The 112,574-nt window shown below is 74.2% G+C and carries 105 protein-coding genes and 1 rRNA gene (1 of these 106 running past the window's edge); 33 read left to right on the top strand and 73 right to left on the bottom strand.

What is annotated here, in order from left to right; all coding sequences use genetic code 11:
• Together ACF1BH_RS08760 and ACF1BH_RS08755 are read left to right on the top strand one after the other, a co-directional pair.
• Window positions 1-571, top strand: partial view of a TetR/AcrR family transcriptional regulator gene (locus ACF1BH_RS08760; protein WP_391641721.1) — the 3' portion only. Its footprint begins 119 nt before the window's first position; the window shows 571 of its 690 coding nt (coding positions 120-690); its start codon lies off the left edge, out of view; it ends in the stop codon at window positions 569-571.
• 56 nt (window positions 572-627) lie between these two features.
• Window positions 628-1,671: an urea transporter gene (locus ACF1BH_RS08755; RefSeq protein WP_391641720.1), complete on the top strand. Its 1,044-nt coding sequence runs from the start codon at window positions 628-630 to the stop codon at window positions 1,669-1,671.
• A gap of 150 nt (window positions 1,672-1,821) precedes the next feature.
• Here ACF1BH_RS08755 and ACF1BH_RS08750 read toward each other — a convergent pair whose 3' ends face one another.
• On the bottom strand, window positions 1,822-2,433 hold the full coding sequence (locus ACF1BH_RS08750; protein ID WP_391641719.1) for a TetR family transcriptional regulator: 612 nt from the start codon (window positions 2,431-2,433) through the stop codon (window positions 1,822-1,824).
• Window positions 2,434-2,632: 199 nt separating this feature from the next.
• Here ACF1BH_RS08750 and hmgA point away from each other — a divergent pair, with 199 nt between their 5' ends.
• Window positions 2,633-3,973, top strand: a complete 1,341-nt coding sequence (hmgA, locus tag ACF1BH_RS08745; protein ID WP_391641718.1) for a homogentisate 1,2-dioxygenase — start codon at window positions 2,633-2,635, stop codon at window positions 3,971-3,973.
• Window positions 3,974-3,989: 16 nt separating this feature from the next.
• Window positions 3,990-4,739, top strand: a complete 750-nt coding sequence (locus ACF1BH_RS08740) for a GntR family transcriptional regulator (RefSeq protein WP_391641717.1) — start codon at window positions 3,990-3,992, stop codon at window positions 4,737-4,739.
• An 18-nt stretch (window positions 4,740-4,757) separates the two neighbouring features.
• Here the strand turns inward: ACF1BH_RS08740 and ACF1BH_RS08735 are convergent, their stop codons facing one another.
• Window positions 4,758-6,119 (bottom strand): MFS transporter, encoded by a 1,362-nt coding sequence (locus tag ACF1BH_RS08735; RefSeq protein WP_391641716.1) that lies wholly within the window; start codon window positions 6,117-6,119, stop codon window positions 4,758-4,760.
• 214 nt (window positions 6,120-6,333) lie between these two features.
• Between ACF1BH_RS08735 and ACF1BH_RS08730 the strand changes: the two genes are divergently transcribed.
• Window positions 6,334-7,572: a type ISP restriction/modification enzyme gene (locus ACF1BH_RS08730; protein WP_391641715.1), complete on the top strand. Its 1,239-nt coding sequence runs from the start codon at window positions 6,334-6,336 to the stop codon at window positions 7,570-7,572.
• 152 nt (window positions 7,573-7,724) lie between these two features.
• Here the strand turns inward: ACF1BH_RS08730 and ACF1BH_RS08725 are convergent, their stop codons facing one another.
• The 4 genes from ACF1BH_RS08725 to rpmB form a co-directional block, all read right to left on the bottom strand.
• Window positions 7,725-7,988 carry a hypothetical protein gene (locus ACF1BH_RS08725; protein ID WP_078654008.1) on the bottom strand — a complete coding sequence of 88 codons (264 nt, stop codon included), beginning with the start codon at window positions 7,986-7,988 and terminating at the stop codon, window positions 7,725-7,727.
• 251 nt (window positions 7,989-8,239) lie between these two features.
• A complete protein-coding gene (locus ACF1BH_RS08720) occupies window positions 8,240-9,049 on the bottom strand; it encodes an SGNH/GDSL hydrolase family protein (protein ID WP_391641714.1) in 810 nt (269 codons plus the stop codon).
• Window positions 9,050-9,378: 329 nt separating this feature from the next.
• A complete protein-coding gene (rpsN, locus tag ACF1BH_RS08715) occupies window positions 9,379-9,684 on the bottom strand; it encodes a 30S ribosomal protein S14 (RefSeq protein ID WP_391641713.1) in 306 nt (101 codons plus the stop codon).
• Complete coding sequence (gene rpmB / locus ACF1BH_RS08710; protein ID WP_391641712.1) at window positions 9,684-9,920, bottom strand: 50S ribosomal protein L28; 237 nt, start codon at window positions 9,918-9,920, stop codon at window positions 9,684-9,686. Before rpmB ends, rpsN begins: the two co-directional genes overlap by 1 nt.
• A gap of 64 nt (window positions 9,921-9,984) precedes the next feature.
• Here rpmB and rpmG point away from each other — a divergent pair, with 64 nt between their 5' ends.
• From rpmG to rpsR, 4 genes are all read left to right on the top strand, one after another.
• Window positions 9,985-10,149: a 50S ribosomal protein L33 gene (rpmG, locus tag ACF1BH_RS08705; protein ID WP_391641711.1), complete on the top strand. Its 165-nt coding sequence runs from the start codon at window positions 9,985-9,987 to the stop codon at window positions 10,147-10,149.
• Window positions 10,150-10,249: 100 nt separating this feature from the next.
• Window positions 10,250-10,516 (top strand): type B 50S ribosomal protein L31, encoded by a 267-nt coding sequence (locus tag ACF1BH_RS08700; RefSeq protein WP_391641710.1) that lies wholly within the window; start codon window positions 10,250-10,252, stop codon window positions 10,514-10,516.
• Window positions 10,513-11,679 carry a CobW family GTP-binding protein gene (locus ACF1BH_RS08695; protein WP_391641709.1) on the top strand — a complete coding sequence of 389 codons (1,167 nt, stop codon included), beginning with the start codon at window positions 10,513-10,515 and terminating at the stop codon, window positions 11,677-11,679. The genes ACF1BH_RS08700 and ACF1BH_RS08695 overlap by 4 nt, the downstream gene beginning before the upstream one ends.
• Window positions 11,680-12,298: 619 nt before the next feature.
• Entirely contained in the window at window positions 12,299-12,535 is a 237-nt protein-coding gene (rpsR, locus tag ACF1BH_RS08690) for a 30S ribosomal protein S18 (RefSeq protein ID WP_391641708.1), read from the top strand.
• 195 nt (window positions 12,536-12,730) lie between these two features.
• Here rpsR and ACF1BH_RS08685 read toward each other — a convergent pair whose 3' ends face one another.
• Both ACF1BH_RS08685 and ACF1BH_RS08680 read right to left on the bottom strand, forming a co-directional pair.
• Complete coding sequence (locus ACF1BH_RS08685) at window positions 12,731-14,425, bottom strand: MFS transporter (protein ID WP_391641707.1); 1,695 nt, start codon at window positions 14,423-14,425, stop codon at window positions 12,731-12,733.
• Window positions 14,426-14,448: 23 nt separating this feature from the next.
• On the bottom strand, window positions 14,449-15,123 hold the full coding sequence (locus tag ACF1BH_RS08680; RefSeq protein WP_391641706.1) for an HAD family hydrolase: 675 nt from the start codon (window positions 15,121-15,123) through the stop codon (window positions 14,449-14,451).
• Window positions 15,124-15,616: 493 nt separating this feature from the next.
• Here ACF1BH_RS08680 and ACF1BH_RS08675 point away from each other — a divergent pair, with 493 nt between their 5' ends.
• The gene (locus ACF1BH_RS08675; RefSeq protein ID WP_391641705.1) at window positions 15,617-17,533 is read left to right on the top strand and encodes an N-acetylmuramoyl-L-alanine amidase; all 1,917 of its coding nucleotides are present in this window, start codon (window positions 15,617-15,619) and stop codon (window positions 17,531-17,533) included.
• 64 nt (window positions 17,534-17,597) lie between these two features.
• Here ACF1BH_RS08675 and ACF1BH_RS08670 read toward each other — a convergent pair whose 3' ends face one another.
• The gene (locus ACF1BH_RS08670; protein WP_391641704.1) at window positions 17,598-18,314 is read right to left on the bottom strand and encodes a L,D-transpeptidase; all 717 of its coding nucleotides are present in this window, start codon (window positions 18,312-18,314) and stop codon (window positions 17,598-17,600) included.
• Window positions 18,315-18,487: 173 nt separating this feature from the next.
• Here ACF1BH_RS08670 and ACF1BH_RS08665 point away from each other — a divergent pair, with 173 nt between their 5' ends.
• Window positions 18,488-19,195, top strand: coding sequence for a nucleotidyltransferase domain-containing protein (locus ACF1BH_RS08665; RefSeq protein ID WP_391641703.1), 708 nt, complete (start codon window positions 18,488-18,490; stop codon window positions 19,193-19,195).
• A gap of 13 nt (window positions 19,196-19,208) precedes the next feature.
• Here the strand turns inward: ACF1BH_RS08665 and ACF1BH_RS08660 are convergent, their stop codons facing one another.
• The 9 genes from ACF1BH_RS08660 to ACF1BH_RS08620 all read right to left on the bottom strand — a co-directional run bounded on the left by ACF1BH_RS08660 (window position 19,209) and on the right by ACF1BH_RS08620 (window position 28,119).
• Window positions 19,209-20,498 (bottom strand): alpha/beta hydrolase, encoded by a 1,290-nt coding sequence (locus ACF1BH_RS08660; RefSeq protein WP_391641702.1) that lies wholly within the window; start codon window positions 20,496-20,498, stop codon window positions 19,209-19,211.
• An 88-nt stretch (window positions 20,499-20,586) separates the two neighbouring features.
• The gene (locus ACF1BH_RS08655) at window positions 20,587-21,705 is read right to left on the bottom strand and encodes a trypsin-like serine peptidase (RefSeq protein WP_391641701.1); all 1,119 of its coding nucleotides are present in this window, start codon (window positions 21,703-21,705) and stop codon (window positions 20,587-20,589) included.
• A gap of 177 nt (window positions 21,706-21,882) precedes the next feature.
• Window positions 21,883-22,176: a hypothetical protein gene (locus tag ACF1BH_RS08650; protein WP_391641700.1), complete on the bottom strand. Its 294-nt coding sequence runs from the start codon at window positions 22,174-22,176 to the stop codon at window positions 21,883-21,885.
• Window positions 22,177-22,449: 273 nt separating this feature from the next.
• A complete protein-coding gene (locus ACF1BH_RS08645) occupies window positions 22,450-23,253 on the bottom strand; it encodes a methyltransferase domain-containing protein (RefSeq protein WP_391641699.1) in 804 nt (267 codons plus the stop codon).
• Window positions 23,243-23,653, bottom strand: coding sequence for a cupin domain-containing protein (locus tag ACF1BH_RS08640; protein ID WP_391641698.1), 411 nt, complete (start codon window positions 23,651-23,653; stop codon window positions 23,243-23,245). The genes ACF1BH_RS08645 and ACF1BH_RS08640 overlap by 11 nt, the downstream gene beginning before the upstream one ends.
• A 129-nt stretch (window positions 23,654-23,782) precedes the next feature.
• A complete protein-coding gene (locus tag ACF1BH_RS08635) occupies window positions 23,783-24,745 on the bottom strand; it encodes a pirin family protein (protein WP_391641697.1) in 963 nt (320 codons plus the stop codon).
• 83 nt (window positions 24,746-24,828) lie between these two features.
• Complete coding sequence (locus ACF1BH_RS08630) at window positions 24,829-25,218, bottom strand: GntR family transcriptional regulator (protein ID WP_391641696.1); 390 nt, start codon at window positions 25,216-25,218, stop codon at window positions 24,829-24,831.
• Window positions 25,219-25,350: 132 nt separating this feature from the next.
• Window positions 25,351-27,201, bottom strand: a complete 1,851-nt coding sequence (gene asnB / locus ACF1BH_RS08625) for an asparagine synthase (glutamine-hydrolyzing) (RefSeq protein WP_391641695.1) — start codon at window positions 27,199-27,201, stop codon at window positions 25,351-25,353.
• A 261-nt stretch (window positions 27,202-27,462) separates the two neighbouring features.
• Window positions 27,463-28,119, bottom strand: a complete 657-nt coding sequence (locus tag ACF1BH_RS08620; protein ID WP_391641694.1) for a class I SAM-dependent methyltransferase — start codon at window positions 28,117-28,119, stop codon at window positions 27,463-27,465.
• Window positions 28,120-28,353: 234 nt separating this feature from the next.
• Here ACF1BH_RS08620 and ACF1BH_RS08615 point away from each other — a divergent pair, with 234 nt between their 5' ends.
• Window positions 28,354-29,280, top strand: a complete 927-nt coding sequence (locus ACF1BH_RS08615; protein WP_391641693.1) for a GNAT family N-acetyltransferase — start codon at window positions 28,354-28,356, stop codon at window positions 29,278-29,280.
• A 95-nt stretch (window positions 29,281-29,375) separates the two neighbouring features.
• Here the strand turns inward: ACF1BH_RS08615 and ACF1BH_RS08610 are convergent, their stop codons facing one another.
• Entirely contained in the window at window positions 29,376-31,595 is a 2,220-nt protein-coding gene (locus tag ACF1BH_RS08610) for an NADP-dependent isocitrate dehydrogenase (protein ID WP_391641692.1), read from the bottom strand.
• Window positions 31,596-31,934: 339 nt separating this feature from the next.
• On the opposite strand from ACF1BH_RS08610, the gene ACF1BH_RS08605 reads away from it, so the two are divergent.
• Complete coding sequence (locus ACF1BH_RS08605) at window positions 31,935-32,297, top strand: hypothetical protein (RefSeq protein WP_391641691.1); 363 nt, start codon at window positions 31,935-31,937, stop codon at window positions 32,295-32,297.
• Between the two features lie 79 nt (window positions 32,298-32,376).
• On the opposite strand, the gene ACF1BH_RS08600 is transcribed toward ACF1BH_RS08605, so the two are convergent.
• Both ACF1BH_RS08600 and ACF1BH_RS08595 read right to left on the bottom strand, forming a co-directional pair.
• Entirely contained in the window at window positions 32,377-32,853 is a 477-nt protein-coding gene (locus ACF1BH_RS08600) for an NUDIX domain-containing protein (protein ID WP_391641690.1), read from the bottom strand.
• 41 nt (window positions 32,854-32,894) lie between these two features.
• Window positions 32,895-33,890: a GlxA family transcriptional regulator gene (locus tag ACF1BH_RS08595; protein WP_391641689.1), complete on the bottom strand. Its 996-nt coding sequence runs from the start codon at window positions 33,888-33,890 to the stop codon at window positions 32,895-32,897.
• Window positions 33,891-33,959: 69 nt separating this feature from the next.
• Between ACF1BH_RS08595 and ACF1BH_RS08590 the strand changes: the two genes are divergently transcribed.
• Window positions 33,960-34,901, top strand: coding sequence for an NADP-dependent oxidoreductase (locus ACF1BH_RS08590; RefSeq protein WP_391641688.1), 942 nt, complete (start codon window positions 33,960-33,962; stop codon window positions 34,899-34,901).
• Between the two features lie 40 nt (window positions 34,902-34,941).
• Here ACF1BH_RS08590 and ACF1BH_RS08585 read toward each other — a convergent pair whose 3' ends face one another.
• A complete protein-coding gene (locus tag ACF1BH_RS08585) occupies window positions 34,942-35,409 on the bottom strand; it encodes an Lrp/AsnC family transcriptional regulator (protein WP_391641687.1) in 468 nt (155 codons plus the stop codon).
• An 81-nt stretch (window positions 35,410-35,490) separates the two neighbouring features.
• Here ACF1BH_RS08585 and ACF1BH_RS08580 point away from each other — a divergent pair, with 81 nt between their 5' ends.
• From ACF1BH_RS08580 to ACF1BH_RS08570, 3 genes are all read left to right on the top strand, one after another.
• Window positions 35,491-36,774 carry an APC family permease gene (locus ACF1BH_RS08580; protein ID WP_391641686.1) on the top strand — a complete coding sequence of 428 codons (1,284 nt, stop codon included), beginning with the start codon at window positions 35,491-35,493 and terminating at the stop codon, window positions 36,772-36,774.
• A 194-nt stretch (window positions 36,775-36,968) separates the two neighbouring features.
• Window positions 36,969-38,030 carry a DUF3533 domain-containing protein gene (locus tag ACF1BH_RS08575; RefSeq protein ID WP_391641685.1) on the top strand — a complete coding sequence of 354 codons (1,062 nt, stop codon included), beginning with the start codon at window positions 36,969-36,971 and terminating at the stop codon, window positions 38,028-38,030.
• A gap of 346 nt (window positions 38,031-38,376) precedes the next feature.
• Window positions 38,377-38,862: a subtilase-type protease inhibitor gene (locus ACF1BH_RS08570; RefSeq protein WP_391641684.1), complete on the top strand. Its 486-nt coding sequence runs from the start codon at window positions 38,377-38,379 to the stop codon at window positions 38,860-38,862.
• Window positions 38,863-38,967: 105 nt separating this feature from the next.
• Here the strand turns inward: ACF1BH_RS08570 and ACF1BH_RS08565 are convergent, their stop codons facing one another.
• The 11 genes from ACF1BH_RS08565 to ACF1BH_RS08515 form a co-directional block, all read right to left on the bottom strand.
• Entirely contained in the window at window positions 38,968-40,035 is a 1,068-nt protein-coding gene (locus tag ACF1BH_RS08565) for a S1 family peptidase (RefSeq protein WP_391641683.1), read from the bottom strand.
• 585 nt (window positions 40,036-40,620) lie between these two features.
• The gene (locus ACF1BH_RS08560) at window positions 40,621-41,661 is read right to left on the bottom strand and encodes a slipin family protein (protein WP_391641682.1); all 1,041 of its coding nucleotides are present in this window, start codon (window positions 41,659-41,661) and stop codon (window positions 40,621-40,623) included.
• A 219-nt stretch (window positions 41,662-41,880) separates the two neighbouring features.
• A complete protein-coding gene (locus tag ACF1BH_RS08555) occupies window positions 41,881-42,786 on the bottom strand; it encodes a S1 family peptidase (protein ID WP_391641681.1) in 906 nt (301 codons plus the stop codon).
• A 300-nt stretch (window positions 42,787-43,086) separates the two neighbouring features.
• Window positions 43,087-43,878: a DUF1684 domain-containing protein gene (locus ACF1BH_RS08550; RefSeq protein ID WP_391641680.1), complete on the bottom strand. Its 792-nt coding sequence runs from the start codon at window positions 43,876-43,878 to the stop codon at window positions 43,087-43,089.
• A complete protein-coding gene (locus ACF1BH_RS08545) occupies window positions 43,875-45,290 on the bottom strand; it encodes an NtaA/DmoA family FMN-dependent monooxygenase (protein WP_391641679.1) in 1,416 nt (471 codons plus the stop codon). The genes ACF1BH_RS08550 and ACF1BH_RS08545 overlap by 4 nt, the downstream gene beginning before the upstream one ends.
• Window positions 45,287-46,330: an LLM class flavin-dependent oxidoreductase gene (locus ACF1BH_RS08540; RefSeq protein ID WP_391641678.1), complete on the bottom strand. Its 1,044-nt coding sequence runs from the start codon at window positions 46,328-46,330 to the stop codon at window positions 45,287-45,289. The genes ACF1BH_RS08545 and ACF1BH_RS08540 overlap by 4 nt, the downstream gene beginning before the upstream one ends.
• A gap of 28 nt (window positions 46,331-46,358) precedes the next feature.
• On the bottom strand, window positions 46,359-46,586 hold the full coding sequence (locus ACF1BH_RS08535; protein WP_391641677.1) for a hypothetical protein: 228 nt from the start codon (window positions 46,584-46,586) through the stop codon (window positions 46,359-46,361).
• A 1-nt stretch (window position 46,587) separates the two neighbouring features.
• On the bottom strand, window positions 46,588-47,358 hold the full coding sequence (locus tag ACF1BH_RS08530) for an amino acid ABC transporter ATP-binding protein (RefSeq protein WP_391641676.1): 771 nt from the start codon (window positions 47,356-47,358) through the stop codon (window positions 46,588-46,590).
• Window positions 47,355-47,555, bottom strand: coding sequence for a hypothetical protein (locus ACF1BH_RS08525; RefSeq protein WP_391641675.1), 201 nt, complete (start codon window positions 47,553-47,555; stop codon window positions 47,355-47,357). The genes ACF1BH_RS08530 and ACF1BH_RS08525 overlap by 4 nt, the downstream gene beginning before the upstream one ends.
• A 53-nt stretch (window positions 47,556-47,608) precedes the next feature.
• On the bottom strand, window positions 47,609-49,519 hold the full coding sequence (locus ACF1BH_RS08520) for an FAD/NAD(P)-binding protein (RefSeq protein WP_391641674.1): 1,911 nt from the start codon (window positions 49,517-49,519) through the stop codon (window positions 47,609-47,611).
• Window positions 49,516-50,394, bottom strand: coding sequence for an amino acid ABC transporter permease (locus ACF1BH_RS08515; protein WP_391641673.1), 879 nt, complete (start codon window positions 50,392-50,394; stop codon window positions 49,516-49,518). The genes ACF1BH_RS08520 and ACF1BH_RS08515 overlap by 4 nt, the downstream gene beginning before the upstream one ends.
• A 531-nt stretch (window positions 50,395-50,925) precedes the next feature.
• Between ACF1BH_RS08515 and ACF1BH_RS08510 the strand changes: the two genes are divergently transcribed.
• From ACF1BH_RS08510 to ACF1BH_RS08500, 3 genes are read left to right on the top strand one after another with little or no spacing between them, the layout of a single operon-like run.
• On the top strand, window positions 50,926-51,102 hold the full coding sequence (locus ACF1BH_RS08510; RefSeq protein WP_391641672.1) for a hypothetical protein: 177 nt from the start codon (window positions 50,926-50,928) through the stop codon (window positions 51,100-51,102).
• Window positions 51,099-51,596: a GNAT family N-acetyltransferase gene (locus tag ACF1BH_RS08505; RefSeq protein ID WP_391641671.1), complete on the top strand. Its 498-nt coding sequence runs from the start codon at window positions 51,099-51,101 to the stop codon at window positions 51,594-51,596. The genes ACF1BH_RS08510 and ACF1BH_RS08505 overlap by 4 nt, the downstream gene beginning before the upstream one ends.
• Window positions 51,593-52,552, top strand: coding sequence for an ABC transporter substrate-binding protein (locus ACF1BH_RS08500; RefSeq protein ID WP_391641670.1), 960 nt, complete (start codon window positions 51,593-51,595; stop codon window positions 52,550-52,552). The genes ACF1BH_RS08505 and ACF1BH_RS08500 overlap by 4 nt, the downstream gene beginning before the upstream one ends.
• 66 nt (window positions 52,553-52,618) lie before the next feature.
• Here the strand turns inward: ACF1BH_RS08500 and ACF1BH_RS08495 are convergent, their stop codons facing one another.
• The 4 genes from ACF1BH_RS08495 to ACF1BH_RS08480 are packed head-to-tail and all read right to left on the bottom strand — an operon-like array spanning window position 52,619 to window position 56,523.
• Window positions 52,619-53,221 (bottom strand): ATP/GTP-binding protein, encoded by a 603-nt coding sequence (locus ACF1BH_RS08495; protein ID WP_391641669.1) that lies wholly within the window; start codon window positions 53,219-53,221, stop codon window positions 52,619-52,621.
• Window positions 53,205-53,543, bottom strand: coding sequence for a DUF742 domain-containing protein (locus tag ACF1BH_RS08490; protein ID WP_345093416.1), 339 nt, complete (start codon window positions 53,541-53,543; stop codon window positions 53,205-53,207). The genes ACF1BH_RS08495 and ACF1BH_RS08490 overlap by 17 nt, the downstream gene beginning before the upstream one ends.
• The gene (locus ACF1BH_RS08485) at window positions 53,540-53,965 is read right to left on the bottom strand and encodes a roadblock/LC7 domain-containing protein (protein WP_345093419.1); all 426 of its coding nucleotides are present in this window, start codon (window positions 53,963-53,965) and stop codon (window positions 53,540-53,542) included. The genes ACF1BH_RS08490 and ACF1BH_RS08485 overlap by 4 nt, the downstream gene beginning before the upstream one ends.
• Window positions 53,962-56,523, bottom strand: coding sequence for a nitrate- and nitrite sensing domain-containing protein (locus ACF1BH_RS08480; RefSeq protein ID WP_391641668.1), 2,562 nt, complete (start codon window positions 56,521-56,523; stop codon window positions 53,962-53,964). Before ACF1BH_RS08480 ends, ACF1BH_RS08485 begins: the two co-directional genes overlap by 4 nt.
• 398 nt (window positions 56,524-56,921) lie before the next feature.
• Between ACF1BH_RS08480 and ACF1BH_RS08475 the strand changes: the two genes are divergently transcribed.
• Window positions 56,922-57,368: a cell division protein SepF gene (locus ACF1BH_RS08475; protein ID WP_391641667.1), complete on the top strand. Its 447-nt coding sequence runs from the start codon at window positions 56,922-56,924 to the stop codon at window positions 57,366-57,368.
• 124 nt (window positions 57,369-57,492) lie between these two features.
• On the opposite strand, the gene ACF1BH_RS08470 is transcribed toward ACF1BH_RS08475, so the two are convergent.
• On the bottom strand, window positions 57,493-58,689 hold the full coding sequence (locus ACF1BH_RS08470; protein WP_391641666.1) for an acyl-CoA dehydrogenase family protein: 1,197 nt from the start codon (window positions 58,687-58,689) through the stop codon (window positions 57,493-57,495).
• Between the two features lie 157 nt (window positions 58,690-58,846).
• The gene (locus ACF1BH_RS08465; RefSeq protein WP_391641665.1) at window positions 58,847-60,469 is read right to left on the bottom strand and encodes an MFS transporter; all 1,623 of its coding nucleotides are present in this window, start codon (window positions 60,467-60,469) and stop codon (window positions 58,847-58,849) included.
• A gap of 214 nt (window positions 60,470-60,683) precedes the next feature.
• Here ACF1BH_RS08465 and ACF1BH_RS08460 point away from each other — a divergent pair, with 214 nt between their 5' ends.
• A complete protein-coding gene (locus ACF1BH_RS08460; protein WP_391641664.1) occupies window positions 60,684-61,874 on the top strand; it encodes a hypothetical protein in 1,191 nt (396 codons plus the stop codon).
• Between the two features lie 313 nt (window positions 61,875-62,187).
• Window positions 62,188-63,213, top strand: a complete 1,026-nt coding sequence (locus tag ACF1BH_RS08455) for a phosphatase PAP2 family protein (protein WP_391641663.1) — start codon at window positions 62,188-62,190, stop codon at window positions 63,211-63,213.
• A gap of 108 nt (window positions 63,214-63,321) precedes the next feature.
• Here the strand turns inward: ACF1BH_RS08455 and ACF1BH_RS08450 are convergent, their stop codons facing one another.
• Complete coding sequence (locus ACF1BH_RS08450; protein WP_391641662.1) at window positions 63,322-63,537, bottom strand: I78 family peptidase inhibitor; 216 nt, start codon at window positions 63,535-63,537, stop codon at window positions 63,322-63,324.
• A gap of 550 nt (window positions 63,538-64,087) precedes the next feature.
• On the opposite strand from ACF1BH_RS08450, the gene ctaD reads away from it, so the two are divergent.
• Window positions 64,088-65,770: a cytochrome c oxidase subunit I gene (gene ctaD / locus ACF1BH_RS08445; protein WP_391641661.1), complete on the top strand. Its 1,683-nt coding sequence runs from the start codon at window positions 64,088-64,090 to the stop codon at window positions 65,768-65,770.
• Between the two features lie 7 nt (window positions 65,771-65,777).
• On the opposite strand, the gene ACF1BH_RS08440 is transcribed toward ctaD, so the two are convergent.
• Together ACF1BH_RS08440 and ACF1BH_RS08435 are read right to left on the bottom strand one after the other, a co-directional pair.
• A complete protein-coding gene (locus tag ACF1BH_RS08440; RefSeq protein ID WP_391641660.1) occupies window positions 65,778-66,674 on the bottom strand; it encodes a hypothetical protein in 897 nt (298 codons plus the stop codon).
• A complete protein-coding gene (locus tag ACF1BH_RS08435) occupies window positions 66,671-67,927 on the bottom strand; it encodes a glycosyltransferase family 4 protein (RefSeq protein WP_391641659.1) in 1,257 nt (418 codons plus the stop codon). Before ACF1BH_RS08435 ends, ACF1BH_RS08440 begins: the two co-directional genes overlap by 4 nt.
• Before the next feature lie 485 nt (window positions 67,928-68,412).
• Here ACF1BH_RS08435 and ACF1BH_RS08430 point away from each other — a divergent pair, with 485 nt between their 5' ends.
• Both ACF1BH_RS08430 and ACF1BH_RS08425 read left to right on the top strand, forming a co-directional pair.
• Complete coding sequence (locus tag ACF1BH_RS08430) at window positions 68,413-69,204, top strand: hypothetical protein (protein WP_391641658.1); 792 nt, start codon at window positions 68,413-68,415, stop codon at window positions 69,202-69,204.
• Between the two features lie 119 nt (window positions 69,205-69,323).
• Window positions 69,324-69,659 (top strand): hypothetical protein, encoded by a 336-nt coding sequence (locus ACF1BH_RS08425; protein ID WP_391641657.1) that lies wholly within the window; start codon window positions 69,324-69,326, stop codon window positions 69,657-69,659.
• A 63-nt stretch (window positions 69,660-69,722) separates the two neighbouring features.
• On the opposite strand, the gene der is transcribed toward ACF1BH_RS08425, so the two are convergent.
• The 14 genes from der to ACF1BH_RS08355 form a co-directional block, all read right to left on the bottom strand.
• Window positions 69,723-71,186: a ribosome biogenesis GTPase Der gene (gene der / locus ACF1BH_RS08420; protein WP_391641656.1), complete on the bottom strand. Its 1,464-nt coding sequence runs from the start codon at window positions 71,184-71,186 to the stop codon at window positions 69,723-69,725.
• Window positions 71,187-71,275: 89 nt separating this feature from the next.
• Window positions 71,276-71,932, bottom strand: coding sequence for a lysophospholipid acyltransferase family protein (locus tag ACF1BH_RS08415; protein ID WP_391641655.1), 657 nt, complete (start codon window positions 71,930-71,932; stop codon window positions 71,276-71,278).
• On the bottom strand, window positions 71,929-72,651 hold the full coding sequence (cmk, locus tag ACF1BH_RS08410) for a (d)CMP kinase (protein WP_391641654.1): 723 nt from the start codon (window positions 72,649-72,651) through the stop codon (window positions 71,929-71,931). The genes ACF1BH_RS08415 and cmk overlap by 4 nt, the downstream gene beginning before the upstream one ends.
• 98 nt (window positions 72,652-72,749) lie before the next feature.
• Window positions 72,750-73,835 (bottom strand): prephenate dehydrogenase, encoded by a 1,086-nt coding sequence (locus ACF1BH_RS08405; protein WP_391641653.1) that lies wholly within the window; start codon window positions 73,833-73,835, stop codon window positions 72,750-72,752.
• Window positions 73,836-74,041: 206 nt separating this feature from the next.
• A complete protein-coding gene (locus tag ACF1BH_RS08400) occupies window positions 74,042-75,046 on the bottom strand; it encodes an ADP-ribosylglycohydrolase family protein (protein WP_391641652.1) in 1,005 nt (334 codons plus the stop codon).
• Window positions 75,047-75,113: 67 nt separating this feature from the next.
• Entirely contained in the window at window positions 75,114-76,232 is a 1,119-nt protein-coding gene (locus ACF1BH_RS08395; RefSeq protein ID WP_391641651.1) for a pseudouridine synthase, read from the bottom strand.
• Window positions 76,232-76,912 carry an SMC-Scp complex subunit ScpB gene (gene scpB, locus ACF1BH_RS08390; RefSeq protein ID WP_391641650.1) on the bottom strand — a complete coding sequence of 227 codons (681 nt, stop codon included), beginning with the start codon at window positions 76,910-76,912 and terminating at the stop codon, window positions 76,232-76,234. Before scpB ends, ACF1BH_RS08395 begins: the two co-directional genes overlap by 1 nt.
• A complete protein-coding gene (locus ACF1BH_RS08385) occupies window positions 76,909-77,982 on the bottom strand; it encodes a segregation and condensation protein A (RefSeq protein WP_391641649.1) in 1,074 nt (357 codons plus the stop codon). Before ACF1BH_RS08385 ends, scpB begins: the two co-directional genes overlap by 4 nt.
• Window positions 77,983-78,075: 93 nt before the next feature.
• Window positions 78,076-78,618, bottom strand: coding sequence for a hypothetical protein (locus ACF1BH_RS08380; protein WP_391642183.1), 543 nt, complete (start codon window positions 78,616-78,618; stop codon window positions 78,076-78,078).
• Window positions 78,615-79,631, bottom strand: coding sequence for a ParA family protein (locus ACF1BH_RS08375; RefSeq protein WP_391641648.1), 1,017 nt, complete (start codon window positions 79,629-79,631; stop codon window positions 78,615-78,617). The genes ACF1BH_RS08380 and ACF1BH_RS08375 overlap by 4 nt, the downstream gene beginning before the upstream one ends.
• 500 nt (window positions 79,632-80,131) lie before the next feature.
• On the bottom strand, window positions 80,132-81,247 hold the full coding sequence (ald, locus tag ACF1BH_RS08370) for an alanine dehydrogenase (RefSeq protein WP_391642182.1): 1,116 nt from the start codon (window positions 81,245-81,247) through the stop codon (window positions 80,132-80,134).
• A gap of 166 nt (window positions 81,248-81,413) precedes the next feature.
• Window positions 81,414-83,468 carry a tetratricopeptide repeat protein gene (locus tag ACF1BH_RS08365; RefSeq protein WP_391641647.1) on the bottom strand — a complete coding sequence of 685 codons (2,055 nt, stop codon included), beginning with the start codon at window positions 83,466-83,468 and terminating at the stop codon, window positions 81,414-81,416.
• A 787-nt stretch (window positions 83,469-84,255) separates the two neighbouring features.
• On the bottom strand, window positions 84,256-84,882 hold the full coding sequence (locus ACF1BH_RS08360; RefSeq protein ID WP_391641646.1) for an NUDIX domain-containing protein: 627 nt from the start codon (window positions 84,880-84,882) through the stop codon (window positions 84,256-84,258).
• A gap of 93 nt (window positions 84,883-84,975) precedes the next feature.
• Window positions 84,976-86,688 (bottom strand): CTP synthase, encoded by a 1,713-nt coding sequence (locus ACF1BH_RS08355; RefSeq protein ID WP_391641645.1) that lies wholly within the window; start codon window positions 86,686-86,688, stop codon window positions 84,976-84,978.
• A 409-nt stretch (window positions 86,689-87,097) separates the two neighbouring features.
• Here ACF1BH_RS08355 and ACF1BH_RS08350 point away from each other — a divergent pair, with 409 nt between their 5' ends.
• On the top strand, window positions 87,098-88,909 hold the full coding sequence (locus tag ACF1BH_RS08350; RefSeq protein WP_391642181.1) for a glycoside hydrolase family 15 protein: 1,812 nt from the start codon (window positions 87,098-87,100) through the stop codon (window positions 88,907-88,909).
• A 70-nt stretch (window positions 88,910-88,979) separates the two neighbouring features.
• On the opposite strand, the gene ACF1BH_RS08345 is transcribed toward ACF1BH_RS08350, so the two are convergent.
• From ACF1BH_RS08345 to ACF1BH_RS08335, 3 genes are all read right to left on the bottom strand, one after another.
• Entirely contained in the window at window positions 88,980-90,326 is a 1,347-nt protein-coding gene (locus tag ACF1BH_RS08345) for an MFS transporter (protein ID WP_391641644.1), read from the bottom strand.
• Window positions 90,327-90,453: 127 nt separating this feature from the next.
• Window positions 90,454-91,617 (bottom strand): beta-1,3-glucanase family protein, encoded by a 1,164-nt coding sequence (locus tag ACF1BH_RS08340; RefSeq protein WP_391641643.1) that lies wholly within the window; start codon window positions 91,615-91,617, stop codon window positions 90,454-90,456.
• A gap of 10 nt (window positions 91,618-91,627) precedes the next feature.
• Entirely contained in the window at window positions 91,628-92,569 is a 942-nt protein-coding gene (locus tag ACF1BH_RS08335; protein WP_391641642.1) for a glycoside hydrolase family 16 protein, read from the bottom strand.
• A 136-nt stretch (window positions 92,570-92,705) separates the two neighbouring features.
• Here ACF1BH_RS08335 and ACF1BH_RS08330 point away from each other — a divergent pair, with 136 nt between their 5' ends.
• The 3 genes from ACF1BH_RS08330 to ACF1BH_RS08320 all read left to right on the top strand — a co-directional run bounded on the left by ACF1BH_RS08330 (window position 92,706) and on the right by ACF1BH_RS08320 (window position 96,081).
• Window positions 92,706-93,752: a LacI family DNA-binding transcriptional regulator gene (locus ACF1BH_RS08330; RefSeq protein WP_391641641.1), complete on the top strand. Its 1,047-nt coding sequence runs from the start codon at window positions 92,706-92,708 to the stop codon at window positions 93,750-93,752.
• A 59-nt stretch (window positions 93,753-93,811) separates the two neighbouring features.
• A complete protein-coding gene (locus ACF1BH_RS08325) occupies window positions 93,812-95,443 on the top strand; it encodes a PucR family transcriptional regulator (protein WP_391641640.1) in 1,632 nt (543 codons plus the stop codon).
• A gap of 86 nt (window positions 95,444-95,529) precedes the next feature.
• Complete coding sequence (locus ACF1BH_RS08320) at window positions 95,530-96,081, top strand: YciI family protein (protein WP_391641639.1); 552 nt, start codon at window positions 95,530-95,532, stop codon at window positions 96,079-96,081.
• Window positions 96,082-96,117: 36 nt separating this feature from the next.
• On the opposite strand, the gene ACF1BH_RS08315 is transcribed toward ACF1BH_RS08320, so the two are convergent.
• The 7 genes from ACF1BH_RS08315 to ACF1BH_RS08285 all read right to left on the bottom strand — a co-directional run bounded on the left by ACF1BH_RS08315 (window position 96,118) and on the right by ACF1BH_RS08285 (window position 103,152).
• Window positions 96,118-96,771, bottom strand: a complete 654-nt coding sequence (locus ACF1BH_RS08315) for a LysE family translocator (RefSeq protein WP_391641638.1) — start codon at window positions 96,769-96,771, stop codon at window positions 96,118-96,120.
• Window positions 96,772-96,839: 68 nt separating this feature from the next.
• Complete coding sequence (locus ACF1BH_RS08310; RefSeq protein WP_391641637.1) at window positions 96,840-97,988, bottom strand: glycosyltransferase family 4 protein; 1,149 nt, start codon at window positions 97,986-97,988, stop codon at window positions 96,840-96,842.
• 228 nt (window positions 97,989-98,216) lie between these two features.
• Entirely contained in the window at window positions 98,217-99,050 is an 834-nt protein-coding gene (locus ACF1BH_RS08305; protein WP_391641636.1) for a hypothetical protein, read from the bottom strand.
• 50 nt (window positions 99,051-99,100) lie between these two features.
• Window positions 99,101-100,828: a DNA repair protein RecN gene (gene recN / locus ACF1BH_RS08300; protein WP_391642180.1), complete on the bottom strand. Its 1,728-nt coding sequence runs from the start codon at window positions 100,826-100,828 to the stop codon at window positions 99,101-99,103.
• A gap of 137 nt (window positions 100,829-100,965) precedes the next feature.
• Window positions 100,966-101,844 carry an NAD kinase gene (locus ACF1BH_RS08295; protein ID WP_391642179.1) on the bottom strand — a complete coding sequence of 293 codons (879 nt, stop codon included), beginning with the start codon at window positions 101,842-101,844 and terminating at the stop codon, window positions 100,966-100,968.
• A 59-nt stretch (window positions 101,845-101,903) separates the two neighbouring features.
• The gene (locus ACF1BH_RS08290; protein WP_391641635.1) at window positions 101,904-102,719 is read right to left on the bottom strand and encodes a TlyA family RNA methyltransferase; all 816 of its coding nucleotides are present in this window, start codon (window positions 102,717-102,719) and stop codon (window positions 101,904-101,906) included.
• A gap of 7 nt (window positions 102,720-102,726) precedes the next feature.
• A complete protein-coding gene (locus tag ACF1BH_RS08285) occupies window positions 102,727-103,152 on the bottom strand; it encodes a hypothetical protein (RefSeq protein ID WP_391641634.1) in 426 nt (141 codons plus the stop codon).
• Window positions 103,153-103,243: 91 nt separating this feature from the next.
• On the opposite strand from ACF1BH_RS08285, the gene ACF1BH_RS08280 reads away from it, so the two are divergent.
• Window positions 103,244-103,591, top strand: coding sequence for a sterol-binding protein (locus tag ACF1BH_RS08280; RefSeq protein WP_391641633.1), 348 nt, complete (start codon window positions 103,244-103,246; stop codon window positions 103,589-103,591).
• On the opposite strand, the gene ACF1BH_RS08275 is transcribed toward ACF1BH_RS08280, so the two are convergent.
• Genes ACF1BH_RS08275 through ACF1BH_RS08265 form a run of 3 tightly spaced genes read right to left on the bottom strand, consistent with a single transcriptional unit; the run spans window position 103,575 to window position 106,559 of the window.
• Window positions 103,575-104,390, bottom strand: a complete 816-nt coding sequence (locus tag ACF1BH_RS08275) for an ABC transporter ATP-binding protein (protein ID WP_391641632.1) — start codon at window positions 104,388-104,390, stop codon at window positions 103,575-103,577. The genes ACF1BH_RS08280 and ACF1BH_RS08275 overlap by 17 nt on opposite strands.
• A gap of 49 nt (window positions 104,391-104,439) precedes the next feature.
• Complete coding sequence (locus ACF1BH_RS08270; protein WP_391642178.1) at window positions 104,440-105,504, bottom strand: FecCD family ABC transporter permease; 1,065 nt, start codon at window positions 105,502-105,504, stop codon at window positions 104,440-104,442.
• 8 nt (window positions 105,505-105,512) lie between these two features.
• On the bottom strand, window positions 105,513-106,559 hold the full coding sequence (locus ACF1BH_RS08265; protein ID WP_391642177.1) for a FecCD family ABC transporter permease: 1,047 nt from the start codon (window positions 106,557-106,559) through the stop codon (window positions 105,513-105,515).
• Between the two features lie 70 nt (window positions 106,560-106,629).
• On the opposite strand from ACF1BH_RS08265, the gene ACF1BH_RS08260 reads away from it, so the two are divergent.
• Window positions 106,630-107,661, top strand: coding sequence for an ABC transporter substrate-binding protein (locus ACF1BH_RS08260; RefSeq protein ID WP_391641631.1), 1,032 nt, complete (start codon window positions 106,630-106,632; stop codon window positions 107,659-107,661).
• Window positions 107,662-107,779: 118 nt separating this feature from the next.
• Here the strand turns inward: ACF1BH_RS08260 and ACF1BH_RS08255 are convergent, their stop codons facing one another.
• A complete protein-coding gene (locus ACF1BH_RS08255) occupies window positions 107,780-108,805 on the bottom strand; it encodes an HAD-IIA family hydrolase (RefSeq protein ID WP_391641630.1) in 1,026 nt (341 codons plus the stop codon).
• Between the two features lie 129 nt (window positions 108,806-108,934).
• On the opposite strand from ACF1BH_RS08255, the gene ACF1BH_RS08250 reads away from it, so the two are divergent.
• A complete protein-coding gene (locus ACF1BH_RS08250) occupies window positions 108,935-110,200 on the top strand; it encodes a DUF1015 family protein (RefSeq protein WP_391641629.1) in 1,266 nt (421 codons plus the stop codon).
• Window positions 110,201-110,291: 91 nt separating this feature from the next.
• Here ACF1BH_RS08250 and ACF1BH_RS08245 read toward each other — a convergent pair whose 3' ends face one another.
• The 3 genes from ACF1BH_RS08245 to rrf form a co-directional block, all read right to left on the bottom strand.
• A complete protein-coding gene (locus ACF1BH_RS08245; protein WP_391642176.1) occupies window positions 110,292-111,161 on the bottom strand; it encodes a hypothetical protein in 870 nt (289 codons plus the stop codon).
• On the bottom strand, window positions 111,089-112,216 hold the full coding sequence (locus ACF1BH_RS08240; protein WP_391642216.1) for a hypothetical protein: 1,128 nt from the start codon (window positions 112,214-112,216) through the stop codon (window positions 111,089-111,091). Before ACF1BH_RS08240 ends, ACF1BH_RS08245 begins: the two co-directional genes overlap by 73 nt.
• A gap of 273 nt (window positions 112,217-112,489) precedes the next feature.
• Window positions 112,490-112,574: ribosomal RNA gene (rrf, locus tag ACF1BH_RS08235) — 5S ribosomal RNA — on the bottom strand; the annotation flags it as partial.

The raw sequence follows: 112,574 nt of genomic DNA, 5'->3' as shown, positions 1-112,574 counted from the left end.
GGTGAGCGGCCCGTCCCTCTACAACCACTTCCCCACCAAGGACGCACTGCTCGACGCGGTGGCCGACACGGTCATCGCGCAGGTCGACGTCACCGCCTTCGCGGACGGTGACTGGCGGACCGGGCTGCTGGGCTGGGCCCGTTCCTACCGCGCCGCGCTCGCCGCGCATCCGCACATCGTGCCGTTCCTCGCGCAGGGGCCCGGCCGCCGTCCGGCCGGTCTGAGGATGGCGGACGCGGCGTTCGGCGGGCTGGTCGACGCGGGATGGCCACCGGCCCAGGCGACCCGGGTCTGCGCGATGGTCCGCTACTTCGTGGCCGGTTCCGCGCTCGGCTCGTTCGCCCGCGGCTTCGTCGACGATCCCGGCGCGTACGACCCCGACACCTACCCTCACCTCGGCCAGGCCCATCTGCTGGCGGAGCACCGACGCCGGGTGGACGAGGGCGCGTTCGAGGCCGGGCTGCTGGCGCTGGTCGACGGGCTGGCGCTGCACCATCCGCAGGTGGGCCCGGGGGCCGGCAGCCGTTCCGTACCGGACGCGCCCCCTCGGCCCGGCCCGCACAGCCCATAGATGTAGAGTGCACCAGCCTCTGACCGGCAGGGGCATTTCGGGCACTTGGAGGCATCGTGGGTCAGCGGGACACGAAGGAGGGGGCCGCACCGCAACCGGAGGCGGCGCCCCTCGGCAAGCTGTGGAACTTCGTGCTGGCGGTGCTGCGCGGCCAGGCGCAGGTCGACTTCCTGCCCCACGCCCTCACCGGCGCGATCTTCGCCGTCGCACTCTTCGCCTCCGGCTGGCAGTACGGCGTCTACGGCCTGCTCGGCACCGCGGTCGGCACCGCGACCGCGCGACTGCTGGGCGTCGCCCGGGACCGGATCACCGCCGGTTTGGAGGGCTTCAACGCCTGCCTGGTCGCGGTCGGTTTCGCCGTCTTCCTCGGCGCCGGCCACCTCTCCACGGCGCTGCTCGCGCTCGCCGGGAGCGCGGTGGTCACCGTCGTCACCGGCGCCGCCTCCCGGGTCCTGTCGACCTGGGACCTGCCGACGTTCACCCTGCCGTACTGCCTGATGGCCAGCTCCATGACGATCGCGGCGCCCGGCTTCGAGCGGATCTGGCACAACGGCGAGGGACTCGCCGCGCTGACCCACCCGGCGGGCGGTCCCACCACGCTCAGCTGGACCGATCTGTGGCACGCCTTCTTCGCCGACTTCGCGCAGATCTTCTTCATGCCGCAGTGGTACGTGGGCCTGATCTTCCTCGTCGGCATCTTCGTGGCCAGCCGCCGGGCCGGGGTGATGGCCTGCATCGGCAGCGTGGTGGGCATCTTCACCGCCTGGGCGCTGGGCGCGCCCGCCGCGGATGTCGCCGAGGGCACCATGGGGTACAACGCGGTGCTGGTGACGATGGCGCTGTGCGGGGTGTTCCTCGTCGCCGACGCCTGGAGCCTGGGGTACGCGGTGGTCGCGGCGGCCACCGCGACGTGCCTCAGCTCGGCGATGGCGGCGCTCTTCGCCCCGTCCGGCGGCCACACCTTCACCTGGCCGTTCGTCCTCGTCTCGCTGGTCTTCCTGGTCGCCGCCCCGGTCTTCCCGCGGCTGCGCCGCCCGGACGCGGCGGCGCCCGCCGACACCGCGGACGGCGCGCCGACGCCGGTCGCCGCGGCGGCCTGACGGACGGCGGGGCGGGCTCAGCCCCGGCGCTCCGGTGCCGGGGCGCCGCCGGTTCTCAGGTCACGAGGGTGAAACGGATACCTGGGCCGGAGCGGGGCCAGGGCGACCGCTTCCCCCGGGCCGCCCGCGCGGCGCCGGACCGGCGCCGGCTCACCCGTCGAGATACCGGGCCAGGTAGCTGCGCAGCAGCTCCTTCGTCTCGGTGACGATGCCCGGATCACCCTCGGGGGCGACCCGGAAGGCGAGTTGGAGGAGGGAGTCGGCCGCCTCGACGCCGACGAGGAAGGCGGTGCGCAGCCGTGCGTCGGTGGCGTCCAGCGCGAGGGGCGCGGCGAGCAGCCCCAGGAGACGGTCGGCGACCGCGTGGTTGGCCTGGCGGGAGTCGCGCGGCGCCGGGACGGTGAACTCGACGAGCGCGAAGCCCGGGACCGTCCGCTTCATGGCGAGGTACTCGTCGACGACCGCGTCCATCGCGCCGCGCCAGCCGCCGGGGGCGTCCGGGGCTGCCAGCCGGGCCGTGATGCGGTCGGCGTAGGCGTCGAGGTTGCGCCCGGCGAGCGCCTCGGCCATGGCGCGCTTGTGGGGGAAGAAGCGGTAGACGGAGCCGATCGGCACCCCGGCGCGCCCGGCGACGGCGCGGGTACTCAGGCCCTCGTAACCGCCCTCCTCCAGCTCCTCGGCGCAGGCGTCGAGGATGCGGGCCAGGCGCTGGGCACTGCGGCGCTGGACGGGGACGCGGCGGAGCGGGGTGGGCTGCTGCACCCCTCCATCCTGCCCGGCGAGCCGCGAGGTGACCGGAAGTCACCCGGATGGCCGCACACGGCGGCGGGTGACGGGCCGCCGGAGGTGCAGGAAGACCGGATCCGGCCACCCCGGCCGGGAGTCTCCGTTGACGCCCCTCCCCGCCAATCCTAAGGTTCCCCATAGGATTCCAGGATTCCCTGAGCGGCGGGAGCGTGCGATGACAGGTACGGGCACGGAGCGGACGGGCGCGACGGCCGGGGAGCCGACCCTCGCGTACCTCACCGGATTCGGGAACGAACACAGCTCCGAGGCGGTGCCCGGCGCACTGCCCGAGGGCCGCAACTCCCCGCAGCGCGCGCCCCTGGGCCTCTACGCCGAGCAGCTCAGCGGCTCCGCGTTCACCGAACCGCGCGACCACAACCACCGGTCGTGGCTCTACCGCATCCGCCCCTCGGCCGCCCATCCGCCGTACACCCGCATCGCCCGGCGCGGGGTGCGCTCCGCGCCGTTCACCGACTGCGTGCCGGACCCCAACCGGCTGCGCTGGGACCCGCTGCCCGGGCCGCAGGAGCCGACCGACTTCGTGGACGGCCTGTGGACGCTCGGCGGCAACGGCGACGTGACGCAGCGCACCGGTATGGCGGTGCATCTGTATCACGCCAACTCCTCCATGACGGACCGGGTGTTCGGCGACGCCGACGGCGAACTGCTGATCGTGCCGGAGAGCGGCGCGCTGCTGCTGCACACGGAGTTCGGCGTGCTGCGCGCCGCACCGGGCGAGGTCGCGCTGATCCCCCGCGGCGTCCGCTTCCGCGCCGTACTGACCGGCCCGCACGCCCGCGGCTACGTCTGCGAGAACTACGGCCGCCCCTTCCAGCTCCCCGACCTCGGCCCGATCGGCGCCAACGGCCTCGCCAACGCCCGGGACTTCCGCGCCCCGGTCGCCGCGTACGAGGACACCGAACGGCCCGTCGAGGTGATCAACAAGTTCTGCGGCAACCTCTGGAGCGCCACCTACGACCACTCGCCGCTCGACGTCGTCGCCTGGCACGGCAACCACGTCCCGTACGTCTACGACCTGCGCCGCTTCAACGTCATCGGGTCGATCAGCTACGACCACCCGGACCCGTCGATCTTCACCGTCCTCACCTCGCCGTCCGACACCCCGGGGCTGGCCGGGGTGGACTTCGTGGTCTTCGCACCGCGCTGGCTGGTCGGCGAGGACACCTTCCGGCCGCCGTACTTCCACCGCAACGTGATGACGGAGTACATGGGCCTGATCGAGGGCGCCTACGACGCCAAGGCCGGCGGGCGGGGCGGGTTCGTGCCCGGCGGCGGCTCGCTGCACAACATGATGTCGGCGCACGGACCGGACCGGGAGACGTTCGAGCGGGCCGGCGCCGCGGAGCTGGCGCCGCAGAAGATCGACGACGGGCTTGCCTTCATGTTCGAGACCCGCTGGCCGCTGACGCTGACCGATCAGGCCAAGGACGCCGACCACCTGCAGCGCGGCTACGACGACGTATGGCAGGGTCTCCAGCGCCACTTCCGCCCGTGACACCGGGGAACGCCCTGTGACGACCTTCGCACCCGACTCGCTCGCGCTGAACCGCAAACTGCCCCTGTGGTACCAGGTTTCGCAGTCGCTGCGCGCCTCCATACTGGGACGCTCCCCCGAGGCGCCGCTGCGGCTGCCGACCGAGGACGCCCTCGCCGCGCACTACGGCGTCAGCGTGCTGACCATGCGCCAGGCGCTGAAGGAGCTGGAGACGGAGGGGCTGATCAGCCGGCACCGGCGGCGCGGCACATTCATCGAGCCGAGCGCCCGGCGCGGCGCCCCGGTGCGGCTGCTCGGTTCGGTGGACGCGATCGTGGCCCAGCAGTCCGGGATGACCTCCCGGCTGCTGGAGCACGGGCCGGTCCCCGTACCTCCGGAACTCGCGGAGTTCTTCCCCGGGTTGCGGGAGGTCGCCGGGTACGTCCGGCTGCGCAGCGACGAGGAGAGCGGCGAGCCGACCAACCACGCCCGCAACTACGTCCACCCCGAGGTCGCCGCCCGCATCGACCCGGCCGACCTGGCGCACCGGCCGATGACGAAGGTGCTGCGGGACACCATCGGCGTGCGCATCAGCCGGATCACCGACACCGTCGAGGCGCGGCTCGCCGACCCGGAGACCGCCCGGCTGCTGCGGGTGCCGCTGCTCAGCCCGATCCTGCACTACACCGGCGTCACCTACGACGAGTCGGGCCGGGCGGTCGACGTCACCCACATCCACTACCGCGGCGACCGGTTCTCCTTCACCGTCACCCTGGACGCCGACTGACCGGGCGCCGCCCGGACGTCAGATGCGCTCCAGGCTGCGGCCGGTGGTCCGCGGGCCGAGCAGCGCCACGTCCAGGCAGAGCAGCACCATCAGCGCCGCCGAGCCGGTGAACACACCCGCCGGTCCCAGATCGGCGAGGACGCCCAGCGCGACGAACGGCAGCACCACCGACGTCAGCCGGGACAGCGAGTACGCGATGCCGATGGCGCTGGAGCGCAGTCCGGTCGGGAAGATCTCCGTCTGGTAGACGTGGAAGGCGTTGGAGAAGACGTTGCTGCACACCGTCAGCAGAACGCCGAAGGCGACGATCGCCCAGGTCGAGGAGGCGAAGCCGAAGGCCAGCCCGGAGCCGGCGATGCCCAGCGCGGAGACGATGATCAGTGTGCGGCGCTCGATCCGGTCGATCAGCGGGACGGAGAGGGCGGAGCCCAGCGGGTAGCCGCAGTAGCTGAGCGCCGCGTAGAACAGCGAGTCGGTGACGGTGTGGCCCTTGGCGGTCAGCACGACCGGCGCCAGCGAGCCGAAGCCGTAGTAGCCGACGGTCTGCAGCACCTGGAAGATCCACCACATGACGGTCCGCCGCCGGTAGGTGCCGCGGAACATCTCCCCCAGCGGCACCCGCCGCTCCGGTACGTCCGCCGTCTCCGGCACCGACGGCAGCGTCCCGCCGTACTCGGCCGCCGCCTCGTCCTCCAGTTGCCGCACGATCGTCTCGGCCTCCGCCTCCCGGCCCCGGACGGCGAGCCAGCGCGGCGATTCGGGCAGACCGCGCCGCATCACCTGGAGGAAGGCGGCGCCCAGCGCGCCCGCGATCAGCAGCCAGCGCCAGCCGTCGATGCCCAGCAGCTGCTCACCGGCGACCAGCCGGGCACCGAGCAGCGCCGCGACCGGGACGCCCAGGAAGCCGACGGTGTACGCGTACGCGAGGTAGCGGCCGCGGACCGCACGGGGCAGCAGCTCCGCGAGGTAGGTGTCGACCAGCACCAGTTCGGCGCCGAGCCCGAGCCCCGCGAGGAACCGCAGCGCGAGCAGCGTCCCGAGGTCCGGGGCGAAGGCGGACAGCAGCGAGAAGAGGGAGTACGCGCCGAGGTTGACGAGGAACATCCGGCGCCGCCCGAGGCGGTCGGCCAGGACCGACAGGACGTTGGCGCCGGCGAACATCCCGAGAAATCCGGCGGCGATCACCCAGGACTTCGCGGTGTGCCCCAGGCCCCACTTCTCGGCGAGGACGGCGGCGAGCACCCCGCCGAGGAAGATCTCGTACAGGTCGAAGAAGGCGCCGACGCCGACGATCAGCGTCATTCTGCGGTGGCGGCGCGTCGGCGGCAGCCGGTCGAGCCGGGCGGCGGTCCGTACACCGGCGACGGCGGTGTCCGTCATGGGCGTTCCTCCTCCGTGCCCGGCCGGGCACGGCACTCCCGCACGTCCGCCGGGCGCACGGCGAGGACCGTACCTGCCGGGACCACCCGGCGGAACCCCGCGTTCAGCTTCTGGCATCCGCCCCGCGCGCGGGGGGCACCGGGGCCCGGGGCGGGAGTCCGCCGCCACGTCCTACGATGCCGGGGTCGGCCGAACGGTCCGGAAGGGGCTTGGTGTGACGGCGAAGCAGGACGCGCCACTGCTGTCCGATCTGCTGCCCTGGTCGGTGCCGCCGCTGCGGCCCGGCCGCGCCTGGGTCACCGGCCCCGATCCGGCGGCGCTGCGCCGCCGCTGGAACGCGCTGGTCGCCGCCGGTGACGCGGCCGAACGCGCCCGGCTGCTCCGCCCCTCGCGCGCCCGGACGCTGCACACCGCCGTCGGGCAGCTGCCCGGTCAGGCCACCGCGACCGGTTCGCTGGCGGACGCCGCGGGCCGCTGCCCCGAGCCGGTGCGGTACGCCCACGGCGGCCACGACCTGCGGTGGCTGCTGCCCGACCACCGGCTGCTCGACGCGGCCCGGCCGGAGCTGTGGCGGGTCGCCGACGACCGGCAGCTCTACGTCGTGGAGTGGACCGCACCGCCGCGCGGCAGCGACCCGCCGCTGCTGTGCACGGCGGTGCTGCCCGACGGACGGTCACCGTCCGGCCGCGGCGGACGGATCCGCCCGCTCCACAGGCGCCCCGGCGGCCACGAACCGAACCTCGCGCCCGGCCTGACCGCGCTGCTCACGGAGCGGCTGGGCCGCCCGGTGGCGGCGGCCGACGTCCTGGCCTGGGCGATGGCGGCGGCGCGGCCCGGCGCCGGTGGCTGCGCGGTCCCGTTGCCCGCGGACGCCGGGCTGTGGGAGCGCGGGGTGGCGCTCGGCGAGCGGCTGGTGTGGCTCCAGACCCGTGGGGCGCACGACCGCGGCGGCCCGGCGGGCACCCGCCCCCGGATGCCGGGCGGCCGCCGCCCGTACGTCCGCGCCCCGCTGCCCGCCCGCGGACTGCCCGCGGACTGCGCGTACGACGCGGACGAGGAGGCGCTGCTGCTCGGCGCCGGGCGGATCGCCCCGGTACCGGCGGGCGCCTGGGCGTACCACGCGGACGGGGTGCGGGTGCTGGAGGCGTGGTGCGCGGCGCGGTCGGCGGCGGCCGGGGCGGACGAGGCGGAGCCGCTGGCGGCGCTCGGGCCGGACGGCTGGCTTCCGGAGTGGACGACGGAGCTGCTGGAGCTGGTCACCGTGGTGGCGCTGCTGGCCGAGGCGGAGCCGGAGCGGGCAGCGCTGCGCGAGGAGGCGGCGCGGGCGCCGGGGATCGGGGTGGCGGAGCTGCGGGCGGCCGGGGTGCTGCCGGTTCCGGCGCGGGCCCGGCGCCCGGCGTCCGTACTCGACCATCAGGAAGAAGGGCCGGGCGGGCAGTTCGCGCTGCTCTGAGCCCGCCGGACATCTGGGCGCGGATACGCAAAACCACCCGTCACGGGCAACGGGTGGTGGGTGGCGGGGCGCCGTCCCGGAGAGGGCGGGCGGGGGGCCGCCGCGCCGCACCGGGACGGCGTGGCCGCCGGGGTGCCGAGGTCAGCTGCGGGTCAGCCGTGGCCGCCGAACAGCGAACGCCGCAGCCTGCGCAGCGGCGCGAACAACGACACCCGTGCGCCGCGGCTGCGCCGCGTACGCATGTGATCACGAGCCGTCAGTTCCTGCATCAGTGACGTCGCGCCCTGCGCCTCACGCTGCGGGATGGCAGGGCCGCCCAGCACCGCGAGGTGACGGTCGAGGCGCGCACTGGACGCGCCGCTTTTGCAGGTGATGGCAGGGACTCGCGCCCTGCTGCGCACTGTTATCTGTTCCATGACTCTCCCCACCCGTACGAGGGCACCCGGCCCCGGGCAGGGTAACCCTATCTCTCCCCGAGGACACACGTGCAGACCGGCCATCGGTTTCACCTGCCTCGCCGTGGTGTTGTCCGACACCCTACGGAAGATCACGGACGAGGGCGCACGGACGGCGAGTTGGCCCCCTGGCGGGACGGGCCGGGCGGGCGACGCGGCGCGGGAGGGCCCCCGACCGGGGAACCCTCCCGTACATCTGAGTGTGCCTCGGGTCAGGCGGCGGAGCGGAAGACCGGCAGGTAGCCGCTCGACTGGCCGGTGGCCGTGGGGTGGTACGACTCGTCGACCGGCACGGTGACGCTGTGCAGCCAGGCACTGCCGGAGCAGAGCTCGTGGCCGCTGAAGGTGGTGTTGACGTCGGCGAAGGCGAAGCCGTGGTTGGCGGCGCGCTTGGCGGTGACGCTGTTGATCTCGTCGGCGGCACCGTTGATGGCGGCGCGGGACTTGTCGGACAGCCCCGCGAGGCAGCTGCCGCCGATCTTGTAGAAGTGCGGGTAGCCGAGGACCACCACGTGGGCGGACGGCGCCTTCTGGGATATCGCGCCGTAGACGCTGTCGAGCTGACCGGGGAGCGTGTTGTCCACGTAGGAGACGGCCTTCGAGACGGCCGTCAGACAGGCGCTCTCGCCCTGGAGGGCACAGGTGGTCATGGTGTCGGCGAAGCCGGCGTCGTTGCCGCCGATGCTGATGCTGACCAGGCCGGTCGATGAGCTCAGCGGGGCGAGCTGCCCGTTCAGCACATCGCCCGTCTTGGCGCCGGAGCAGGCGGTGAAATCGAAGGACGAGGGCGAGTTGGCGGCCGCCCACAGCGCGGGATAGGACTTCGTGCTGCGTTTGCAGGAGCCGCTGGCGCTGTCGTAACTGCCGGCACCGACGCCGGCGGAGTAGGAATCGCCGAGTGCCACGTAGCCGGTGGCGGCCAGCGGCCGTTCGGCCGCGGTGGCGGCGCTCGCGCCGGTGAGCACGAGCGCCATGGTGGCGAAGAGGGCGGACGTCACCTTGGCGACGCGGGACAGTCTCATGGAACCTCCCTGGGGCAGGATCTCTGCCGACTCGTTAGTAGCAGGACTCGCGAGTAACCGGAAGTGCTCATGTCAAAACTCGTAGAGAGTTCACGGCAAGTGCCCCGATTTGTTGAGTCAGTTGTTCGCCCGAGGACATGACTCACGCCACGCCAACCTCATGCGCCCCGCACGCACCGACACTCGGAATCCGTCCGCAAAGCCCCGTTGTGCGCCCCGAGTTCACCGGTGGCCCCGCACGCCGCCGAACGCACGCCGAACGCGCCGCGGTGCCGCACCCGAGGGGTACGGCACCGCGCCCGCCGGGCACGCCGCCCGGCGACGGAGAGTCACCAGGACGACTTGGTGACCCCCGGGAGGAATCCGGCGTGCGCCTGCTGCCGCATCCGCACCCGGGACATCCCGAACTTCCGCAGATACCCGCGGGGGCGCCCGTCGACGCCGTCGCGGTTGCGCACCCGGGCGGCACAGGCGTCGCGCGGCTGGCGGCGCAACTCTGCGGCGGCAGCGGCCCGTTCGGCCTCACCCGAGGACGGGCGCCGGCTGATCTCCTTCAGCTCGGCGCGCCGGGCCGCGTAGCGGGCGACGAGCGCCTTGCGCCGCTCGTTCTTCGCGATCTTGCTCTGCTTGGCCATCAGACCTTCCCTCCCCGCGCGCGGATCCGCGCCACCGCCGCCTCGACGCCGATGACGTCCACCGTCCTGACCGCCCGGGCGCTGAGCGCGAGGCGGATGCGCCGCCCCTCGCTCGGCAGCCAGTAGCGCTTGCGCTGGATGTTCGGGTCGAAGCGGCGGGGGGTGCGGCGGTGTGAATGGGAGATCGCACGGCCGAAGCCGGGCCGGGCTCCGGTCAGTTGGCAGTGGGCGGGCATGAGAGGCGTCACCTTTTCCGTGAGAGGTTGTCGATAATGAAAATCATTCCCATATAGTAGCGGCATGGCTCACCCCGCACTCCGCCCGGTCGTCAAGCTCCGCTCCACCGCCGGCACCGGCTACACCTACGTCACCCGCAAGAACCGCCGGAACGACCCCGACCGCCTCGTCCTGCGCAAGTACGACCCGATCGCCGGCCGACATGTCGACTTCCGCGAGGAACGCTGAGCACGGCGCGCGGCGGCCGGGCACCCGACGCCGCGACGGCCCGCCCGGACCACCGCACCCGCCGAAGAACCCGCACCGACAGAACAGGCAGGAACCCCTCATGAAGCCAGGAATCCACCCCGCGTACGGCCCCGTCGTCTTCCGTGACAAGGCCGCCGGGTTCGCCTTCCTCACCCGCTCGACCGCCACCTCCGACACCACCGTCGAGTGGGAGGACGGCCGCACCTACCCGGTCATCGACGTCGAGATCTCCTCCCGCAGCCACCCCTTCTTCACCGGGCAGACGCGCGTTCTGGACACCGCCGGACGCGTCGAACGCTTCGAGCGCCGCTACGGCCGACGGGACGACCGGCGGGACAACCGATGAGCGGCACCGGTCGCCGCCTCCCCGTCGTCCTCGTCGGCGGGCTGCACGCCGAGGCGCGGCAGGAGGTCGTCCAGCGGCTGCTCACCGAGGTGCCGGACGCCGTCGCCCTCCATCACGACCTCGGCGCCGCGGCCGACGGGACGGTGCTGCGCACTCTCCGCGACGCCGTCGGCGCACTGTCCCGCGACGAAACACCGCTGGTCAACGACTGTGCCTGCTGTGCGCTGCGGGAGGATCTGGTCCCCGAGCTCCGGCGGCTGGCCGACAGCGGGCTGTACCGGCTGGCCGTCGTGGAACTGTGGGACTCCGTGGAGCCGCGCGCGATGGCCGAGGTCGTCGCGGCCCACGGCGGGGACGGGCTGCGCCTGACCACCGTCGTCACCGCCGTCGATCCGGCGCTCGTCCTGCCCGTCCTGTCCAACGGCGACGACCTCGCCGAGGCCGGACTCGCCGCGGCCGCCACCGATCAGCGCACGATCGGCGACACCTGGGCGCGCCAGCTGGAGTACGCGCCGGTCCTCGCCCTCGTCGACAGCCCGGACGCCGATGGAGCGGACCACGCCCTGCTGGCCCAGCTGCACCCGACGGCCCGGCACCTCCCGGCGGCGTCGGGGCTGCTGGTCCGGGCCGCACTCGGTGAGGACGACGGGTTCGACGTCGATGCCGCGGCGGCGGCCCAGCATCCGGCGTGCGCGCTGCTGCCGCAGGAGGCCGACGAGTCCGGCGTCACGACACTGGTCTGGCGCCGCCACCGCCCCTTCCACCCGGAGCGGCTCTACGACGCGCTGGAGGACCTGACGTGCGCCGCGGCCCGCAGCCGGGGCCGGTTCTGGCTCGCCGACCGGCCCGACGCGCTGCTGTCCTGGGACGCCGCCGGGGGCGCCCTGTGCGTGGAGAGCGCCGGACCCTGGCTCGCCTCGCTGCCGGACGCCGCCTGGGACCTGGTGCCACCGGTCCGCCGCGCGGCCGCCGCCCTGGACTGGCACCCCGAACACGGCGACCGCTGCCAGCACCTGGTCTTCACCGCCCCGGGCCTCGACCGCGACGGCCTGACCCGGCTGCTCGACTCCTGCCTCCTGACGGACGCGGAGTGCGCCGGGGGCCGCGCGGCGTGGAAACGGCTCCCGGGAGCTTTTGACGAGCTGTTGGAGCCTGCTTCGTGATGCCGTCGGGGCTGTGCGCTGCGGGCCGGGGCCACCGGGGTCTGCGTTCCGGTGTCGAGGGCTGCGGGTTGATGTGGTCGGGCCCTGTACGGATCGCGGGTTGATGTGGTCGGGCCATGCATGGATGTGGTCGAGCCAGGGCTCCGGGCGGCCGGGCCGGTGCCTGCGGCTGCGGGCGGGGCAGGGGCCTTCGGCTTCGGTCGGGGGCGGGTGGCGGGGCTCCGGGCGGCCCGGGCCGGTGCCTGCGGCTGCGCCCTCGGGTCAAGGCCAGGGCCGAGCCTTCCGGCGGTGGTCGGGGCGGGTACCCGTCAGCTGCGCCCGGGGCGGGACGAGTGCCCGTCAGCTGCTGCCGGGAGCGGGGCCGGTGTCTCCGTGCGGCTCCGGGCGGCTCCGGGCGGCTCCGGCAGGTGCCTCGGCTCCCGGGGCCAGGGCCAAGGGCTTCCGGCGGCGGACGGGAGGCATTCCCGTCGGCTGCGGCCGGGGGCAGGGCCGGTGTCTCCCGCGTTCCCTCGGAAGATGCCGCGGCCCTCCCGCTGCGCGTCTGCCCCTCCCCGAGTCCCGGCGCTCTCCCCTGAACTCGATCTCCCTCCTGTCAGCCACTCTGCCGAAAGGTTCTGCCATGACTCGCCGTCCCGCGCCCCGCAAGGGGTCCCGGCCCCGCCCCAACCCTCTTGACCAGGCGGGCATCACCTCCATCGACTACAAGGACACCGCCCTGCTCCGGACCTTCCTCTCCGACCGCGGCAAGATCCGCAGCCGGCGCATCACCCGGGTCACGGCACAGCAGCAGCGGCAGCTGACCCGCGCCATCAAGAACGCCCGGGAGATGGCACTGCTGCCGTATGCGTTGCGGTAGAGCGGAGCGGGGGCCGGGGCTGGGGGCTTGGGTTGAGGCGTTCCGGGTGAGGGGGCTTGGGGTGGGGGCCGTTGGCGGCGGGGGCGTTGGGATCTCGGGTCTTCTCTCCTTCCCTCTCCCCCTCCCCCAGCCCACCCGCCCCGCCTCCTCCGCCTCCTCCGCTCCCGCGTTATGGGGCGTCACTTCGGTTCATCGCTAGGGGTCGTGGTCGGCTCCCTCGGGGTGGGTCGTGGTGGTTGCCGTGGGTGCGGCTTCGGGGGCCGTCGGGGCGGTGGGGGCCGTGGGGTCGGTTTCTGCGGGGCGGTGGGCGCCGCGGTGGGCGGCCGGCGCGGAGAGTGCTGCCAGGACCGCGGAGGCGGCCAGCACGGTCTGGAGCGCATGGGCCGACGCGGTGGCGGAGGCCGCGCCGCCGTCGGTCAGGTGGAGATAGCCGGCGCCCAGCGTCGCCACGCCGAGCGCACCGCACAGCTGCGCATTGGTGCTGATGACACCGGACAGGTCGGCGGCGTAGCGGTCCGGCAGGGCGAACGTCATCCGGGCGATCAGGGCGTTGGAGCTGATACCGAGGCCGAGTCCGCCGATGCCCAGCAGCAGGAAGAGCGCCGGGCCGGTGCGATGGCCCGTCACGAGGTAGAGCCACACCGCGGTGTAACCGCCGGCCAGGACAGTGCAGCCCACCACGGGCATCGCGGCGGCGTACCGGGACGGCACCCGGGCCAGCAGCGGACCGGCCAGACCGAAGGCGGCGACCCAGGAAATCATGGCCGTCCCCGCATAGGCGGGGCCGCGCCCCAGCCCCTCCTGGAGGTATACGGCGAGGACGAAGAGGAGGGCGAAGTACGTCAGGGTGGTGGCGCCGTGTGCGGCCAGGGACCAGCGGATCGCCGGTTCACGGATCACCTCCTCGGCGATCAGCGGCCGCCCGCCCCGCGCGGCGCGGCGCCGTTGGCTGCGCCGGAACGCCACCCCCGTCGGCACCGCGGCCACCAGACAGGCCCACATCCACCAGGGCCATCCCGCGTCGCTGCCCAGCAGCAGCGGCACGATGAGCAGCAGCACCGTGGTGGCCAGCAGCGCCATACCGCGGACGTCGATGCCGTCCGGTGCCGGCCCGGCTGTCGCTGCACCAGGGCCGGGGCCGGAGCCGGCGGCAGGACCGGAAGCCGGTGTGTGCCCGTCGGTGCCGGAGGAGTTCCCCGCGCCGACCGGCCCGGTGCGGGTGGTCTCCGCGCCGGGGTCGGCCGGCATCACCCGCAGCGCCGCCCACAGGAGCAGCAGTCCGGCGGGGACGTTGATGAGGAAGATCGGGCGCCAGCCGGTGCCGAGGATGTCGGCGGCGATCAGTACGCCGCCCAGGGCCTGGCCCGCCACGGCGCCGCCCGAGAGCGCGAGGGCGTAGTACCCGAGGGCCTCGACGCGCTGCCGTCCGGTGAAGTACCGCTGGATGCCGCTCAGGACCTGCGGCACCATCAATGCCGCGCCCGCGCCCTGGGCGATCCGGGAGGTGATCAGCACGGCCGGGTGGAAGGCCAGGGCGCAGGCGAGGGACGCCGCGGTGAAGAGCGTCATTCCCGCGAGGAAGATCCGGCGGTGGCCGTGGCTGCCGCCGAGCCGGGCGCCCGCGACGAGCAGGACCGCGTAGGCCACGACATAGCCGGAGACCACCAGGCCCGCCTCGCCGCCCGAGGCGCCGAGGTCGCTCTGGACGGCGGGCGCGGCGATGTTGGCGATGGCGGTGTCGATGTTGGCCATGAACTGGGCGGCGAGGAGGACGGCGAGCAGTCGCCACCGGTGAACGGCCGGGCGGGAGGGCCCGCCCGCGGCTCCGGGCCGCGCCGTGGTGGGGTGTTCCGGGACGGCGTTCCCCGGGTCGGGCGGCTGGGGCCGCATGGTGGGATCCCTCCGTCCGGTGGTCAGACCGCGCTCAGGGGCAGCGGCGGCCAGCTGATGTCGCTGAGGTCGGGGACGACGAGGTCGGCGGCGTGCAGCGCCTCGGCGTCATGGGTGGTGGTCAGGGCCACGCAGGACAGACCGGCGGCCTTGGCCGCGGCGATGCCGGCGGGGGCGTCCTCGAACGCCACCGCCCGGTCGGGGGCGACGCCCAGGGCCTCGCAGCCGGCGAGGAATCCTTCCGGGTGGGGCTTGCCGCGGCTCACGTCCTCGGCGGTGATCATCGTGGCGAAGAGTCCGGCGCCGCCGATGTGGTCCAGCATCGCCCCGGCGTGCTCGCGCAGCCCGGAGGTGACGACCGCCATCGGGACGCCCGACGTGTGCAGCCGCCGCACCAGTGCGGCGGCGCCCGGTACGGGGTGGGGCGGAGGGATGTCCGGGCCGTTGAGGTAGCCGACGGCTTCGTCGAAGAGGTCGGCGACGGTGCTGCCGGGAAAGCGGTGGACATGGTCGGCCAGCGCCTCCTGGCCGCGCCGTCCGACGAAGGTCGCCAGCAGCGCGTCGTCGACCTCCAGTCCGTGGACGTGGAAGAGGCGGGTCCAGGCGGCGCGGCTGCGGTGTTCGGTGGCGATCAGGGTGCCGTCGAGGTCGAAGAGGGCGGCGTGGAGCGGTGCCGGGGCGGCGGTGAGGTCGGTCATCTCAGAGGTGTCCTTGTTCGGTGGGGGCGGTGTGGGCGGTGTGGAAGGGGCCGCGCTCCTGCGGCGGCGTGTGGGGCGGTGTGGTCTTCCGGGCGCGGGATGGTGTGGTCTTGCGGACGGGAAACACCGCGGGGCGCGGGTTGGTTGCACCGGTCCGGATTCCGGGCGGGGAGCGCGGGCCGGAGGCGACCGTGGGGCGGCGCTCCCGTGCCCGCCCGGCCGCCGCCGTCGCCACCGCCGTCACCACCGCCCAGGGCGGACGTCAGGCAACGAGTCACTGAAGGCGAGGTCACGATCGGCTACCGCCCTGGGAACCGGAACGTTTTTCTGATCTCATGGCGTACGGCGCCGAAACCACCTTCCGCCGTGACGAGTTGCCCGCCTGTGGCGTGCCCGCGTGGTTCCGCGCCGCCCCCCACTCGGTGCGCCGTGCGCGAGGTCACGGCTTTTCTCCCCGTTCCGCCCGGTGCGCCGTTGCTCCGAAGGGATTGGTGTGCACAAGCGCAAAAAGAAACGCTGGCTTCCCGCTGCGGTCCTCGGCGGAACGCTGGCGGCAGGTGCCTTCGCGTTCCTGCCCACACTGGCGCAGGCACAGAACGACGCCCCGACGCCCTCCTTGCAGGCCGAATTCACCGCGGCCGCGAAGGAGTTCCACGTTCCGCTGCCGGTTCTGCTGGGCGTGGCCCGCCAGGAGTCCGGCTGGCAGCAGCACTCCGGCTACAACCAGACCGGCGGCTACGGTCTGATGAACCTCACCGATGTGACGCCGCAGATGGTCTCCCGGGGCGCCGCCGGTGCCGCCGGCCGCTCCGACCTCACCTCGTTCGCCGACCACCCCGAACTGCACACGCTGAGCTCCGCCGCGAAGCTGACCGGGATCCCGGCCGACCGGCTGCGGCACCGCTCCGCGGACAACATCCGTGGCGGCGCCGCGCTGCTCGCCTCGTACCAGAAGCAGATGACGGGCGGGACGTCCGACGATCCGTCGCAGTGGACCGCGGCGGTGGCCAGGTACAGCCGTCTGACGGACAAGAAGGCGGCCACCTCGTACGTCACCTCCGTGTTCGCCGCGATCCACTCCGGTGCGCAGCGGCAGGCGGGGAACGGCAGCGCGGTCTCCCTGCAGGCGGTGCCGTCCGCCAAGCCGGTCACCGGACAGTTCGCCAAGCTGCGGCTCACCGACACACCGGCGCCGCAGACCGAGTGCCCCGCGACGCTGACCTGCACGTTCGTGCCGGCTGCGGCCGCCAACGGGCAGGTCTCCGACCGCCCGGCCAACGGTGTGAAGATCACGCAGATCGTTCTCCACACCACGGAGGGCTCGTACGACAACGCCATCGAGACGTTCCAGAAGGCGGGCGGCGCCTCGGCGCAGTACGTCATGCGCGCCTCCGACGGCGCGGTCACGCAGATGGTGCCGAACAAGGACGTCGCGTTCGGGGACGGCAACTACGACAGCAACCTCCACGCCATCCAGATCGAGCACGAGGGCTTCTCGGCGCACGGTGCGGACTGGTACACGCCGGTCGTGTACGAGAAGACCGCGGAGCTGGTGAAGTGGCTGGCGGCCAGGTACGACGTCCCGCTGGACCGGCGTCACATCCTCGGGCACGACAACGTCCCCGGCCCCTCGGACGACACCCTCGCGGGGATGCACTGGGACCCGGGCAACAGCTGGGACTGGACGCGCTTCATGCGGCTGCTCGGCGCGCCCGTCGACGACGGTGAGCGGGGCGTCGGGCCGGTCGGCTCGGCGGTGACCATCACACCGGGCTTCGACGAGAACCAGCAGACGTACACGGTCTGCCCGGCCGACGACCCGTCCGGCAAGGTGAAGGAGTGCGGACCGCAGCGCGGGCCGTCCAGCGCCCTGTTCGTGCGCAGCGCGCCCGCCGACGACGCGCCGCTGCTGCTCGACCCGGTCGTGCACACGGACGAGGGCGCCAAGGCCGGTACCGACGGCGTCGCGGACTGGAGCACCACGGTCCAGGCCGGGCAGCAGTTCGTGGTGGCGGACCGGCAGGGCGACTGGACCGCCATCTGGTTCGACGGCCAGAAGGGCTGGATCCACAACCCCGGCGGCCGCAACACCACTCCGGCCGAGGGCGTGCGGATCGTGAAGCCGGCCGGTACGGGCGCGGCGCACGTGTTCGGCACGGCGTATCCGCAGGAGTCCGAGTACCCGGCGGATGTGAAACCGTCGAAGCAGACGCCGCTGACGGCCAAGAACTACGGTATCCGCGCAGGTCAGGCGTATGTGACCAGTGGGGAGCCGCAGGCCGCGTCGGACTACTCGCCGTCCAACGGCAAGGTCGTGCACGGCGCGAAGCGGTACTACACCGTGCAGTTCAACCACCGGTACGTCCTGGTGGACTCCGCGGAGGTCACCGCGGCGCCCGCGGGGCGCTGACACCGCACACACAGGTGCCCGGGACCGTCGCGGTCCCGGGCACCGTCGTGTGCCGTGCGGTGGATCAGGTGCCGGGCTTGCGTCCGTAGACGAAGACGTCGTCACCGGTGGACAGGAGCTTCCAGTACGCCTTGGCGTCGGCGGTGCGCATGTTGACGCAGCCGTGCGAGCCCGGGGCGGACCAGACGCTGCCGCTGATCGCGTGGAACGCCTCGCCGCCGTCGAAGAACTGCGAGTACGGCATCGGCACGTGGTACAGCGACGACACGTGGTTCTTGTGCTTCCAGAAGATCTTGTGCAGGCCGGTGCGGGTCTCGTTGCCGTTGCGGCCGGTGCGGACCGGCACCGGGCGCTTGACGAGGTGCCTGCCGTCCTGGATCCAGCTGATCTGCCGGGTCAGGTCCACGCAGGCGATGCGGCCCCGGTTGGTGGGGCAGCGGCCGGCGCGGTTGGGGTTGTTGCGGGCGTCCCGCTGCGGCTTGACGACCTTCATCATCTTCCACGTCACCGGGCCCGCGTAGCCGTACTGCGGGTGGATGGCGTGGCTGACCTGGAATGCTCGGATCGCCCGGCAGTCGCCCTGGGACTGCTTGCCGTCGGCCTTGCGGCCCAGGAACTTCTCGGCCTGCTTCTGGTACGGCCCCCGGGCGCCGCCGCACCAGGAGCCGGAGGCCGCCTGGGCGGGCGCGGCCCCGAGACCGGCCAGCAGGGGGGCGAGCACCGTGCCCGCCATCGTGTACGCGACGGTCCGGCCGCGACGGCTCATCCTGAATCTCGCCATATGTCCGATCCCCACCTCAACTCGCCTCCGCTGTCGCCTCTTTCGGCGCTGTGGCGCGGTCGCGGGACGGACACCGCCGCCCCCTCCTCCGCCTCTCTTCAGATTAGAGGCTCGACCCGAACGCGGCGGAGGAACGGGCGACTTGTCGGCCATGCCGCGGGTAGGACCAGGAGATGACATCCCAGCGCGCGGCACCGTCCGTGGCGGCGGCAGCGGTGGCGCGGCAACTCCTGCCCGGCGCCCGGATGGTGGTCGTCGGCGGCAGCGTGCTGACCGTCCACCGCACCCCGACGTCCGACCTCGACATGGTGGCGGTGCTCCCCCGGGTGGCGGCGCCGCACCACCGCGCGCTGCGGTGGGAGGGCTGGCCGGTGGAACTGCTCGTCCACGACGAGCAGACGCTCGCCGCCCACTGCGAGGACGGTTTCCGCCGCCGTTGGCCGGGCATCCCCCGGCTGCTGGCCCAGGGCGTGCTCCTCGTGGACGAGGACGGGCTCGGCGCCCGGCTCCAGGCCCGGATGCGGCAGCGGCTGGCCGCCGGCCCGGCCCCGGCGACCGCCGCCGAGACCGACGCGCTCCGCTTCGAACTGACCGACCTCCTCGACGACCTCGCGGGCACCGACGACGTAGGCGAGGCCGCCTTCGTCGCCGCCCGGGTCCTGACGAAGACGGCCCAGCTGGCACTGCTGGCCGCCCGGCACTGGCAGGGCAGCGGCAAGTGGCTGCTGCGCGAACTGCGCACCGCACGGCCACCGCTGGCCGCCCACCTCACCGCCGCCGCGGGCGACCCGGCGGCGCTCGCCGAGGCCGCGCACGCGGTGCTGCGGGAGACCGGCGGCCCGCTGCGGGAGTACCGGGTCGTCCAGCCCCGGCAGCCCTGAGCGCGGCCGCCTCCTACTTCCCGGCGACGGACGTCGTGACGACGTTCTCCGGCTCCCCCGGGAAGGGCCGCTCGCCGGTCAGATAGGGCATCCGGTCGGTGCGGCCCCGGAGGTACCGTTCGAAGAAGGCGGCCACCCGGTCGCCGGTGATGCGCCGCTGCTGCTCCTCCGACAGGCGTGCGTCCTCCCGCTGCGGGGTGTCGCGGTCGAGGTACTGGGTGCGGCAGGTGCCGGGCCGTTTGCCGGGCTCGGCGTCGTCGCGCGCCGCCACCTGGCCGCTGGAGGGCGACCACTGGCGGTTGTAGAAGTCATGGTTGCCGCCGGTCAGCGTGTACTTGAAGAGCGGTACCCGGGTCGCGGCGCGGTTCCGCTCGAAGAAGTCGCCGGTGTTGACGGCGTCGCAGGTGCCCCACATGACGGCGAACGGCGTCCGGGTCACCGGCTCACCGTCCCAGGTGGCGGTGGGCGCGAGGGCGAAGGCGGCCTTGATGTCGATCCCGTGGGGCAGATCGGCGCGGTGCGCGTCGGCGATCTCCTGCATCACCCCGCCCCCGCCCATCGAGTGCCCGAGGAGCCCGACCCGCCCCAGGTCGAGCCGGCCGCGGAAGTCGGCCCGTACGGGGGAGCCGTCGCGCGCGTCGGTGAGCGCCGTGCGCAGCGGGCCGTCGCCCGAGGCGGACAACTGCTGCCAGAGCCGCAGATGACGCTCGATGAGGGCGGCCCGCGCCCGGTAGACGGTGTCGGCCTGGCCGCCGTCGGTCGCGTTGATGCCGTTGGTGCCCACGGAGACGACCACGAAGCCGCGGGCGGCCAGCGCGCGGCCGAGGTAGTCGTAGCCCGTGCTGCTGGGGATCGGCGCGGTGCCCCGGGCGCAGGGCCAGGCCCAGAGCGGCGCGGCGGCCTTCTCCATGAGGGCTTCCTGCCGGGCGGCCTCGGCCTTGTCGCCCCGCTCCAGGGCCCGGTCGCGGGCCTGCTCCGCGGCGGCGTGGCGGGCCTGCGCCCCGGCGTCCGCGCAGGTCTCCCAGTGGCCGTGCTGCATCAGGACCACCGGGTGCCGGCCGGTGCCGGGCCGGGCCGGGTAGTACACCGTGCCGGCGAGTTCGCTGCGGCCCTTGTAGCCGAGGGCGGCCGGGGGTGTGAACGCCAGGTCGCCGAGGTGGTAGCGGGCCTCGCGGACGGTGCTCGCGGCGGGCGCGACGGACAGCGCGGGACTGGCGTGCACCGGCACGGCGACGGCGGCGGTGCCCAGGGCGCAGCCCAGCGCCGCCAGGAGGAGACCGCGACGGACGGTGGTTCTCTTCATGAGTCCTGTTCCTTGTGCTCTGCGGGGTGGCCGGGGCCCGGAGGCCGGCGCCCGGTGGCGGGCGGGCGCCGGCCTCCGGGCGGAACGGTCAGCTCAGCCGCTCGGCCTTGTCGTGGAGCAGCTTCGTCAGCGCGGTGGTGAACTGCGGCCCGACCAGGTGCCGTACGCATCCGGACCCGGCCGACTCCTGGCACGCCTTCCCGGCCGCGTCCATGAAGGCGGACTGGGTGTTGACGCCGACGACCTCGCCCCGCCCGGTGGCGGCGTCGAAGCCGCCCAGACGGGGACCGCCGCTCGCGCCGCCGCCCATCACGCACGCCACGCCCCGGATCCCGGCGGGCTCGACGTGGTCCGGGGTGCCCGGGTACTCCCGGGGCGCGCCCTGGCAGTAGGCCAGTTCCCGGCCGGTGTACTCGGGCAGCCCCTCACGGGCCGGGTCGGAGGCGGCCCGTGGGTAGCCGAACTGGACGGCCGTACGGTCACCGGGCGCGTCGTAGGAGAGGCCCTGGGGGGTGCCGGTGGCCTGCTGGAGGGTCTGGCCGCGCTCGTTGCGGCCGACGACGGCGAAGCCCTGGTCATGGGCGTCGAACCGGGCGTGGATCTGGTCGTTCTCCAGCCAGACGGAGTTGATCACCGACCAGCGGACGACGAACGTCCCCAGGGGCGCCTTGCCGTCGCGGTACCCGGGGACGTACAGGACGTGGGTCTGCCACTGGTTGTGCTCACCGGCGAGGTCGGTGGCGTTGAGGCAGTGGCCCGCGGTCACGACGGTGCTGCCGTTCGCGCTCTTGACCGCCGTCGCGGTGCAACTGGCGTCCTCCCCGTGGTCGGTGAAGAAGAGCCGCCCCACGGTGGTGTCGACGGCGCCGCCCCCGCCCCACGGCGCACCGTCCTTCCCGGCGCGCGGCGGAACATCCTCGACCTGCGTGTTCAGCGCGGCGATACGCTCCGGCGTCCAGTACGCGCGCACCTGCTTCTCGTCCTGCGCGGTGGCCGCCGCGGCATGGGTGAGCACCTTGCCCTCGGCCGGTGCGCCGCCCGGCGCCGGCGCGGCCATCACCCCCGGCGCGAACGCCGCGGTGAGCGCGCAGGCGACGGCCGACGCCACCGCCGCCCGGCGCACCGCGGCCCGACGCCGCGGCGCGGAGGTGTGTCCGGGGGCGCGCGTCGCGTGGCAGGCGCCGGTACGGGCGTGGGTGTCGCGCATGGGTCCTTCTTCCGTGAGAGGGGTTGCTCGCCGCATGCCGAGCGGACGGCACGGCGCGGCGCGTACGCGAGCGGGCGCGCGCCGCGAGAGGCGTCGGAGAGACCTCGGGGGATGCCTCGGAGGGAGGTACTGCTTCGTCAGGCGTCGGAGCCGGGCCGGTCCTCGGGACCGGACTGCTCAGCCCCTGGGGGCCACCGGCGCCGGGACGCCGTCACCGCTCCTGCCCGGGATCGCGGCGGGCGCCGGGGCGGGCCGGACGGCCTTGCCGCCGGAGGCCGGGACCGGGGCCGGGCCGGATCGCGCCGGGACGGCGGCCGGGGCGGGGACGGGACGCGATGCCTGGGCGCCGTCGGCGGCGTGGGCGGTCACGGCCGCGCCGCCGCCCAGGGCGGCGCCGAGGACGGACGCGCCCAGCAGGAGGCGCAGTCGCCGGGAGCGGCGCGCGGACGTCGGGGCAAGGCGTGCGGACATGTGGACCTTCGCTCTCTCGCGGGGAACGGAGGGCCGGTGTCCGCGCCGAACTCCCGCACGGACACCGGGCTCCCGAATGGGGCCTCCACAGCGTGAGACGTGCGGCGGACATGCCGGTTGCCGCACGGTTCCCGACGATCCACATGCCATCGGGTGAGGTGGGTCACACAAGGGCAGGGAGGGTGCCGAGGTCCGCCGCGCCCGGGATCACGCGCCGGAGCGTCATCCGGCCATCCGTGAACTCCCGGTCCGGCGAAGGAGGCTGACGGATCGTCAGGCGTCGGCGCCGCGACGGCCCCAGCAGGTGATCAGGGGCGCCGGGGTGACCGCGACATCCTCCTCGGCCAGCCACGCCAGATGCGCGTCGATCTCCGCATCGGTCGTCGCTCCGGACCCGGTCAGCTCCCCGCGCAGCTGCCGGACCGTCGCCGCCTCCAGCTCCCGGCAGGCGGGCGAGGTGACCGGGAAGTACCCCTCGGCCTGGACGTCCTCCAGTCCCGCGCCGCGCAGCAGCTTCGGCAGCGAGCGGCCGAAGGACAGATCCGCACCCCGCTGGGCGAGCAGGGCACGGAACCCGCGGCGGATGCGCTCGGCCCGCTCCCCCGCCGGGCCCTCCTCCGCCGGGCAGGCGAGCGGCTGGAGCGCCGGATCGGCGTCCTCCACGACCAGCCAGCCGCCGGGCCGCAGCGCCGAGGCGAGCCGTTCGAGGACCGCCGCCCGGTCGGGCAGATGCACCAGCAGGAGCCGAGCGTGGACCAGGTCGAGGCCGGTGGCGGGCGGCGCGTCCCGCGTCACGTCGTGCCGCAGCACCTCGGTGTTGGCGGTACCGGGGCCGGTCAGCCACGAGGTGTCCAGGTCCGTCGCCCAGACCCGGCCGGCCAGCCCGACGCGCTCGGCGAGACCGGCGGGCACCGAGGCGCCGCCCGCGCCGGCCTCCCAGCAGCGCCACCCCGCGCCGAGCCCCAGCCGGTCGAGGTGGGTGAACGTCCACGGGTCGAAGAGCTCCGCGAACGCGTCGAAGCGGCGTCCCGCCTCGCGCCGGCGGTTGTCGAGCAGATATCCGTCCTCAGATCCCATATCGCCATCTTCGCACCGGCCCCCGGAGCGCCCCCGGGCGGAGGGCCCGGAGACCCGGCGGCGACATCGGGCGGTACCCGGCGGCGGATGCACCGGGCCGGCCGACCCAGTCGTACTCCAGATAGCGCCAGTTGCCCTCCAGCACACAGCCGGAGACGGGACCGCGGTGACGGTGGCGGCCCAGTGAGGCGCCGGCCTGCACCCAGAGCACGTTCGCGGCGGAATTGCCGCGGATGTCGAAGGTCAGATGCTTGATCATCACCTGCGGCACGAAGGGGAGCCACGGCGAGGCCGCCTTTGGGATGTGCCCTTCGGGCAGCGCGTACCGGTCCCGGCACCGGTCGATCCTCGCCTCGCTCGCGGCCAGGCGGCCAGGACCCGGAGGCTGGCTGGTCGTCATGACGGATGCCCTTCCTGCTGGCACCGGTACGGATGCGGATGCGGATGCGGATGCGGATGCGCAGTCATACCCGCATCCGGGCCCGCGACGCGACACCTGCACCGACGCCGCGCGGAGCACATGCGCAGCTCAGCGCGCCCTCCCCCGCGGCTTCAGCGGCGTCCCGGGCAGCTCAGGGGCGGGCAGCGGGGCGCCGTCGTAGCCGTGGACGGTGCCGAAGCGGTCGCCCATCACCCAGTCGGCGCGGGCCTGTGCGATGTCCTCCTGGGTCCGCCCGATGAAGTTCCACCACATGATCAGCTCTTCCTCGAAGGGTTCGCCGCCGAGGAGGAGCAGGGCGCAGTCGGTGGGGGCGCGGAGCGGGAGTTCGGTGCGGCCGCAGCCGAGGTACAGGAGGGAGCCGGGGGTGAGGCGGACGCCGTCGATCTCGCTCTCGCCGGAGATGGTCAGGGCCGCGTACTCGAAGTCCGGGTCGACCGGCAGCCGGGTGCCGGTGCCGGCGGTGAGGGTGAGGTCGGCGCCGACGAGCGGGGAGTACGTGGTGCCGGGTGAGGCGGCTCCGGCCAGTTCGCCGAGGATGACGGTGGCGGACAGGCCGCCGGCCCCGGTGACGACGGGCAGGTCGTCGTGGTGCTCGAACGACGGCTCGGTGTGGCGGTGTTCGTTGGGCAGGGCGACCCACAGCTGTGCGCCGTGCAGCAGCCGGGCGTGGTCGCGCGGCGATTCCTCGGAGTGCGCGATGGCCCGTCCCGAGGTCATCAGACCCAGTTCGCGCGGGCGGACGGTCTGGAGACTGCCCAGGCTGTCGCGGTGCAGCACCTCGCCGTCGTGCAGCCAGCTGACGGTCTGCAGCCCCATGTGCGGATGCGGCGGCACCTGCATGCCGGGCTCGCCGGCGATGTCGTCGGGGCCGTAGTGGTCGACGAAGCACCAGGCGCCGACCATGCGGCGGCCGAGGTTGGGCAGCAGGCGGCGGACGAGGGTGCTCTCGCCGAGCGGCACCTGCTTGCCGGGCTGGATGTCGCGGACGGGTCCAATGCGGCCGTTGCCCCCGCAGGGTTTGGCGAGCGGGCGGATGTCGAGGTTGCTCATGCCGTCACGATAGGCCGGGCGCGGCGCGCGATTCGGGCAACCGTGCGGGTGGGCATGTCCTGCCGGACGCGCCCGACGACCGGTCAGCCGGTGCCGTACGTGGCGCGGAGCGCGTCGTGGACGGCGGCGAGTGCGGCGTCGTGGTCCAGGCCGAGGCGGTGGGCGCGGCGGGCGTAGTCGGCGGCTGCGGTGGCGGCCTCCTTGTCGGCGGCCTCACCCGCCGCGGCGACGAAGCTGCCGTTGCGGCCGCGGGTCTCGATCACCCTGTCGGCCTCCAGGGCGCGGTACGCCTTGGCCACGGTGTTGGCGGCGATGCCCAGTTCGTCGGCGAGACCGCGGACGGTGGGCAGCCGGAACCCCACCGGCAGGGCCCCGGACCGGGCCTGGTCGGCGATCCGGGCGCGGACCTGCTCGAACGGGGCGTCGGCGGACCGGGGGTCGAGGGTGATCCGGAGATGCTGCGGCGAGGACACGGCGGGCGCTCCTGGGGTGCGGGCGGGGCCGGCCCGGGGCGGGCCGGGAGCAGGTGGTCGCGCCCATTGTGCGTCAGGTGGGTGCGCGGCTCGCCCCGGGGAGCGGTGGTGGGGCTCCCCGGGACGACCGGGTCACAGCTCCAGGCTGGTCCCCGTGGTGCGGAGCCAGGCGTCGAGGCCGAGGATCAGTTCGGCGCCGGGGCGGATGTCGCCGGTGGCGCCGTCGGCGGTGACCTCCTTGGCGACGGTGGAGTCCAGCAGCGGCTGGACCGGGGCGTTCCGGTCGGCGGCGACGTCACGCAGCTCGCCGCGGAGCGCCTCGTTGTACCCCGGGTCCTGGGTGCTGGGGTACGGGCTCTTCACCCGGTCGGCGACGGAGGCCGGCAGCACGTCGCGGACGGCGGCGCGCAGCAGCGACTTCTCACGGCCGTCGAACGTCTTCATCGACCAGGGGGTGTTGAAGACGTACTCGACGAGGCGGTGGTCGCAGAACGGGACGCGGACCTCCAGGCCGACGGCCATCGAGGCGCGGTCCTTGCGGTCCAGGAGGATCTGCACGAAGCGGGTCAGGTGCAGATAGCTGACCTCGCGCATCCGGCGCTGGAGCCCGGCGTCGCCGTCGAGGTAGGGGACCTCGGCCAGCGCCTCGCGGTAGCGGCGGTCCTCGTAGCCCTTCAGGTCGAGGCGTTTGAGGAGCCCGCGGTCGAGGAGCGCCTCGCGGACGGCGTTGCCGCCGGAGAAGCGGCCCGAGACGCCGGCGGCTATCCAGGGGAAGGTGTCGGCGTGCACGGCCTCGGGGTCGTGGAACCAGCGGTAGCCGCCGAAGATCTCGTCGGCCGATTCACCGGACAGCGCGACCGTCGACTGTTCGCGTACCGCCTTGAAGAGGAGGTAGAGGGAGGTGTCGCCGTCACCGAAGCCGTTGGGCAGATCGCGGGCGGCGAGGACGGCGGCGCGGTGCGTTGGGTCCATCAGGGCGGCGGTGTCCAGCACGATGTCGTGGTGGTCGGACGCGACGTGCTCGGCGAGGGCGTGGGCGTACGGGCCGTCGGGGGTGGGGCGCAGGTCGTCGGGGGTGAAGTTCTCGGTGTACCCGGTGAAGTCGACGGCGAACGAACGGACCGGGCCGCTGCCCTGGGCGGCCAGCGCGCCGGCGGAGAGCGCGGTGATCGCGGACGAGTCGAGGCCGCCGGAGAGCAGGGTGCAGAGCGGGACGTCGGCGATGAGCTGGCGGGCGACGATGTCGTCGAGCAGTCCGCGGATGTGGCCGACGGTGGTGTCGAGGTCGTCGGTGTGCTCACGCGCCTGGAGCGCCCAGTAGCAGCGGGTGGTGAGGCCGGAGCGGGTGACGCGGACGGTGTGGCCGGGGCGGACCTCGTGCATGCCCTTGAAAACGCCGTGACCGGGGGTCTTGGTGAAAGTGATCAGCTCGGCCAGGCCCTCGGCGTCGACGGCGGGCCGCACCTCGGGGTGGGCGTTGATCGCCTTGGGCTCGGAGCCGAAGAGCACACCGTTCGGGGTGGGCTGGTAGTAGAGCGGCTTGATGCCCATCCGGTCGCGGACCAGGAGGAGTTCCTCGGTCCGCGGGTCCCAGAGCGCGAAGGCGTACATCCCGTTGAGGCGCTCGGTGAACGCCTCGCCCCACTCCAGGTAGGCGTGGAGCACGACCTCGGTGTCGCTCTGTGTGCGGAAGGTGTGCCCCAGGCCCTCCAGCTCGGCCTTCAGCTCGCGGTAGTTGTAGACCTCGCCGCTGTAGGTGGTGACGAGCAGGGTGCGGCCGTCGCGCTCGACGGCCATGGGCTGCTTGCCGCCGTCGAGGTCGATGACGGCGAGGCGGCGGTGGCCGAACGCGGCGTGGGTGTCGAGCCAGATCCCGGCGGCGTCCGGGCCACGGCAGGCCATGGTCTCGGTCATCGCTTCCAGGGTGGGACGCTCGGTGGTGAGGTTACGGTCGTAGGAGATCCATCCGGTGATTCCACACATCTCGGCTCCTTCGTCGGCAGCGGACCGCCGCATCCCGGCAGCGGCCCCCGTTGATCACGGTACGCCGGGATAGCTGTAGCTACCACCTATGCAGATTCCGGACTGTCCGGAACGAGCCAGGGCGGATCCGGTGACCGGTGCGGGCCGGGTGCGCTCCGGGCAGGAAGGGGCTCGGGACAGCCTCGGCAGCGGTAGTCCCGGCTCGGGGCTGCCCCCTCCCGACGGTCGCGCAATCGGCCCTGCGCCGCACCTCTGCGCCCGTCAGACGGCTCCGGGCACCCCGGCGATCAGGGCGTACCGCTCGTCGGACACCTCCCTCCCCCACAGCAGCGGATCGCCGGACAGATCCTCCACACGGACGCGGAAACCGTGGTCCAACGCCCGTATCCATGCGCGGAGTTCGCGGGCGGCGATGCCCACCGCCCCGGACTCGCCCCAGCGGCCCTCGACGAGGACCAGCCGGCCACCGGGGGCCAGCAGCCCCGACCAGTGGCGCAGCGCGGCCCCCGGATCGGGCAGCGCCCACAGGACATGGCGTACCAGGACGGCGTCGAACCGCTCCTCCCCCACCGGCGGGAGCGCCGCGTCGCCGGGCAGGAAGCGGGCATCGTGCCCGGCGAGCTTGGTGCGGGCCCGCGCGATCATGGCGGGCGCGTGGTCGACGCCCAGGACGCGGTGGCCCGCCTCGGCCGCGAGGAGGGCGAGGCTGCCGGTGCCGCAGCCGAGGTCGAGAAGGGCGGCGGGCGGCGTGGGCAGCCAGCCGCGCAGCCGGGCGGCCCAGGCGGCACGGACCGCGGGGTCCCGCAGGCCGTGATCGGGGGCGTCGTCGAAGGTGGCCGCCGCGGCCTGCCAGTACGCGGCGGAGCCGGGGCGGCCGTCGGCGGGCGGACCGGGCGGTGCTGCTGCGTCGGTGGTCATGTCCCCATGGTGACGACGACCACTGACAACGGCGCCGCGGCGCTCACCGCCCGGGCCCGGCCACGGCGCGACCGGTCAGGCGTCCCTGTGGCGGCGTCACCGGGACGGGTGGCCGGAAGGCGGAACGGCCGCACCCGCAGCGCCTGCCCGGGGTAGGCCGGGCCGTTCCGGGCCGGTCGCCGGGCCGTGAAATCCGGAGGCGACCGGCACGCCCGTGGCGTACCGTCCGCGGCCATGAGCCCTACCGTGCGCGACTTCCGTCCCTCGGACGCCCAGGCCGTCGCCGACCTGCGGCGCGCCGCCCTCCCCGCCGTCCTCGCCACCCCGCGGGGCCTCGTCCGGCACCTCGCCACCGCCGCCCCGGAACAGCGGCTGCGGTGCCTGGTCGCGGAGCGCGAGGGCCGGGTGATCGGCGCCGTCACCGCCCATCTGGTGCACGACAGCAGCGTCCCGGGGACGGGCTCCGCGACACCCCATGTCCACCCCGACCACCGGTGGTACGGGGCGGGCGGCGCGCTGCTGAGCGCCGCCGAGGAGCACCTCGCGGCGGTCGGCGCGGAACGGATCTTCGCCTGGGTGGACGACACACCGGGCCCGCTCGCCTTCGCGGACCGGCGCGGCTACCGCCGGACCCGCCCGGCCCATTTCCTCCGGCTCGATCTGGCGGGCGCGGCGCTGCCGCCGCCCGATCGGCTGCCGCCGGGCGTGGCGCTGCACCCGGGCAGCGACTTCGCCGCGGACCCTGCGCCGGTGTTCGCCGCGGACGCCGAGACGGCGGCGGACGAGCCGGGCGATGTGCCGTGCGACGCCATGACGTATCCGGACTGGCGGCGGCGGATCTGGGAGCACCCCGACCACGATCCGCGGCTTTCGGCGGTGGTGACCGTCGGCGGCGAGGTCGCGGCCTTCACCCTGGCGGCCACCGACGGTCTGGGCCGCTACTCCTCCTCCATGACCGGAACGCGCCGCGCCCACCGCGGCCGCGGCCTGGCCCGCCTCGCCAAGACCGCGTCCCTGCACCGGGCCCGGGAGGCGGGCTGCACCGAGGCGTTCACCGGCAACGACGCGTCCAACGCCCCGATGCTCGCGGTCAATCACGCCCTGGGGTACCGCCCGTACGGCTCCGAATGGCGCTGCGTACGGGAGCTGGACCAGGGGTGAGGGCCGGGTCTGGTGGTCCGCCGACGCGACCGCCCCGCCCGGCGGGTGCCGGACGGGGCGGAAGGTGGGGCGTCGGGCACGCCCCGGGCCATGGCTCAGCTGAGGCCGGCCAGCGCCTGGTTGAGCGTGGCCGACGGACGCATCACGGCGGACGCCTTGGCGGTGTCCGGCTGGTAGTAGCCGCCGAGGTCCACCGGGGAGCCCTGGACCGCGATCAGCTCGTCGACGATCGTGCGCTCCTGCTCGGTCAGCGTCTTGGCGAGCGCCGCGAACGCCTCGGCGAGTTGGACGTCATCGGTCTGCTTGGCCAGCTCCTGGGCCCAGTAGAGGGCCAGGTAGAAGTGGCTGCCGCGGTTGTCGATGCCGCCGAGCTTGCGGCTCGGGGACTTGTCCTCGTTGAGGAAGGTGCCGGTCGCGCGGTCGAGGGTGTCGGCCAGGACCTGGGCGCGGGCGTTGCCGGTGGTCTGCGCGAGGTGCTCGAAGCTGACGGCCAGCGCGAGGAACTCGCCCAGGCTGTCCCAGCGCAGGTAGTTCTCCTTGACCAGCTGCTGGACGTGCTTGGGGGCGGAGCCGCCGGCGCCGGTCTCGAAGAGGCCACCGCCGCTCATCAGCGGGACGACGGAGAGCATCTTGGCGCTGGTGCCCAGCTCCAGGATGGGGAAGAGGTCCGTCAGGTAGTCACGCAGGACGTTGCCGGTGACGGAGATGGTGTTCTCACCGCGGCGGATGCGCTCCAGCGAGAACGCGGTCGCCGCCTCCGGGGCCATGATCTCGATCCGCAGACCGTCGGTGTCGTGGTCGGCGAGGTACGTCTTGACCTTGGAGATCAGCTGCGCGTCGTGGGCGCGGCCCTCGTCGAGCCAGAAGACGGCCGGGTCGCCGGTGGCGCGGGCGCGGGTGACGGCGAGCTTGACCCAGTCCTGGATCGGCAGGTCCTTGGTCTGGCACATGCGGAAGATGTCGCCCGCGCCGACGGCCTGCTCCAGGACCACGTCGCCGTTGCCGTCGAGGACGCGCACCGTGCCGGTGGCGGGGATCTCGAAGGTCTTGTCGTGGCTGCCGTACTCCTCGGCCTTCTGCGCCATCAGGCCGACGTTGGGCACCGAGCCCATGGTGGCCGGGTCGAAGGCGCCGTTGGCGCGGCAGTCGTCGATGACGACCTGGTAGACACCGGCGTAGCTGCTGTCGGGGAGGACGGCGAGGGTGTCGTGCTCCTGGCCGTCGGGGCCCCACATGTGGCCAGAGGTGCGGATCATGGCCGGCATGGACGCGTCGACGATGACGTCGGACGGCACGTGCAGGTTGGTGATGCCGCGGTCGGAGTCGACCATCGCCATCTCGGGGCCCTCAGCCAGCTCCGCCTCGAAGGACGCCTTGATCGCCGCGCCCTCGGGCAGCGCCTCGACGCCCTTGAGGATGCCGCCGAGACCGTCGTTCGGGGTCAGCCCCGCGGCGGCCAGGACGTCGCCGTACTCGGCGAAGGTCTTGGGGAAGAAGGCGCGCACGGCGTGACCGAAGATGATCGGGTCGGAGACCTTCATCATCGTGGCCTTGAGGTGCAGCGAGAAGAGGACGCCCTCGGCCTTGGCGCGGGCGACCTGCGCGGTGAAGAACTCGCGCAGCGCGGCGACGCGCATCACGGAGGCGTCGACGACCTCGCCCTTGAGCACCGGCACCGACTCACGCAGCACGGTGGTGGAGCCGTCGTCGCCGGTCAGCTCGATGCGCAGGGCACCGTCCGCGGCGAGGACCGCGGACTTCTCGGTGGAGCGGAAGTCGTCCACGCCCATGGTGGCGACGTTGGTCTTCGAGTCGGCGGTCCAGGCACCCATGCGGTGCGGGTGGGCCTTGGCGTAGTTCTTGACCGACGCGGGGGCGCGGCGGTCGGAGTTGCCCTCACGCAGGACCGGGTTGACGGCGCTGCCCTTGACCTTGTCGTAGCGGGCGCGGACGTCCTTGTCCTCGTCGGTCTGCGGGTCGTCCGGGTAGTCCGGCAGCGCGTAGCCCTGCTCCTGCAGCTCGGCGATGGCGGCCTTGAGCTGCGGGATGGACGCCGAGATGTTCGGCAGCTTGATGATGTTGGCGCCCGGCGTCTTCGCCAGCTCGCCCAGCTCGGCGAGGGCGTCGTCGATGCGCTGGTCCTCCCGCAGGCGCTCGGGGAAGCTCGCGATGATCCGGCCCGCGAGGGAGATGTCACGGGTCTCCACGGCGACGCCCGCGGTCGAGGCGTACGCCTCCACGACCGGCAGGAACGAGTAGGTCGCCAGTGCCGGCGCCTCGTCGGTGTGGGTGTAGATGATGGTCGAGTCAGTCACCGGTGCTCCGCTCCACGTCTGCAACATTGCTTGACATCAAGATATCTCGTGGCGGGCTCCTTCTCGACAGGGCCCTGGAAGCGGGTTTTCCCGGAGCCGTCCGCCGCCCCGTCCGGCGCGGCCCACGGAACCTGAGCCCGCGCTTAGCCGGACCTTAAGGGAGCCTTATGGATCACTCCGGGGGCCGCTTCGGCGCCTGATCGGCGGCGCGGGTTGGCTAGCGTTCCGGTGACGAGGCGGGTGCGCGGGTCGGCGGCCGGCATGCCGGGGAGGGTACTGCCGTTCACCACCCGGTCCCCCACCGCACCCGCCTCGCCACCGGCGCGACAAGGAGATCCCATGCCCGTACTCCGCACGGCCTCCCGCACGCCGGTGACCTCCGTCCGGCCGGTCCCGCTCGCGCTCGCCGCACTGGCCGCGCTCGCCGGGACCCTCGCCTGCACCACGCCCGCCGCCGCACACGCCCCGGCGTCCCGCCCCACCGTCGTACGGGACACCTCGGGCCCCCGCCCCGCCGCACGGGATGCCGCTCTCCCGGACGGCGCGGCGCACGGGGCGGCGCGCGGGCGGAACGCCGGGCACGGGACGGACGGCAAGGGGGAGGCGGGGCCGCCGGCCCTCGGCGGTATGGCGCTGCTGGCCACCGGCGCCGCCTTCCTCTTCGCCCGCCAGCACCACCGGGCGGTCCGCGGGCGGGTCTGAGCACCGGCGCCTCCCGGGCACTCCCCGCGCGGGAGCCGTACGGGGAGCCCCGCAGGGAGCCGATCGGCGGCCCGGTGGCTCACTCCCCCGCGGCCAGCCGCTCCGCGAGCCGGTCGACGAAGGCGCACTGCGCCGTCACCAGGCGGGCGCGGGCCTCGTCGGGGGTGCACCAGGCGACGCGGTCGATCTCCGGGAAGGTGCGCACGGTGCCGGAGCGGGGCGGCCAGATCATCTCGAAGGTGCCCGGCGTGATCGCGTCGGGGTCGAGGTCGGCCTCGACCGCCCAGACGGTCACGGTCTTGCCACCCGTCTGGCGGACATCGCCCAGCGGGAGGCCGGGCCCCTGAGGCGGCGGCAGCCCCAGCTCCTCGGCGAACTCCCGCGCGGCCGCCTCCCGCGGCTCCTCCGGCGGTACGTACTCGCCCTTAGGCACCGTCCAGGCGCCCGCCTCGCGCCGGGCCCACAACGGTCCGCCCATGTGTGCCAGCAGGACTTCGAGACCGCCGCCGGTGCCGCGGCGGAAGAGCAGCAGTCCGGCACTGCGTTTCGCGGCCACGGGGCCAGTCTGCGGGTCCGCCGCGGCGGGCGCCCGGCGGCTCAGGTCCGGGCGCCGGCCGGGCGGTCCGCGCCCGCGGCGGAGGCGGGCGCCGCGCCGCCGCGGAAGGTGCGGCGGTAGGCGAGCGGGGAGACGCCGACCGCCGCCTGGAGGTGCTGGCGCAGGGATGCCGCGGTGGCGAAGCCGACCTCGCCCGCGATCCGGTCGACGGAGAGGTCGCTGGACTCCAGCAGATGGCGGGCGCGTTCCACCCGCTGCCGGATCAGCCAGCGGCCGGGGCTCATCCCCAGCTCCTGCTGGAAGCGGCGGGCGAAGGTCCGTCCGCTCATCTGCGCCCGGCCGGCCAGGTCGGCCAGGGTGAGCGGCAACTGGAGGTGGTCGAGGGCCCAGGCGCGGGCCGCCGCGGTGCTCTCCGCGGCGGGCGACGGCACCGGGCGCTCGATGTACTGCGCCTGCCCGCCGTCGCGCCAGGCGGGGACGACGCAGGCGCGGGCGACCCGGTTGGCGATCTCGCTGCCGTGGTCCCGGCGGACGAGGTGCAGACAGAGGTCGACCCCGGAGGCGGCGCCCGCCGAGGTCAGCACGTCACCGTCGTCGACGAAGAGCACATCCGGGTCGATGCGGACGCGCGGGTGGCGGCGGGCGAACTCCGCCGCGTCGCGCCAGTGCGTGGTGGCCGGGCGGCCGTCGAGCAGGCCGGCGGCGGCCAGGACGTGGGAGCCGGTGCAGATGGAGACGAGGCGGGCGCCGGGGCGGACCTGGGCCAGCGCGTCCGGCGCCTCGGTGACCGCGGACGGCGGGATCACCACCGTATCGGCGGATTCGAGGGCCTCGGGTCCGTGGTCCGCGGTGATCGTGAAATCGGCGCGGGTGCGGACCGGGCGGCCGTCCGCGCTACAGGTCACGACGGTGTACCGGGCGGGGAGGGAGCCGAAGATCCGGGCGGGGATGCCGAGTTCGAAGGGGTAGACGCCGTCGAGCGCGAGGACGACGACGCGGTGCGGGGCGGCGGCCGGGGCGGGCTCGGAAGCAGACATGGCAGGATCCTAGCGGATGATGGCAATCCTGCCATTTTCCTGAGCGGCCCCGGCGGGCACCGTGGAGCCATGACGAACACGATGCGAGTGATCAGCCAGGACACCTTCGGCGGCCCCGAGGTGCTGACGGAGACCGAACGGGAGCGGCCGGTGCCGGGCATCGGCCAGGTGCTGGTGCGGGTGCGCGCCGCCGGGGTGAACCCGACCGACTGGAAGAACCGGCAGCGCCGGACCACCGTCTCCCGGCCGCTGCCGCTGGTGCTCGGCTGGGACGTGTCCGGAGTGGTCGAGCAGGTCGGCTGGGGCGTGACGCTGCACGAGGTGGGCGACGAGGTGTTCGGGATGCTGCCCTACCCGGACGGCGTCGGCGCCTTCGCCGAGTACGTACTCGCCCCCGCGCGGGCGCTGGTGCGCAAGCCGGCGGAGATCGACCACGTCCAGGCCGGCGCCCTGCCGCTGGCGGCGCTCACCGCCTGGCAGGCACTGGTGGACACCGCCGGGCTCCACGAGGGACAGCGGGTGCTGATCCATGCGGCGGCGGGCGGCGTCGGGCATCTGGCGGTGCAGATCGCCAAGGCGCGCGGGGCGTATGTGATCGGCACCGCGAGCGAGCCGAAGCATGCGTTCGTCCGCGGACTGGGCGCCGACGAGATGATCGACTACCACGCGGTGGACTTCGCCGAGGCGGTGCGCGACGTGGACGTCGTCCTGGACACCATCGCCGGGGAGTACGGCCCGCGGTCGCTGCGCACCCTGCGCCCCGGCGGGGTGTACGTGAGCATCCTGGGCGCCGACGAGGCGGTGCGCGCCGAGGCCGCGCGGCTCGGCGTCCGGGCGGCGGGCATGGTCGTCGAACACGATCAGCAGGGCATGCGGGCGCTCGCCGAGCTGGCGGCGGCGGGGCGGCTGCGCGCGGAGATCGCCGCGACGTTCCCGCTCGCGGAGGCGGCCAAGGCCCATGAACAGGGCGAGACCGGGCGCACCGCGGGGAAGATCGTCCTGACGGTGTGAGGCGTACGGGCCCGGGCGCGCCGCCCGGGCCCCGTGCGGGTCAGGGCGCGGCGGGCGGCAGCGCCTCGACGATGTCGCTGGTGACGTGCTGGTAGATCACCGAGCTGCGGCAGTCGACGACCTCGCGGCGTTTGAAGACCTGGTCCATGAGGAGGGCGTGCAGCCGGTCGACGTCCGGGACCGCGACATGCACCAGGAAGTCGTCGCCGCCCGCGACCACATAGACGCTCAAGACCTCGGGCAACCCGGTCAGGAACGCCTTGAACCGTTCGATGACCTCGCGGTTCATCGGCCGGATACGGACCGTCAGCAGCGCCTGGACGGGTCGGCCCAGGGCGCGCAGGTCGACGGCGGCGTGGTAGCCGGTGATCACGCCGCGGGCGCGGAGCGCGCGGACCCGCTCCAGGCAGGTGGAGGGGGCGATGCGCAGGGTGCGGGCGAGGTCGCGGTTGGTCTGCCGCGCATCGCGCTGCAGTTCCCGGACGATCGCCGAATCAATGTCGTCCATGGCACCCCATGATGGACCCTGTGCCGAATTTTGTTCGGCCGGCCCTTCTTTGGATCATTCAGCCGGATAACTTCGCCGTCCGTGACCGTACAACAGACTTCTCTTTCCGCCGTCCGGCCGCCGCATGTACGGCGGCTGGGCGTCGGTGGCGGCACCGCGCTGTGCGCCGGTGCCGTGCTCGGGCCGGGGGTGCTGACCCTGCCGTCGCTGGCCGCGGCGGCCGCCGGACCCGCCTCGCTCCTCGCCTGGATCCTGCTGCTCGCCCTGTGCGTACCGGTCGCCGCGTCGTTCGCGGCGCTCGGCGCCCGCCATCCGGACGGCGGCGGGGTCGCCACCTATGTGCACCGCGCGATGGGGCCGCGCGCCGCGGCCACGGTGGGCTGGTGGTTCTACGGCGCGGTGCCGATCGGGGTGGTCTCGGCCGCCTGGATCGGCGGCAAGTACGTGGCGGACGCGGCTGGTTGGGGCGAGGCGGGCGCCGCCGCCGTCGGCGGGCTGGTCATCGCGGGGGCGCTGGCGTCCAACGCGGCCGGACTGCGGATGTCGGGCCGGGTGCAGCTGCTGCTCGGCGCGGGGCTGGCCGCGGTGCTGCTGGGCACGGTGCTGGCGTCGGCGCCGCGGGTGAGCGCCGCGCACTTCACCCCGTTCCTGCCGGGCGGCTGGTCGTCGGTGGGGTCGGCGGCATCGGTGCTGTTCTTCGCGTTCGCCGGGTGGGAGGCGGCGAGCCATCTGTCCGGGGAGTTCGCCGACCCGGCCCGGGACCTGCCGAAGGTCACCCGCAACACCCTGCTGACCATCACCGTGCTCTACCTCGGCCTCGCGGTCGTCACCCTCGGCGTGCTGGGCCCGGCGGCCGCGGACACCGACACCCCGCTGACGGCGCTGCTCACGCGGAGCGTGGGCGGCGCGGCGCGGCCGGTCGCCGCGGTGGCCGCGCTCTTCCTCACCTTCGGCGCGGTCAACTCGTATCTGGCGGGCGCCTCCCGGCTCGGCGCGGCGCTCGGCCGGGACGGGGCCGCGCCGCGGGCGCTGGCCAAGGGCTGCGGGCCGGGCGAGGTGCCGCGCCGGTCGCTGGCGGTGCTGGGCTGTGCCTGTGCGCTGGTGGGCGCGGCGGCCGGGTTCGGCGGCGCCGATCTGGACCTGCTGATGCGGGCGACCGCCACCTGCCTGGCGGCGGTGACGCTGGCCGGGCTCGGCGCGGCGCTTGTGCTGCTGGAGCGGCGCACCTGGCTGTGGTGGGGTGTCCTCGGCTCCGCCGCCCTGACCCTGGGCGTCCTGGCCTTCTCGGGTGCGCTGCTGCTCCTGCCGCTGGTCCTGGCGGTGGCGTCGTTCCTCTTCCTGACGGTGCGACGGTCCCGGGCCTGAGCGGCGCGGCCGACCGGGGCGGGCCGGTACGGGCCGGGCCGGCCGCGTGCCGCCCCGGCCCGGCCCGGGGCGGAAAGCCGCCGCGCCTCCCTCCGTCATTCGGGCGTGTCCGCTCTGCGCAACGGCTGCCCCGACCGGAGGATGTGGGAGCACCGCCGGGACGGGCACCGGCGCGACACGGCGAGGAGCGGCCCATGGCCACCACCGACGACCCCACCCGGACGACCTTTCTCCAGGAGGTGCGGAGCGCGGTGAGCGCCCGGGCCGCGCTGCTGGTCATCGGGGTCCTGGGCCTGATGGTCGCGTTCATCACGTCCTACGCCGGCGCCTTCCACTCGCCGAAGCCGACCGATATCGCGCTCGGCGTGGTCGCGCCCGCGCAGGCCCGCGGTGAGCTGGTGACCAAACTCGACGCGCTGCCGGGGTCCCCCCTGGACCCGCGTGCGCTGCCGTCCCGGGCGGCGGCGCTCCAGCAGTTGCGGGACCGGAAGATCGATGCGGCGCTGGTCGTCGACGCGCGCTCGACCACCGACCGGCTGCTGGTCGCGAGCGGCGGCGGCGCGGCGCTGTCGCAGGCGACGGAGGCGGTCGTCGGGGCGGCGCTGAAGGCCGAGGGGCGGACCGTGCGGACCGAGGACGTACGGCCCGCCGCGGACGGCGACTCGCGCAGCCTGTCGTCGTTCTACCTGGTCGTGGGGTGGTGCGTGGGCGGGTATCTCTGTGCCGCGATCCTGGCGATCAGCGCGGGTGCCCGCCCGGCCAACACCCACCGCGCGGTGATCCGGCTGGGCGCCCTCGCGGTCTACTCGGTCATCGCCGGGCTCGCCGGGGCGGTGGTGATCGGACCGGTGCTGAACGCGCTGCCCGGCAGTCTGTTCGGACTGTGGGGGCTGGGCGCGCTGATCGTCTTCGCGGTGGGGGCGACCACGCTGGCGTTCCAGACCCTGCTGGGGGTCATCGGTATCGGGCTGGCGATCCTGGTGATCGTGGTCTTCGGCAACCCGAGCGCGGGCGGCGCGTATCCGTATCCGCTGCTGCCGCCCTTCTGGCGGGCGATCGGGCCCGCGCTGCCGCCGGGCGCGGGCACCTGGGCGTCGCGCTCGATCGCCTACTTCGGCGGCAACGGTCTGACCTCGGCGCTGCTGATCCTCGGCGCCTGGGCCCTGGGCGGCGTACTGCTCAGCGTCATCCTCGCGGCGCTCCGCGACCGGGACCGCCGGAACAACGCACTGGCGCCGGTGACCCCGCGCGCCTGAGCGGGCCCGGCGGCAGCCGCCGGGCCCCGTAAGCATCGCGTCCGGGGTGCCTCACCTCCCTGTACGCACCGCCTTCGGGCCATTCGGGGAGCGCCGGGCGGGTGCCGCCGCCGGGGGGCGCGGCCGGATCCGCACGGCCGGGGCGGACGGGCTCCGGGCGGACACCCCGTGCCAGCAGCGAAGGCACGGCTCCGCCGCCGGATCTCCACATCTCCACCACATCCTTCGCGCCACTACCCACGGCTTTCATCCATCGACTCGAAGTGAGCGACGGAGATGCGGACACCCGGCGGCTGGGCCAGACTCCCGTCCGGTATCTGCACCTACGGGCAAAGGAGTGTTCGCAATGCGGTACATCGTTGGGGTCGTCGCGCTCGGCACGGCTGTGGTCACCGGTGCCCTCGCCACCACCGCGCAGGCCACCACCCCGCCGGTCACCACCACCGCCCCGGTCGCGGTCGTCGCCCCGGCCGCCGACCACACCCCGGCCCGGTCCGCCGGGCTCTACGCGCCGACCGCCCTCGTCCTGACGGTCGGCCAGGGGGAGCACCGCGCGGACGCCGCGGTACAGCGCGCCGTGACGCTCAGCTGTGCGCCGACGGCGTCCGGCACCCACCCGCTGCCCGGCACGGCCTGCACCCGGCTGCGCGCGGTGAACGGCGAGTTCGACCGGGTGACCCGCACCGACGGCACCACGGCGTGCACCCGCGAGTGGAAGCCGGTCGTGGTGACGGCGGACGGCGTCTGGCAGGGCAGGCGCATCGCGTACACGCACACCTTCGCCAACTCCTGTGAGCTGCGTTCCGCCGCGAACACCGTCTTCGCCTTCTGACCGGGCCCGGACGCGCCCCGGCCCCCGGACGCCGTACACGTCCGGGGGCCGGGGTCACCGTCCCGCCGCGCCGGAGGTCCGGCGGGCGTACGGCCCGGTGGCGCGTCAGCCGATCTCGGCGCCGAACTTCTGCAGGGCCGCGGGGACCGGCTGGAAGTAGGTCTCACCGCCCTGCGAGCAGTCGCCGCTGCCGCCGGAGGTGAGGCCGAGGGCGGACTCACCGTCGAAGAGCGCGCCGCCGCTGTCGCCGGGCTCGGCGCAGACGTCGGTCTGGATCAGCCCCTCGACCGAACCCTCCTGGTAGTTGACGGTGGCGTTGAGCGCCTTGACCGTGCCGTCGTGCACCTGGGTGGTGCTGCCGCTGCGCTGCACCTTCTCACCGACGGTCGCGTCCGCGGCCTTGGTGATCTTCTGGGGGCTGCCGCTGTAGAGGTCCACCTCGCTGGGGTGCTCGGTGTCGCCCGTGTACTTGGCGATCGCGAAGTCGTTGCCGGGGAAGGTCGAGTCCTCGGTGGTGGCGATCTCCTGGCCGCCCTGCTGGTCGGACCAGCTCTTGACCGCGTTGCCGCAGTGACCGGCGGTCAGGAAGTACGGCTGGCCGTCCTTGACGACGTTGAAGCCGAGCGAGCAGCGGGCGCTGCTGCCCCAGATCGCGTCGCCACCGGCGATCAGCGGCTTCAGCTCGCCCTGGGTCCGGCGGAACGTCGCCTTGTCGCCGAGGCCCTTGGTGACCTTGGTGATCTTGGCGAGCGCGTCACCCTTGACCGTGCGGTCGGCGGTCACCACGACCTTGTTGGTCCGCGGGTCGACGCCCCAGGAGGTGCCGGGGATGGTGGCGTCGGCCTTCAGCGTCTGCCGGGCCGAGTCCAGCTGGGCCATCGAGTACTTGACCATTCTGGCTTCGGCACCCTTGGCCCGTACGGCCTTGGCCGCGGTGTCGTTCACGACGTTGACCACGAGCTTCTTGGCCTGGGCGTCGTAGTACGAACCGGCGGTGCCCGCCGAGTTGACCTGCGAGGCGAGGGTGGTCGCCGCGGCCGGGGAGAGCTTCGCCGGCTGCGGGACGGATGCTGCGTTGGCGCTGTTCAGGGTGAGCGTGGCGGTGGCGGCGAGAGCCAGGGCTCCCGCGCCGGCCAGGACCGCGCGGCGCTGGGATATGCGACGGTGCTTCAACTCGGTACCTCCCGTGGGGGGAAGGGCCCGCGAGGGGGGACACGGACCCGAGAGTGTGGGGGAACAGGTCACGGACGGACGGCTCCCCGCAGCACACCCGGGAAGTCGCGTCCATGCCAACGTGCGCCGCCGAGTATTCCCACCCGTCTCACCCGTGCACAAGACCGAGTTCCGGTCTCGCCGCCGGGAGTTCACCGCTTCCCCACCCGTCGGTCACACCGATATCCGCGCACGTCCGTCCCGAGTACGGACACTGCCGCCCGCCCCACGCCCCCGGCGCGTCCCCGGCCGGAGCGCGCCACCCCCTGGCCGAAACTTTTCGTCCCGCGCCCACCGGCCGCCACCGGAGCCGCCCGCGCACCGGAACATGCGCGGGCCCCGCGGCGGGTGTGCCGCGGGGCCCGTATGAGGGTGCGTCAGCGAGTGAGGTGGTGGACGGGCCGGTCCGCGAGGGCGGTCCCGGGGTGCCGCTCCGGCGGTTCGGCGGGCGCGACGGTGCCGGTCATCGCCGCCGGCGGGCGCACCGGCGGAGGGACGCGTCCGGCCGCCCCGGCCGCCATGGCCGGAGCGTGCCGGTCCGGCCGCTCAGGCTCCGCCGCCCCGGCTGCCGCCGCCGTCGGGCTCGTCATCAGGGAGCCGTCCGACATCCTCCAGGACACCGTTCATGTCCTCGATGCCGCCCACGTCCTCGACCGGGGCGACCGGCCCCAGCTCCCCGGGCTCGTCCAGATAGTGGCCGGGCCGGTGCGCCGGGTCCGGGCCGAGGTCCGGCGGGGAGCCGTCGGCGCTCGCGCCGGACGACGGGGGCACGGCCTGGCCGAAGGCGCCGGTCTCGGCCTGGGTACGAGCGGTCTCGGCCTGGGCCTGGAGGCCGGAGCGCTCCAGGAAGCGCAGCAGCTCCACGGGGAAGGGCAGCACCAGCGTGGAGTTCTTCTCGGCGGCAACGGCCACCACGGTCTGCAGCAGCCGCAGTTGGAGGGCGGCGGGCTGGTCGGACATCGCCTGGGCGGCCTCGGCCAGCTTCTTCGACGCCTGGAGTTCGGCGTCGGCGTTGATGACCCGGGCGCGGCGGTCACGGGTGGCCTCCGCCTGGCGGGCCATCGACCGTTTCATGGTCTCCGGCAGCGACACGTCCTTGATCTCCACCCGGTCGATCTGCACGCCCCAGCCCAGCGCGGGGCTGTCGATCATCACGGCGAGGCCCTGGTTGAGCTTCTCGCGGTTGGAGAGCAGATCGTCGAGATCGCTCTTGCCGATGATGGAGCGGAGCGAGGTCTGGGCGACCTGGGAGACCGCGAAGCGGTAGTCCTCGACGGCGATGACGGCGTCGGCGGCGTCCACGACCTTGAAGTAGACGACGGCGTCGACGCGGACGGTGACGTTGTCGCGGGTGATGCCCTCCTGTGCGGGCACCGGCATCGTCACGATCTGCATGTTGACCTTACGCATCCGGTCCACACCCGGGACGATCATGGTGAAGCCGGGGCCGCGGACCGCGGACTTCAGCCGCCCCAGCCGCAGGACCACGCCGCGTTCGTACTGCTTGACCACGCGCGCCGCCGCGAAGAGATAGACGACGCCCGCCGAGGCGAGGGCGACCCCGCCGGTCACCAGCTCTTCCAGCATCACGGCCCCCTGACTGGCCTCTGCCGCTCCGACCGGTTTGCGTTCTTTACCATGGTATGCCCGGAGTGGTGGGCGGGCTCTGTCGCCAGGGGCCGCGGCACACGGGAGGCCGGGACCCCGCCCGCCGGCAGGCAGGGTCCCGGCCCGGGCCGGACCGTCGTCCGGCCGTACGCCGATATCAGCAGATCAGGGGCGGTGAGCAAGGCCGCCCCGAGGGGATCAGTAGACGCTCACGCCGTAGGCGCTGAGCGCCTCGGTGACGGGCTGGAAGAACGTCGTGCCGCCCGAGGTGCAGTCGCCGCTGCCGCCGGAGGTCAGGCCGAGGGCCGTGGTCCCGGAGTAGAGCGGGCCACCGCTGTCGCCGGGCTCGGCGCAGACGGTGGTCTGGATGAGACCGGAGACGATCTCACCGTTGCCGTAGTTCACCGTCGCGTTCAGGGCGGTGACCTTACCGCTGTGGGTGCCGGTGGTGGAGCCGCGGCGGGTGACGGTCTGGCCGACCGTCGGGGTGCCGGCGCTGGTGATGTCCTGGCTGCCGACGGTGCCCTCGTGGCTGACCGACCCGGTGTACTTCACGATGCCGTAGTCGTTGCCGGGGAAGCTGGACCCGGCGGTCGGCCCGATGCTCGTGGAGCCCGAGGAGTTGGTGTACCAGGGCGGGTTGCCGTCGGTGCAGTGACCGGCCGTCAGGAAGTAGTACGTGCTGCCGCTGCGGACGTTGAAGCCGAGCGAGCAGCGCCAGCTCGGCGCGTAGATGGCGTCGCCGCCGGAGATCAGCTTGCGCAGGGTGCCGGGTGTCCGCTCGACGCGTACCGCACCGGCGTTGCTGCCCGCCGCACGCTCGACCTTGGCGAGGTCGGCGCGGGAGACGGTGCTGTCGGCGGTGACGACCACCTCGTTGGTGGCCGGGTCGACGGCCCAGGCGGTGCCGGCGACATCGGCGGAGCGAATGGCGGCGCCGGCCGCGGAGAGCTGGGCGGCGCTGTACTTCGGAGCTGCTGCGGAGTTCTGCGCGTTGGCGGTCGGGACCGCGATGGCCCCCACGGCCAGCAGTCCGGTGGCCACGGCGAGCAGTCGGGTGCGTCTCGCCACGCCGCTGCGGGGAATGGTGCGCTCGTTCCTCACGTGATTCCTCCGAGGGGATCGGTGGGCCGTCTGCGACGGCCCGTGAGGCGCAGTCGAGGGGCGCGCCACGGATTTCCGCCTACGGAATCCGCGTCTTCCGCACGATCGTTTTTGCGTGCCCCTGACAAGCGCTGACGGGAGTCTCGGACGGATCGGGCCGCCGCGCAAGGGGGCCGTGAGGCGGGAGTGGGTGACGACCGTGGTCAACCGCCCCCGGGCAGCGCGGAGTTCGCCGCCCCGGCAGACCCTCTCGGGTGCGCCGGGACGGCGGTTGACCCCCTCGGTCGGGGGTGGGACGGATCAGGCTCCGGAACGGTTCCGCTCCCCCGCCCGCAGGGCGAACGGCAGGGTGTTGCCGGGCGGCGGGAACGGGCAGATGAAGTGGTCGGCCAAGGCGCACGGCGGCAGGTGCGTGCGGTTGAGGTCGACGGTGACGGTGCCGTCCGCGGCGGGCGCCGGGGGCCGCAGGAAGCGGAAGCGGTAGCTCTCGGTGCCGCTGGTGGCGTCCGCGAGGACCGCCCACAGCGAACCGTCGCCCTCGACCGCGACCTGGAGCGTCCGCTCGACGCCGTCCACGGTGAACGCCAGCTCCCCGGCGAGCCCCAGCTCCCGGCGTACGCCGTCGGCGTTGGGCACCCGGACCGCGCGGCTCTCGCCGTACGGGCGGAAGCGGCCCGGCACCGTCCAGCGCGGATCGTGGTCGTAGGCGTCGATGCCGGTGAAGTCGCGGCGGGCGGGGGCGGCGGGGTCGAAGTCGCGGACCGCCCACAGGCCCTCGCGGCGCAGCACCGGCAGCCGCCGCTCACCGTGGGCGATCCGGGCGGACTCCGGTCCGGCGTCCGGCCCGAGGCGGATCCCGCCGTCGAGCGGGGCGCCGTCGGCGGTGAGGCCGTCGGCGGCGGTGGCGTGCAGGACGACCGCGTCGCCGTCCTCCGCCCAGCGGCCCGGCAGCCCGGGGATCCGGCCGTCGGCGTGGTCGGCGAGCCAGAAGGTGCCGGTCAGGGCCAGTGGCCCGTACGGGCGGGAGATGTCGGCGGCGCGGCGCTCACGCCAGGTCCGCCATGCCGCGCGGGCGTCGGTGCCGGTGCTCATGACGCCTCACCCTGCCATACCGGAGTAACTGCTTCCGGAAGGCCGAGATGGGAGCGGAGGGTGCTGCCGGTGTACTCGGTGCGGAAGACGCCGCGCTCCTGGAGCAGCGGGACGACCCGGTCGACGAACGGGTCGAGCCCGTCGGGCGTCAGATGCGGGACGAGGATGAAGCCGTCGGCCGCCCGGGCGCGGACGAACGCGGCCATCTCCGCGGCGACCGCCTGCGGGGTGCCGACGAACGACTGCCGGCCGGTCGTCTCGATCACCGTCTCACGCAGTGACAACCCCTTGGCCCGCGACACCTCCCGCCACGTGGCGACCACCGCCGCCGGGTCGGCGATCTTGACGCGGCCCTGCGCCAGCTCCGAGCGCGGGTCCGGGTCGATGTCCGGCAGCGGCCCGTCCGGATCGTAGGCGGAGAGATCGACGCCCCAGAGCTGTTCGGCGGCGAGCAGGGCGTTCTGCGGGGAGATCTGGCGGCGGCGGATCTCGGCGGCGTGTTCCTGGGCCTCGGCGGCGGTGTCCCCGAGGACGAAGGTGACCCCCGGCATGATCTTGAGATCGTCCGGTCGCCGCCCGTGGGCCGCGAGCCGTCCCTTGACGTCGGCGTAGAACGCCCGGCCCGCCGCGAGTCCGCTGTGCCGGGTGAAGATCACATCGGCGGTGGCGGCGGCGAAGTCGCGGCCCTCGGGCGAGTCCCCGGCCTGGATGATCACCGGGTGGCCCTGCGGGGAGCGCGGCAGGGTGAACGGCCCGGCGAGGTCGAACTGGGGGCCGCGATGGCGGACCGGCTCGGGCGCCGGCCCGCGCCACGAATCCCACAACTGCCGGGCCACGGCGACGAATTCGGCGGCGCGGGTGTAGGGGGTCCCCCCTGTTCGAGCGGAGCCGGGACCTTGGGGGCGGTCGGCGCGGTCGAGGTAGCCGCCGCGGCGGAAGTTCTCACCGGTGAAGGCGTCGGAGGTGGTGACGACGTTCCAGGCGGCCCGGCCGTCGCTGAGATGGTCGAGCGAGGAGAGCCGGCGGGCCAGTTCGTACGGTTCGTTGAAGGTCGCGTTGACGGTGGCGGCCAGGCCCAGCCGGTCGGTGACGGCGGCGAGCGCGGTCAGCACGGTCAGCGACTCGGGGCGGCCGACGACGTCGAGATCGTGGATGCGGCCCTTGTGTTCGCGCAGCCGCAGCCCTTCGGCGAGGAAGAAGAAGTCGAAGAGTCCGCGTTCGGCGGTCCGGGCGAGATGGACGAAGGAGTCGAACCGGATCTGGCTGCCGAGCGAGGGATGGCGGCCCGCGCCCCGGCCCGTGGCGGGCGGGGCGTCGTCCCAGACGGTGGTGTTGTTGACGCCCGGGAAGTGCGCGGCCAGATGGATCTGCCGGGGCGTGGACGGGTCGGACGGGTGCGGGGCGGCGGTCATCGCGAGACCTCCCGGGTGCGGGCGTGGCGGTTGGCGGGGCGGGGCAGGCCCAGGTGCTCGCGGAGCGTGGCGCCCGGGTAGAAGCGGCGGAGCAGGCAGCGGTGCTGGAGGACCGGAACGGTGCCGTCGACCAGCAGGCCCAGGTCACGGGCGGGATCGGCGGGCCGCAGATGGAAGCCGTCGACCGCGCCGTCCGCGTACCAGTCGCCGATCAGCTCGGCGAGGGCGACGGCGTCCCCGGAGGCGTACAGCTCGATCGCCACCGAGGCGAGGACCAGCAGCCGGTCCGGGTCGCGGCCCAGCGCGCGGGCGCGGGCGCGCAGGTCGTCGCGGGCGGCGGAGGCGGCGTGCGGGTCCTGGGCGCGGACCAGTGCGACATCGGCGTGCGCGGCGGCCACCTGCCGTACGGTCGCGCCGCCCGGGCCGGTGCCGGTGGCGTCGAGGACGACCGGCGGGCGGCCCTGCGGGGGCCGGGGCACGGTGGAGGGGCCGCGGACGGCGAAGAACTCCCCGGTGTAGTCGGTGTGGTGGAGCTTGTCGCGGTCGATGAAGCGGCCGCTCGCCCGGTCGCGGATCTCGGCGTCGTCCTCCCAGCTGTCCCAGAGCCGGGCGGCGACCTCCGCGACCTCGCCCGCCTCCCGCCACGCCGCGTCGGGCGCGGGCGCCGGGCGGCGGCCGAAGAGCGCCGCCTCGGCCGCGGTGAGCGAGACGTCGGGCCGCCAGCCCGCCCGGCCGGCGCTGACCCAGTCGAGGGTGGCGATCGAGGTGGCGACGTGGAAGGGCTCGGTGTGGGTGGTGGTGACGGTGGGGACCAGGCCGATGCGGGTGGTGGCCGGGGCGACCCGGGACAGCACGGCGAGCGCGTCGGGGCCCGGGCGGCCGAAGGCGTCGCCGAGGGTGACGAAGTCGAGGGTGCCGCGCTCGGCGAGGCGGACCAGCCGGAGGTACCCGGACGCGCCGAAGCGTTCCGGGGCGGCCGGGCGGGCGGTGCCGTCGAGGGCGACGGCCAGCGGGATCGGGCGCGGTGCGGGTGAGGCCATGGGGGTTGCCTTCCGGGAGGGGTGGCGGTCAGGGCGTCCGGGGCGGACCGGGCGGGTTGACCTGTGAGGTGGTGAGGGCTTCGGCGCCCGGCCCCCAGCAGTCGAGGACCGTGCGGTAGCTGCCGTCGGCGATGACGGCGCGCGGCGCGGCGGCGTACGCGCCGACCAGTCCGCTGGCCAGACGGAGCCGCAGCCCGGGGGCGCGGCGGCGGTTCCCGGCGGGGCTCCTCGGAGCGGTCTGCGGAAATCCGGTCATGTCACAGGACCTTGGAGAGGAAGGCGCGGGTGCGGGCCTCGCGGGGTGCGTCGAGCACCTGGGCCGGCGGGCCCTGTTCGACGATCCGGCCGTCGTCCATGAAGACGACGGTGTCCGCGACCTCCCGGGCGAAGCCGATCTCATGGGTGACGACGATCATCGTGGTGCCACGGCCCGCCAGGTCCTTGATGACGTCCAGGACCTCGCCGACCAGTTCCGGGTCGAGCGCGGAGGTCGGCTCGTCGAAGAGGAGCAGCTCGGGTTCCAGGGCGAGGGCGCGGGCGAGGGCCACGCGCTGCTGCTGGCCACCCGAGAGCTGACGCGGATAGGCACCGGCCCTGTCGGCCAGCCCGACGCGGGCCAGCAGCGCCAGTGCGGTGGCGGTGGCCTCCTCGCGGGAGCGGCCCAGGGCCGACACGGGCGCCTCGGTGAGGTTCTCCACCACCGTCAGATGCGGGAAGAGGTGGAAGTCCTGGAAGACGAAGCCGATCTGCGCGCGCTGCCGCAGGATCTCCCGTTCGCGCAGCTCGTACAGGGTGTCGCCGGAGCGGCGGTAGCCGATGAGGGTGCCGTCGACGGAGACCGTGCCGCTGTCGGCCTTCTCCAGGTGGTTGAGGGTGCGCAGCAGTGTGGACTTACCGGAGCCGGACGGCCCGATGACGACGGTGACCTCACCGGCGGCGACCCGCAGATCGACCCCCTTGAGGACGTCGAGCGGGCCGAAGCTCTTGCGGACGGCGCGGACCTCGACCATCGCGGGCTGTGGACTCATCGGGTGGCTCCCTTGGCGAGGCGGTGTTCGACGTGGTGCTGGAGAACGGAGAGCGCGCCGGTCAGCAGCGCGCACCAGACGGTGGCGGCCATCAGCAGCGGGACGACGCGGCCGGTGCGGCCGTGGATGACCTGGGCGAGGAGCACGGCGCTCACGGCGACGGCGGCCCACCGCCAGGGGTGGCGCACCGGCACCATCCGCAGGGTGGCCGGGGCGTCCGCGCCGGGCGGTGCCGTGGTGGCGGGAGGGTTCAGCGGTCAGCGGCATGGCGGTCCTCGCGGGTCGCGGCACGGGCGGTGCGGGGCCGCGCGGCGGGCGGGACCGCGCGCTCCGTCAGGAAGGTGAGCAGCGCCCGCGCGCTCGCGTCGTTCTGCCGGAAGGCGGGCGCATTGGTACGGGGGCGGGTGAAGGCGCCGCCGGAGCGGGCGTCGGTGTGCGGGCCGAGGGCGAAGCGGCGCGGATGCGGGCGGCCCGCGCGGTCCAGGACACGGCCGTCGGCGGGGTCCACGGCGAGCAGCCCGGCGGGCGTCGCGGCGGCGCCGTCGGCGTGCAGGGCGCGCAGCAGGCTGTCGGCGGAGCGGGCCACGGTCGGCTCCGGCAGCCGCGCCTCGACCAGGGCGCGGGCGTCGGTCGCGGCGCCGGGCACGGTCGCCGACCGGGCCGTGAACCGTCCGGTGACCGGGTCGGCGGCGACGGTGGTCCCCGCGCCGAGGAACCGCACCAGGCCGGCGCGGGAGAGGGCGAGCAGCTGCCGCAGCCGGGGCCCGGGCGGCCCGGAGGCGAGGTAGCTGAAGAAGCCGTGCCACCAGGGGCCGCGGTCGCCGATCCGGACCAGCTGTCCGTAGACGGAGAGCAGCGCCAGGAAGACGGCCTGGTCGGGGCTGTACGCCGGGTCGTGACGGCGGGTGAGGTCGGCCTCGATGTGGGTGCGCAGGGTGTCCTGGAGGGCATCGGCGTCCGGGAGGCGCAGCCCGGCCAGCGGATGGTCGAGGGCGGTGAGGTCGAGGCGGTCGGCCGGATCGGGCACCGCCTCCTCGGCCAGTGCGCGGCGGGCGGCCGCATCCCCGGCGGCGTACCGGCGCTCGAAGGCGGGCCAGGGCAGCCGGGTGCGTTCGGGGTGGGCGGTGAAGAGGCGGTGGTAGTGGGCGAAGCCCAGCTCCGCCTCGATCAGCGGGCGGACGTCGGCGTCGAAGGAGAAGCCGCCGGGCCGGGCGAGCAGCGCGTCGACCTGGGCGGGGCCGAGGAAGCGCGGGAGCGGTGGGCGGGGTGCGTCCGGTTCGTAGCCGATCTTGGAGCGGTAGGGGACGCCGCGGCGCGAGCCGACGTGCAGCACCGGTTCGCGGCCTGACGGGTGGTACGTCAGCTCCCCGTCGGCACCTTCCGTGTACCGGCCGCCGCGCCCCTCGGTGACCAGCACCATCAGATCGATGAAGGCGAGGCCGAGGCCGCGGACCAGCACCGGCTCGCCGGGCCGCAGCCCGTCGAGACCGGCGTCGGCGGTGAAGCCCGGCGGCAGGTACGTCAGCCCGTGCCGCGCCGCGAAGTGCGCCAACTTACGCTGCTCCGCGTCCGGTTCGGCGTCCAGGTGGCCGAGGGCGAGCACCACGGCGTCGGCGGTGAGCGGCGCCGGGCAGCCCTCCAGCCACACCTGCTGACGGCCGTCGGCGGGCCCGGCGAGGCGGACCGCGCGGCGGCGGTGCTCATGGACGGCGACGCGCGGCGGCAGCGCGGCCACCGCACGCTCGTACGCCCAGGTCAGATAGGCGCTCTGGAGCCGGCGGCCGGGGAAGTCACGCGGGCCGAGGGCGGCGACGGCCGCGGCGACGTCGGGGGTGGTGCGGATACCGCCGGAGCGGACCGCGGCGCACCACTGGGCGAGCGACGGCCCCGGGCGCACCGGGCCGGCCATCTCGACGGTGTCGTCGGTGAAGAGGGTCGAGTCGTCGGGCAGCGAGTTCATCCACAGCAGCGGGCTCTGGTCCCGGCGCCAGATCCGGCCGCCGCCCGGCGGGTACGGGTCGACGAGGTGCAGGTCGAGCGGGGCGTCGCCGTACAGCTCGGGGGCGTTGGCGGCGATCCGCTCGATCAGGCCGGTGGCGCGGGGCCCGGCGCCGACGATCACCACGGCGGGGCGCCCGGTCCGGCGCCGCGCGGCGCTCACCGGGCACCGGCCGTTCCGCGGGCGTAACGCCGCTCGACGTAGTGCTGGCCGACGGAGAGCAGCGAGGTGATGATCACGTACCAGACGGTGGCGACCATCAGCATCGGGATGACCTGGTAGGTGCGGTGGTAGATCAACTGCACGGAGTAGAGCAGGTCGTTGACGGCGATCATGGAGACGACGGAGGTGCCCTTGAGGGTGCCGATCAGCATGTTCCCGGCGGGCGGCACGATCGACCGCATGGCCTGCGGCAGCACGATCCGCCGCAGCCGCCGCCACCGACCGAGTCCCAGCGCCTGGGCCGCCTCCGTCTGCCCCCGGTCCACGGAGAGGATGCCGGCCCGCACCACCTCGGCGGCGTAGGCGGCCTCGTGGAGGGTCAGGCCGAGAACGGCGATGGCGGGCGGCGCCAGCAGATGCACCGTCCTGATCCCGAGGATCGTCGGGTAGAGCGCGCCGATGTTGAACCAGAACAGCAGCTGGACCAGGACCGGCATCGACCGGAAGAGCCAGACGTAGCCCGAACTGACGCCGCGCAGCACGGGGTTGGCGGAGAGCCGCATGGTGGCCAGCACGGTGCCCAGCGCGAAGCCGAGGACCATCACGGCGGCGGTCAGTCCCAGCGTGAGCAGCAGCCCGTTCAGGACCGGGGTGGTGAGGAAGTAGGCGGCGACGAGGTCCCAGCGGAAGGCGTCGTTCCCGGCGACGGAGCGGAGGACGAGCCCCAGCAGGACGAGGACGACGGCGGCGGCCGCCCATTGCCCGAGCGGGCGGCGGGCGACGATGCGCGGCGGCGCCCCGGCCGGGGGGTGCCCGTCGGCGGGCGGTGGGGCGGGCGAGGGGACGGCGGGGGTGCGGAGGGTGCCGGAGGGCATGCGAAGGCTCCGTGGATGCGGTGATCGAACACGGGAGATGCGCCTTCACAGGCAGAACGGTCGCGCCCCTCAGCACGGCCGTGGAGCGAGGCTATGGGGTCAACACGGCGTTCTGTCAAGGCTGTCCACACTGTGAGCGGCGTACCGCGGCGCGGTTGACGCGCAACCGGATGCCTGCTCCACTTGGCCGCATGAACGCATGGCAGCGGCTGGTCACCCGCGACCACATCGACTTCGGTCGCGTGTGGTCGTCGTCCTGTTGAGCTGACGCCCTGCCCTGAGGCCCGCCGCTCTCCGCCGGCCGGGCCGGTCCGCGGTTCCGCCTTCCCGCCACCGCGCCTTCACACCGTGCCGCCGACCGGCACACCTTCCCCTCGCGCTTCCCGGATCCCGGGCGCCCGCCGCCCCGGCTCCACCGCTCCTCCCGTCACCCGCGCCGCCCGTGCGCGCCGCCGTCCGGCGCGCCCGGGCCCGCGCGGTGCGCCCGCTCCGACCTCCTCGTTCCTTCGGCACGCTCGAAGAAGGGCCGCTGTGCGCCGCGACGTCATGACACTCATCGCCCCTGTCCCGGACGCCTGTTCCGGGCGCCTCGCCGGCTCCGACGGCATGTGCTACGCCACGGCCGACGCCCCCACCGCACACCGGCGGTCCGCGCCCGGCCACGAGACGGCCGCCGACGCGGTGCCCGTCGCGGAGCCGGTCCGGTGACCGCCGTCCGCCGCGCCGGCGGCCCGACGGTGCTGCACACCACCGTCACCGACCCGCTCGCCCGCCCGCTCCTCGACGAACTCACCCACGAATACACCTCCCGCTACGGCGAACCCGTCGACCTCGACCAGGAGTACCCGCCGTCGGCGTTCGCCCCGCCGCACGGCGCGTTCCTGCTGCTCCTGGAGGGCGGCGCACCGGTCGCCGGGGGCGCCTACCGCCGCCGTGACGCCCGCACCGCCGAACTGAAACGCATCTGGACACACTCCGCCCACCGCCGCCGGGGGCTCGCCCGCCGGGTGCTCCGGGCGCTGGAGCAGGAGGCCGCCGCCCACGGCTACACCCGCCTCCACCTGACGACGGGGCCCCGGCAGCCGGAGGCCAGGGGGCTGTACCTCGCGGCGGGATACCGCCCGCTCTTCGATCTGACCGCACCACCGGAGTCGATCGGCCCGCTGCCGTTCGACAAACAGCTGGAGACCCGCCGCCCATGACCCGCGCCCACTCCCCGAGACGGACCGCCCGCACCGCCGCGGTACGCACCGCCGCCCTCCTCACCGCCGCCGCGCTGCCCCTCGCCGGGTGCGCCGAACCGGCGGCCACCGGCAAGGACGCGGCGGGCGGCGCCGCCACCGCCGTGCCCACCGCCGATGTCGTCTCCGGCATCACGAAGGACCCGGCCGTCGCCGCGCTGCTGCCCGACGACGTCCGCGCCCGCGGCACGCTCGCCCTCGCCTCCAGCATCAGTTCGCTGCCCGGCGCCGTCTATCTGCCGGACGGCAAGACCGTCGCCGGCGAGGACATCGACCTCGCGGACGCCGTCGGCAGGACCCTGGGGCTGCGGCTGAACCGGGAGCCGGCGAGCTTCGAGGCGATCCTGCCCGCCCTCGGCAGCGGCCGGTACGACGTCGGCACCGGCAACTTCGGCGTCACCGACGCCCGCCGCGAGACCCTCGACTTCGTCACCTACGTCAACGACGGCCAGGGCTTCGCCGTCCGCGAGGACAGCGCGCTGAAGAAGGTCACCGCGCTGACGCAGCTGTGCGGACTGACCGTCGCCACCGGCGCCGGAACCACCTTCGAGGCGACGCTGGAGAAGGAACGCCCCCGCTGCGCCGCCGCAGGGAAGAAGCCGTACGACGTCAAGACCTACGCCGAGGTGTCCGCACTGTACGCCTCGCTCCAGCAGGGCCGTACCGACGTGGTGATGAGCACCGTCAACGGACTGCGGTACGCCGTCGGCCGCCAGCCCGGGCTGCGCTTCCTCAACGCCTACAAACGGCTGGACGTCGGCTTCGCCTTCAAGAAGGGCAGCCCGCTGGCCCCCGCCTTCCGGGCCGCCGTCAACCACCTGATCGCGAACGGGAGCTACCGCACCATCCTCAAGAAGTGGGGCACCGCCGACTCGGCGCTGGCCACCTCGCGGATCGGTCCCCCGGAGATCCGCTGACACACCCGCGGGGCACGGGCCGCCCTCCCGGACCGCCCGTGCCCCGCACCGCCGGTGCGCCGCCGCCTACCGCGCCGCCGCGCCCGCCTTCGCCGGTCCGCCGGTGACGTGCTGATGCACGACCCGGTCCATCAGCGCGGCCAGCACATCGCGGACCGAGGGCCGGTTGCGCGCATCGCAGGTGAGGACCGGCACCTCGGGCCCGATGCCCAGCGCCTCGCGGACCTCGTCCAGCGCGAAGAGCTGCGCACCGTCGAAGCGGTTGACCGCCAGGACGAACGGCGTACCGCGCTCCTCGAAGTAGTCGAGCGCGGGGAACGAGTCCTCGATCCGCCGGGTGTCCACCAGCACGATCGAGCCCAGCGCGCCCTCCACCAGATCGTCCCAGAGGAACGAGAACCGGTCCTGGCCCGGCGTGCCGAAGAGATACAGCACGATCGACGGGTCGAGGGTGATCCGGCCGAAGTCCAGCGCGACGGTCGTGGTGGTCTTGTTCTCCACCCCGACCAGTGAGTCCACCCCGACCGAGACCTGGGTGATCGCGGCCTCGGTGTCCAGCGGTTCGATCTCCGAGATCGCACCGATGAACGTCGTCTTGCCCACCCCCAGCCCCCCGCTGATCACGATCTTCACGGCGAGCGGTGCGGCTTTGTCAGAGCGCCCGGACATGGTCCCTGATCCTCTCCAGGACATGGAGCGGCAGCTCCGTGGGTTGTTGACAGACCAGCAGGCCACCGACGACGAGATCGGAGATGAGCACCTTGGCCACCCCCAGCGGCACACCGATCTTCTCGGCCACCTCGGCGACCATCGTCGGCTGCGCGCAGAGCGCCACGATCCGGCGCCGCTCGAACTCCAGGGAGCCCAGCGGCGCCTCGGGCACGGCCACGACCAGCGTCTCCAGCCGCAGATCGGCGTGGGTCGGCTCGACGCGCCCGCCGGTCATGATGAACGGCCGGACGAACAGCGCGTCCTCCAACTCCTCGCTCATCGGGGCAGGACCTGCCGCAGATCGGCGATGAGCGCCGGGGTCAGCAGATCACCGGCGCGCTCGGCGAGTACGGCCATCTCGTAGCCGACCAGCCCCAGTTCGCCGCTGCTGTCGGCGAGCACGCCCAGGCAGCTGCCGTCGCGGATCGCGGAGACCAGCAGGAAGCCGCGGCCCATCTCGATCATGATGAGCTTGACGCCGTCGAACTCGTAGCGCCGCGAGGCGCTGCGCGCCAGGCTGGACAGGCCCGAGACGACCGCCGCGAGATGGTCGGCGTCGGTGCGGCCCAGCCCGTCGGAGACGGCGATCAGCAGACCGTCCGAGGAGACCGCGACGGCATCGCGGACACCGTCGGTGCGGCGGACGAAATTGGCCAGCAGCCAATTGAACGTCTGGGAGTCGTTGTGCAGGTCGACGCTCACTTGTGGTCACCCTTCCCGTCGGTGGCCGTCCGCTCCGGCTCCTTCTGCTGCTGCGGCTCGGGCCGCTGCGCCGGGGCCGCGTCCGCCCCGGGCCCGGTGGGTGCGGCGGACTCCGCCTCCCGGGCCGCCCGCTCGCGGGCCCGCTCCTCGTTCCGCTCCCGCTGCGCCTGCCGCTCCTTCTCCTTCTCGACGCTGATGCCGCCGCGCATATGGGCGCTGCGCAGCCCGGCGAGCATCCCGGAGACCTCGTCGGGCGAGCGCTCCGGCGTCGGCGCGGCCTCCTGCTGCCAGCGCGGCGCCGCCGCCTCGTCCACCGCGGACCGGATGGCGCTCCGCTTCGCCCGCTTGACCAGGCCGTTACGGGTCCGCGCCGCGGAGGAGCCGCGCGGACCGGCCGGGGCCGCCGCCCCCTCCTCGGCGTCCTGCGCGGCACGCGGCCGGGGCAGCGTCTCGGCGCCACCGCCGGCGGGGCGGGGCGCGGGCGCCGCGTCCCGGTCCGGGGCGGCCGGGGGGTTGGCCTCCGGCCGGGCCGGCCGCCGGTCCGCCGCGCCGGCCGGGGTGGTCTGCTCGTCGGGCACCGTCTGCTCCTTCTTCCCGCGTACGGCCGGGACGTCGGGGACGGCCGGCGCGGTCGCGGAGTCGGTCAGCAAGGTCGCCGGGATGAGCACCCGGGCGACGGTTCCGGCGGCCGGTGCCTCGCCGAGGCGGACCTCGATCCCGCACTTGCGGGCCAGCGCGCCGACGACGAAGTGGCCCAGGAACCGGGTGGGTTCGGCCATGAAGCTGGCGGCCCCGGAGAGCCGGACGTTCGCCTCGGCCATCGCCGGGGCGGGCATCCCGGTGCCGTGGTCGACGATGGCGACGAGGTAACCGGCGCTGGTGCGGCGGCCCTCGACCTCGACGTCGGTGTCCGGCGGGGAGAAGCTGAGCGCGTTCTCGACCAGTTCGGCCAGCAGGTGCGCGATCTCGGAGACGACGGTGCCGCTGACGAACGCGGCGTCCACCTGGCGCAGGCTGACCCGGCGGTACTCCTCCACCTCGGAGAGGGCCGCGCGGATGACGTCGGTCACCGACAGCGGGGTGGCCCAGGTCCGCGGGCTGGCCTCCCCGGCGAGCACCAGCAGGCTCTCGGCGTTGCGGCGCATACGGGTCGCGAGGTGGTCCAGCTCGAAGAGGTTGGCGAGGGTCGCGGGGTCGGCGTCCTCGTGCTCCAGCTTGTTGATGAAGCTGATCTGCCGGCGGACCAGATTCTGGTTGCGGCGGCCGAGGTTGACCAGCGACTCGGTGGCGTTGCGGCGCAGTACGGCCTGCTCGGTGGCGAGGTCGTAGGCGACCTTCTGCATCTGGTCGAAGGCGTCGGCCATCTGCCGGATCTCGGTGCCGGCGCCGCTCGGCACGGACAGCGGGCCGAGCGGTTCGGGTGCGCCGGACTCCTTCTGGACGCGGGCGACGGCGGCGGGCAGCCGGTCGCCGGCGACGTCGCGGGCCTGCCGGGTGAGCGCGCCGAGCGGCCCGGAGACCGAGCGGGCGGCGCCGATCGCGAGGGTGGCGAGCGCGGCGATCGAGCCGAGCGCCAGCACGCCGAAGAAGACCAGCGTGCGGGTGGCGTCGGACTCCAGCTCACCGGCGCGGGCGGTGATGTCCCGGCCCAGCGAGATCTGGACGGTGCGCAGCCCGTTGATGGTGGAGGTCGCCGACTCGTACCAGGCGGTGGCCGGGATCCGGGCGGGCAGCCGGCCGTGACCGGCGACGATCTGCTGAACATAGCCGAGCAGCTGCTGCGCGGCGGGGGTCTCCAGCGCCTCCTTCAGCTGTTGCTGCTGTGGCCCGGTGGCCCACTCCGGGAAGGAGGCGGCGGCCGACAGGCGGCCGGCGCGGGCGGTCAGGAAGCGGGTGTAGTCGTCGCCGCGGAACGCCCCGTGGTGCAGCGAGCCCAGTACGACGGCGCGCTCCTGGCCCAGCAGCTCCTTCATCGACCCGAGCACCTGGAGCGCCTGGTAGTCGGCGCGCAGCCGGGCGTCGCGGACGTGGACGAGGCCGAGGTCGAGACGGCCGAGGGCCTCGTCGGTGCCGGTGAAGTAGTCGTAGGTGCGGGCGACGACGCCGGTGCCGTTGTCGGCGGCGGCGCGGATGTCCTTGAGGGCGTCGGCGCGGTGCAGTGCGGTGCGGACGGAGTCGGCGGCCGGGTCGTCGCGGTCGGCCAGCTCGTCGTCGACCTCGGCGCGCGCGGCGTCGGTGAGCTTGCGCTGCGCCAGCATGCCGGTGCGGAACTCCGTGATGCCACCGACGTAGCCGGTGGTCAGGCCGCGTTCCTTCTGGTGTTCGTGGAGGAACCCCTGGAGGGCGTCGGCGAGATGGGCGTCCGACGCGGTGGCGGCGGCGTTCTCGTAGTCGTCGATCTGGTGGGCGGCGGAGAAGCCGAGCAGGGCCAGAAGTATCGCGAGCGCGACGCAGAGGATGCGGATGAGCTTGGCGCGGATGGTGCGCGGCGCCACGACAGCTGCCGTGAACGCCCGCCGGAAGCGCGCGGATCCGGCTTCCGTGGTCTGTGTTTCCACTGAGTGACTTTCGAAGGTGTGTGGTCCGGACAGCAGACGGAATCTGCTGCCGTGTCAACGACCTTCCGATGTGTCGGTCACCCGATCATCTGCCCGGCTCCGCGGCGTTTTCCCGGGCCGGGGACATATGCCCTGGTCCCCCACCGGAACCTACCCGGCGGTCGAAGAGGGGTTCCCACGGGCCGTGTGTCGACACCGTCCGTCCGCCCGGCCTATCGTGACTTCCGTCACCACGTCAGTTCCCGTCCTGCCCGTGGAAGCTGACAAGCCGCCACCCGCTCTGCACCAGATCTGTCACGAACCCCCCGTGCGGCGGCTATCCACTTGGCACACCCTCCGCCTCATGAAGGACCATAGGGGGGCGGACATACAGACACCGCGGGTGAGAGGAGGCGTCCATGGGATCGGTGCGCAAGGCGAGTGCCTGGCTTGGCCTCGTCGACGACAACGATGACGAGCGTTACTACGACGACGACTATGCCGAGGGACCGGAGCACGGGGCCCAGGGAACCGGCTCCTGGGTGACCGACCCGGGTCTGCGGGTGGCCGAGAGCCCGGCCGAGGACCACAGCACCCGCATCGCCACGGTCACCCCGGACGGCTTCGGCGACGCCCGCGGCATCGGTGAGCTGTTCCGCGGCGGCGTCCCCGTGATCGTCAACCTCACGGCGATGGAGTCGTCCGACGCCAAGCGCGTGGTGGACTTCGCCGCCGGTCTCGCCTTCGGGCTGCGTGGCTCGATCGAGCGGGTCGCCACCCGGGTCTTCCTGCTCACCCCGGCCGACTACCGCGTCGTCAGCGGGGAGACGCGGGACCGCAACGGCGGGTTCTTCAACCAGAGCTGACCGGGCACGGGCCCGGTTCCGTCCGGCGGAGGGGAAGGCGGCAGGACCGCCCCACCCTCCGCTTCTCACTGTCCGGGCCCCGCCCGGCGCCGGATGCGGGCGCCCGGCCCGCCCGGCGCCCCGCTCAGCGGAAGGCGTCCAGCCCGGTGAGCGCCTTGCCCAGCACCAGCTGGTGCATCTCGACGGTGCCCTCGTAGGTGAGCACCGACTCCAGATTGGTGGCGTGCCGCATGACCGGGTACTCCAGGGAGATGCCGTTGGCGCCCAGGACGGTGCGGGAGGTGCGGCAGATCTCGATGGCCTCGCGGACGTTGTTGAGTTTGCCGAAGCTGACCTGCTCGGGGCGGAGCCGCCCGGCGTCCATCCGCCGCCCGAGGTGGTGGGCGAGGAGGATGCCCTTGTGCAGTTCGACGGCCATGTCGGCGAGCTTGGCCTGGGTGAGCTGGAAGCCGCCGATGGGCTTGCCGAACTGCTCGCGGGTGCGGGCGTACTCCAGCGCCGCCTCGAAGCTGGCGCGGGCGGCGCCCATGGAGCCCCAGACGATGCCGTAGCGGGCGTGGCTCAGACAGCTCAGCGGACCGCGCAGACCGCGGACCTCGGGCAGCACCGCGTCGGCCGGGAGGCGGACGTCGTCCAGGACCAGTTCGCTGGTGACCGAGGCGCGCAGCGACCACTTGTGGTGGATCTCGGGGGCGGCGAAGCCGGGGGTGCCGGTGGGGACCACGAAGCCGCGGACGCCGTCGTCGGTGGCGGCCCAGACGACCGCGACGCCGGCGACCGAACCGTTGGTGATCCACATCTTGCGGCCGCTGAGGACCCAGTCCGACCCGTCGCGGCGGGCGTGGGTGCGCATCCCGGCGGGGTCGGAGCCGTGGTCCGGTTCGGTGAGGCCGAAGCAGCCGATGACCTCGCCGGACGCCATCCGCGGCAGCCACTGCTGCTTCTGCTCCTCGGAGCCGAAGCGGTGGATCGCGTACATCGCGAGCGAGCCCTGCACGGAGACGAGGGAGCGGATGCCGGAGTCGGCGGCCTCCAGCTCCAGGCAGGCCAGGCCGTACTGGACCGCGGAGGCCCCGGCGCAGCCGTAGCCGGTCAGGGACATGCCGAGGGCGCCGAGGGAGCCCAGTTCGCGGGCGAGGTCGCGGATGCCGGGGAGTTCGCCGCGCTCGTACCACCCGGCGATGTGCGGCAGGACCCGGTCGGCCGCCCAGCGGCGGACGGTGTCGCGTACCGCGCGGTCCTCGTCGGTGAGGAGGTCGTCGAGGCCCAGCGGGTCGGCCGCGTCGAACGGCGGGAGCGGCGAGGAGGGCGTGGCGGACATGGCGGGGCCTCCGGCAGATCGGCGAAAAACTAGCAGTGGTAGTTACAGCGCAGTCCGACGGTACGGCGCACCCCGCCGCGCGGGCAAGAGCCACCGTGCGGCGGGGTGTCGGGAAAGAGACGGAAGAACGGAGAGGAAGGAGAGAAGGGCGCGGCGGTCAGCCGTGGGACCGGGCGGCGGCGGGCTCGGTGTCCAAGCCGGTGGCGTTGTCGCCCTCGGCGCGCTCCGCGGAATCCGCGGCGCGGCGCGGCAGCCGCAGCGCGATGGCCGCACCGGCCAGCAGCAGCACCGCGCTGGCGACGAGCGTGATGTGCAGTCCGCGCACGAAGGCGTCACGGGCCACCACCCGCAGCGCCGCCCCGGCCGGACCGTCGAGCGCGGCCGCCACCTTGTACGCCTCACCGAGCGAGTGCGACGCGGACGCCGCCTCCCGCGCCGGCACCCCGGCGACATGACCGATGCCGGGGGCGTACGCGGCGTTCATGACGCTGCCCAGGAGCGCGACGCCGATGCCCGCGCCGAGCTGGTAGGACGTCTCCCCGATGGCCGCCGCACCACCCGCCTGCTCCGGGGGTGCCTCGCTGAGCATCGACTCGTACGCGCCGAAGAGCGTCGCCTGGAAGCCGAAGCCGAGGAGGACGAAGCAGGCGGAGAGCAGCCAGAAGCGGTCCTGGGAGTTCATCGCGGTCAGGCAGAGCACCGCACCGGCGGTGAGCACGAAACCGCAGGAGACCATGGTGCGCGGGCCGAGGACCTGGAGGATCCGGGAGCCGGTCAGGCCCGCCGCCATCGCCGCGAAGACCAGCGGGAGCATCCGCAGCCCGGTCTGCAGCGGGGAGAGTCCGAGGACCAGCTGGAGGTACTGCACCGCTATGAGCTGGAGTCCGACCAGCGCCAGCATCGCCAGCACGATGCAGCCGACGGAGGTGCCGAACGCCGACCGGGCGAAGAGCCGCATGTCGATCAGCGGATGCTCCCGGCGGTGCTGCCGCCGGACGAAGACCACCAGCAGCAGCAGCCCGACCACGATCGGCCCCAGGGTGGTCACCCCGAGGACGGCGGTGCCGCCGCCGATCCGCTTGACGCCGAGCACCACGCCGAGGACACCGAGCGCCGCGATCACCGCGCCGACCACGTCCCAGGGGCCGTTGCGCTCCCCCCGCGACTCGGGCAGCAGCCAGCGGCCGATCAACAGCATGACCAGCATCATCGGGACGTTGATCAGGAAGACCGAGCCCCACCAGAAGTTCTCGACGAGGAAACCGCCGAGGACCGGTCCGACCGCCGCGCCCACCGCGGCGACCGCGCTCCACACCCCGATGGCGACGGCCCGCTCCCGGCGGTCCGGGAAGACCTGCCGCAGGATCGACAGCGTGGCCGGCATGATCATGGCGCCGCCGATGCCCAGCAGCGCCCGGGCCACCATCAGCACCTGCGGATTGGGCGCCAGCGCCGCGAGCGCCGAGGCGGCACCGAACAGGCCGTAGCCCAGCAGCAGGATCCGTCGCCTGCCCACCCGGTCACCCAGCGTGCCGAAGAGGATCAGCAGCGACGCCGCGATCAGCGGGTAGACGTCGACGATCCACAGCAACTCCACCGGCCCGGGACGCAGGTCCTCGGTGACGGAGGGCACGGCCACGTACAGGATCGTGGTGTCCAGCGCGACGAAGAGCAGGCTGACGCAGAGCACGATCAGCACGGTCCAGCGGTTCGCGCCCCCACCGGGGAGCCGGGGAACGCCGGCCGTCCGTCCCGTGCCGGACGGGCTCGTCCCGGTCATGCACGTACCTCCCTGTCAGGCACTCGCGGCCGCGGACCGGGGCACGAAAAAGCCCCGGGTCGAACCGGCGGCACGGGCGAGTTGAGACGTCAGACTACGCGAGTGGGCAGCGGTGTCGTGAGGCTCACCTCCTGATGAGACGCGTATCGCAGCGCCCGCAGTTGCCTCCCCGGGGCCGGTGGGGCGCCCGCCGGGCACCTGGATAATCGTCCGGATGAACGATCTCGCCTCGGCCGCCGCCCCCGGTCGGACGCTGTGCCGCCCCGCCGTCCGGGCCGCGCTGCGCCGCGCGCTGCCGGGACTCGTGGCCTTCGCGGCGATCCGGCTGCTGGGCTGGGCGGTCCTCGCCGTCTGGTCCGCCTCGCGGGGCGCGAGCTGGCACACCCTGCTCACCGCCCGCTGGGACTCGCTCTGGTACACCCGCGTCGCGGAGCTGGGCTACGGCTACACCGTGGCGCTCCCCGGCGGCGGCTCCCACTCCAGCCTCGCCTTCTTCCCGCTGCTGCCGTGGCTGGAGCGCCTGGGGTCGGCGCTCACCCCGCTCTCCCCCGCCGACGCCGGGATGGCCGTCGCCTGGCTCGCCTCCCTCGCCGCCGCCTGGGCGCTGTACGCGACCGGCGAGCGGCTGTACGGGCCGCGGGCCGGGGTCGCGCTGGCCGCGCTGTGGGGTGCGCTGCCGATCGGCATCGTGCAGTCGATGGCGTACTCCGAGTCGCTGTTCACCGCCCTCGCGGCGTGGGGCGTGTACGCGGCGTGGACCGGGCGGTGGGTGTGGGCCGGGGCGCTGGCGTCGCTGGCCGGGCTGACCCGGCCGGTCGGTGTCGCCGTGGTCGCGGCCGTGTGGCTGACCGCCGGGGCGGCGCTCCTCGCCGACCGGGCGGGCGGCGCCCCCCTGAGGTCCAGCCTGGCGCGGCGCCGGGGCCTGGTGACGGGCGTGGTGCTGGCGCCGCTCGGCTGGTGCGGCTACTTCCTGTGGGTCGGCGCGCAGCGGCACAGCCTCACCGGCTACCTCGACGTCCAGGGCGCCTGGGGCAACGGCTTCGACGGCGGTCTCGCCTTCGGCCGCTTCCTGTGGGGTCTGCTGTCCGGCCCCGGCTGGGCCGGTGGTCTCGGACTGACCGCCGGGGTCGTGCTGGTCCTCGTCCTCTACGCGGCGGGCGTGCGCCGGGGACAGCCGCTGCCGCTGCTCACCTACTGCGGCGTCGTGGTCTTCCTGGCGCTGACCGCGAAGGGCTTCTTCGGCTCCAAGCCGCGGCTGATGCTCCCGGCGTACCCGCTGCTGCTGCCGCTCGCCGCGGGCCTCGCCCGGTGGCGTCCGCTGCGGGCCGGGCTGCTGATCGGCGCGGTGGCGGTCGGCTCGGCGCTCTACGGGGCGTTCTGGCTCAACGGCACCGGCCCTCCGTGATCCGGCCCGCGGGAGGTTCGCCGCCACCCTCACGGGCCCTCCGTGACCGGACGGACCCGCTCCGTGACCGGCCCGGCGCCGGGAAACGGCGGGCGACGTCCGCGCCGCGCGGGAACAAACGGCCGTACCGAAAAGCAGATAAAGCTCTGAGTGGAGTGCGGCGAAGCGGATCGGACGGGAATCCGATTCTCCGTTAATTCGGTTCCGATTCATCGCTGCCCGACGACTTACCGCGCACATTCCACATCACATCGTCATTACAAAGCGCACGGTCTGACCAGGTGCCTACATCACACGCGGTAACGTCGATTGAGTGCGTACCGATGACAAGCTGGACCAGAGGGAGGGGCACCCGCCCGATCGCGCCCGACCACGCATGACCCCGACCCGCCAATGGCTGTTCTGGGGCACGCTGGCGGTGTATCTCGTGATCGTGGCCGGGGTGCTGGCCTCCACATGGCTGGTCACCTTCGACTGGCAGGTCATGTTCTTCCGGCCCTACAAGCAGTGGCCGTCGATCCATGCCTTCCTCGACTACTTCGTCGTGCTGGGCCAGCGCGGCCCCACGGCGGTGGCCGTGGCGGCGTGGCTGGGCTGGCGCTGCTGGCGCCAGCGCAACCTCCACCCGCTGCTGGTCCTCGGCGCCTCGCTGCTGCTGCTGAACATGACGGTGGGCGCCGCGAAGATCGGCATGGGCCGCCTGGGCCCGCACTACGCGACGGCCGTCGGCTCCAACGAGATGTGGCTCGGCGGCGATATATTTCCGTCCGGCCACACCGCGAACGCCGTGGTCACCTGGGGTGTGCTGGCGTATCTGGCGACCACGCCGCTGCGCCGCCGGACCCTCTCGGTGATCGCCGCGCTGGGCGCGCTGGGCGTCGGCATGACCACTGTCTACCTCGGGACGCACTGGGTCAGCGACGTGCTGCTGGGCTGGGCCGCCGGACTGCTGGTGCTGCTGGCGCTGCCGTGGATCGAGCCGGGGATCATCTGGGTGGAGGACCGCCTGATGGGCATCATCCTGCGGCTGTGGCTGCGGCTGCGCCCCGATTCGCTGCGCGGCCCGCTCCCGGCCGCCGCCCCCGCCGGGCTCTCGCCGCAGCACGTCACCCCCGAGGGCGAGGTGGTCCGGCACGACACCGTCCCCACCGGCCCGACGGCCCGGTCCGGCGCCCCGCGCACGCCGGACGGACGGACGCACCACCCGGCGCGGCCGCACGCCTCCCGCGCGGAGCGCACGCCGGTCACCCCGGCGGGCAGCCGCCGGCCGCCGCACGCCGACCGCCTGCCGCGCACCACGCCGCTGAGCCCGGCCACCGGGCGCGGCCCGGGCGGCTGAGGCCCGCAGCCCGACCGCGGGGCAGGTACGCACAGCCCGCAGCCCCGCACCGCAAGGCCCCGGCCGCTCCTGAGAGCGGCCGGGGCCTTCGTCGTCCGCGGAGGCTCCTCACCCCCGCCAGCTGCGGCGTACCCGGCCGTCCTCGACCTCGAAATTGAGCCGTCCGGCGCGGTACTCCATGGTGATCAGCGCGCCCGGCGACAGGGAGCGGACGGTGCTCCAGCCGCGGCCGCCGGCGCGCTCCTCGGCCTCCTGCCGGGCAAGGCCCACGTACGCCTCGGGGTCGTCGTCGGGTTCGTTCGGAAGCTGTGGTTCGGGTGCCATGGGTGCCACGGTAGGCGCCCGCGGCGACACGCGGAAGGGCGTTCGGTTCCGCGCCCCGGTCTCTTCACGGTCTTTCATTGGTCACACTTGTGTCACAGCCAAGGCCCCGGCGTTTGCGGTAACTTCCGTCACTCCAACGCGCCGTACACCGGCGCATCCGGGTGGAAATCAAAGCGGCCGCCATTACGCCGGGCGCGAATTCCGGACACCCCGCGCTCATCCTTTACCCGTAGGGGTGAGCGCGTCCGGAATTACCCCTGAACCGCCCCGTGGATTCCCGGCCGCCGGAGGAATTCACCGGCCGCGCCCGGCCGCGAAATGAGACACATTCCACACACAGTTTTCGCACATCGGCCCGCGCAGCGGCCGGCGGACGCCCGCCGCTCCCCCGCGGCGGCCCGGTGGCACCGGCGCGGGGAAGCGGGTGAATCGCCCGGAACGGACCGGAGCGCCCCCTCGCACCGCCCGAACGCCGCGCGCATCATGTGGCGGGTCTCCCGGTCCGGCTGCCGCCCGGCACCGGTCCGCCCCGACGAACGAGGTGCCGCGCATGGGAACCGACACCGCAGCAGCCCGCCCGCCGGTCCGGGCGCGGCGGCGCGGGCGGGTGCTGGCCGACTGGCTGTCGACGACGGATCACAAGAAGATCGGGCACCTCTACCTGATCACGTCGTTCGGTTTCTTCCTCGTGGGCGGGGTGCTGGCGCTGGTGATGCGCGCCGAGCTGGCCCGCCCGGGGCTCCAGCTGATCAGCGCCGAGCAGTTCAACCAGGCGTTCACCATGCACGGCACGATCATGCTGCTGCTCTTCGCCACCCCGGCGTTCGCGGGCTTCGCCAACGAGATCATGCCGCTCCAGATCGGGGCGCCGGACGTCGCCTTCCCCCGGCTGAACGCGCTGTCGTACTGGTTCTACCTCTTCGGCGGGCTGATGGTCCTGGGCGCCTTCCTCACGCCGGACGGCGGCCCGTCCTTCGGCTGGACCGCGTACGCGCCGCTGAACTCCGCGTTCCACTCCCCCGGCGTCGGCCCGGACCTGTGGGTGATGGGGCTGGCGCTGGCCGGGTTCGGGACGATCCTGGGGGCGGTCAACTTCATCACCACGATCATCACCCTGCGGGCGCCGGGCATGACGATGTTCCGGATGCCGGTCTTCACCTGGAACACCCTCTTCACCTCCGTGCTGGTGCTGATGGCGTTCCCGGTGCTGGCGGCGGCGCTGCTGGTGCTGGAGGCGGACCGGCGCTTCGGGGCGGTCGTCTTCCAGCCGCAGTGGGGCGGTGCGCTGCTGTGGCAGCACCTCTTCTGGTTCTTCGGCCACCCGGAGGTCTACATCATCGCGCTGCCGTTCTTCGGCATCATCACCGAGATCATCCCGGTCTTCTCCCGCAAGCCGGTCTTCGGCTACGTGATGCTGATCGGCGCCACCATGGCGATCACCGCGCTGTCGGTGATGGTCTGGGCGCACCACATGTTCGCCACCGGGGCGGTGCTGCTGCCGTTCTTCTCGCTGATGTCGTTCCTGATCGCGGCACCGACCGGGGTGAAGTTCTTCAACTGGATCGGCACGATGTGGCACGGCTCGCTGTCGTTCGAGACGCCGATGCTCTGGTCGGTCGGCTTCCTGGTGAGCTTCCTCTTCGGCGGACTGACCGGCGTCATCCTCGCCTCACCGCCGCTGGACTTCCACGTCACCGACACCTACTTCGTCGTCGCCCACTTCCACTACGTGGTCTTCGGGACGGTGACGTTCGCGACGTTCGCCGGCTTCTACTTCTGGTGGCCGAAGTTCACCGGCAGGCTGCTGGACGAACGGCTCGGGAAGATCCACTTCTGGACGCTCTTCACCGGCTTCCACCTCACCTTCCTCGTCCAGCACTGGCTGGGTGTCGAGGGCATGCCGCGCCGCTACGCCGACTACCTCGTGGCCGACGGCTTCACCGCCCTCAACACGCTCTCCACCATCGGCGCGTTCCTGCTCGGCGCCTCCACACTGCCGTTCCTTTACAACGTCTGGCACACCGCCCGCTACGGCGCCCGCACCGCGCTGGACGACCCGTGGGGCTTCGGGCGCTCCCTGGAGTGGGCGACGTCCTGCCCGCCGCCGCGGCACAACTTCACCACCCTGCCGCGCATCCGCTCCGAGTCGCCCGCCTTCGATCTGCACCACCCGGAGGTGGCCGCCGACGCCGCCCGCCCGGCCACGGCCCGGCACGGGGGAACCGGAGCCTGAGCCGCCGTCAGCCGGTGGTCTCCGGGCCCGTGACCCGCAGCGCCAGATCGTTGTCGAGCGTGTAGTACGGGCCGACCCGGACCTCCGCGCCGGCCGCCGGGACCGGCATCGTGGGGTAGGCGAAGATCTGCTTCTTGTCCGCGACGTCGTCCAGCAGCCGGCCGATCCGCACCGGCGGCGCGCCCTCGGCGGGCACCAGCCACAGGTCCCACGGATCGCTGCCACCACGCCAGTGCGCGACCGGACCGGCGTACGGCAGCGTGAAGGAGAAACGGGCGCCGTCGGCGGTGAGCGGGACGGTGACAGTGGCACCCTCGCCCGCGGTACGCCGGGCCCGGGCCTCGACATGTGCGCCCTCCCCGGGCAGCGCACCGTAGAGCCGGCCCTCGACGGTCATGCCCGTGCGTTCCACCAGGATGTCCCCGGCCTCGGCGTGCGGTCCGCGCAGCCAGCTGCGCAGCGCCAGATTGCCGAGCTTGGTGGTGTACGGGATGCGGACGCCGAGGCGGCCGATGCCGGCGAGCGGGCGGCGGTCCACCAGGGAGCGCAGGTCGTTGAGGCCGGGCAGCAGCCGGTGCGGGGCGTGGCCGTCGCCGAGGTCGGCGTAGACCTGCCAGCGGCCCTCGGCGAGCGCGACGGTGCTGGGCAGGACGGCGCGCAGCCCGCCCGCGCCGTTCGGCCCGAGCGGCAGCCGGACCTCCTCGGCGTCCGCGCCGCGCAGCCGCAGCACCAGCGCCGCGCTCCAGGTGGTGCGGACGCCGGGCGGGGCGGCGAGGTCGAAGGTGAGGCCGCCCGCGGAGTCGGCGATGGTGTCGGCGGTCAGCCCGGGCGGGGCGCCGTCGGTGCCGGAGGCCGGCGGCGGATGGCCGGAGCCCGCGGCGGGCGGTCGCGTCGAGGTGTTCATACCGTCCGCACCCCTCTCAGTGCGGCGCTCGCCGCGTCCTTGGTGGCGTAGGCACCGCTCAGCAGGGCGCCGCGGGTACGGTGCAGCGCGCCGCGCAGGCGGTTGCTCCGCTTCTCGTCCAGCAGTTGTCCGAAGAGGGTTTCGTACCGCGCGGCGACCCGGGCGGGGTCGAACCGGGCGGCGGCGGTGACCGCCGCGCGGCCCATCCGGCGGCGCTCGGCGTCGTCGTTGATCAGGGAGAGCAGCGCCCCGGCCAGCGCGCCGGGGTCGCCCACCGGGACGAGTCTGCCGTCCACGCCGTCGTCGATGATCTCGCCGGGGCCGTGCGGGCAGTCGGTGGCGACGACGGGCAGCCCGCACCGCATCGCCTCGACGATCGTCATGCCGAAGGACTCCAGGCTGGAGGAGACCGCGGCGATCGAGCCCTTGGCCCACTCCGTCTCCAGAGGGTTGGCCGGCCCCATCAGGAAGACGTGGTTGTAGAGGCCCAGCTCGTCGATGAGGGCGCGCAGGGCGGCCTTCTCGGAGCCGCCGCCGTAGATCCGCAGCCGCCAGTCCGGGCGGGCCGCCACGACCTCGGCGAAGGCGCGGATCAGCACGTCGTACCGCTTGACGCGGGCCAGCCGCCCGGCCGCCACGACCCACTTGCCGGTGGCGTCGGCCGGAGGGAGGCCGGGTGCGGGCACGCTGTTGGGCACGGCCTCGACGCGGACGCCGGGCAGCCGCAGGCGGCGGTAGGCGGTGGCGTCCGCCTCGGTGACGGTGGTGAGCGCGTCCAGGCGCGGGTAGACGCCGCGCAGCGCCAGCCGCAGCGCCCGGCTGTGCGAGTCGAGGGTGAGGTGTTCCTGGCCGACGCGGACCACCCCGCGGCGGGTCTGCCGGGCGATGTGGACGTTGAGGCCGGGGCGGGTGCCGACGACCAGATCGGCCTCGATACGGCGCAGGTGCCGGGCGATGCGCCGGTCGGTCAGCTCGCTGTACTGGCCGAAGCGGCCCTCGGCGGCCGGGAAGACCTTGGCCGCCCGGGCGAAGGCCGGGTCGTTGCCGTCGTAGGCGGGGCTGTCCTCGCGGAGGTCGACGAGGTGGCGCAGCCGGACGCCGGGGCCGAGGCCGAGGACGGGGGTGTCACGGTGGCGCAGCACCGAGACGATCTCGACGTCATGGCGTGCGGAGAGGGCGTGGGCGAGGTTGAACGTCGTGCGGATCGTGCCGCCGATGCCGTACGCGTTGTGAATCAGGAATGAGATCTGCATCCGTCCCGTATCCCCTGGCTTCCCGGTCGCCCTTGCGCCTGATCGTGTCGTCGAGGCGGTATGCGCTCCCGCTCCACCGGGCGGGCGGCACCGCTCCCTGCCCGGGCGACGGGGCCCGCACACCCTTCAGGAGGTCGTCGTGCACCCGACTCCTGAACGGTTGGACCGAGCGGAACGGTTCCGGGTTGAGGGCTTATGCCAACTTGTTCCGAGAAAGTTAGGCCATCGGTAGCCATATGACGGAACCTGTGGCGCGTATTCCGCATCCCGCCCGAGTCGCCCCGGATGACGGGTAAGGGGGTGGCGCCCGGCGACCGTTTTCGGTAGTCCATTCCCGTGTGCGGTGATCGGTTCGATTCCGTGCCGGTCCGCGCGTGACTCCGGCCGCCGCTCACCCGTTGTCCATGTCGGCGAGCCGGGGACGACACCCGGCCCCGTACCAGCCGGGGTCCCCCGGCACCCACGCACAGATCGAGGAGCCACCCGTGCCGCGCATGCTCGACGTCAGCGACGACGTTCGCGCCGAGATCGGCGACGCAGAAGCCGACCGCCTGCTGGCCGGTGGAGACGCCCCCGGCAGCTACGACTGCACCTCCTGCCGCACCCCGGGCGACAGCGAACAGGAGCGCACCAGCACCGTCCTGTTCGTCGGCGAGGAGACCGCGGTGCTCGCCTTCGCCCATGCCTCCTGCATCCCCTCGCAGGTCGTATCGGTCTCGGAGGAGCAGCTCAAGGGCGCCGTCCAGTCCATCACCGCCGCCCAGCAGTCCGGGACGGCGCCCACCCGCCCGGTCCCGGTGAGCGAGCGACAGGCGACGCTCGGGATCACCTGCGGGCTGGTGCTGGTCGCGGGCGAGCTGCGGGCGGCGCTGGTCGTCGAGCCCGACGGCCCGATCGCCCGCCCCGGTTCGGTCAGCCTGGACGACGATTTCCTGCCGCTCCTGCTGGAGCAGGGTTTCCACCCGGTCACCGATGTGGACGTCCTGCCCGCGCCCAACCCCGGCTGGTCGGCGCTGCTGGCCATGGGCAAGCTGCACGCCGTGCTGCAGCCGGGCAACACCGGCAGCCAGGCCGCCTGGTGGCAGGCGCACCAGCCGCTCGCGGTCTCCGACGGCTGGCGGGCCGCCGCCACCAAGTCCCAGTCGGTGCTGATGTACGCCGCGCCGTCCGGCTCCATCGGCCACCAGCCGCGGGAGGACCTGATGCGCCAGGCGATGGAGAAGGCCGCGGCCCAGGGCGTGCTGGTCGCCGGGGAGATGCCGCTGGCCGGCACCTGAGCCTCCGGAGCCCGCCGATCGCGGGGGCGTTCCCGCCGAACCGTACGGGAACGCCCCCGCGATCCGTCATTTCCGGACCCAAGCCGCATCCCCGGCGATTCGGGTTCGTTGGTGCAGACGTGCACCCATACGACCCCTTCTCCCGCTCCCGCCCTCCGCAGCAGATCCCCGGTATGCGTCCGTCGCAGGATCCCGGGGCCACCACGACCGGCCGTTCGGCCACCCCGATCTACGACGCGCTCTACGCCGAGTACCGGCGGGCGTTCCGGGCGCTGCCCGGCGACCGGACCGGTGAGGAGGAGGGGCCGGGCCCGGGCCCCGGCTCCAGCAGTTGGAGCCGGGCCGCGGCCTCGCCCGGCCAGTGGGAGCGCGTCGCCCGCCAGCCGTACCGGCCGCGCGGCGCGCTGCCCGCGCTGCCGCCCGGAACGCGCGGCGCCCGGCCGCACGATCACTGATCCGTGCGACCGGGCGCCGGGCCCGGACCGGGGCCGGACCGCCGTGCGGACCGGCCCCCGCCGTCACTTCTTCTTCTGGCTGCGCTTCTCGCGCACCCGGACGGAGATGTGGATCGGGGTGCCCTCGAAACCGAACTCCTCGCGCAGCCGGCGCTCGACGAAGCGGCGGTAGCCCGCCTCCAGGAAGCCGGAGGCGAAGAGCACGAACCGCGGGGGCTTCGTGCCCGCCTGCGTACCGAAGAGGATGCGGGGCTGCTTGCCGCCGCGGATCGGGTGCGGGTGGGCGGCCACGATCTCCCCGAGGAAGGCGTTCAGCCGGCCGGTGGGGACCCGGGTCTCCCAGCCGGCGAGCGCCGTCTCGATCGCCGGGACCAGCTTCTCCATGTGGCGGCCGGTGCGCGCGGAGACGTTCACCCGCATCGCCCACGGCACCTGCACGAGATCCCGCTCGATCTCCCGCTCCAGGTAGAAACGGCGCTCCTCGTCGAGGGTGTCCCACTTGTTGTACGCGATGACCAGGGCGCGCCCGGCCTCCACGGCCATGGTGACGATCCGCTGGTCCTGCACGCTGATCGACTCGCTCGCGTCGATCAGGACGACGGCGACCTCGGCCTTCTCGACGGCGGCGGCGGTACGCAGCGAGGCGTAGTAGTCGGCGCCCTCCTGGAGGTGGACCCGGCGGCGGATACCGGCGGTGTCGACGAACTTCCAGGTGGTGCCGCCCAGCTCGATCAGCTCGTCGACCGGGTCGCGGGTGGTGCCGGCGAGTTCGTTGACGACCACGCGCTCCTCGCCCGCGACCTTGTTGAGCAGCGAGGACTTGCCGACGTTGGGGCGGCCGATCAGGGCGATGCGGCGGGGGCCGCCGAGGGCGGTGCCGAAGGTCTGCGCGGGCGCCTCGGGCAGCGCGTCGAGGGCGGCGTCCAGCATGTCGCCGGTGCCGCGGCCGTGCAGTGCGGAGACGGGGTGCGGCTCGCCGAGGCCCAGCGACCAGAGCATCGCGGCGTCGGCCTCGCCGGAGGGGCCGTCGACCTTGTTGGCGACGAGTACGACGGGCTTGCCGGAGCGGCGGAGCAGCTTGACGACGGCCTCGTCGGTGTCGGTCGCGCCGACCTTGGAGTCGACGACGAAGATGACCGCGTCGGCCGCCTCGATGGCGAACTCGGCCTGCATCGCGACGGAGGCGTCGATGCCGAGGACGTCCTGCTCCCAGCCGCCGGTGTCGACGACCTTGAAGCGGCGGCCGTTCCAGTCGGCCTCGTAGGTGACGCGGTCGCGGGTGACGCCGGGGCGGTCCTCGACGACCGCCTCACGGCGGCCGATGATGCGGTTCACCAGCGTCGACTTGCCGACGTTGGGGCGGCCGACGACGGCGAGGACGGGCAGCGGGCCGTGCCCGGCCGCCGCGATGTCCCCGCCGACCTCCTCGGGGTCGAAGCCCTCCTGCGCGGCGAGCTCCATGAACTCCGCGTACTCGGCGTCGCCAAGCGCACCGTGCTCGTCGCCGGTGTCGATCTGGTCGTTCATGAAGTCCGTTCCTCGTCCTGCTCACTGTGCGGCGTCGCCGCGTGGCTTCGTCATCGGCGGGCCGCGTCGGTCCGCCGCTCAAGTGTCGGTCAGCGCCCGGTCAGGCGCCTGGCGTTTTCCAGGTGGGCGGTGAGCCGGCCCTGGATCCGCACGGTCGCCTCGTCCAGCGCCTTGCGGGTGCGTCGCCCCGAGCCGTCCCCCGCCTCGAAGGCGTCGCCGAAGACGACGTCGACGCGGGAGCGCAGCGGCGGCACCGCCGGGGTGAGGCGGCTGCGCCGCTCGGCGGAGCCGAGCACCGCCACCGGGACGACCGGCGCGCCGGAGCGCACCGCGAAGTACGCGAGACCGGCCCGCAGCGAGGCGAAGTCGCCCTCGCCCCGGGTGCCCTCCGGGAAGATGCCCAGCACGCCGCCGTGGTCCAGCACCGCGAGGGCGTCGGTGATCGCCTTGCGGTCGGTGGAGGCGCGGTCCACCTTCAGCTGGCCGATGCCCCGCAGGAACGGGTCCAGCGGGCCGACGAACGCTTCCTTCTTGATCAGGAAGTGCACCGGCCGGGGCGCCGTGCCCATCAGCATCGGGCCGTCGAGGCCGTGCGCGTGGTTGACCGCGAGGATCACCGGGCCGGCCGACGGCACCCGCCAGGCGCCCAGCACCCGCGGCCGCCACAGGCCGTACATCAGGCCGATGCCGATCCGCCGGCCGACCGCGGCACCCGACTCGCTCGGGGCCACGTCGCTGGCGGTCACCGGGCGTCCCGCCCCGCCTTCGCGGCACCCGCGCCCTCGATGAGGGTGACGACGCACTCGATGACCTGCTCCAGCGTCAGCTCGGTGGTGTCCACCTCGACGGCGTCGTCGGCCTTGGCCAGCGGGGAGGTCTTACGGGAGGAGTCGGCGGCGTCGCGCTTGATCAGGGCCTCGCGGGTGGCGGCGAGGTCGCCGGCCTCCTTGCCCTTCAGCTCACCGCTGCGGCGGGCGGCGCGCGCCTCGGCGGAGGCGGTGAGGAAGACCTTGAGGTCGGCGTCGGGCAGCACCGTGATGCCGATGTCGCGGCCCTCGACGACGATGCCGTGCGGCGCCTCGGCGGCGATGGTGCGCTGCAGCTCGGTGATCCGGGTCCGCACCTCGGGCACGGCGCTGACGGCGCTGACCGCGGAGGTGACCTCCTGGGTGCGGATCGGACCGGCCGCGTCGAGGCCGTCGACGGAGATGGTCGGGGCGGCCGGGTCGGTGCCGGAGACGATGGCGGGCTTGCCGCTGGCCTCGGCGACGGCGGTGGCGTCGTTCACGTCGATGCCGTTGTTCAGCATCCACCAGGTGATCGCGCGGTACTGGGCGCCGGTGTCGAGGTAGCCGAGGCCGAGCTTGGCGGCGACGGCCTTGGAGGTGCTGGACTTGCCCGTGCCAGCGGGGCCGTCGATGGCGACAATCACTGCAGCCGGGGCGGTCCGGGCGGCGGTTTCCACGGTGGTGAACACCTTTCTGGTTGCACGGGGCGGGGGTCCACGGGCCGAATGGCCTCCGTCAAGGTTACTGGCTCCCTTGCGGCCCGTGGTCCACGGTGTCAGCGGCGGATCGACCAGCCCCGTTCCTTCAGCTCCGCGGTGAGCTGCGGCACCGCGCCCGGCTCCACCGTGAGCTGGATGAAACCGGCCTGCTGACCGGTGGCGTGCTCGATGCGGACGTCCTCGATGTTGACCCCGGCGCGGCCCGCGTCGGCGAAGATCCTGGCCAGCTCGCCGGGCTGGTCACCGATGTGGACGGCGACGACCTCGTACTCGGCGGGGGCGGAGCCGTGCTTGCCGGGGACCCGCTCGCGCCCGGCGTTGCCGCGGCGCAGCACGTCCTCGATGTCCTCGGCGCCGCCGCCCCGCTTCTGCTCGTCCGCGGACTCCAGGACCCGCAGCGCCCGGACCGTGCCGTCCAGGTCGGCGGCGACCTCGGCGAGGATGTCGGCGACCGGGCCGGGGTTGGCGGAGAGGATGTCGAGCCACATCGCCGGGTCGGAGGCGGCGATGCGGGTGACGTCCCGGATGCCCTGGCCGCACAGGCGCACCGCGGTCTCGTCGGCGTCCTTGAGGCGGGCGGCGACGAGGCTGGATACCAGCTGCGGGGTGTGCGAGACGAGGGCGACGGCTCGGTCGTGCGCATCGGCGTCCATGACGACCGGGACGGCGCGGCAGAGGGCGACCAGCTCCAGCGCGAGGTTGAGCACCTCGGTGTCGCCGTCCGGGGACGGGGTCAGCACCCAGGGCCGTCCCTCGAAGAGGTCGGCGGTGGCCGCGAGCGGACCGGAGCGCTCCCGGCCGGCCATCGGGTGGGTGCCGAGGTAGGTGGAGAGGTCGCAGCCCAGCTCCTGGAGCTGACGGCGCGGGCCGCCCTTGACGCTGGCGACGTCTATGCAGGCGCGGGCGGCGCCGCGGCCGAGCACCCCGGCGAGGGTCTCCGCGACGTGGGCGGGCGGGACCGCGACGACGGCGAGGTCGACCGGGCCCGGCGGCTGCTCGGCGGCGCCCGCGCCGAGCGCCGCGGCCGTGCGGGCCTGCGTCGGGTCGTGGTCCTCCAGGTACACCCGCACGCCGCGGGCCTGGAGGGCGAGCGCGACGGAGGTGCCGATCAGGCCCGTGCCGATGACGAGTGCGGATCTCACTGGGCGATGTCCTTTCGCGGCGCCGCGGTGGCGCCGTGGTGCACAGGCGGGGCGCCGGGGCCGGTGCCGACGGCCCCACCGGCCGCCCGTCCGCCCACGTCCTGCTCCCTGCCTCGGTGCGTACACCCCGCACGCACACGATCAAGCGTAGCCAGCACCACCGACAGCCGTGTGCGGCGACCGCCCACCGGACGGCCGCCGGCGGGTCAGGCGTCCCAGGCGGAGCCCAGGGCCAGCAGGACGGCGCGGTGCTCGATGCGGGCGGTCCACTCCCGGGGCCAGGCCCCGGCGCCGAGGCGGGCCCCGGCGAACGCCCCGGCGAGGCAGGCGAGGGAGTCGGAGTCGCCGGAGCTGACGGCGGCCCGGCGCACCGCGGTGACCGGCTCGTCGGGGAAGAGCAGGAAGCAGTACAGGGCGGTGGCGAGCGCCTCCTCGGCGATCCATCCGGCGCCGGTGGCCTCACAGGGGTCGGCCTCGCGGTCCGGGGTGCGCAGCGCGGCGTCCAGCCGGTCCAGGACGCCCAGGCAGTCGTCCCAGCCGCGGGCGGTGTACGCCTGCGGGCCGGCGTCCCCGGAACGGCGCCACAGGTCGCCGAGCCACTCCTCCCGGTAGACGGTGCGGGAGGCGCGGGCGTACCCGCGCAGCAGGGCGGTCAGCTCGTGCGGGTGCGCGCCGTCGGCGAGGGTCCGCACGGCGTACGCGGTGAGGTCGGAGGCGGCGAGCGCGGTGGGGTGGCCGTGGGTGAGGGCGGCCTGGAACTGCGCGGCGCCGGAGCGCTGCTCCGCCGTGAGGCCCGGTACGAGACCGACGGGCGCGACCCGCATGTTGGCGCCGCACCCCTTGGAGCGCATCGGGGCGGCCTCGGTCCAGTGGGTGGCCGGTTCGGCGAGCCGGGCGCAGGCGGTGAGGCAGGTGGTGCCGGGGGCGCGGTTGTTCTCCGGGGAGCGCCACCAGGCGACGTACTCGGCGCGGGCCGGGGGCTCCAGGGTCCGGGCGGTGAGCGGCCCGGCCCGGCGCGCGCTCTCCAGCGCCCGGCCCAGGGCCAGCGTCATCTGGGTGTCGTCGGTGATGAGCGCGGGCTCCGGCAGCGGGAGGCCGCGCCAGTCGCCGTGCCTTGCCTGGATCTCCGGTACGCCCAGGAACTCGGTCGGATAGCCGAGCGCGTCCCCCAGTGCGAGCCCCATCAGTGCGCCGGTCGCTGTCGACCCCATGAAAACCACCCCTTAATCGTCACGGTGACAATAAGGGGTGGTGATCACGACCGGCAAGCGGCGTCCGTTACAGGTCGACCTCGCGCATCAACATGCCGACCTCGGTGTTGGTCAGGCGGCGCAGCCAGCCGGACTTCTGGTCGCCCAGCGCGATCGGGCCGAACGCGGTACGCACCAGCTTGTCGACGGGGAAGCCCGCCTCGGCCAGCATCCGCCGCACGATGTGCTTGCGGCCCTCGTGCAGGGTGACCTCGACGAGGTAGTTCTTGCCGGTCTGCTGCACGACGCGGAAGTGGTCCGCGCGGGCGTAGCCGTCCTCCAGCTGGATACCGTCCTTCAGCATCCGGCCGATCTCGCGCGGCAGCGGACCCTGGATCGCGGCGAGGTAGGTCTTCTGGACGCCGTAGCGCGGGTGCGTCAGACGGTGGGCCAGCTCGCCGTGGTTGGTGAGCAGGATGATGCCCTCGGTCTCGGTGTCCAGCCGCCCGACGTGGAAGAGCCGCGTCTCACGGTTGGTGACGTAGTCGCCGAGGCACTGGCGGCCGTCCGGGTCCTCCATCGTGGAGACGACCCCGGCGGGCTTGTTCAGCGCGAAGAAGAGGTACGACTGGGTGGCGACGGTGAGGCCGTCGACCTTGATCTCGTCCTTCTCCGGGTCGACGCGGACGCCCTGCTCCAGGACGATCTCGCCGTTGACCTCGACGCGCGCCTGCTCGATCAGCTCCTCGCAGGCACGCCGCGAGCCCATACCGGCGCGGGCGAGCACCTTCTGCAGCCGCTCGCCCTCCTGCTCGCCGAACGTCTTCGGGGTCTTGACCTGCGGCTTGTTGTGGCGGGCGCGGTTGCGCTCCTCGATCTTGGCGTCCAGCTCGCGGGGGCGCGACGGCGCCTGGCCCCGGCCGCGCTGCGGTCCGCCCTTGGGGCCGCCCTGCTTCGCGCCGGTGCGGGGGCCGCCCTTGGCGCCGCCCCGGGCCGCGGCACCCCGGGCGCCGCCGCTCTTCGGGGCGCCGCCGCGGCCACGGCCCTCGCCGCCGCCCGGCCCGCCGGACTCGCCCACGTCGTAGCGGCGCTCCTCGGGACGGGGGCGGCCCGCGCGCTGCTGCTTGTCGTCGCGCTTGTTCCCGGCGCCACGGTAGTTGCCCCTACCGCCGCCGCTGCCCGTGCTGTTCCTGCCGCTGCTTCGCATCAATGATCCGTCTGAGAGTCGCCGCTGTCGTCCACTTCGAACGACGGGATACCTTCCGGGGAGTCGCGCTCGACCGCCTCCGCCTCCGGGAGGAACGGTGCGAGCTCCGGGAGCTCGTCCAGGCCACGCAGACCCAACCGCTCCAGAAAGTACGTCGTCGTCCTGTACAGGATCGCACCTGTTTCGGGTTCCGTCCCCGCCTCCTCCACCAGCCCACGCTGCAGGAGGGTGCGCATCACGCCGTCGCAGTTGACCCCGCGAACGGCGGAGACCCGGGAACGGCTGACCGGCTGACGGTACGCGACCACGGCCAGAGTCTCCAACGCGGCCTGGGTCAGCCGGGCCGTCTGCCCGTCCAGGACGAAGCCCTCCACGGCGTCGGCGTAGGCGGCGCGGACGTAGAACCGCCAGCCTCCGGCGACCAGCCGCAGATCGAACCCGCGGCCCTGGCGGGTGTACTCGTCGGCCAGCTCGCGCAGCGCCGACGCGACCGCGCGGCGGGGCCGCTGCACCACCCGGGCCAGGTGCTCCTCGGTCGCCGGGGCGTCGACGACCATGAGGACCGCCTCCAGCGCGGGCTTCAGCTCCAGCTCCGCGGTGCCGGGCGCCCCGGCCGGCTCCCCGGGCCGCGCGGGCCCGCCCTGTTCCGTCACGTCGTACGCCTCACCGGCCCCGCTCACGCGCGCTCTCCCTCGGTCTCGTCGGTCGCCTCGTCCATCCGGTCTTCCGCCGCCCCACCGGGCTCGGGCCGTCCCTCGTATCCATCGGTGACCTGCGGTGCCGCGTCCTCGGGGCCCGTCCAGCGGACCGTGAGGGTGCCCAGGGCCTCCGCCTGGTCCAGGGCCACCGCCCGCTCCCGGTACAGCTCCAGCAGCGCCAGGAAACGCGCCACGACGGTGAGGGTGTCGGGGGCGTCGGCCACCAGTTCGGCGAAGGTCCGCACCCCCGCCTCCCGCAGCAGCGCCGCCACCACCCCGGCCTGTTCGGCGACGCTGACCAGCGGTGCGTGAATGTGGTCGACGTAGACCTGCGGACGGGCCTTCGGCTGCATCGCCTTGACGGCGAGCCGGGCGAACCCCTCGGGGCCGATGCCCAGGACCACCTCCGGCAGCAGCTCGGCGTGCTCGGGCTCCAGCCCGACGGTGCGCGGGTGGCGGCGCGCCTCGTCCGCCAGCCGGTCGCCGAAGATGTCCGCGATCCGCTTGTACGCGCGGTACTGCAGCAGCCGGGCGAAGAGCAGGTCACGGGCCTCCAGCAGCGCCAGGTCCGCCTCGTCCTCGACAGCGGCGACGGGCAGCAGCCGGGCGGCCTTGAGGTCCAGCAAGGTGGCCGCGACGACCAGGAACTCGGTGGTCTGGTCGAGGTCCCAGTCCGCGCCCATGGCCCGGATGTGCGCCATGAACTCGTCGGTGACCTGCGAGAGCGCCACCTCGGTGACGTCCATCTTGTGCTTGGAGATCAACTGGAGGAGCAGGTCGAAGGGGCCCTCGAAGTTGTCCAACCGGACGGTGAAACGGCCGTCGGTGGAGCCCTCGGCCCCTGGGCTCCCCCCGGCCGGCCCGGGGGCCTCCGCGCCGGGCCCGGGTCCGCCCGGCTCCGGCGTGCCGGCCGCGGGGGCCTCCGCTGCCGCCGGGGCTCCGCCCGGATCCGCCGGGGCCGCGTCCGGGTCCGCGGTGCCGTCCTCCGGCCCCCGGCCGAGGGTACGGCGCGGGGGCCGCGGGGAGGCGGTGTCGTGCTGGGTCGTCGGCATCGTGGTCCAGGGTGCTGCGGTCCCCGCGCGCGGGCGGGCTGGCGCGCGGGCGGCGGGCCCGCGTAGGCGGCAGGCTATCGGGGCCCGGGCCGGCTACCGGCCGCGCAGCCGCCGTACCAGGATGCTGGCGTCGCCGCGGGACTCCAGGTCGGCGAGGACGACGGCGACCGCCTCGCGGACGATCCGGCCGCGGTCGACGGCGAGCCCGTGCTCACCGCGGAGCACCAGCCGGGCGTGTTCCAGATCCATCAGCTCCTCGGCGGAGACATAGACGGTGATCTTCTCGTCGTGGCGCTCGCGGCCGCTGGGGCGGCGGTTGGCGCCGCGGCCCCCGCGGCGGCGGGCGGCGCCGCCCGGCTGACCGGCCACGGCGGCCGCCTCCGGCGCCGCGCGGTTCTCCGGCCGGCGGTGCCCGCCCGCGGCCTCCTGGTCGGCGCCGCGCCCGCCGTGCTCGGCGGATGCGGTACGTGCCACGGGGGCGTCCGCCGCACCGGCGGGCGCCCCCTCCAGCTCACCGCCCGGGGACGGCACCCGAGGCGTCTCGTCGCCGGCTTCGCCCGTGCGGCGGGGCGGTGAGGACTGCAGGCCCGTGCCCCCGGTGGTGCGGAACAACTCGTCGGCGCCCGGCAGACTCACTCGGCGTGACACCGGGCGAGCACCTCCCTGGCGAGCTGACGATAGGCGGCGGCCCCCACGGAGTTGGAGGCGTACGTGGTGATCGGCTCGCCCGCGACGGTCGTCTCGGGGAAGCGGACCGTACGGCCGATGACGGTGTGGTAGACGTGATCGTCGAACGCCTCCACGACGCGCGCCAGCACCTCACGGCTGTGCACGGTGCGGGAGTCGTACATCGTCGCCAGGATGCCGTCCAGCTCCAGCTCGGGGTTGAGCCGCTCCTGGACCTTCTCGATCGTCTCGGTGAGCAGCGCGACACCACGCAGCGCGAAGAACTCGCACTCCAGCGGCACGATGACCTTGTGAGCCGCCGTCAGCGCGTTGACGGTGAGCAGACCGAGCGAGGGCTGGCAGTCGATGACGATGTAGTCGTAGTCGTTCATCAGCGGCTTGAGCGCGCGCTGCAGCGTCGACTCGCGGGCCACCTCGCTGACCAGCTGCACCTCGGCGGCGGAGAGGTCGATGTTGCTGGGCAGCAGGTCCATGTTGGGGACCGCCGTCTTGAGCAGCACCTCGTCGGCCGACATGCCCCGCTCCATGAGCAGGTTGTAGACCGTCAGGTCGAGCTCCATGGGGTTGACGCCGAGGCCGACCGACAGGGCGCCCTGCGGGTCGAAGTCGACGAGCAGCACCCGGCGCCCGTACTCGGCGAGTGCGGCGCCCAGGTTGATGGTCGAGGTGGTCTTGCCGACCCCGCCCTTCTGGTTGCACATCGCGATGATCTTGGCGGGGCCGTGCTCCGACAGCGGTCCCGGGATCGGGAAGTACGGCAGCGGACGGCCGGTCGGGCCGACGCGCTCGCGGCGCTGACGGGCAGCGTCCGGCGCGAGCGTGGCCGCGTACTCGGGGTCCGGCTCGTACTCCGCGTCCGGATCGTAGAAGTGCCCCTTGGGCAGGTCTTCGTAGTCGGCGAGACGGGTGGGATCTCCACTGCCCCGGTCGCCGGCCGTGGCGTTCACGTAATGGCCGTCCATGCTCTGGTGGGCTGTCGAGGTCGTGCTCGGGTGGGCTGCGGAGGTGTGGACCGCTACGGAGCCGACAGCCTCGTGCCCCGAGGGGGCCTGGCCCCGCGCAACTGCTCCTGGCTGAGCACCTCCGGGAGTAATTGTCGACTCATTCACAAGTCGTCGTACCTCCTTGGATGGAACCAGGAAACTTATCGATAGGTCAGCGTGACACCATGCCGACGGTTGGCGACTCTATGGCGTGTCGGGCGTCCGCAGCAACACAATCCACCCGACCCGGCGCGATGTGACGGATAAGAAACCCGCCCATGTCAAGGGTGCAAGCCGCGCGCACATGAGGCTTCGGGGGTACGCGAATCACCTCAAGGGTTACGTACGACGCGAGATGCGCGCCCCCACTCCGGGACCGCGGCCGGGGCGTGGTAGGGGCGCGTCACCCACACGCGACCGGCCGGGTCCCGTCGACGGGACCCGGCCGGTTCTTCCGCGCGGACGCGCGGAGTTGACGCTCAGCCCAGCAGGTCGCTCAGCTCCACGGAGTCCAGGCCGTGGGCCTCGGCGACCTCGCGGTAGACGACCTTGCCGTCATGGGTGTTGAGGCCCTTGGCCAGCGCGGCGTCGCGGCGCAGCGCCTCGGCCCAGCCGTTGTTGGCGAGCGAGACGATGTACGGCAGGGTCGCGTTGGTCAGCGCGTAGGTGGAGGTGTTGGGCACCGCGCCGGGCATGTTGGCGACGCAGTAGAACACCGAGTTGTGGACCTGGAAGGTCGGGTCGGCGTGCGTGGTGGGGTGCGAGTCCTCGAAGCAGCCGCCCTGGTCGATCGCGATGTCGACAAGGACACTTCCGGGCTTCATCTTGGCGACCAGCTCGTTGGTGACGAGCTTGGGGGCCTTGGCGCCGGGGATCAGGACCGCGCCGACGACGAGGTCGGCCTCGACGACGGCCTTCTCCAGCTCGAAGGCGTTGGAGACGATCGTCTGCACCTTGGTGCCGAAGATCCGGTCGGCCTCGCGGAGCTTGTTGATGTCCTTGTCGAGCAGGGTGACGTGGAAGCCGAGGCCCACGGCGATCTGCACGGCGTTCCAGCCGGAGACGCCGCCGCCGATGACGACCGCCCTGCCCGCCTGGACACCGGGGACACCGCCGGGCAGCACGCCGCGGCCGCCGGCCTGGCGCATCAGGTGGTAGGCGCCGACCTGCGGGGCGATACGGCCCGCGACCTCGGACATCGGGGCGAGCAGCGGCAGCGCGCGGTTCGCGGTCTCGACGGTCTCGTAGGCGATGGCGGTGGTGCCGGACTCCAGCAGCGCGTCCGTGCACTCGCGGGAGGCCGCGAGGTGCAGGTACGTGAAGAGGGTCTGGTCCTTGCGGAGGCGGTGGTACTCCTCCTCGATCGGCTCCTTGACCTTCAGGAGCAGGTCGGCGGTGGCCCAGACCTCGTCAGCGGTGTCGAGGATGCTCGCGCCCGCGGCCACGTACTCCGCGTCGGGGATGGAGGAGCCGACACCGGCGTCCTTCTCGATGACGACCTGGTGGCCGTTGCGGACCAGCTCGTTGACACCGGCGGGCGTGATCGCCACCCGGAACTCGTTGTTCTTGACCTCGCGGGGGATGCCGACCTTCACGTCGATCACGGTCCTTGAAAGAGTGCTTACAGGAGAATTATCCCTCATGTGACACATGACGGAACTGACCGCGAGCGACGCGGCGAACCCAGTCTATTGAAGGATCCTCTCTTGTCTAGCCTTGCAAAGCATTAATTGTTTCGGGGACCACCACCGATTTCGTAGGTCACTTGCGGTGATCTTGGAGGAGTTGTTCCCCGGCGGCACGGTGCAGCCGTGCCGCTGCCGGGTCGCCGAGCCCGTCGAGGAGGTCCGCAATCCGCAGCTGCAACCCCGCCTCCAGCCCCGCGTCGCCCGCGCCACGTGCGGTGTGCAGGGCCTCCAGGGCCGCCCGCAGCGCCTCCTCGGGCCGCCCGGCACGCTCCTGGACGTGCGCCACTTCGGCGGTCGCACGCGCCTGACCTGCGAGATCGCCGAGCCTGCGGGAGGTGCGGGCCGCCGCCCGCCACTCCTTGAGCGCCTCCGGCCACCGCCCGGCCCGGCCGTGTGCCCCGCCGATCCGGCCGTGCAGCCGCGCCGCGTCCGCCGTCTCGCCCCGGCTCAGCCGCAGCTCCAGCGCCCGGCCGTACCAGTCGGCGGCGCGCTGCCAGTCCCCCAGCTCGCTGTACGTACCGCCGAGCGACTCCAGCGCCCGGCCGGTCGCCACCGCGTCGCCCGCCGAACGGGCCGCCTCCAGCGCGCCGCGGTAGCGGCCGAGCGCCGCCTCGGTGCGTCCGGCACCGCCGTCCAGATCCGCGAGGTTGAGCAGCGCCGCCGCCTTCTCCCGCCCCAGGCCCCGGCGTTCGGCGACCTCCAGGACCAACTCGTGCAGGGCGTAGAGGTCGCCGGCGGCCGCCTCCGGGCCCTCGTGCGCGATCAGCGCGCGGACCAGAGTGGCGATCAACCGCCGGTCCAGCGTGTCCAGTTCGCCGTCGGAGACCGCGAGGCGGGCCGCGTCCAGCAGGGCGGCGCGGCGGCGGCGCAGCCAGGCGGCGGCCGCCGCGCGCGAGGGGAAGCGCAGCGCGAACGGCAGCCCCTCGGCCCGCTCCCGCGCCGGTGACCCGGGCGGCTCACCACTCCCCCGGCAGGACTGGAGCAGCCGGACCGTGCGCTCCAGCATCCGCGCGCGGGCCAACTGGACCTCGGCCGGGCGCTCGTGCGTCCGCAGCAGTTCGGCGGCGCGGGGGGCGAGGCAGCCGGGGAGCCGGTGGCGGGGGCCGGAGGCGGTGCCCGGGGAGGACGGTTCGTCGTCCGGTCCGTCCGCCTCCCGGTGCAGCAGCCCCAGCGCGGCCAGATCGGCGAGGGTCGCCTTGGCGGTCTCCACCGTGCAACCGGCCAGCGCGGACGTGGTGTGCGCGTCGACGAGACCGGGCGGGGCGAGGGAGAGGAGCCGCAGCGTCCGGGCCGTGGACGGCGGCAGCCCGTCGTGGGCGAGCTGGAAGGCGCGGTACAACGGGCGCTCCCCGGCGGGGAGTTCGTCCGGGATCTCCACCGCGCGCAGCGCCGTCCGCAGATCCGAGACGGATGCCTTGGGGCGGGCTGCGAGCCAGCCGCCCGCCAGCACCAGTGCGGCGGGTTGCCCGCCGCACTCCTCGATGACGGAGTCGGCCGACCGCGGGTCGACGGTGATCCGCACCGGACCGGCGAACCGGGCCAGCAGCGCGACCGCCGCGGCGCCGTCCAGCCCGCCCAGGGTGCACGGCCGGACGTCGGGGATACCGGTGAGCGGCCCCTCGGAGACCACGACGACCAGGCAGTCCGGCGCATCGGGCAGCAGCGGTTCGACGTGGTCGGCGCCGGGCGCGTCGTCGAGGAGGAGGACCGCGCGGCGGGCCGCCAGCTCCGCGCGGAGCGCCTCGGCCGGTTCGTCGTCGTCCGAGCCCGCCGGGACGGCGGCGCCGAGCGCGGTGAGCAGCCCGCGGGCGACGTCGCCGGTGGGGACGGGCGCACCGTCCGGCCCGGACAGCCGGGCCCGGAACACCCCGTCCGGATAGCTGCCGGAGAGCGTCCGCAGCAGCTCCTCGGCGAGCGCGGTACGGCCGCAGCCGGGCCGCCCGGCGATGAGCAGCACCCGGCTGCGGGGACTCTTCCGGCCGGAGAGGGTGTCAAGACCGGCCCGCTCGATGTCGGCCCGGAGCGCCTTCAGCTCCCGGGACCTCCCCAGCAGACCACGGGACGGCAGGTCATGGGCGGCGGAACGGGCCGGCCCGACCGCCGGCGGAACGGTGGGACGCGGGGGCACGACGGGGCGGGGGACGGAGGGGGCGGCGGGGGCGGCGGCCGGTGCCGCGGAGGGCCCGGAGTACGCATCGGAGGACGAAGGGATCTCGGCCGGGGACGCGGAGGCGGAAACCTGCGCCACGGAGGACGCCGGGGCGCACGCCTCCGGCACGGAGGGCGTGGGCACGGCTGCCGGCGGCTCGTCCGGCGGACCGGAAGCGGAGGGTACGGAGGCGGGCGGCGCGAAGGCGAGCGGCTCGGAGCCCGAGGGGACGGAAGCCGGCGGCACGGAAGCGGGCGGCTCGGAACCCGAGGAGGCGGAAGCCGGCGGCGCGGACGTCGGCGGCTCGGAACCCGAGGAGGCGGAAGCCGGTGACGCGGAGGTCTTCGGCCCCTCTCCCGTCGCCCCGGCGGCCGGCGCCCCGGAAGGACCGGCCACCTCCCCCGTCGCCCCGGCGGCCGGCGGCGCCACCGGCATCGCGGGCACGGTCGACGGCGGCCGGCCGGCCGCCGTGGCCTCGCCGTCCGCCGGTACCCGCCCGCCTCCCGCCGGTGCGGCGCGTCCCGCCGCCTCCGGTGGGAGGTGCCCTGTGCCCACCGCCTGGTCCGTCACGGGCCACTCTCCCGTCCACCTGCGCATACGAGCCCGCCGCCGATCGCGGACGGGAACGTTGCCGAGGGTAGTTCACACCCCGTCATGCCCCGCGCTCCGCGCGGCTCTTGGCGGTCGGGTCACTCGGCCGGATCAGCGGATCATCCGACCGGGACGGTCTGCCGGCACGGTGGACCGGCGGCGGGCCGGCGAGGGATCAGGCGCCGAAGGGACGCGCCGGCCAGGGCGCGTCGGCCGGGCGCAGCGACTCCAGGCCCGGCCCCTGCTGCGCCGCGACGAGCGACAGCACGCCGACGACCAGACAGTTGTTGTGCAGCTCCCCGGCGAGCACGCCGCGCACCAGCTCGTCCAGCGGAACCCGCGCCAGCTCCATGTCGGTCTCCTCCTCGGAGACCGCGAACCGCTCCCCCTCCGCCTCGGCGAGACCGCGCGCCAGGAAGACCCGGACCGCCTCGTCGCAGCCGCCCGGCGTGGTGTAGACGTCGGTCAGCACCCGCCAGTCGTCGGCCTTGACGTGCGCCTCCTCGTACAGCTCCCGCTGGGCGGCGTGCAGCGGGTTCTCGCCGGGGACGTCCAGCAGCCCGGCGGGGATCTCCCACAGCTTGTGGCGCACGGGGTGGCGGTACTGGCGCAGGACCAGGACCCGGCCGTCGTCGTCGAGGGCGAGGACGGCCACCGAACCGGGGTGGACCTGGTAGTCACGGCGGGCCGTGGAGCCGTCCGGCATGACGACGTCGTCGGTGCGCACGCTCGTCTTGTTCCCGGTGAACGGCGTCGCGGTCGCGGTGACCGTCCACTCCTCGGGGGTGTCCTCGATCGCCATACGTCCTCCTGATCGTCCTGGTCAACGCAGAAACCGGGGCAGCGATCCCGTACGAGATCCCTGCCCCGGTCCACCGTAACGGCCGGGTGCCGCTTACTTACCGGCGCCCTTCTCCGGCTCCGCGGCCTTCGCCGTCTGCTCCGCTGCCACCTGCTGCGCGACGGCTGCCTTCACCAGACCCGCGAAGAGCGGGTGCGGGCGGGTCGGGCGGGAGCGCAGCTCCGGGTGGGCCTGGGTGGCGACGAGGTAGGGGTGCACCTCGCGCGGGTACTCGACGTACTCGACGAGCTTGTTGTCCGGGGAGGTGCCGGAGAAGAGCAGACCGGCCTTCTTCTCCAGCTCACCGCGGTAGGCGTTGTTGACCTCGTAGCGGTGGCGGTGGCGCTCCTCGACGTACGGCTGGTCGTCGTAGGTCTCGCGGACGATCGAGCCCTCGGCGAGCTTCGCCGGGTACATACCGAGCCGCATCGTGCCGCCCATGTCGCCCTCACCGGCGACGATGTCCATCTGCTCGGCCATCGTGGAGATGACCGGGTGGGCGGCGGCCGGGTCGAACTCGGTGGAGTTGGCGCCCTCGATACCGGCGAGGTTGCGGGCCGCCTCGATGACCACGCACTGCAGACCCAGGCAGAGGCCGAGCAGCGGCAGCTTGTGCTCCCGGGCGTAGGTGATCGCGCCGACCTTGCCGTCGACACCGCGGTCGCCGAAGCCGCCGGGGATGCAGACCGCGTCGCAGTCGCCGAGCTGTTCGGCGGCGCCGGCCGGGGTCTTGCAGTCGTCGGAGGTGACCCACTTGATCTTCACGCGGGTCTTGTTGGCGAAGCCGCCCGCGCGCAGCGCCTCGGTCACCGAGAGGTAGGCGTCCGGCAGGTCGATGTACTTGCCGACCAGCGCGACCTTGACCTCGTGGTCGGGGTTGTGGACGCGCTCCAGCAGGTCCGCCCACTGGGTCCAGTCGACGTCGCGGAACGGCAGGTCCAGCTTGCGGACGACGTAGGCGTCCAGGCCCTCGGCGTGCAGCACCTTGGGGATGTCGTAGATCGACGGGGCGTCGATCGCGGCGACCACGGCCTGGTCGTCGACGTCGCACATCAGCGAGATCTTGCGCTTGATGGCGGTGGGGACCTCGCGGTCGGCGCGGAGCACGATCGCGTCGGGCTGGATGCCGATGTTGCGCAGCGCGGCGACGGAGTGCTGGGTCGGCTTGGTCTTCAGCTCACCGGACGGGCCGATGTAGGGCAGCAGCGAGATGTGTACGACGAAGACGTTGTCCCGGCCGACCTCGTGGCGCACCTGGCGGACGGTCTCCAGGAACGGCAGCGACTCGATGTCGCCGACCGTGCCGCCGACCTCGGTGATGACGACGTCGACGTCGTCGGTCGCCATCCGGCGGATGCGGTGCTTGATCTCGTTGGTGATGTGCGGGATGACCTGCACGGTGTCGCCCAGGTACTCGCCGCGGCGCTCCTTGGCGATCACGGTGGAGTAGACCTGGCCGGTGGTGACGTTGGCGCTGCCGTCGAGGTCGACGTCGAGGAAGCGCTCGTAGTGGCCGATGTCCAGGTCGGTCTCGGCTCCGTCGTTGGTGACGAAGACCTCACCGTGCTGGAACGGGTTCATCGTGCCGGGGTCGACGTTCAGGTACGGGTCGAGCTTCTGCATGGTGACCCGCAGACCCCGCGCCTTGAGGAGCGCGCCGAGGCTGGAGGCCGTGAGGCCCTTGCCGAGCGAGGAGGCGACGCCCCCGGTGACGAAGATGTGCTTGGTCGTCGTGGCTGCGTTCTGTCGAGAAGCAGAGGGCGGCATGGCCAAGAGGGGGCTCCCGTGGTCGCGAGTGGAGAGGTGCGATGCGGCGCCGTCCCCGGGGTACGAGGGGTGCCTTCGCTGCGGCTCGGGGGGTGCCGTGACATCTGCCGTGACATTTGTGGGGCCCACCGGTCCACGGGATACCAGGCTATCAGCGACCGGGGATGGTCGCGCCCGGCGGCGTCCGCCGCGGCCTCTCCGCCCCACATCACCCGAACGAGTGACGTCGCCCTCCGTGGGCGTCGCGCGGGGCCCCATGCGCCGTCGTATCCTGCTCGGACACTCGTTACGAGCCGTCCGGTGAGGCACCACCCCCGCCCGATTTCCGGTCCCGCTGCTCGACAACGTTTCATGGGCAGGACGGACAGCTATCACGTCCCGAGGGGGCGTGACTCCAGTTCGACAGGAGATGCACGTGGCCGGGCGCATCGAGGACTACGCACTCATTGGCGATATGCAGACCGCCGCACTCGTGTGCAGGGACGGCATGGTGGACTGGCTCTGCCTGCCGCGTTTCGACTCCCCGGCGGTCTTCGCCGGGCTGCTGGGCACCGAGGAACACGGTTTCTGGCGGATGGGCCCCGCCCACTCCGAGGGCACCCGCCCGCTCCCCGCCGACCGGCGGCGCTACCGCGGCGACTCGCTGGTCCTGGAGTCGGAGTGGGACACCCCGCAGGGCACCGTCCGGGTGATCGACTTCATGCCGCCGCGCGACGGCGCGCCGCAGCTGATCCGCATCGTCGAGGGCGTCAGCGGCACCGTCCCGGTCCGCTCCGAGCTGCGGATGCGGTTCGCGTACGGCTGGGTGGTGCCGTGGGTGCACAAGGTCGACGGGCGGACGGTCGCGGTGGCCGGTCCGGACTCGGTGTGGCTGGACACCACGGCGCAGACGTACGGCGAGGAGCTGACCACCTACTCCGACTTCACCGTCGCGCCGGGCGAGCGGATCGCCTTCACGATCAGCTGGCAGCCCTCGCACCACCAGCCCCCGGCGCTGGCCGAGCCGGAGAACGCGCTCGACGCCACCGAGGAGTTCTGGCGCGAGTGGGTCGAGCACTGCACGTACCACGGGCCCTACCGGGACGCGGTGGTCCGGTCGCTGATCACGCTGAAGGCGCTGACGTACGCGCCGACCGGCGGGATCGTGGCCGCGCCGACCACCTCGCTGCCGGAGGACCTCGGCGGCTCCCGCAACTGGGACTACCGCTTCACCTGGCTGCGCGACGCCGCCATCACCCTGTCGTCGCTGCTGCGGACGGGCTACCGCGAGGAGGCGCGCGCCTGGCGCGAGTGGCTGCTGCGGGCGGTCGCCGGGGACCCGGAGAACCTCCAGATCATGTACGGCATCGCCGGTGAGCGGGAGCTGGGCGAGAACGAGCTGAGCTGGCTGCCGGGGTACGAGAACTCCCGGCCGGTGCGGGTCGGCAACGGCGCCGCCGGCCAGGTCCAGCTCGACGTCTACGGCGAGGTCATCGAGGCGCTGCACCTGGCGCACATGACCGGGCTCGCCCGCAACGACTACGCCTCGCTGCTCCAGCTGAAGCTGATCGACTGGGTGGAGAACCACTGGCACGAGCCGGACGAGGGCATCTGGGAGGTCCGCGGGCCGCGCCGCCACTTCGTCCACTCCAAGGTCATGACGTGGGTCGCGGTGGACCGCACGATCAAGCTGATCGAGGCGGGCGACGTCGAGGGACCGCTGGAGCGCTGGAAGGAGCTGCGCGAGCAGATCCACCGGGACGTCTGCGAGAAGGGGTACGACAAGGAGCGCAACACCTTCACGCAGTCCTACGGCTCCCAGGAGCTGGACGCCTCGCTGCTGCTGATCCCGCAGATGGGTTTCCTGCCGCCGGACGACAAGCGCGTCATCGGCACGATCGAGGCGATCCAGCGGGAGCTGTCCACCGAGGACGGTTTCATCCTGCGCTACCCGACCTCCGGCGACGAGGCGGGCGTGGACGGTCTGGAGGGCGACGAGGGCGCGTTCCTGGCCTGCTCGTTCTGGATGGCGGACGATCTGGCGATGATCGGGCGGGTGGAGGAGGCGCGCACGCTCTTCGAGCGGCTGCTCGCGCTCCGCAACGACCTGGGGCTTCTGGCCGAGGAGTGGGACTCCAAGAACCAGCGGCAGGTGGGGAACTTCCCGCAGGCGTTCAGCCACGTCCCGCTGATCGACACCGCGCTGCGGCTGACGGCGAGCGGCGCGTACGGCGGCGGCTGAGCCGCCGGGTACGGACGTACCGAAGGGGGCCGCTCCGGGTGGGGCGGCCCCCTTCGGCGTGCACCGGCGGTCAGGTCCCGGCGCGGGTGCGGGGCGCCAGGGCGAGGGCGAGAACGGGCAGGGTGAGGAGGGCGGCGACCCCGTTGAGACCGCCGTAGCCGATGAGGGCGACGAGGCCGCCGGCGACGGCGCCGCCAGCCGCGCCCGCGAGGTTCATCAGGGTGTCGGCGAGGCCCTGGACCTCGGAGCGCTGCGCGGCCGGCAGCGCCTCGGTGAGCAGGGTGGACCCGCCGATGGTGACGAAGGACCAGCCCAGGCCGAGGGTGAACAGGGCGCCGACGGTGGCGACGTGACTGGTTCCGGCGAGCCCTGCGACGGCCGCGGTGAGCAGGTAGAGCCCCTGGCCCAGGAGGATCACCGGGATCCGGCCGAGGCGGTCGGCGAGCCGTCCGACCAGCGGCGACAGCGCGTACATCCCGGCGATGTGGAGGCTGACGCTGAAGCCGACGACGCTCAGATCGGCGCCGTGGTGGGCGAGGTGGATCGGGGTCATCGTCATCACGGAGACCATGACGGCGTGGCCCAGGACGACGGTGACCAGGCCGAGGCGGGCGGCGGGCACGGCGCGGACCACGCGGAGCGCCTCGGCGAAGCGGGCGGTGAAGCGCGGGGCGGCGGGCGCGTCCGGGGCGGGCGCGGCCGCCCCGGGTATCCCGCCGTGCCCGGCGCGGGTCAGGGCGGCGGCGAGGTGGAGCGGGTCGGGGCGGAGCAGGAAGTGGTTGAGGGCCCAGCCGCCGACGAAGGCGACGGTGGAGAAGAGGAAGGTCCCGGCCTCCTCGGGCAGGCCCAGCGCGCGGGCGACGGGCTCGCCCGGGCCGGTGAGGTTGGGGCCGATGACGCTGCCGACGGTGGTCGACCAGACGACGAGGGAGAGGGAGCGGGCGCGGTTGCCGTCGTCGGCGAGGTCGGCGGCGGCGTACCGGGACTGGAGGTTGGTGGCGGTGCCCGCGCCGAGCAGGAGGGTGCCGAGGAGGACCGGTTCGGGGCGGCCGAGGCGGGCGCCGAGGAGGACGGTCACCGCGCCGATGGCGGCGATCAGCCAGCCGGTGCCCAGGCCGATGCGGCGCCCCCGGGAGCGGGAGAGCGCGGCGAGCGGCATGCCGAGGAGGGCGGCGCCGAGCGTAGCGGAGGTGGTGGCGAGCCCGGCGAGCGCCTCCGAGCCGCTGAGCCGCCCGACCAGCAGCGCCCCCGCGGAGAGCGTCGAGCCGATGCCGATGCCGGCCACGACCTGGGCGGACATCAGGACCCGGACGGTACGCCGCTGGGCGGTGGCGACGGCCGTACGGTCCGGGCCGGACGGCGGGCCACCGAGGATGCGGTCGGCCGGGCCGTCGGACGTGTGTGCGGTACCTGACATGCGGCACAGCGTAAGAGCCGGGCGCGGCGCGGCCCCACCCAATTCCGGCCAGGCCCGGGCGGGGCGGCCGGAATGCCGCCCCGGCGTGCGGCGGCCGCCCGGTGCCGGGGGCGGCCGCCCCGGGCCGTCAGAAGGCGGTGAGGGTCAGGGTGATCTCCTTCGGGGCGCCGTCCTCGATGTACGAGGCGAACCCGGCGACGTCGTCGAAGGCGAAGCCGTACGCCTTGCCGTCGCGGGTGGCCTCGTGCATGGCCTTGGCGTAGTGGTTGGTGAGCTGCTGCCGGTAGAAGGCGGCCGGGTCGGTGCCGGGCTGGGCGTCGGCGGTGGTGAGGATCGAGCGGTTGAGGGCGGCGCCGAGGATCGCGGCGACCGGGCCGAGGGTGCCGTCGTTGGGGGCGGCGAGGGTGCCGTCGCAGAAGAGGACGTCGCGGGTGGACGGCTTGTCGAAGGAGACGGAGCCGGGGCCGGTGAAGCTGAACCTGCCGCCGGAGACCCGGCCGGTGAAGGTTCCGGCGTCGGTGGTGACCTTCAGGTCCTTGCTCTCGTACGCGGACCACGCCTCGTCGATGGCGGGGGCGAGGTAGTCGGTGGCGAAGAGGCCGCTGTCCAGGCCGTGTCCGGGGGCGATGACGCGCTTGTCGTCGACGATCAGCTTGCCGAAGCCGTCGGCCGCCTCGACATCGGCGAAGACCTTGGCGCGGGCGCCGTCCTTGAGGGCGCCGGTGGTCTGTTCCTTCGCGCCGTTGAGCTTGATCGCCAGTGGCACGCTGAACATGTCGACCATGGTGGTGTTGCAGTACATGCCGCCGGAGTTGTAGGTGAACTCGGCGCAGTCGTGCAGCACCGGGTAGTTGGGGTCGCCCTCGACCCAGCCCGCCGGGTAGGCGAGCGCCGCCTTGCCGTTGCCGTCCTCGACCGCCTTGAACTTCAGCGGGTCGCCGAGCGCGACGTAGATCCGGCCGGACATCTGCGGCAGGTTCAGCGTGGTGGTGCCGCTGCCGGCGAGCGGGATGGCGTAGTCGGTGAAGCCGTCCGGGCCGTTGTCGGCGAGGGCGACGGGCGCCAGTTGGCCGTCGGGGGTGACGCGGACCTGCTGGGTGCCGTCGTTGCCGACGATGTAGACGCGGATCGAGGCGTTGTCGTACGCGCCGGTGTCGTTGACGATGTGCAGCGGCATCCCGGCGGCGGTGCCGCCGAGGAGGGGCGCGGGCTGCGCGGACGCCCGGGTGGCGAGGGCGAGCCCGGCGGTGGTGGCGGCGAGGGAGCCGAGCAGGGTACGGCGGCTGATCACGGGGGACTCCTTACGGGGTACGGGCGGAGGCGGGCCGGGCGACGGAGATGGCAACGTTGTCGACCAGCAGGGAGGCGCCGGATTCCGTGGCGTCGGTGGGGGTGGCGCGGCCGGCGACACCGTTGGGGAAGCCGCCGCCCATCGCGAGGTTCAGCAGCAGGAAGTGGCCGTGGTGGGTGGCGCGGGCCCAGGTGTCGGCGTCCATCTCGGAGGCGGCGACGGTGTGGTACGCGGCGCCGTCGAGGTACCAGGTCAGCTTCTCGTGGGCGGGGTCGGTGCGGTCGAGTTCGAGGGCGTAGGTGTGGAAGGCGTCCCGGCAGCCGGTGCAGGGGCGGGAACTCCCCTTGCCCTGCGTCTCGTTGCAGGGGCCGCCCGGACTGACGCCGCAGTGCAGCGTGCCCCAGAGGGTGTCGGCGCCGTTGACGTTCTCCATGACGTCGAACTCGCCGATGCCGGGCCAGTTGGTGTACGTGCCGCGGAAGTCGGCGCCGAGCGTCCAGAAGGCGGGCCAGTAGCCGAGGGCCTTGTCGCCGCTGACGTCCGGCAGCTCGACGCGTGCCTCGACGCGCAGCGCGCCGCCCTCGGGTGCGGCGAAGTCGGTACGGCGGGTCTCGATACGGCCGGAGGTCCAGCCGCCGTCCTTCTTCAGCGCGGTGATCTTCAGGTGTCCGGCGCCGTCGAGCTGGAGGTTCTCGGGGGCGTCGGTGTACGTCTGCACCTCGCCGGTGCCCCAGTGGTCGGGGCCGCCGGGGTAGCCGGTGCCGGTGTCGGTGATCCAGTCGTCGGCGGAGGGGCGGGAGCCGGCGGCGCCGTCGAAGTCGGCGCGCCAGACCTCCTGGAAGGCGGGGGCCGCCGCCTTGTCCGGGACGGTGTGCGGGGCTGCCCACCAGGGCACCGCCGTCGCCAGGGCGCAGACAATCGCCACCGCCTGCGCCCTGAGTTCCATGATCATGTCATTCTCCTCGACACGGTGGGGGGTTCGGGAGGAGTCTTCCAGAAGCGTGCCTGAGAGCGCTCTCAGCTGTGGTGGCACCCTGCCGACTCGATGAGACGGCGTCAACCCGCTCTGAAGAAAAAGGAGTTGGACGATGACGGAACGGAACGTCCGACGGCCCACGCTGGAGGCGGTCGCCGCGCGCGCCGGGGTCTCCCGGGCGACGGTCTCACGGGTGGTCAACGGCGGCGCCGGGGTGCGGCCCGCGGTGCGGGAGCGGGTGGCGCGGGCCGTGGCCGAGCTGGGGTACGTCCCCAACAGCGCGGCCCGCTCCCTGGTCACCCGGCGCACCGGCGCGGTCGCGGTGGTCATCGGGGAACCGGAGCAGCGGGTCTTCAGCGATCCGTTCTTCGGGCGGCAGCTGCGCGGCATCGGCCGGGAACTGGCCGCCGCGGACGTCCAGTTGCTGCTGCTCCTGGTGGAGAGCCGGGCGGACTGGCCGCGGATCGGCCGGTATCTGGCCGCCGGGCACGTCGACGGCGCGCTGCTGTTCTCGCTGCACCACGACGATCCGCTGCCGGCGGTGGCGGCGCGCGCCGGACTGCCGGTGGTCTACGGCGGACGGCCCGGCTGGGCAGGCGCCGCCGACGACCCCGAGGTGCGGTACGTCGACACCGACAACCGCGACGGCGCCCGGCAGGCCGTACGGCATCTGCGGGAGCGGGGGCGGCGCACGATCGCCGTCATCACCGGGCCGCTCGACCAGACGTCGGCCGCCGACCGGCTGGCGGGCTACCGCGAGGCGCTGGCGCCGGGGGCGTACGGCCCCCGGCTGGTCGCGGACGGCCGGTTCACCGCGCGCGGCGGGGAGGCGGCGATGGCCCGGCTGCTGGACGCGGCGCCGGAGCTGGACGCGGTGTTCGTCTGCTCGGACCTGATGGCCTCGGGCGCGCTGCGCACCCTGCGGGAGCGGGGGCGGCGGGTGCCGCGGGACGTGGCGGTGGTGGGCTACGACGATCTGGAGCCGGCCGCCTGGACCGATCCGCCGCTGACCACGGTGCGGCAGGACGTGACGGAGATGGGGCGGCTGATGGCACGGATGCTGCTGCGGGAGGTGGCGGGCCCCGCGGACCGGAAGGACGCGGTCCCGGCGGCCGTCGTCACCCCGGCACTGCTGGTGGTCCGCGCCTCGTCGGGCTGACGGGCGGCCACCACAGCCGCTGTGACGTGGGACGACGCGCTGCGGGTACCGTCGGTGCCATGGGGCCGGAGACGACGATCGAAGCGGAGATCACCGTACGCAGGGCGCTGGAGCTGCCCGCGCTGCGGCGCGGTCTGCCGGAGGTGGTGGCGGGCGCCGCCGGGCTGGACGGTCCGGTGCGCTGGGTGCACGCCGGCGAGGTGCCGAACATCGCCTCGCTGCTCAAGGGCGGCGAGCTGCTGCTCACCACGGGGCTGGGGCTCGGCGCCCGCCCCACCGAGCAGCGGGCCTTCGTCCGCGATCTCGCCGACCGGCGGATCGCGGCGCTCGTGGTGGAGCTGGGGGCGCGGTTCACCACCCTGCCCGCGGCGCTGGTCGACGCGGCCCGCGAGTGCGGACTGACCCTGATCCAGCTGCACCGCGAGGTCCCGTACGTCACGGTCACCGAGGAGATCCACACCGAGATCGTCAACAGCCACTACACGCTGCTGCGCCGCGCCGACGCCCTCATCCGGCGCTGTACGGACACGCTGCTGCGCGGCGGCGGCGCCCCGGAGGTGCTGCGGCTGCTGGCCGACTTCACCGGCAATCCGCTCTGTCTGGAGTCGGCCGACGGCAGTCCGCTCTATGCGGCGGGCCCGCAGGGTGACGACGACGGGCCCGCGGCCGCCGATCCGCTGCTGGCGTGGGAGGGGCTGCGGGAGACCGGCGTCCGCGTCGACGTGCCCGGCGGCGGGCCGGGTCCGGACGCCGTACGGGCGCGGCTGGTGCTGCTGCCGGTCAACTCCCCGGCGGCGCCGGTGCACCGGATCGCCGCGGCGCGGGCGGCGGATCTGCTGGCGGTGGTGATGCTCCAGTCCCGCCAGGAGGAGGTGCTGGCGGCGCGTGGCCGGGGCGACTTCCTGGCCGATCTCGCCGAGGGCCGGGTGTCGGCCGCCGAGGCGCCGGGACAGGCGCGGCTGCTGGGGTTCCGGCCGGGCGGCGACCCGGTGGTGCCGGTGGTGATGCGGCTGCCGTCGGGGCTGGTGTCGGACGGCGGCTGGGCGGTCCTCGCCCAGGCGCTGCGCGAGGAGCTGACGGCGCTGGGCGTCCCGGTGCTGCTGGGCGTGCGGCCGGTGGAGGGGCGGGTGCCGCTGCTGGTGGCGCTGCGTGCGGGACGGTCCCGGGAGGCGCTGGCCGACCGGGTGGCGCAGGCGCTGCACACCGGGGTGGCGCGGGCCGGTCTCGACCGTCCGGCGGCGGCGCGGCCGGTGGTGGTGGTCGGCGCGGCGGGCGAGTGGGCGGCCGCCGGGTCCGGGCTGCGGCATGCGGCCCAGGCGGCGGCCGCCGCGCAGGGGCTGCCGCACCAGCCGTGGTACGACGCGCGGCGCCTCGACATCGAACTGCTGCTGTGGCGGCTGCGGGAGCACGGCGGGGAGGAGGTCCTCGCGGACTTCGTGACCCGCGCCATCGGGCCGCTGCTCCACCACGACCGGGCGGCGCGCCAGCCGCTGCTGCCCACGCTGGAGGCGTATCTGGCGAGCGCCGGCCGCAAGGCGGAGACGGCCCGCGCCCTCAACGTCAACCGCCAGACCCTCTACGACCGGCTGGCCCGTATCGCCCATCTCCTCGGCACCGATCTGGACGATCCGCAGACGGTGCTGGGGCTGCGGCTGGCGCTGCGGGCGCGGCGCCATGCGGAGAAGGGGTAGGGCGCCGGACGGGCCGGGGCCCGGTCGCCGCGCACCGGCCGGGAAAACCGCTCGCCCCGGCGCCCTTCCTCCCGGACCCTTCGGGCATGGAGTTCCTCTGCCACCACCGCGACCGCCCCGGCTCTCTGACGCTCCGTCATGAGCTGGTGGAGGAGCACTGGTCCTACATGGACCGGTACGCGCGGGAGATGATCGCCCGGGGCCCGACCCTCGCCGACGACGGCGAGACGCCCACCGGCAGCGTGCACCTCCTGCGCCTGCCCGGCCCCGCCGCCGCCCGCGCGTTCGCCTTCGACGAGCCGAACCAGCAGGCCGGGATCTACCGGGACGTGCTGGTGCGGCGGTGGCGGAACGCGCTGGGGCGCACCATGTGGGAGTTCCCCGGCGGCCGGACCGGCGGCGACCGCTTCCTGGTGCTCGGCCTCGGCGCGGGGCGCCCCGCCGACCTCGCGGTCCCCCGCGACCGGGACGACCTGATCGCCTACGGACCGCTGCTCTCCGACGACGGCACCGCCTGGCTGGGCACCGCAGCGCTGGTCCGGGCGCCGGGCCCGGAGGCGGCCCGCGCCCTCCTCACCCGGGACCGCTACGCCGCCGTCGAGGTGCACCGCTGGCAGTTCGGCGGACGCCCGTCGTAGCCGGCCGTCCCCGGCGCCTCCGGGACGCCGCTCCGCTCATCCCCGGGCCGTCTCCAGCGCCGTCCCCACCCCGAGCGCGACGAGGACGCCGCCGGTCGTGCCCTCCAGCCCGCGGAGTACCCGGGGACGGCGCAGCCAGGCGGAGAGGCGGCCGGCGCCGAGGGCGATCAGCAGCAGCCAGCCCGCGGCGATCACCGCGTCGACGGCGCCGAGCAGCAGCGTCGCGCCGAGCACCGGACGTCCCTGGGGCAGGAACTGCGGGACCACCGCGACGAAGAAGATCCCGACCTTCGGGTTGAGCAGACAGCTCAGCAGGCCCTGCCGGAAGCCGCGCCGCGCGGTGGCGGCCGCCTCGGGGGCCGTCTGCGCCGTCTCCCCGGAAGCTCCCGGCCCCGGCGCGGCGGAGCGGCGGCACGCCCACAGCGCCTGGAGGCCCAGCACCGCCAGATACCCGGCACCCAGGAGGCGTACCGCGGTGAAGGCGGCGTCCCAGCGCTGGAGGGCCGCGGCCAGGCCGAAGGCCGCCGCCACCGCCCAGGCCAGCGAGCCCGCCGCGGCACCGAGAGCGGTGGCCGCGCCGGACCGGCGGCCGCCGCGCAGACAGTTGCGCAGCACCAGCAGGGTGTCCGGGCCGGGCACCACCGTCATCATCAGGGCGAAGAGCGCGAAGCCCGCCATCGCCGCCGTCATACCGTCCGCCTCCGCCGTGCCGCCGCCGTTCCGTCCCGGTCACCGTAGCGGCCGCGGCCGGTGCGGGCTCAGGCCGGGGCGTGGGTGCCGCCGGGCCGGGCCACCTCGTCGTAGACGCTCAGCACCTGGGCGACCGTGGCGTCCTCGGTCGGCCAGTCGGCGGCCCGGAGCGGACCGGCGGCGGCGAGGGCGGCGCGCCGGTCCGGGTCGGCGAGGAGGCCGAGGACGGTGCGGGCCAGGTCGACCGCGTCGCCGGGGCGGGTCAGCTCGGCGGCGGGTCCGAGGAGTTCGCGCAGTTCGCCGGTGGCGGCGGCGACCAGCGGCGCCCCGGCGGCCAGCGCCTGCTGCGCGAGCGGCGGCCGGGCGTCCCAGCGGCCCGGGACGGCCACCACATCGGCGGCGGCGAGGAGTTCGGGCAGATCTGCGCGGTGCCCGGCGAGGAGGACGGGCAGCTCCTCGGTGTCGATCCGGCGCTGGAGGGCGGCGCGGCGGCCCCCCTCGCCGACGACGACCAGCAGCGGACGCGGTTCGTGCGCGACCCAGGCGTGCGCGGCGTCCAGCAGCAGATCGTGCTCCTGGCGCTCCTCCAGCGGACCCGCGGCGAGCACCAACGGGCGGTCCACCGCGCCCAGTTCGGCCCGGACCTTGTGGCGCGTGCGGTCGGCCCCGCCGTCGCCGGCGGGACGGGGGCCCGGCGGGGCGAGCGGCGCCAGCCGGGCGTCGCGGGCGCCGCGCTCCCGGGCGCGGTCCACGAGGCCGGCACAGACGCCGAGGACGACGGCCGCGGCGCGCGCCAACTGACGCTCCCGCAGCCGCACCAGCGCACCCGGCGCGCGGGCCGCGGTGTGCCAGGTGACGACGAGCGGGAGCCGGCCGCCGCGCGGGCCGCGCACCGTGCGCAGCACCGGCAGGGCGCTCAGCCCGGCCCGTACGCCGTGGGCGTGGACCACGTCCGCCTCCCGGAAGGCGCCGCGCAGCGCGGCGAGGGCGGCCGGGTCGGGGCGGGCCGCCACCGGGACGAACCGGGCCCCGGCCGCGGTGAAGCCGTGCGCCTCCTCGGCCGGGGGCGGCGCGCAGACGGTGACCTGCACGCCGCGGGCGACCAGCCCGGCGGTGAGCGAACGGACATGGGCGGCGCTGCCCGTGGCGCCGTGGCCGAGCACCTGGACCGTGCGCAGTGGCGCCTGGCCGTGCGGCGGGGGCGGCGTACGGGTCACGGCGTGGGCTCCTGGGTCGGCGGGCTGGGTCCGTACGGCGAGGCGGTCGGGCGGATCGGACGCCGGCGGGTCGCGGGGAGTTGCCCACCGAGGGGCGCGCGGGGCGTCTGCGGGCGCCGGGGGCGTACGCGGGGAGTGCGTGCGGCGTCCGCCGCGGCACCGCGCACCAGGATGCCAGGCCGCACGCGTCAATTCCGCACCGTTCGCCCGCCGTTCAGGTGGGATGTCTCACCCGCCCGACCGCTGGACCACCCCCATGGGGGACAGAACAGTCGTTCCCCGGCACCCGGTCGGGGCCGGTCCGGGCGACCGTCCCCGGATGTCGCCGACCACCGCCGCCGCCACCAGCGCCGCGGCGTGCGCGGCGAGCCCCGCCCGGCCGTACCGGGCCACGACGGACAGGCCCAGCGCCGCGCCGAGCGCATGCGCACCGGTGTCGCCGAGCATCGTGCGGGCGGCGACGTCGTCGGCGAGGACGGCGGCCGCGGCGCCCACCGGAGCGGCCGCGGCGCGCCCCGCGGGACCTCCGCCGGCCAGGCCCGGCGCGCCCAGGGCCAGGACGGCGCCGACGGCCCGGCCCGGCCGGAGGTCGAGGAGGTTGACCAGATGGGCGCTCCCGGCGACGACGACGCCCGCGAGCAGCGCGTCGACCGGCCGCCGCCGCAGCACCGCCCCGGCGGCGAGCCCGGCGCCGCCGATACCGAACAGCTTGACCGTGCCGGAGGTCACCTCGCCGTGCGCGAGCGCCGTGAGATGGGCCCGGAAGCCGCGGCGCGGGTCACCCGCGCCGCACAGGTCGTCGTACGCACCGCAGGCACCCGCGGCGAGGACGGTGAGCGCCGCGGCGGTGCGGGCGCGCGGCGTCCCCGGGGCGGCGGCCACCGCACCGGCGGCGCCGAGGGCGGTGGCGGGCCCGGCGTACAGCGTGACCGGGCGTCCGGCGTGATTGGTGCGCCGCCACCGCGCGGCGCCCCCGGGCGGTCTGCGGCGCAGCGCCGCGTGCACGGCGCGGGTGGCGGCCACCGCGCCCGCGAACACCGCCGCCCGCCCGTCCGTGAACACCCCACGTACCCCGATCGTCCCGCTCCCCTCCGCCGAGGCGGCGCCCGTCGTCACCGTCCCGTACGGGCCGTCTCCAGCAGCTCCTCGGCGTGCGCCCGGGCCGTCTCCGAGTCCTCCTGACCGGCCAGCATCCGCGACAGCTCCCGGATGCGCTCCTCGCCCTCCAGGACGGTGACGCCGCTGCGGGTGACCGAGCCGTCGTGGGTCTTGGCGACCAGCAGCTGGCGGTCGGCGAAGGCCGCGACCTGCGGGAGGTGGGTGACGACGACGACCTGCGCGGACTGCGCGAGGCGGGCGAGGCGGCGGCCGACCTCCACCGCCGCCTTGCCGCCGACGCCCGCGTCGACCTCGTCGAAGAGGTACGTCGGGACGGGGTCGGAACCGGCGAAGACGACCTCCACGGCGAGCATCACGCGGGAGAGTTCACCGCCGGAGGCGCCTTTGGAGATCGGGCGGGGCGGGGCGCCCGGGTGCGGGGCGAGCAGCAGCTCCACCTCGTCGACGCCGCTCGGACCGTAGACGACGGACCGGCCGCCGACCTCGACGCCGTCGCTCTCCTCGGCCGCCTCGGTCTGGCGGATGTCGACGCTCACCCAGGCGTGCGGCATGGCGAGTTCGGCCAGCTCCGCGGTGACATCGGCGGCGAAGCGGGCGGCGGCGGCGGTCCGGGCGTCGGTCAGCTCCTGGGCCAGCGCGCCCAGTTCGCCGCGGAGGGCGTCGCGTTCCCCGGTCAGCTCGGTGATCTTGTCGTCGTCGCCGTCCAGCTCGGCCAGGCGCGCCGCGCTCTCCTGGGACCACGCCAGGACCGCGTCGATGTCCTCGCCGTACTTGCGGGTCAGATGGGTCAGCGCGGCGCGGCGCTCCTCGACGGCGGCGAGCCGCAGCGGATCCGCGTCCAGCCCGTCGGCGTACCCGGCGAGATCGCCCGCGGCGTCCGCCATCAGGATGCCGATCTCGCCGACCCGCTCGGCCAGCGCGGCCAGCTGCGGGTCGTGACCGCGTACGGCGTCGAGGGCGCGCCGGGCCCCGGCGACGAGGGTGGCGGCGTCGACGCCCTCGGGGTCCTCCGGGTTGCCGGCCAGTGCGGCGTGCGCGGCGCCGGCGGCGGCGGCCAGGGCCTCGGCGTGGCCGAGGCGTTCGGCCTCCGCGGCGAGCGCGGTGTCCTCGCCGGGCTGCGGTTCGACGGCGGCGATCTCGTCCAGCCCGAAACGCAGCAGATCGGCTTCCTGGGCGCGTTCACGGGCCCGCGTCGTCAGGGTGTCCAGCTCGGTGGCGACCGCGCGCAGCCGCCGGTGGGCGGTGGTGTAGCGGGCGAGGGGCGCGGCGACGGCGGCCCCGGCGTAGCGGTCCAGGGCCTCGCGCTGACGGGCCGGGCGCAGCAGCCCCTGCTGGTCGGTCTGGCCGTGCACGGCGACCAACTCGTCGGACAGCTCCGTCAGCAGGCCGACCGGGACGGACCGGCCGCCGACATGGGCGCGGGAGCGGCCCTCGGCGGAGACGGTGCGGCTGATCAGCAGCGCCCCGTCGTCCAGTTCGGCGCCCGCCTCCTGGGCGCGGACCGCCGCGGGCGCCGCGTCGTCCATCGTGAGGCGGCCCTCGACGACCGCCGCCTTGGCACCGATCCGCACCAGCGCGGGGTCGGCGCGCCCGCCGAGCAGCAGGCCGAGGCTGGTGACGACCATGGTCTTGCCCGCGCCCGTCTCGCCCGTCACCGCCGTGAAGCCCGGGGACAGCTCGACTACGGCGTCGTCAATGACGCCCAGGGACCGGATCCGCATCTCCTCCAACACGGATACGACCTTACGAGGTCCACCGGCCCCCTCGCGACGGACTCCCGCCCCCGCCACCCGCCGGGGTGGCCGCCCGCTCCCCGGGGCGCCCGGGATCGTCCCGGTACACCCCGGTACCGGACCGGTCAGTGCGGGGCGCCGCGCCAGCCGGCCACCGGCAGGGCGAACTTCGCGACCAGCCGGTCGGTGAAGGAGGCGTGGTGCAGCCGGGCCAGCCGGACCGGGACGGCGCCGCGGCGGACCTCGACGCGTGCCCCGGCGGGCAGCTCGACGCTGCGGCGCCCGTCGCACCAGAGCACGCCGTGCGGCGTCTTGGGCTGCACCTCGACCGCGAGCACCGACTTCGGGGAGGTGACCAGCGGCTTGGCGAAGAGGGCGTGGGCGCTGATCGGCACCATCAGCAGCGCCTCCACCTCGGGCCAGACGACCGGCCCGCCCGCCGAGAAGGCGTACGCGGTGGAGCCGGTCGGGGTGGCGCAGACGACGCCGTCGCCGCCGAAGCGGGAGACCGGGCGGCCGTCGACCTCGGTGACGACCTCCAGCATCCGCTCCCGGGCGGCCTTCTCCACGGACGCCTCGTTGAGCGCCCAGTCGGTGTGCACGATGCTGCCATTGTTGCGCACCAGCACATCGATGGTCATCCGCTCCTCGACCTCGTAGGAGCGGGTGACGACGCGGTCGACGACCTTGTCGAGGTCGTCGCGTTCGGCCTCGGCGAGGAAGCCGACCCGGCCGAGGTTGACGCCGAGCATCGGGACCCCGGAGGTACGGGCGAAGTCGGCGCCGCGCAGCAGGGTGCCGTCACCGCCGAGGACGACGAGCAGTTCGCAGCCCTCGGCGGCGCTCTGCCGGGAGGCGACGCGTTCGACGGCGTCGGGCAGCGGCAGGTCCGCGGCCTCCTCGGCGAGGACACGGACGCCGATACGATGGCGCAGCAGGCCCGTCACGACGCGTTCGGCGCTGCGGATCGCCGCCGGACGGCCGGTGTGGGCGAGCAGGAACACCGTCCGTCCCGGTTGTCCGCCCGGGTGCGGTGCGCTCTGTGGAACTGCCTGTGTGGTGGTCAACGCGGCCCCTCCGCCACTGCACGGTCGACATCCGCCGGGTCGAGTGCGGGCGCCCCGGCGCGGAGCCACAGAAAGTACTCGACGTTGCCGGAGGGACCGGGCAGCGGGCTCGCGGTCACGCCGAGGACGCCCAGGCCCAGTTCGGCGGCGCGGGCGGCGACGGCGCGGACCGCCTCGGCGCGCAGCTCCGGGCTGCGGACCACCCCGCCGCTGCCCAGGCGCTCCTTGCCGACCTCGAACTGCGGCTTGACCATCAGGACGAGGTCGGCGCCGGGCGCGGTGCAGGCGGTCAGGGCGGGCAGGACCAGGCCCAGCGGGATGAAGGAGAGATCGCCGACAACCAGGTCGACGGGGACCCCGTCGATCGCGTCGAGGGTCAGCTCGCGGACGTTGGTGCGGTCCTTGACGGTGACCCGCTCGTCGCTCTGCAGCGACCAGGCGAGCTGGCCGTAGCCGACGTCGACGGCGACGACATGGGCGGCCCCGGCGCGCAGCAGGACGTCGGTGAAACCGCCGGTGGACGCACCGGCGTCGAGGGCGCGGCGCCCCTCGACGCGCAGCCCCAGGGGGACGAACGCCGCGAAGGCCCCGGCGAGTTTGTGCCCGCCGCGCGAGACGTAGTCCGGGTCGTTCGCGTCCTCGCGGACGACCACGGCGGCGCCGGTGGCGACCTGGGTGGCGGCCTTGGTCGCGGTCGTGCCGCCGACGGTCACCCGTCCCGCGGCGATCAGCTGACCGGCGTGCTCCCGCGAGCGGGCCAGCTTGCGGCGCACCAGCTCCGCGTCGAGTCGGCGTCGTGCCACTCCTGCCACCTGTGGTTCAGCTCCTGAGGTCGTTCGTCGCCGTGCCGTGTCCGGCCGGCGTGGGGGCGGGCGGCCCGGGCTGCCCGTCGAGGGCGGCCAGCGCGTCACGCAGCCCACGGTGCACATCCTCGTACACCGCGAGGTGCGCGCCGACGGCGAGGTGGTCGGCGTCGGCGAGGCGGCGCAGCGGGGTGTCGACGGCGGGCTCGCCGGTGGGGGCGAGGGCGACGCCGAGCGGCTGCGGGGCGGCGGGGGCGGCGCTCTCGTCGGGTGCGGTGCCCGCCCCGGTCCCGTCGGGCTCCCGCGTGGCGTCCGGTGCGGGGCCGGGCTCCGGCGTGGCCGTGGCGGCGGGCCCGGGCTCCGGCTCGGGGCTCCGGCCGGGCTCCGCGGCCGGGGGCTGGTGCGGGCGGTGCGGCGGCGGGCCCGGCGTCGGCTGGTGCATGCCCCCGACGCTACCGCGTACCGCCGGGCGGGCCCGCCACGCCGCCGGGCGGGAGCCGTGGCGGCACGGCGCCGGGCTATCGTCGGCGGCGATGGCAACTCTCGACCAGTGCCGCGCGGCCCTCGACCGGCTGGCCCGGAACATGTCCGGTGCCGAGGGCGAGGTGCGCAGCGCCGCCGCGCTCGACCGCTCGCTCAGCTGCCGCCTCACCGACCCCGACGTCACGTTCCTGGGACGGCTGGCCCACGGCACCATCGAGGACGTGACGAGCGTGCCGGGACCGCCGCCGTACAAGGCCGAGATCCGGCTGGTGATGTCCGGGGACGATCTGGTCGCGCTGGTCGACGGGGAGCTGGACTTCGCGCGGGCCTGGGGCCGGGGCCGGGTGCGGCTGGAGGCCGGGGTGCGGGATCTGCTGCGGCTCAGGAAGCTGCTGTAGCCGCCGCGGGGCGCCGCGCCGCGCGGGCCGCCGGGACGATCAGCGGGGTGCCGGTCTGCGGGTCGTCGATGATCTGGCAGCGGAGCCCGAAGACCGACTCGACCAGTTCGGCGGTGACGATGTCGCGGGGGGCGCCCTCGGCGACGACCCGGCCGTCCTTCAGCGCGATCAGATGGGTGGCGTAGCGGGCGGCGTGGTTGAGGTCGTGGAGGACGGCGACGAGGGTGCGGCCCTGTTCCTCGTGGAGGGCGGCGCAGAGGTCGAGGACCTCGATCTGGTGCTGGATGTCGAGGTAGGTGGTGGGCTCGTCGAGGAGGAGCAGCGGCGTCTGCTGGGCGAGCGCCATCGCGATCCACACCCGCTGGCGCTGGCCGCCGGAGAGTTCGGCGACGTACCGCTCGGCGAGGTCGCCGATGCCGGTGGCCGCCATCGACTCCCGCACGATCCGCTCGTCCTCGCGCGACCACTGCCGCAGCACGCCCTGGTGCGGGTAGCGGCCGCGGGCGACGAGGTCGGCGACGGTGATGCCGTCCGGCGCGACGGACGACTGCGGCAGCAGCCCGAGGGTCCGGGCGACCTGCTTCGCCGGGTACGAGGAGAGCGCCGCGCCGTCCAGCAGGACCTGGCCGCCGGCCGGCCGGAGCATCCGCGCCAGCGCGCGCAGCAGGGTCGACTTGCCGCAGCCGTTGGGGCCGACGACGACGGTGAAGGAGTGGTCGGGGATCTCCACCGAGAGGTCGTCGGCGATGACCCGGCGGTCGTAGGCGAGGGTGAGGTGCTCGGCCGCGAGACGGCTCACTGGGGGCTCCTGGGGGTTGTCTTCGGGTCGGGGGCCGGGGGCGGGGCGCTCATATCCGTCCGGCGCGGCGCTCGGTGGCCAGCAGCCAGATGAGGTAGCCGCCGCCGAGCGCGCCGGTGAGGACGCCGACCGGCAGCTGGTCGGCGCCGAAGAGCCGCTGCCCGGCCCAGTCCGCACCGACCAGCAGCGCGGCGCCCATCGCGGCGGAGGGCAGCAGGTTGGCGCCGGGCGCGCGGGTCAGCCGCCGGGCGAGCTGCGGGGCCGTCAGCGCGACGAAGGCGATCGGCCCGGCGGCCGCGGTCGCGGCGGCGACGAGGACGACGGCGGCGAGCAGCGCGACGGCGCGGACCCGCCCGGTGCGGACACCGAGCGCGCTCGCCGCGTCGTCGCCCATCTCCAGCATCCGCAGCGGCCGCCCGTACGCCAGGATCAGCGGGACGAGGACGGCGCAGACGGCGGCGAGCGGCCACACCTGGGACCAGTCGCGGCCGCTGAGCGAACCGGTCATCCAGGTGGTGGCGCCGGTCGCCTCGACGATGTCCGCCTTGGTCAGCAGGTAGAGGACGAGTGCGTAGAGCATCGCGGCGGCGCCGATGCCGACGAGGACGAAGCGGTAGCCGTGGATGCCGCGCTGCCAGGCCAGCAGGAAGATGGCGAGGCCGGTGCCGAGGCCGCCGACGACCGCCCCGGCGGCGACCGCGAAGGTGCCGCCGTGCAGGTACACGATGACGAAGAGCGCGCCGACGGAGGCGCCCTGGCCGAAGCCGAGGACGTCGGGGCTGCCGAGCGGGTTGCGCGAGACGGTCTGGAAGACGGCGCCCGCGATGCCGAAGGCGGCGCCGACCAGCAGCCCCACCAGGACGCGCGGCAGCCGCAGTTCACGGACGATGAACCGCTGGCCCGCCTCGCCGCCGCCGGTCAGCGCCCGCAGCACCTCGCCGGGCGTCAGCGGGAAGTCGCCGGTGCCGATGAGCGCGACGGCCGCGGCGAGGGCGAGGACGAGCAGCGCCGCCCCGGCGGCGACCGCCCGGACGCCCAGCCGCAGCGACAGGCCGCCGGGCGTCCGGAGGGTGGTGGTGCGCCGGGTGCGCCGGGCGTCCGGCGTGGTGGTCACGGGGGTGTTCACAGCTGGGCCGTCCTCCGGCGCCGTACGAGGTGGATGAAGACCGGGCCGCCGAGGACGGCGGTGACGATGCCGACCTGGAGTTCGCCGGGCCGGGCGGCGATCCGCCCGAGGATGTCGGCGCCGAGCAGCAGCACCGGTGAGAGCACCGCGGAGTACGGCAGGATCCACCGCAGGTCCGGGCCGGTCAGCGCGCGGACCGCGTGCGGCACCATCAGGCCGACGTAGACGATCGGGCCGCAGGCGGCGGTGGCGCCGCCGCACAGCAGGGTGACCGCGCACATCGCCAGGATCCGGGTCCGGGTGAGCCGGGCGCCGAGCGCACGGGCCTGGTCGTCGCCGAGCGCCACGGCGTTGAGCGGCCGGGCCAGCAGCAGCGCGAGGACCGCCCCCGCCGCGAGGAACGGCGCGAGGTGCCGGAACGTCGGCAGGGTGGCGGTGGCCAGCGAACCGACCGTCCAGAAGCGCATCTTGTCCAGCGCCGCGGAGTCCAGCAGGTTGACGGCGTTGGTGTAGCCGGTGAGGACCGCGGTCAGCGCGGTACCGGCGAGCGCGAGCCGTACGGGCGTGGCGCCGCGGGTCCCGCCGAGGACGTGGACGGCGGCGGAGACCACCGCGGCGCCCAGGAAGGCGAACCAGACGTAGCCGGTGAGCGAGGTGACCCCGAGGACGCTGATCGCGGTGACGACGGCGGCCGCGGCACCGGCGTTGATGCCGAGCAGCCCCGGGTCGGCGAGCGGGTTGCGGGTCAGCGCCTGCATCACGGCGCCACCGAGGCCGAGGGCGGCGCCGACGACGAGGCCGAGGAGGGTACGCGGCACCCGGACGTCGTGGACGATGACGTCGGTGTCGGTGCCGGAGTAGTGGACGAGACCGTGCCAGACCTGGTCGAGCGGGATCTGCTTGGCGCCGACGGCGAGGCCGAGCGCGGTGAGGACGGCGAGCGCGCAGACGGCGGCGACCAGCCCCGCGAGGCGCACGAGGTGACGCCGCGACGGTGTCACCGGCGCCGGGACCGTGGGGGTTTCGGGGGGACTGTCTACCAACACGATGAGTTAGGTTAGCCTACCCTCACACTTCTGACTCCCCCGCCCCTTCCAGGAAGAAGCACCTCCCATGCGCACCTCCCGCACCCTCACCCCGTCCCGACGCGGCCTCCTCGCCTCCGGCGGCGCCCTCGGCATCGGCGCGCTCCTCGCCGCGTGCGGCGGCGGCAGCGGCAGCGGCGGCACGGGATCCGGGGCGACGGGCGGCGGCGCCTGGACGTTCACCGACGACCGGAAGAAGAAGGTGTCGCTCGGTCACCCCCCGCAGCGCATCGTCGCGTTCACCGGCACCGCCGCCGCGCTGCACGACTTCGGCGCGGACACCCGCATCGTCGGCGTCTTCGGCCCGACGAAACTGCCGAACGGCAAGCCCGACCCGCAGGCCGGCGGCCTCGACGTCGACAAGGTCACCGTCCTCGGCAACGCCTACAACCAGTTCAACGTCGAGAAGTACGCAAGCCTCGCCCCCGACCTGCTGATCACCAACATGTACGAGCCGGGCGCCCTCTGGTTCGTGCCCGACGACCGCAAGAGCAAGATCGCTCAGCTCGCCCCGAGCCTCGCGCTGACCGCCTCCCGCACCCCGCTGGTGAAGATCATCGAACGGTACGCGGAGCTGGCCGGGGCGCTCGGCGCCGACCTCAGGGCCAAGCGCGTCACCGACGCCAGGGCCCGCTTCGAGAAGGCCGCCGCCGACCTGCGCGCCGCCGCCAAGGCCAACCCCGTCAAGGTCCTCGCCTGCTCCGGCAGCGCCGACCTCTTCTACGCGTCCAACCCCGGCATCAACGCCGACCTCATGTACTACAAGTCACTCGGCGTCGACCTGATCGTCCCCGACCACCTCGACAAGGGCGGCTACTTCGAGAGCCTGAGCTGGGAGAACGCCGACAAGTACCGCGCCGACGTGCTGCTCCTCGACAACCGCACCGCCACCCTCCAGCCCGAGGACCTGGCGAGCAAGCCGTCCTGGGCCCAGCTCCCCGCCGTCAAGGCCGGCCAGATCACCCCCTGGTCCAGCGAGCCCCGCTTCTCCTACGCGGGCGCCACCCCGCTCATCGAACAGCTCACCCAGGCCATCCGGAGCGCGAAGAAGGTGCGCTGAAGCGGTACGTGCGGGACGGGCCCGCCGGCCCGGGCGGGCGGCGGACCCGGGACGGGGCGCACCCGCCGCCTCCGGCGTCCGCCGGTCCCGCCCGAACCCGGTGGCCCGCCGCCCGCGCTCACATCCCCAGCGCCCGCAGCGCCCTCTCGGCATCGCCCGCATACGCGCCGTCGCCCGCCGCCGTCCACGCCGCCGCGCAGAGCGCCCGCAGCCCGTCCAGCGGCGCCCCGTCGCCCTCGACGTCCAGCCGGCCGCGGTGGTCCACCGCCCGCAGACCGCCGCACCGGAACCCGTCCCCGTCCGGCACCACCGCGGGCTGCGGCACCAGCAGCCCGCGCAGGTCGGCGTCGACATAGGCAGGCCGGTGCGGCGGCGGCGCGACCAGCAGATCGGCGGGGGTGGTCACGCCCGTGAGGACCAGCAGCGCGTCGACCCCGCCGTTGAAGGCGCCCTCGATGTCCGTGTCGAGCCGGTCGCCGATGACCAGCGGCCGGCGCGCACCGGTCCGCAGCACCGTCTCACGGTGCATCGGCGGCTGCGGCTTCCCCGCCACCCGCGGCGACCCGCCCGCCGCGATCCGCACCACCTCGACCAGCGCGCCGTTGCCGGGCGCGATCCCCCGCTCCCGCGGAATCGTCAGATCCGTGTTGGACGCGAACCACGGCACCCCCCGCTGCACCGCGTACGCCGCCTCGGCCAGCCGCCCCCAGTCGATCCCCGCGTCGTAGCCCTGCACCACCGCCGCCGGATCGTCGTCGGCCGACTCCACCGGCTCCAGCCCGCGTTCGCGCAGCGCCACCCGGAGTCCCTCACCGCCGACGGTCAGCACCCGGGAGCCCGGCGGCACCTGCTCGGCGATCAGCCGGGCCACCGCCTGCGCCGAGGTGATCACGTCCTCGGCACCGGTCGGCAGGCCGAATCCGGTCAGTTGGGCGGCGACGGTCTGCGGGGTCCGGGCGGCGTTGTTGGTCACATACGCCAGATGCATCCCGCCCTCCCGCGCCGCGGTGAGCGCGTCCACGGCGTGCGGCAGGGCCACGCCCCCGGCATAGACGACCCCGTCCAGATCCAGCAGCGCCGTGTCGTACGTGGCACCCAGCGCACGGTCACACCCCTTGGGCCGCCCGCGCATCCGCTCCGTCATGCCGCTCCGCTCCTCACCGCCCGCCCCGCACCGCGCCCGGTACGGACCCCGCGGGCCACCGATACATCCAGCCATGTCCTGGCTCTCCCCCGATCATCCCGCACCGGGTCGGCGCCGTAGCATTCCCCAATGACCGATACCGACGGCCTCCGCCTCCTCCCGTTCCGTGGACTGCGCTACGCCCCGGACCGGATCAGCAGTCTCACCGCGGTCACCTCTCCCCCGTACGACGTCGTGGTCCGGCCCGACGGCGTCCGACTGCTGGAGACCGCCGACCCGTACAACATCGTGCGGCTGATCCTGCCCCAGGCCGCCGATCCGGCCACCCGGCACCGGCAGGCCGCCACCACCTTGACCCGCTGGCGCGCCGAGGGCGTCCTGGTGACGGACCCGCTGCCCGCGCTCTACGTCTACGAGCAGCGGAGCGGCGACATCCTCCAGCGCGGGCTGATCGGCGCACTGCGGCTGGACGGCCCGGTGCTGCCCCACGAGGACGTCATCCCCGAGGTGGTCGAGGACCGCGCCGCACTGATGCGCGCCGCGGCCGCCAACTTCGAGCCGCTGCTTCTCGCCTACCGCGGCGACGGCTCGGTTACCGGCGCCGCCGCCGTCATCGAGACCGCCGTCCGGCGCGCCCCGCTGCTCGCCACCACCACCGAGGACGGCTTCACCCACCGCCTCTGGGCCGTCACCGACCCGGACGAACTCGCCGCGATCGACGCGGACCTGTCCGGCCATCAGGCGCTGATCGCCGACGGCCACCACCGCTGGGCCACCTACCAGCGGCTTTTCGAGCAGACACCCGGCGCCGACGCCGACTCCCCCTGGGCCTTTGGCCTGGTGCTGCTCGTCGACACCGCCCGCCACCCGCTCCAGGTCCGCGCCATCCACCGGGTGCTGCCGCATCTGCCGCCCGCCGAGGCGCTCGACCGGCTCGCCGGCGCCTTCCGGGCCCGCCGGCTGCCGGGCGACGCGGCCGCCGCCCTCGCCACCCTGGAGAAGACCCCGGGCAACGCCTTCGTCCTCACCGGTGGCACCGGCACCTACCACCTCCTGGACCGCCCCGACCCGCAGCTGCTGGCGGAAGCGGTACGCGCCGACCGCCCGGAGCTGTGGCGGACCCTCGACGCCACCGTCCTGCACTCCGTCCTCCTCGACACGGTCTGGCAGATCCCCGACCACCCCTCGCACATCAGCTACCTCCACCACACCGAGGCCGCCCTCGCCCAGGCCGCCCGCCACGGCGGCACCGCCGTCCTGATGCGCGCCGCCACCGAGGAAACCGTCCGCGCCCTGGCCCGCCAGGACGTGACCATGCCCCGCAAGTCCACCTCCTTCGGCCCCAAACCGGCCACCGGCCTGGTCCTGCGCACGCTGGACTCGGCGATGGACTGACCGGGCGCTCCGCCCCGGCAACGCACGGAGGGCGGGACCCCAACGGGATCCCGCCCTCCATCCGTCACATCATCCGCGACGCGGCACCGGCTCAGCCCTGCTCGGGCGCACCGCCCTCGGCACCGTCCCGGCGGACGTCGTCCGCACGGTCCTCACCGGCGTCCTCGTCGGCCACATCGACCGCCGCGTCGACGACCCCGGCACCGGCCTCGGCCGCGTCCCGGTCCGCCGCCGCGGGCTTCCCGGCCGCGGACTCCTCGTCGTCCGCCGACTCGTCCAGCGCGTCGGTGAACTCCACGCCGTCCAGCTCGGCCAGCCGGTCCGACGCGTCGGTCGTCCCGCCCTGGTCGGCCTCCAGCGCCTTGGCGAACCAGTCGCGCGCCTCGTCCTCCCGGCCGACGGCCAGCAGCGCGTCGGCGTACGCGTAGCGCAGCCGCGCCGTCCACGGGTGCACGGCGCTCGACGCCAGCTCGGGGCTCTGCAGCGTCACCACCGCGGCCTCCGCCTGCCCCATGTCCCGGCGGGCACCCGCGGCGACCAGCCGCATCTCGACCTGTCCGGCCTTGTCCAGCTTCGCCACCTCGGGCTCGCCGGCCATCGCCATGGCCTTCTCCGGACGCCCCAGACCGCGCTCACAGTCCGCCATGACGGGCCACAGCTCCACGCTGCCGGTCATCCGCCGCGACGCCCGGAACTCCGCCAGCGCCTCGCTGTACTTGCCGACGGCGTACGCGGCGAAGCCCGCCGCCTCCCGCACCGCCGCGACCCGGGACGCCAGCCGCAGCGCGACCCGCGAGTACCCGTACGCCCGCTCCGGGTCCTCGTCCAGCAGCTTCGCCACCATGACGAGGTTCTTGGCGACATCCTCGGCGAGCGTCTTCGGCAGGCTCAACAGCTCCTGCCGCACGTCCTTGTCGATCTCGTCGCCGGTGACGTCCTCGGGAATCGGCAACCGCTTGATCGGCTCCCGACGCTCGTCCCGCCGATCGTCCCGCCGCTCATCACGCCCACGCCCGGCCCCGTAAGGCCGCCGCCCCCGCTCATCGTCCCGGCGGAAACCGCCACGGTCGTCGCGTCGGTCGTCGCGACGGAAGCCGCCACGGTCGCCACCGCGGTCGTCACGTCGGAATCCGCCCCGGTCGTCACGTCGGAATCCGTCCCGGTCTCTACCGCGGTCGTCGCGTCGGTCGTCCCGGCGGAAGCCGCCACGGTCGCCGCCCCGGTCGCCACCGGACGGACGGTCGTCCCGACGGAACGACGACCGGTCATCACGACGGAAACCACCACGGTCACCACCACGGTCATCCCGGCGGAAGCCACCACGATCGCCACCGCGGTCGTCCCGACGCTCATCACGCCGGTCGTCCCGGCGGAAGCCGCCCCGGTCACCACCGGACGGACGGTCGTCCCGACGGAACGACGACCGGTCATCACGACGGAAACCACCACGGTCCCCACCACGGTCATCCCGACGGAAGCCACCACGATCGCCACCGCGGTCGTCCCGACGCTCATCACGCCGGTCGTCGCGACGGAATCCGCCCCGGTCACCACCACGGTCGTCCCGACGCTCATCGCGTCGGTCGTCCCGGCGGAAGCCGCCCCGGTCACCACCGGACGGACGGTCGTCCCGACGGAACGACGACCGGTCATCACGACGGAAACCACCACGGTCACCACCGCGGTCATCCCGACGCTCATCACGCCGGTCGTCCCGACGGAAGCCACCGCGATCGCCGCCGCGGTCGTCCCGACGCTCATCGCGTCGGTCGTCCCGGCGGAAGCCGCCCCGGTCACCACCGGACGGACGGTCGTCCCGACGGAACGACGACCGGTCATCACGACGGAAACCACCACGGTCACCACCGCGGTCATCCCGGCGGAAACCACCACGGTCACCACCGCGGTCATCCCGGCGGAATCCGCCCCGGTCACCACCGCGGTCGTCCCGACGCTCATCACGCCGGTCATCGCGACGGAAACCGCCCCGGTCACCACCGGACGAGCGGTCGTCACGACGGCCGTAACCGCCACTGGACGGGCGCCCGCCACGGTCGAAGTCGCGTCGCGGGCCCCGGTCGTCACGCCGGAAACCACCGCGGTCGCCGTCGTCACGCCGCTGCGGCCGGCGCTCCGAACGATCGTCGGAAGAGTTGGTGGACATCGACGTGACTCCTGTCTTCGGCACTGCATTCATTCTCACGCACCGACCACTTCGGCGCGCTTCGGCAAAACAAAAAGGACCCCTGGTCCCAGCATGAACGCTGGGACCAGGGGTCCTGAAAAATTGTTCGGCGGCGTCCTACTCTCCCACAGAGTCCCCTCTGCAGTACCATCGGCGCTGAAAGGCTTAGCTTCCGGGTTCGGAATGTAA

Source organism: Streptomyces sp. NPDC014733 (assembly GCF_043083385.1).
GTDB lineage: Bacteria > Actinomycetota > Actinomycetes > Streptomycetales > Streptomycetaceae > Streptomyces.
Note: the sequence above shows the minus strand (reverse complement) of the source record. Positions and strands in the feature narration are given on the sequence as shown.

Coding starts and splice junctions, on each gene's coding strand:
- ACF1BH_RS08560 (WP_391641682.1), bottom strand. CDS start 41,661: ATGCTGGAAGAGCTGGTGACCGGCGGGGTCGCCCTCGCCTCGGCGGGC.
- ACF1BH_RS08360 (WP_391641646.1), bottom strand. CDS start 84,882: ATGGCGATCGAGGACACCCCCGAGGAGTGGACGGTCACCGCGACCGCG.
- ACF1BH_RS08635 (WP_391641697.1), bottom strand. CDS start 24,745: ATGAGCAACCTCGACATCCGCCCGCTCGCCAAACCCTGCGGGGGCAAC.
- ACF1BH_RS08315 (WP_391641638.1), bottom strand. CDS start 96,771: ATGACGGCGGCGATGGCGGGCTTCGCGCTCTTCGCCCTGATGATGACG.
- ACF1BH_RS08670 (WP_391641704.1), bottom strand. CDS start 18,314: ATGGCGAGATTCAGGATGAGCCGTCGCGGCCGGACCGTCGCGTACACG.
- rpsR (WP_391641708.1), top strand. CDS start 12,299: ATGACTCGCCGTCCCGCGCCCCGCAAGGGGTCCCGGCCCCGCCCCAAC.
- ACF1BH_RS08590 (WP_391641688.1), top strand. CDS start 33,960: ATGACGAACACGATGCGAGTGATCAGCCAGGACACCTTCGGCGGCCCC.
- ACF1BH_RS08490 (WP_345093416.1), bottom strand. CDS start 53,543: ATGAGCGAGGAGTTGGAGGACGCGCTGTTCGTCCGGCCGTTCATCATG.
- ACF1BH_RS08660 (WP_391641702.1), bottom strand. CDS start 20,498: ATGAAGAGAACCACCGTCCGTCGCGGTCTCCTCCTGGCGGCGCTGGGC.
- ACF1BH_RS08260 (WP_391641631.1), top strand. CDS start 106,630: ATGCGCACCTCCCGCACCCTCACCCCGTCCCGACGCGGCCTCCTCGCC.
- ACF1BH_RS08640 (WP_391641698.1), bottom strand. CDS start 23,653: ATGACGACCAGCCAGCCTCCGGGTCCTGGCCGCCTGGCCGCGAGCGAG.
- ACF1BH_RS08620 (WP_391641694.1), bottom strand. CDS start 28,119: ATGACCACCGACGCAGCAGCACCGCCCGGTCCGCCCGCCGACGGCCGC.
- ACF1BH_RS08725 (WP_078654008.1), bottom strand. CDS start 7,988: ATGGAACAGATAACAGTGCGCAGCAGGGCGCGAGTCCCTGCCATCACC.
- ACF1BH_RS08550 (WP_391641680.1), bottom strand. CDS start 43,878: ATGAGCACCGGCACCGACGCCCGCGCGGCATGGCGGACCTGGCGTGAG.
- rpmG (WP_391641711.1), top strand. CDS start 9,985: ATGGCTCACCCCGCACTCCGCCCGGTCGTCAAGCTCCGCTCCACCGCC.
- ctaD (WP_391641661.1), top strand. CDS start 64,088: ATGGGAACCGACACCGCAGCAGCCCGCCCGCCGGTCCGGGCGCGGCGG.
- ACF1BH_RS08330 (WP_391641641.1), top strand. CDS start 92,706: ATGACGGAACGGAACGTCCGACGGCCCACGCTGGAGGCGGTCGCCGCG.
- ACF1BH_RS08655 (WP_391641701.1), bottom strand. CDS start 21,705: ATGCGCGACACCCACGCCCGTACCGGCGCCTGCCACGCGACGCGCGCC.
- ACF1BH_RS08700 (WP_391641710.1), top strand. CDS start 10,250: ATGAAGCCAGGAATCCACCCCGCGTACGGCCCCGTCGTCTTCCGTGAC.
- ACF1BH_RS08350 (WP_391642181.1), top strand. CDS start 87,098: ATGCACGTGGCCGGGCGCATCGAGGACTACGCACTCATTGGCGATATG.
- ACF1BH_RS08255 (WP_391641630.1), bottom strand. CDS start 108,805: ATGACGGAGCGGATGCGCGGGCGGCCCAAGGGGTGTGACCGTGCGCTG.
- ACF1BH_RS08355 (WP_391641645.1), bottom strand. CDS start 86,688: ATGCCGCCCTCTGCTTCTCGACAGAACGCAGCCACGACGACCAAGCAC.
- hmgA (WP_391641718.1), top strand. CDS start 2,633: ATGACAGGTACGGGCACGGAGCGGACGGGCGCGACGGCCGGGGAGCCG.
- ACF1BH_RS08735 (WP_391641716.1), bottom strand. CDS start 6,119: ATGACGGACACCGCCGTCGCCGGTGTACGGACCGCCGCCCGGCTCGAC.
- ACF1BH_RS08530 (WP_391641676.1), bottom strand. CDS start 47,358: ATGAGTCCACAGCCCGCGATGGTCGAGGTCCGCGCCGTCCGCAAGAGC.
- ACF1BH_RS08595 (WP_391641689.1), bottom strand. CDS start 33,890: ATGTCTGCTTCCGAGCCCGCCCCGGCCGCCGCCCCGCACCGCGTCGTC.
- rpsN (WP_391641713.1), bottom strand. CDS start 9,684: ATGGCCAAGCAGAGCAAGATCGCGAAGAACGAGCGGCGCAAGGCGCTC.
- ACF1BH_RS08325 (WP_391641640.1), top strand. CDS start 93,812: ATGGGGCCGGAGACGACGATCGAAGCGGAGATCACCGTACGCAGGGCG.
- ACF1BH_RS08525 (WP_391641675.1), bottom strand. CDS start 47,555: ATGGTGCCGGTGCGCCACCCCTGGCGGTGGGCCGCCGTCGCCGTGAGC.
- recN (WP_391642180.1), bottom strand. CDS start 100,828: ATGCGGATCCGGTCCCTGGGCGTCATTGACGACGCCGTAGTCGAGCTG.
- ACF1BH_RS08335 (WP_391641642.1), bottom strand. CDS start 92,569: ATGATCATGGAACTCAGGGCGCAGGCGGTGGCGATTGTCTGCGCCCTG.
- ACF1BH_RS08680 (WP_391641706.1), bottom strand. CDS start 15,123: ATGACCGACCTCACCGCCGCCCCGGCACCGCTCCACGCCGCCCTCTTC.
- ACF1BH_RS08475 (WP_391641667.1), top strand. CDS start 56,922: ATGGGATCGGTGCGCAAGGCGAGTGCCTGGCTTGGCCTCGTCGACGAC.
- ACF1BH_RS08435 (WP_391641659.1), bottom strand. CDS start 67,927: ATGCAGATCTCATTCCTGATTCACAACGCGTACGGCATCGGCGGCACG.
- ACF1BH_RS08585 (WP_391641687.1), bottom strand. CDS start 35,409: ATGGACGACATTGATTCGGCGATCGTCCGGGAACTGCAGCGCGATGCG.
- ACF1BH_RS08720 (WP_391641714.1), bottom strand. CDS start 9,049: ATGAGACTGTCCCGCGTCGCCAAGGTGACGTCCGCCCTCTTCGCCACC.
- ACF1BH_RS08460 (WP_391641664.1), top strand. CDS start 60,684: ATGAACGATCTCGCCTCGGCCGCCGCCCCCGGTCGGACGCTGTGCCGC.
- der (WP_391641656.1), bottom strand. CDS start 71,186: ATGAACGACCAGATCGACACCGGCGACGAGCACGGTGCGCTTGGCGAC.
- ACF1BH_RS08470 (WP_391641666.1), bottom strand. CDS start 58,689: ATGTCCGCCACGCCCTCCTCGCCGCTCCCGCCGTTCGACGCGGCCGAC.
- ACF1BH_RS08540 (WP_391641678.1), bottom strand. CDS start 46,330: ATGGCCTCACCCGCACCGCGCCCGATCCCGCTGGCCGTCGCCCTCGAC.
- ACF1BH_RS08440 (WP_391641660.1), bottom strand. CDS start 66,674: ATGAACACCTCGACGCGACCGCCCGCCGCGGGCTCCGGCCATCCGCCG.
- ACF1BH_RS08250 (WP_391641629.1), top strand. CDS start 108,935: ATGACCGATACCGACGGCCTCCGCCTCCTCCCGTTCCGTGGACTGCGC.
- ACF1BH_RS08375 (WP_391641648.1), bottom strand. CDS start 79,631: ATGGACGGCCATTACGTGAACGCCACGGCCGGCGACCGGGGCAGTGGA.
- ACF1BH_RS08695 (WP_391641709.1), top strand. CDS start 10,513: ATGAGCGGCACCGGTCGCCGCCTCCCCGTCGTCCTCGTCGGCGGGCTG.
- ACF1BH_RS08535 (WP_391641677.1), bottom strand. CDS start 46,586: ATGACCGGATTTCCGCAGACCGCTCCGAGGAGCCCCGCCGGGAACCGC.
- ACF1BH_RS08570 (WP_391641684.1), top strand. CDS start 38,377: ATGCGGTACATCGTTGGGGTCGTCGCGCTCGGCACGGCTGTGGTCACC.
- ACF1BH_RS08450 (WP_391641662.1), bottom strand. CDS start 63,537: ATGGCACCCGAACCACAGCTTCCGAACGAACCCGACGACGACCCCGAG.
- ACF1BH_RS08285 (WP_391641634.1), bottom strand. CDS start 103,152: ATGCACCAGCCGACGCCGGGCCCGCCGCCGCACCGCCCGCACCAGCCC.
- ACF1BH_RS08545 (WP_391641679.1), bottom strand. CDS start 45,290: ATGACCGCCGCCCCGCACCCGTCCGACCCGTCCACGCCCCGGCAGATC.
- ACF1BH_RS08665 (WP_391641703.1), top strand. CDS start 18,488: ATGACATCCCAGCGCGCGGCACCGTCCGTGGCGGCGGCAGCGGTGGCG.
- asnB (WP_391641695.1), bottom strand. CDS start 27,201: ATGTGTGGAATCACCGGATGGATCTCCTACGACCGTAACCTCACCACC.
- ACF1BH_RS08650 (WP_391641700.1), bottom strand. CDS start 22,176: ATGTCCGCACGCCTTGCCCCGACGTCCGCGCGCCGCTCCCGGCGACTG.
- ACF1BH_RS08280 (WP_391641633.1), top strand. CDS start 103,244: ATGGCAACTCTCGACCAGTGCCGCGCGGCCCTCGACCGGCTGGCCCGG.
- ACF1BH_RS08385 (WP_391641649.1), bottom strand. CDS start 77,982: ATGCCGACGACCCAGCACGACACCGCCTCCCCGCGGCCCCCGCGCCGT.
- ACF1BH_RS08615 (WP_391641693.1), top strand. CDS start 28,354: ATGAGCCCTACCGTGCGCGACTTCCGTCCCTCGGACGCCCAGGCCGTC.
- ACF1BH_RS08345 (WP_391641644.1), bottom strand. CDS start 90,326: ATGTCAGGTACCGCACACACGTCCGACGGCCCGGCCGACCGCATCCTC.
- ACF1BH_RS08685 (WP_391641707.1), bottom strand. CDS start 14,425: ATGCGGCCCCAGCCGCCCGACCCGGGGAACGCCGTCCCGGAACACCCC.
- ACF1BH_RS08605 (WP_391641691.1), top strand. CDS start 31,935: ATGCCCGTACTCCGCACGGCCTCCCGCACGCCGGTGACCTCCGTCCGG.
- ACF1BH_RS08575 (WP_391641685.1), top strand. CDS start 36,969: ATGGCCACCACCGACGACCCCACCCGGACGACCTTTCTCCAGGAGGTG.
- ACF1BH_RS08400 (WP_391641652.1), bottom strand. CDS start 75,046: ATGGGGTCGACAGCGACCGGCGCACTGATGGGGCTCGCACTGGGGGAC.
- ACF1BH_RS08500 (WP_391641670.1), top strand. CDS start 51,593: ATGACCCGCGCCCACTCCCCGAGACGGACCGCCCGCACCGCCGCGGTA.
- ACF1BH_RS08495 (WP_391641669.1), bottom strand. CDS start 53,221: ATGTCCGGGCGCTCTGACAAAGCCGCACCGCTCGCCGTGAAGATCGTG.
- ACF1BH_RS08320 (WP_391641639.1), top strand. CDS start 95,530: ATGGAGTTCCTCTGCCACCACCGCGACCGCCCCGGCTCTCTGACGCTC.
- ACF1BH_RS08465 (WP_391641665.1), bottom strand. CDS start 60,469: ATGACCGGGACGAGCCCGTCCGGCACGGGACGGACGGCCGGCGTTCCC.
- ACF1BH_RS08395 (WP_391641651.1), bottom strand. CDS start 76,232: ATGCGAAGCAGCGGCAGGAACAGCACGGGCAGCGGCGGCGGTAGGGGC.
- ACF1BH_RS08645 (WP_391641699.1), bottom strand. CDS start 23,253: ATGGGATCTGAGGACGGATATCTGCTCGACAACCGCCGGCGCGAGGCG.
- rpmB (WP_391641712.1), bottom strand. CDS start 9,920: ATGCCCGCCCACTGCCAACTGACCGGAGCCCGGCCCGGCTTCGGCCGT.
- ACF1BH_RS08515 (WP_391641673.1), bottom strand. CDS start 50,394: ATGCCCTCCGGCACCCTCCGCACCCCCGCCGTCCCCTCGCCCGCCCCA.